101 protein-coding genes (1 of these 101 cut by a window edge) are annotated in these 115,343 nt (G+C 65.0%); 52 read left to right on the top strand and 49 right to left on the bottom strand.

Features of this window, described 5'->3' with window-relative positions; all coding sequences use genetic code 11:
• The 4 genes from JQ592_RS01905 to JQ592_RS01920 all read right to left on the bottom strand — a co-directional run.
• Positions 1–93 carry the 5' end (the start) of a TRAP transporter substrate-binding protein gene (locus JQ592_RS01905; RefSeq protein WP_211401223.1) on the bottom strand. 933 nt of this gene lie to the left of the window's left edge, so 93 of the gene's 1,026 nt are visible here — the first part of the coding sequence; the start codon lies at positions 91–93; the stop codon falls past the left edge of the window.
• 164 nt (positions 94–257) lie between these two features.
• Positions 258–1,268: a transketolase family protein gene (locus JQ592_RS01910; RefSeq protein WP_211401224.1), complete on the bottom strand. Its 1,011-nt coding sequence runs from the start codon at positions 1,266–1,268 to the stop codon at positions 258–260.
• On the bottom strand, positions 1,265–2,110 hold the full coding sequence (locus JQ592_RS01915) for a transketolase (RefSeq protein ID WP_211401225.1): 846 nt from the start codon (positions 2,108–2,110) through the stop codon (positions 1,265–1,267). The genes JQ592_RS01910 and JQ592_RS01915 overlap by 4 nt, the downstream gene beginning before the upstream one ends.
• A 17-nt stretch (positions 2,111–2,127) precedes the next feature.
• Positions 2,128–2,889 (bottom strand): SDR family NAD(P)-dependent oxidoreductase, encoded by a 762-nt coding sequence (locus JQ592_RS01920; protein WP_211401226.1) that lies wholly within the window; start codon positions 2,887–2,889, stop codon positions 2,128–2,130.
• Positions 2,890–3,022: 133 nt separating this feature from the next.
• Between JQ592_RS01920 and JQ592_RS01925 the strand changes: the two genes are divergently transcribed.
• The gene (locus JQ592_RS01925) at positions 3,023–3,910 is read left to right on the top strand and encodes a LysR substrate-binding domain-containing protein (protein ID WP_211401745.1); all 888 of its coding nucleotides are present in this window, start codon (positions 3,023–3,025) and stop codon (positions 3,908–3,910) included.
• A gap of 45 nt (positions 3,911–3,955) precedes the next feature.
• On the opposite strand, the gene JQ592_RS01930 is transcribed toward JQ592_RS01925, so the two are convergent.
• Positions 3,956–4,783, bottom strand: coding sequence for an MBL fold metallo-hydrolase (locus tag JQ592_RS01930; protein ID WP_211401227.1), 828 nt, complete (start codon positions 4,781–4,783; stop codon positions 3,956–3,958).
• 93 nt (positions 4,784–4,876) lie between these two features.
• Here JQ592_RS01930 and JQ592_RS01935 point away from each other — a divergent pair, with 93 nt between their 5' ends.
• A complete protein-coding gene (locus JQ592_RS01935; RefSeq protein ID WP_211401228.1) occupies positions 4,877–5,716 on the top strand; it encodes a LysR family transcriptional regulator in 840 nt (279 codons plus the stop codon).
• Positions 5,717–5,724: 8 nt separating this feature from the next.
• Here JQ592_RS01935 and JQ592_RS01940 read toward each other — a convergent pair whose 3' ends face one another.
• The 6 genes from JQ592_RS01940 to JQ592_RS01965 form a co-directional block, all read right to left on the bottom strand.
• Positions 5,725–6,489: a hypothetical protein gene (locus JQ592_RS01940; RefSeq protein ID WP_211401229.1), complete on the bottom strand. Its 765-nt coding sequence runs from the start codon at positions 6,487–6,489 to the stop codon at positions 5,725–5,727.
• A gap of 2 nt (positions 6,490–6,491) precedes the next feature.
• Positions 6,492–6,686 carry a hypothetical protein gene (locus JQ592_RS01945; protein ID WP_211401746.1) on the bottom strand — a complete coding sequence of 65 codons (195 nt, stop codon included), beginning with the start codon at positions 6,684–6,686 and terminating at the stop codon, positions 6,492–6,494.
• Complete coding sequence (locus tag JQ592_RS01950) at positions 6,686–7,129, bottom strand: hypothetical protein (protein ID WP_211401230.1); 444 nt, start codon at positions 7,127–7,129, stop codon at positions 6,686–6,688. Before JQ592_RS01950 ends, JQ592_RS01945 begins: the two co-directional genes overlap by 1 nt.
• Before the next feature lie 29 nt (positions 7,130–7,158).
• Positions 7,159–10,572, bottom strand: a complete 3,414-nt coding sequence (locus JQ592_RS01955) for a CHAT domain-containing tetratricopeptide repeat protein (RefSeq protein WP_211401231.1) — start codon at positions 10,570–10,572, stop codon at positions 7,159–7,161.
• 228 nt (positions 10,573–10,800) lie between these two features.
• The gene (locus JQ592_RS01960) at positions 10,801–11,562 is read right to left on the bottom strand and encodes a hypothetical protein (protein ID WP_211401232.1); all 762 of its coding nucleotides are present in this window, start codon (positions 11,560–11,562) and stop codon (positions 10,801–10,803) included.
• A gap of 16 nt (positions 11,563–11,578) precedes the next feature.
• Positions 11,579–11,767 (bottom strand): hypothetical protein, encoded by a 189-nt coding sequence (locus JQ592_RS01965; RefSeq protein WP_018647854.1) that lies wholly within the window; start codon positions 11,765–11,767, stop codon positions 11,579–11,581.
• A 255-nt stretch (positions 11,768–12,022) separates the two neighbouring features.
• Here JQ592_RS01965 and JQ592_RS01970 point away from each other — a divergent pair, with 255 nt between their 5' ends.
• Both JQ592_RS01970 and JQ592_RS01975 read left to right on the top strand, forming a co-directional pair.
• Positions 12,023–13,000 (top strand): DUF2336 domain-containing protein, encoded by a 978-nt coding sequence (locus JQ592_RS01970; protein ID WP_211401233.1) that lies wholly within the window; start codon positions 12,023–12,025, stop codon positions 12,998–13,000.
• Between the two features lie 86 nt (positions 13,001–13,086).
• Positions 13,087–13,599 (top strand): N-acetyltransferase family protein, encoded by a 513-nt coding sequence (locus JQ592_RS01975; RefSeq protein WP_433996392.1) that lies wholly within the window; start codon positions 13,087–13,089, stop codon positions 13,597–13,599.
• 16 nt (positions 13,600–13,615) lie between these two features.
• On the opposite strand, the gene JQ592_RS01980 is transcribed toward JQ592_RS01975, so the two are convergent.
• Genes JQ592_RS01980 through JQ592_RS01990 form a run of 3 tightly spaced genes read right to left on the bottom strand, consistent with a single transcriptional unit; the run spans position 13,616 to position 16,611 of the window.
• Positions 13,616–13,960: a DUF1491 family protein gene (locus tag JQ592_RS01980; RefSeq protein ID WP_211401234.1), complete on the bottom strand. Its 345-nt coding sequence runs from the start codon at positions 13,958–13,960 to the stop codon at positions 13,616–13,618.
• Positions 13,961–14,018: 58 nt separating this feature from the next.
• Positions 14,019–14,741: a peptidoglycan-binding domain-containing protein gene (locus JQ592_RS01985; protein ID WP_211401235.1), complete on the bottom strand. Its 723-nt coding sequence runs from the start codon at positions 14,739–14,741 to the stop codon at positions 14,019–14,021.
• Complete coding sequence (locus JQ592_RS01990) at positions 14,734–16,611, bottom strand: PAS domain-containing sensor histidine kinase (RefSeq protein WP_211401236.1); 1,878 nt, start codon at positions 16,609–16,611, stop codon at positions 14,734–14,736. Before JQ592_RS01990 ends, JQ592_RS01985 begins: the two co-directional genes overlap by 8 nt.
• 409 nt (positions 16,612–17,020) lie before the next feature.
• On the opposite strand from JQ592_RS01990, the gene JQ592_RS01995 reads away from it, so the two are divergent.
• On the top strand, positions 17,021–17,464 hold the full coding sequence (locus JQ592_RS01995; RefSeq protein ID WP_211401237.1) for a DUF5330 domain-containing protein: 444 nt from the start codon (positions 17,021–17,023) through the stop codon (positions 17,462–17,464).
• Positions 17,465–17,532: 68 nt separating this feature from the next.
• Positions 17,533–17,961, top strand: coding sequence for a SufE family protein (locus JQ592_RS02000; protein ID WP_183240989.1), 429 nt, complete (start codon positions 17,533–17,535; stop codon positions 17,959–17,961).
• A 154-nt stretch (positions 17,962–18,115) separates the two neighbouring features.
• Here JQ592_RS02000 and JQ592_RS02005 read toward each other — a convergent pair whose 3' ends face one another.
• Complete coding sequence (locus JQ592_RS02005) at positions 18,116–18,535, bottom strand: MucR family transcriptional regulator (protein WP_063690921.1); 420 nt, start codon at positions 18,533–18,535, stop codon at positions 18,116–18,118.
• 171 nt (positions 18,536–18,706) lie between these two features.
• Positions 18,707–19,567: a DUF308 domain-containing protein gene (locus tag JQ592_RS02010; protein ID WP_211401238.1), complete on the bottom strand. Its 861-nt coding sequence runs from the start codon at positions 19,565–19,567 to the stop codon at positions 18,707–18,709.
• A 312-nt stretch (positions 19,568–19,879) separates the two neighbouring features.
• Between JQ592_RS02010 and JQ592_RS02015 the strand changes: the two genes are divergently transcribed.
• Both JQ592_RS02015 and JQ592_RS02020 read left to right on the top strand, forming a co-directional pair.
• Positions 19,880–21,529, top strand: coding sequence for an ArnT family glycosyltransferase (locus JQ592_RS02015; protein WP_211401239.1), 1,650 nt, complete (start codon positions 19,880–19,882; stop codon positions 21,527–21,529).
• A 203-nt stretch (positions 21,530–21,732) separates the two neighbouring features.
• Complete coding sequence (locus tag JQ592_RS02020) at positions 21,733–22,512, top strand: class II aldolase/adducin family protein (protein WP_183240984.1); 780 nt, start codon at positions 21,733–21,735, stop codon at positions 22,510–22,512.
• 359 nt (positions 22,513–22,871) lie between these two features.
• On the opposite strand, the gene JQ592_RS02025 is transcribed toward JQ592_RS02020, so the two are convergent.
• The 3 genes from JQ592_RS02025 to JQ592_RS02035 form a co-directional block, all read right to left on the bottom strand.
• Positions 22,872–24,266 carry a M20/M25/M40 family metallo-hydrolase gene (locus tag JQ592_RS02025; RefSeq protein WP_211401240.1) on the bottom strand — a complete coding sequence of 465 codons (1,395 nt, stop codon included), beginning with the start codon at positions 24,264–24,266 and terminating at the stop codon, positions 22,872–22,874.
• Between the two features lie 82 nt (positions 24,267–24,348).
• Positions 24,349–25,644: a glycosyltransferase family 87 protein gene (locus tag JQ592_RS02030; protein ID WP_433996393.1), complete on the bottom strand. Its 1,296-nt coding sequence runs from the start codon at positions 25,642–25,644 to the stop codon at positions 24,349–24,351.
• A gap of 132 nt (positions 25,645–25,776) precedes the next feature.
• The gene (locus JQ592_RS02035) at positions 25,777–27,399 is read right to left on the bottom strand and encodes a helicase HerA-like domain-containing protein (RefSeq protein ID WP_211401241.1); all 1,623 of its coding nucleotides are present in this window, start codon (positions 27,397–27,399) and stop codon (positions 25,777–25,779) included.
• A 348-nt stretch (positions 27,400–27,747) separates the two neighbouring features.
• Here JQ592_RS02035 and JQ592_RS02040 point away from each other — a divergent pair, with 348 nt between their 5' ends.
• The 17 genes from JQ592_RS02040 (at position 27,748) to JQ592_RS02120 (ending at position 43,306) form a co-directional block, all read left to right on the top strand.
• Positions 27,748–28,113: a DUF2267 domain-containing protein gene (locus JQ592_RS02040; RefSeq protein ID WP_211401242.1), complete on the top strand. Its 366-nt coding sequence runs from the start codon at positions 27,748–27,750 to the stop codon at positions 28,111–28,113.
• 24 nt (positions 28,114–28,137) lie between these two features.
• Positions 28,138–28,545, top strand: a complete 408-nt coding sequence (locus JQ592_RS02045; protein WP_211401243.1) for a DUF4332 domain-containing protein — start codon at positions 28,138–28,140, stop codon at positions 28,543–28,545.
• A 274-nt stretch (positions 28,546–28,819) separates the two neighbouring features.
• Positions 28,820–29,680, top strand: a complete 861-nt coding sequence (folP, locus tag JQ592_RS02050; RefSeq protein ID WP_211401244.1) for a dihydropteroate synthase — start codon at positions 28,820–28,822, stop codon at positions 29,678–29,680.
• Complete coding sequence (gene folB / locus JQ592_RS02055) at positions 29,677–30,045, top strand: dihydroneopterin aldolase (RefSeq protein WP_080136778.1); 369 nt, start codon at positions 29,677–29,679, stop codon at positions 30,043–30,045. The genes folP and folB overlap by 4 nt, the downstream gene beginning before the upstream one ends.
• Positions 30,045–30,536, top strand: coding sequence for a 2-amino-4-hydroxy-6-hydroxymethyldihydropteridine diphosphokinase (folK, locus tag JQ592_RS02060; RefSeq protein ID WP_018647957.1), 492 nt, complete (start codon positions 30,045–30,047; stop codon positions 30,534–30,536). The genes folB and folK overlap by 1 nt, the downstream gene beginning before the upstream one ends.
• 81 nt (positions 30,537–30,617) lie before the next feature.
• The gene (locus tag JQ592_RS02065; RefSeq protein ID WP_211401245.1) at positions 30,618–32,489 is read left to right on the top strand and encodes a methylmalonyl-CoA mutase subunit beta; all 1,872 of its coding nucleotides are present in this window, start codon (positions 30,618–30,620) and stop codon (positions 32,487–32,489) included.
• On the top strand, positions 32,486–32,950 hold the full coding sequence (locus tag JQ592_RS02070; RefSeq protein WP_211401246.1) for a GFA family protein: 465 nt from the start codon (positions 32,486–32,488) through the stop codon (positions 32,948–32,950). The genes JQ592_RS02065 and JQ592_RS02070 overlap by 4 nt, the downstream gene beginning before the upstream one ends.
• A gap of 8 nt (positions 32,951–32,958) precedes the next feature.
• Positions 32,959–33,315, top strand: a complete 357-nt coding sequence (locus tag JQ592_RS02075; protein WP_211401247.1) for a hypothetical protein — start codon at positions 32,959–32,961, stop codon at positions 33,313–33,315.
• Between the two features lie 64 nt (positions 33,316–33,379).
• A complete protein-coding gene (gene scpA, locus JQ592_RS02080) occupies positions 33,380–35,536 on the top strand; it encodes a methylmalonyl-CoA mutase (RefSeq protein ID WP_211401248.1) in 2,157 nt (718 codons plus the stop codon).
• Positions 35,537–35,573: 37 nt separating this feature from the next.
• Positions 35,574–35,870: a nucleotidyltransferase family protein gene (locus JQ592_RS02085; protein ID WP_211401249.1), complete on the top strand. Its 297-nt coding sequence runs from the start codon at positions 35,574–35,576 to the stop codon at positions 35,868–35,870.
• Positions 35,871–35,901: 31 nt separating this feature from the next.
• Positions 35,902–36,675 carry an RsiV family protein gene (locus JQ592_RS02090; protein WP_211401749.1) on the top strand — a complete coding sequence of 258 codons (774 nt, stop codon included), beginning with the start codon at positions 35,902–35,904 and terminating at the stop codon, positions 36,673–36,675.
• Positions 36,676–36,806: 131 nt separating this feature from the next.
• Positions 36,807–37,799: a tripartite tricarboxylate transporter substrate binding protein gene (locus JQ592_RS02095; RefSeq protein WP_211401250.1), complete on the top strand. Its 993-nt coding sequence runs from the start codon at positions 36,807–36,809 to the stop codon at positions 37,797–37,799.
• A gap of 242 nt (positions 37,800–38,041) precedes the next feature.
• Complete coding sequence (locus tag JQ592_RS02100; protein ID WP_211401251.1) at positions 38,042–38,545, top strand: tripartite tricarboxylate transporter TctB family protein; 504 nt, start codon at positions 38,042–38,044, stop codon at positions 38,543–38,545.
• A 4-nt stretch (positions 38,546–38,549) separates the two neighbouring features.
• Positions 38,550–40,061, top strand: a complete 1,512-nt coding sequence (locus JQ592_RS02105) for a tripartite tricarboxylate transporter permease (RefSeq protein WP_211401252.1) — start codon at positions 38,550–38,552, stop codon at positions 40,059–40,061.
• A gap of 51 nt (positions 40,062–40,112) precedes the next feature.
• Positions 40,113–41,102: a methylmalonyl Co-A mutase-associated GTPase MeaB gene (meaB, locus tag JQ592_RS02110; RefSeq protein WP_211401253.1), complete on the top strand. Its 990-nt coding sequence runs from the start codon at positions 40,113–40,115 to the stop codon at positions 41,100–41,102.
• Complete coding sequence (locus tag JQ592_RS02115; protein WP_211401254.1) at positions 41,099–41,755, top strand: pyroglutamyl-peptidase I; 657 nt, start codon at positions 41,099–41,101, stop codon at positions 41,753–41,755. The genes meaB and JQ592_RS02115 overlap by 4 nt, the downstream gene beginning before the upstream one ends.
• A 180-nt stretch (positions 41,756–41,935) precedes the next feature.
• Positions 41,936–43,306: a TIGR03808 family TAT-translocated repetitive protein gene (locus JQ592_RS02120; RefSeq protein WP_211401255.1), complete on the top strand. Its 1,371-nt coding sequence runs from the start codon at positions 41,936–41,938 to the stop codon at positions 43,304–43,306.
• Here the strand turns inward: JQ592_RS02120 and JQ592_RS02125 are convergent.
• From JQ592_RS02125 to JQ592_RS02140, 4 genes are all read right to left on the bottom strand, one after another.
• On the bottom strand, positions 43,303–44,124 hold the full coding sequence (locus JQ592_RS02125; RefSeq protein WP_211401256.1) for a TIGR03809 family protein: 822 nt from the start codon (positions 44,122–44,124) through the stop codon (positions 43,303–43,305). The two genes, JQ592_RS02120 and JQ592_RS02125, sit on opposite strands and share 4 nt — an antisense overlap.
• Positions 44,125–44,609: 485 nt before the next feature.
• Positions 44,610–46,292 (bottom strand): S8 family serine peptidase, encoded by a 1,683-nt coding sequence (locus JQ592_RS02130; RefSeq protein WP_211401257.1) that lies wholly within the window; start codon positions 46,290–46,292, stop codon positions 44,610–44,612.
• Positions 46,293–46,307: 15 nt separating this feature from the next.
• Positions 46,308–47,003: a hypothetical protein gene (locus tag JQ592_RS02135; protein ID WP_211401258.1), complete on the bottom strand. Its 696-nt coding sequence runs from the start codon at positions 47,001–47,003 to the stop codon at positions 46,308–46,310.
• Positions 47,000–47,569, bottom strand: a complete 570-nt coding sequence (locus JQ592_RS02140) for a sigma-70 family RNA polymerase sigma factor (RefSeq protein ID WP_211401259.1) — start codon at positions 47,567–47,569, stop codon at positions 47,000–47,002. The genes JQ592_RS02135 and JQ592_RS02140 overlap by 4 nt, the downstream gene beginning before the upstream one ends.
• A gap of 439 nt (positions 47,570–48,008) precedes the next feature.
• Between JQ592_RS02140 and JQ592_RS02145 the strand changes: the two genes are divergently transcribed.
• Positions 48,009–49,166, top strand: coding sequence for a GGDEF domain-containing protein (locus JQ592_RS02145; protein WP_211401260.1), 1,158 nt, complete (start codon positions 48,009–48,011; stop codon positions 49,164–49,166).
• 63 nt (positions 49,167–49,229) lie between these two features.
• Positions 49,230–50,327 carry a DUF2336 domain-containing protein gene (locus tag JQ592_RS02150; protein WP_211401261.1) on the top strand — a complete coding sequence of 366 codons (1,098 nt, stop codon included), beginning with the start codon at positions 49,230–49,232 and terminating at the stop codon, positions 50,325–50,327.
• Here the strand turns inward: JQ592_RS02150 and JQ592_RS02155 are convergent.
• Positions 50,324–50,962, bottom strand: a complete 639-nt coding sequence (locus JQ592_RS02155) for an NrsF family protein (RefSeq protein WP_211401262.1) — start codon at positions 50,960–50,962, stop codon at positions 50,324–50,326. The two genes, JQ592_RS02150 and JQ592_RS02155, sit on opposite strands and share 4 nt — an antisense overlap.
• 2 nt (positions 50,963–50,964) lie before the next feature.
• Positions 50,965–51,510, bottom strand: coding sequence for a sigma-70 family RNA polymerase sigma factor (locus JQ592_RS02160; protein ID WP_183240945.1), 546 nt, complete (start codon positions 51,508–51,510; stop codon positions 50,965–50,967).
• 291 nt (positions 51,511–51,801) lie between these two features.
• Here JQ592_RS02160 and JQ592_RS02165 point away from each other — a divergent pair, with 291 nt between their 5' ends.
• The 5 genes from JQ592_RS02165 (at position 51,802) to JQ592_RS02185 (ending at position 56,830) form a co-directional block, all read left to right on the top strand.
• Positions 51,802–52,494, top strand: a complete 693-nt coding sequence (locus JQ592_RS02165; protein WP_211401263.1) for a hypothetical protein — start codon at positions 51,802–51,804, stop codon at positions 52,492–52,494.
• Between the two features lie 173 nt (positions 52,495–52,667).
• Positions 52,668–53,447, top strand: a complete 780-nt coding sequence (locus JQ592_RS02170; RefSeq protein WP_211401264.1) for an enoyl-CoA hydratase — start codon at positions 52,668–52,670, stop codon at positions 53,445–53,447.
• A 355-nt stretch (positions 53,448–53,802) separates the two neighbouring features.
• Positions 53,803–55,233: a TolC family outer membrane protein gene (locus JQ592_RS02175; RefSeq protein WP_211401265.1), complete on the top strand. Its 1,431-nt coding sequence runs from the start codon at positions 53,803–53,805 to the stop codon at positions 55,231–55,233.
• A gap of 25 nt (positions 55,234–55,258) precedes the next feature.
• On the top strand, positions 55,259–55,816 hold the full coding sequence (locus tag JQ592_RS02180) for a hypothetical protein (protein WP_211401266.1): 558 nt from the start codon (positions 55,259–55,261) through the stop codon (positions 55,814–55,816).
• 51 nt (positions 55,817–55,867) lie between these two features.
• A complete protein-coding gene (locus tag JQ592_RS02185; protein WP_211401267.1) occupies positions 55,868–56,830 on the top strand; it encodes an amidohydrolase family protein in 963 nt (320 codons plus the stop codon).
• Positions 56,831–56,845: 15 nt separating this feature from the next.
• Here the strand turns inward: JQ592_RS02185 and JQ592_RS02190 are convergent, their stop codons facing one another.
• The 3 genes from JQ592_RS02190 to JQ592_RS02200 form a co-directional block, all read right to left on the bottom strand.
• Positions 56,846–59,962, bottom strand: a complete 3,117-nt coding sequence (locus JQ592_RS02190) for an efflux RND transporter permease subunit (RefSeq protein WP_211401268.1) — start codon at positions 59,960–59,962, stop codon at positions 56,846–56,848.
• A gap of 40 nt (positions 59,963–60,002) precedes the next feature.
• On the bottom strand, positions 60,003–61,247 hold the full coding sequence (locus JQ592_RS02195; RefSeq protein ID WP_211401269.1) for an efflux RND transporter periplasmic adaptor subunit: 1,245 nt from the start codon (positions 61,245–61,247) through the stop codon (positions 60,003–60,005).
• 145 nt (positions 61,248–61,392) lie between these two features.
• Complete coding sequence (locus JQ592_RS02200; RefSeq protein WP_211401270.1) at positions 61,393–62,793, bottom strand: CoA transferase; 1,401 nt, start codon at positions 62,791–62,793, stop codon at positions 61,393–61,395.
• Between the two features lie 138 nt (positions 62,794–62,931).
• Here JQ592_RS02200 and JQ592_RS02205 point away from each other — a divergent pair, with 138 nt between their 5' ends.
• Both JQ592_RS02205 and JQ592_RS02210 read left to right on the top strand, forming a co-directional pair.
• Positions 62,932–63,219, top strand: a complete 288-nt coding sequence (locus JQ592_RS02205; protein WP_211401271.1) for a hypothetical protein — start codon at positions 62,932–62,934, stop codon at positions 63,217–63,219.
• Between the two features lie 207 nt (positions 63,220–63,426).
• Entirely contained in the window at positions 63,427–64,197 is a 771-nt protein-coding gene (locus JQ592_RS02210; RefSeq protein ID WP_211401272.1) for an SDR family NAD(P)-dependent oxidoreductase, read from the top strand.
• Positions 64,198–64,360: 163 nt separating this feature from the next.
• Here JQ592_RS02210 and JQ592_RS02215 read toward each other — a convergent pair whose 3' ends face one another.
• From JQ592_RS02215 to JQ592_RS02225, 3 genes are read right to left on the bottom strand one after another with little or no spacing between them, the layout of a single operon-like run.
• Positions 64,361–67,837 carry an error-prone DNA polymerase gene (locus JQ592_RS02215; RefSeq protein WP_211401273.1) on the bottom strand — a complete coding sequence of 1,159 codons (3,477 nt, stop codon included), beginning with the start codon at positions 67,835–67,837 and terminating at the stop codon, positions 64,361–64,363.
• Complete coding sequence (locus tag JQ592_RS02220; RefSeq protein WP_211401274.1) at positions 67,834–69,486, bottom strand: Y-family DNA polymerase; 1,653 nt, start codon at positions 69,484–69,486, stop codon at positions 67,834–67,836. The genes JQ592_RS02215 and JQ592_RS02220 overlap by 4 nt, the downstream gene beginning before the upstream one ends.
• Positions 69,383–70,171, bottom strand: a complete 789-nt coding sequence (locus tag JQ592_RS02225) for an ImuA family protein (protein WP_211401275.1) — start codon at positions 70,169–70,171, stop codon at positions 69,383–69,385. The genes JQ592_RS02220 and JQ592_RS02225 overlap by 104 nt, the downstream gene beginning before the upstream one ends.
• Before the next feature lie 162 nt (positions 70,172–70,333).
• Here JQ592_RS02225 and JQ592_RS02230 point away from each other — a divergent pair, with 162 nt between their 5' ends.
• The 3 genes from JQ592_RS02230 (at position 70,334) to JQ592_RS02240 (ending at position 74,736) form a co-directional block, all read left to right on the top strand.
• The gene (locus JQ592_RS02230; RefSeq protein ID WP_211401276.1) at positions 70,334–71,569 is read left to right on the top strand and encodes a putative DNA modification/repair radical SAM protein; all 1,236 of its coding nucleotides are present in this window, start codon (positions 70,334–70,336) and stop codon (positions 71,567–71,569) included.
• Positions 71,569–73,011 (top strand): UdgX family uracil-DNA binding protein, encoded by a 1,443-nt coding sequence (locus JQ592_RS02235; protein WP_211401277.1) that lies wholly within the window; start codon positions 71,569–71,571, stop codon positions 73,009–73,011. The genes JQ592_RS02230 and JQ592_RS02235 overlap by 1 nt, the downstream gene beginning before the upstream one ends.
• 96 nt (positions 73,012–73,107) lie before the next feature.
• On the top strand, positions 73,108–74,736 hold the full coding sequence (locus JQ592_RS02240) for an inorganic phosphate transporter (RefSeq protein ID WP_211401278.1): 1,629 nt from the start codon (positions 73,108–73,110) through the stop codon (positions 74,734–74,736).
• 73 nt (positions 74,737–74,809) lie between these two features.
• On the opposite strand, the gene JQ592_RS02245 is transcribed toward JQ592_RS02240, so the two are convergent.
• Positions 74,810–75,982 (bottom strand): M20 aminoacylase family protein, encoded by a 1,173-nt coding sequence (locus tag JQ592_RS02245; RefSeq protein ID WP_211401279.1) that lies wholly within the window; start codon positions 75,980–75,982, stop codon positions 74,810–74,812.
• A gap of 175 nt (positions 75,983–76,157) precedes the next feature.
• Here JQ592_RS02245 and JQ592_RS02250 point away from each other — a divergent pair, with 175 nt between their 5' ends.
• From JQ592_RS02250 to JQ592_RS02285, 8 genes are all read left to right on the top strand, one after another.
• A complete protein-coding gene (locus tag JQ592_RS02250; RefSeq protein WP_211401280.1) occupies positions 76,158–77,777 on the top strand; it encodes a GMC family oxidoreductase in 1,620 nt (539 codons plus the stop codon).
• A 12-nt stretch (positions 77,778–77,789) separates the two neighbouring features.
• Positions 77,790–78,668, top strand: a complete 879-nt coding sequence (locus JQ592_RS02255; protein ID WP_211401281.1) for an alpha/beta fold hydrolase — start codon at positions 77,790–77,792, stop codon at positions 78,666–78,668.
• A gap of 107 nt (positions 78,669–78,775) precedes the next feature.
• The gene (locus tag JQ592_RS02260; protein WP_211401282.1) at positions 78,776–79,717 is read left to right on the top strand and encodes a metallophosphoesterase family protein; all 942 of its coding nucleotides are present in this window, start codon (positions 78,776–78,778) and stop codon (positions 79,715–79,717) included.
• A gap of 19 nt (positions 79,718–79,736) precedes the next feature.
• Positions 79,737–80,072, top strand: a complete 336-nt coding sequence (locus JQ592_RS02265) for a cupredoxin domain-containing protein (protein ID WP_211401283.1) — start codon at positions 79,737–79,739, stop codon at positions 80,070–80,072.
• Between the two features lie 100 nt (positions 80,073–80,172).
• Entirely contained in the window at positions 80,173–80,721 is a 549-nt protein-coding gene (locus JQ592_RS02270; protein WP_211401284.1) for a sigma-70 family RNA polymerase sigma factor, read from the top strand.
• Positions 80,718–81,485, top strand: a complete 768-nt coding sequence (locus JQ592_RS02275) for an anti-sigma factor family protein (RefSeq protein WP_211401285.1) — start codon at positions 80,718–80,720, stop codon at positions 81,483–81,485. The genes JQ592_RS02270 and JQ592_RS02275 overlap by 4 nt, the downstream gene beginning before the upstream one ends.
• Before the next feature lie 68 nt (positions 81,486–81,553).
• Positions 81,554–81,847 carry a type II toxin-antitoxin system RelE/ParE family toxin gene (locus tag JQ592_RS02280; RefSeq protein ID WP_211401286.1) on the top strand — a complete coding sequence of 98 codons (294 nt, stop codon included), beginning with the start codon at positions 81,554–81,556 and terminating at the stop codon, positions 81,845–81,847.
• A 12-nt stretch (positions 81,848–81,859) separates the two neighbouring features.
• Entirely contained in the window at positions 81,860–82,165 is a 306-nt protein-coding gene (locus tag JQ592_RS02285; protein ID WP_211401287.1) for a HigA family addiction module antitoxin, read from the top strand.
• Between the two features lie 10 nt (positions 82,166–82,175).
• Here the strand turns inward: JQ592_RS02285 and hpnO are convergent, their stop codons facing one another.
• Positions 82,176–83,567, bottom strand: coding sequence for an aminobacteriohopanetriol synthase HpnO (hpnO, locus tag JQ592_RS02290; RefSeq protein ID WP_211401288.1), 1,392 nt, complete (start codon positions 83,565–83,567; stop codon positions 82,176–82,178).
• A gap of 142 nt (positions 83,568–83,709) precedes the next feature.
• Here hpnO and JQ592_RS02295 point away from each other — a divergent pair, with 142 nt between their 5' ends.
• Positions 83,710–84,372, top strand: a complete 663-nt coding sequence (locus JQ592_RS02295) for a DUF2147 domain-containing protein (RefSeq protein WP_211401289.1) — start codon at positions 83,710–83,712, stop codon at positions 84,370–84,372.
• Here the strand turns inward: JQ592_RS02295 and JQ592_RS02300 are convergent.
• Entirely contained in the window at positions 84,340–86,928 is a 2,589-nt protein-coding gene (locus JQ592_RS02300) for an MMPL family transporter (RefSeq protein WP_211401290.1), read from the bottom strand. The genes JQ592_RS02295 and JQ592_RS02300 overlap by 33 nt on opposite strands.
• A 461-nt stretch (positions 86,929–87,389) precedes the next feature.
• Here JQ592_RS02300 and ispH point away from each other — a divergent pair, with 461 nt between their 5' ends.
• Both ispH and hpnH read left to right on the top strand, forming a co-directional pair.
• On the top strand, positions 87,390–88,316 hold the full coding sequence (gene ispH / locus JQ592_RS02305; protein WP_211401291.1) for a 4-hydroxy-3-methylbut-2-enyl diphosphate reductase: 927 nt from the start codon (positions 87,390–87,392) through the stop codon (positions 88,314–88,316).
• Between the two features lie 35 nt (positions 88,317–88,351).
• Entirely contained in the window at positions 88,352–89,512 is a 1,161-nt protein-coding gene (gene hpnH / locus JQ592_RS02310; RefSeq protein WP_211401292.1) for an adenosyl-hopene transferase HpnH, read from the top strand.
• 210 nt (positions 89,513–89,722) lie between these two features.
• Here hpnH and JQ592_RS02315 read toward each other — a convergent pair whose 3' ends face one another.
• The 7 genes from JQ592_RS02315 to JQ592_RS02345 form a co-directional block, all read right to left on the bottom strand.
• Positions 89,723–91,786 carry a hypothetical protein gene (locus JQ592_RS02315; RefSeq protein ID WP_211401293.1) on the bottom strand — a complete coding sequence of 688 codons (2,064 nt, stop codon included), beginning with the start codon at positions 91,784–91,786 and terminating at the stop codon, positions 89,723–89,725.
• Positions 91,787–91,997: 211 nt separating this feature from the next.
• Positions 91,998–92,747, bottom strand: a complete 750-nt coding sequence (locus JQ592_RS02320; RefSeq protein WP_211401294.1) for a phosphorylase — start codon at positions 92,745–92,747, stop codon at positions 91,998–92,000.
• Positions 92,744–94,696 (bottom strand): squalene--hopene cyclase, encoded by a 1,953-nt coding sequence (gene shc / locus JQ592_RS02325; protein ID WP_211401295.1) that lies wholly within the window; start codon positions 94,694–94,696, stop codon positions 92,744–92,746. The genes JQ592_RS02320 and shc overlap by 4 nt, the downstream gene beginning before the upstream one ends.
• A 65-nt stretch (positions 94,697–94,761) precedes the next feature.
• On the bottom strand, positions 94,762–96,030 hold the full coding sequence (hpnE, locus tag JQ592_RS02330; RefSeq protein ID WP_211401296.1) for a hydroxysqualene dehydroxylase HpnE: 1,269 nt from the start codon (positions 96,028–96,030) through the stop codon (positions 94,762–94,764).
• Entirely contained in the window at positions 96,030–96,869 is an 840-nt protein-coding gene (gene hpnD, locus JQ592_RS02335) for a presqualene diphosphate synthase HpnD (protein WP_211401297.1), read from the bottom strand. The genes hpnE and hpnD overlap by 1 nt, the downstream gene beginning before the upstream one ends.
• On the bottom strand, positions 96,859–97,743 hold the full coding sequence (gene hpnC / locus JQ592_RS02340) for a squalene synthase HpnC (RefSeq protein WP_211401298.1): 885 nt from the start codon (positions 97,741–97,743) through the stop codon (positions 96,859–96,861). The genes hpnD and hpnC overlap by 11 nt, the downstream gene beginning before the upstream one ends.
• Before the next feature lie 193 nt (positions 97,744–97,936).
• The gene (locus JQ592_RS02345) at positions 97,937–98,170 is read right to left on the bottom strand and encodes a hypothetical protein (protein WP_166817451.1); all 234 of its coding nucleotides are present in this window, start codon (positions 98,168–98,170) and stop codon (positions 97,937–97,939) included.
• Between the two features lie 460 nt (positions 98,171–98,630).
• Between JQ592_RS02345 and JQ592_RS02350 the strand changes: the two genes are divergently transcribed.
• Together JQ592_RS02350 and JQ592_RS02355 are read left to right on the top strand one after the other, a co-directional pair.
• Positions 98,631–99,128: a hypothetical protein gene (locus JQ592_RS02350; protein WP_100230170.1), complete on the top strand. Its 498-nt coding sequence runs from the start codon at positions 98,631–98,633 to the stop codon at positions 99,126–99,128.
• A gap of 92 nt (positions 99,129–99,220) precedes the next feature.
• Positions 99,221–100,066: a hypothetical protein gene (locus tag JQ592_RS02355; RefSeq protein WP_211401299.1), complete on the top strand. Its 846-nt coding sequence runs from the start codon at positions 99,221–99,223 to the stop codon at positions 100,064–100,066.
• Between the two features lie 20 nt (positions 100,067–100,086).
• On the opposite strand, the gene JQ592_RS02360 is transcribed toward JQ592_RS02355, so the two are convergent.
• The 5 genes from JQ592_RS02360 to JQ592_RS02380 all read right to left on the bottom strand — a co-directional run bounded on the left by JQ592_RS02360 (position 100,087) and on the right by JQ592_RS02380 (position 107,424).
• The gene (locus JQ592_RS02360; protein ID WP_211401300.1) at positions 100,087–100,869 is read right to left on the bottom strand and encodes a class I SAM-dependent methyltransferase; all 783 of its coding nucleotides are present in this window, start codon (positions 100,867–100,869) and stop codon (positions 100,087–100,089) included.
• A gap of 75 nt (positions 100,870–100,944) precedes the next feature.
• Complete coding sequence (locus JQ592_RS02365) at positions 100,945–103,311, bottom strand: efflux RND transporter permease subunit (protein ID WP_211401301.1); 2,367 nt, start codon at positions 103,309–103,311, stop codon at positions 100,945–100,947.
• A 206-nt stretch (positions 103,312–103,517) separates the two neighbouring features.
• A complete protein-coding gene (eutC, locus tag JQ592_RS02370) occupies positions 103,518–104,303 on the bottom strand; it encodes an ethanolamine ammonia-lyase subunit EutC (RefSeq protein ID WP_211401302.1) in 786 nt (261 codons plus the stop codon).
• Positions 104,300–105,886 (bottom strand): B12-binding domain-containing radical SAM protein, encoded by a 1,587-nt coding sequence (locus tag JQ592_RS02375; RefSeq protein ID WP_211401303.1) that lies wholly within the window; start codon positions 105,884–105,886, stop codon positions 104,300–104,302. Before JQ592_RS02375 ends, eutC begins: the two co-directional genes overlap by 4 nt.
• Positions 105,887–106,041: 155 nt before the next feature.
• Positions 106,042–107,424, bottom strand: coding sequence for an ethanolamine ammonia-lyase subunit EutB (locus JQ592_RS02380; protein ID WP_211401304.1), 1,383 nt, complete (start codon positions 107,422–107,424; stop codon positions 106,042–106,044).
• Between the two features lie 223 nt (positions 107,425–107,647).
• On the opposite strand from JQ592_RS02380, the gene JQ592_RS02385 reads away from it, so the two are divergent.
• On the top strand, positions 107,648–109,387 hold the full coding sequence (locus JQ592_RS02385) for a methyl-accepting chemotaxis protein (RefSeq protein ID WP_211401305.1): 1,740 nt from the start codon (positions 107,648–107,650) through the stop codon (positions 109,385–109,387).
• Between the two features lie 22 nt (positions 109,388–109,409).
• Here JQ592_RS02385 and JQ592_RS02390 read toward each other — a convergent pair whose 3' ends face one another.
• Together JQ592_RS02390 and JQ592_RS02395 are read right to left on the bottom strand one after the other, a co-directional pair.
• Positions 109,410–110,858, bottom strand: coding sequence for a hypothetical protein (locus JQ592_RS02390; protein ID WP_211401306.1), 1,449 nt, complete (start codon positions 110,856–110,858; stop codon positions 109,410–109,412).
• 512 nt (positions 110,859–111,370) lie between these two features.
• The gene (locus JQ592_RS02395) at positions 111,371–112,870 is read right to left on the bottom strand and encodes a hypothetical protein (RefSeq protein WP_211401307.1); all 1,500 of its coding nucleotides are present in this window, start codon (positions 112,868–112,870) and stop codon (positions 111,371–111,373) included.
• Between the two features lie 427 nt (positions 112,871–113,297).
• Between JQ592_RS02395 and JQ592_RS02400 the strand changes: the two genes are divergently transcribed.
• Positions 113,298–113,750 carry a DoxX family protein gene (locus JQ592_RS02400; RefSeq protein ID WP_211401308.1) on the top strand — a complete coding sequence of 151 codons (453 nt, stop codon included), beginning with the start codon at positions 113,298–113,300 and terminating at the stop codon, positions 113,748–113,750.
• A 546-nt stretch (positions 113,751–114,296) separates the two neighbouring features.
• Here the strand turns inward: JQ592_RS02400 and JQ592_RS02405 are convergent.
• Positions 114,297–115,124 (bottom strand): ABC transporter substrate-binding protein, encoded by an 828-nt coding sequence (locus tag JQ592_RS02405; RefSeq protein ID WP_211401309.1) that lies wholly within the window; start codon positions 115,122–115,124, stop codon positions 114,297–114,299.
• Between the last annotated feature and the right edge of the window lie 219 nt (positions 115,125–115,343).

Consider the following 115,343-nt stretch of genomic DNA (forward strand, 5'->3'; position numbering starts at 1 on the left):
CGCGGGACGCGTGAGAATGGCGCACAGCGGCACGGCGGCGCCGGTCATGAGCAACTTACGACGGCTGAGAGTGGTCGGCTTGCGCAAGGTCATCGTTTCCTCCTGTCGAGCATGGATTGGTTGATTTGCGGCGATGGCTCGTCGCCGCCAGTGTTGCCGCTGGCCGGCTCTCGATGCGCCGGCATTGGACAGCAGCCGTCGTTCTTCGCAGCGGTGCTGCGAAGCATGTCGGTCGGGTCGATCGTGAAAGCCGGCTGCTAGCGTAGCCAGTCCTTGATCTGCCGCTTCACTTCCGCGGTCGAGATACCGTAGCGGTCATGCAGCGTCGGCAGCGCGCCGGCGGCGAGAAACTCGTCGGGCAGCCCGATCTGCCGGAATGCTGGATGAACGCCCGAGCGCATCAGCAGCGTCGCCACGGCTTCGCCGAGGCCGCCGATCACGGTGTGGTTCTCCGCGACGACGACCAGGCGGCCCAGCTTGCCTGCTTCGCGCAGGATCGCCTCGGTGTCGAGCGGCTTGATCGTCGGAACGTGCAAGACAGCTGCGTTGACGCGGTCATCCGACAAGGCCCGGGCTGCCTCCAGCGCGCGCATGGTCATGATGCCCGAGGAGATGATGAGGACGTCGCCGCCGTCGCGCAGAAGCGCGGCCTTGCCGAGCTCGAACCGGTAATTGTATTCGTCGAGCACCAGCGGCACCTGTCCGCGCAGCAAGCGCATATAGACCGGTCCGCGATGCGCAGCGATCGCCGGCACGATCTGCTCGATCTCGTGCGCATCGCAGGGGTCGATGACCGTCATGTTCGGCATCGCGCGGAACAGCGCGAGGTCCTCGGCCGCCTGGTGGCTGGGCCCATAGCCCGAGGTCAGGCCGGGCAGCGCGCAGGCGATCTTCACGTTGCGGTCTTCCTCGGCGATGGTCTGATGGATGAAGTCGTACGCCCGCCGCGAGGCGAACACCGCATAGGTGGTCGCGAACGGCATGAAGCCTTCAGCGGCGAGCCCCGAGGCTGCGCCGAACAGGAGCTGCTCGGCCATGCCCATCTGGTAATAACGATCGGGGAAGGCCTGCGCGAAGATGTGCAGATCGGTGTATTTGCCGAGATCGGCGGTCATGCCGACCACGTCCTCGCGGCTGCGCGCGAGCTCGACGAGCGCATGGCCGAAGGGGGCTGGCCTGGTGCGCTGACCTTCCGCCGCGATCGAGGCGATCATGGCCGAGGTGGTCAGGCGCGGCTTTGCCGAAGGGGTCGATCCGGCGGTGGTCATGGCTGGTCTCCCGCGTTCAGTGCAGACAGGGCGAGCTGCCATTCATGCGGCTCGACGCGAATGAAATGGTTCTTCTCACGCTGCTCCAGGAAGGGAACGCCCTTGCCCATCAAGGTGTCGGCGACGATCATGCGCGGCTTCGGCTCGGCATATGCCATCGCTGCATCGAAGGCGCCCACCACCGCATCGAGATCGTTGCCGTCGACGCGCTGCACGAACCAGCCGAAGGCTTCAAGCTTGTCGACCAGCGGCTCGAACCCCAGCATCTGCTTGGACGGACCGTCGGCCTGCTGATTGTTGACGTCGACGATCGCGATCAGATTGTCGAGCTTGTGATGGGCCGCCGACATGATGGCTTCCCATTTCGAGCCCTCGTCGAGCTCGCCATCCGAGAACAGGGTGAAGATGCGCGCCGCCGAGTTCTTCCGCTTCAGCCCGAGCGCCATGCCGACGGCAATGCCGAGGCCAAGGCCGAGCGAGCCGCCGGATATCTCCATGCCCGGCGTATAGGAGGCCATGCCCGACATCGGCAGACGGCTGTCGTCGAAGCCGTAGGTTTCCAGTTCCGACTCGGGAATGATTCCGGCCTCGATCAGGGCGGCATAGAGCGCGATCGCATAGTGTCCGTTCGACAGCAGAAAGCGGTCGCGGCCTTCCCAGGCCGGATCTTCGGCGCGAAAGCGCATCGCGTGGAAATAGGCCACCGCGAGCACGTCGGCAATGTCGAGCGCCTGGGCAATGTAACCCTGGCCCTGAACCTCGCCCATCAGCAGCGCGTTGCGGCGGATGTTGCGGGCGCGCTGCGCCAGCGTCGGCGCGTTTGCGAGTGTCGGTGTTGCCATGTGTCTCGCCTCCTCGCTCAGTGGATCAGCATGCCGCCGTTGACGTCGATGACCGCGCCGGTGACGTAGGCCGACAGGTCCGAGGCGAGAAAGGTGTAGATTCCGGCGACGTCGGCGGCCTCGCCGAGCCGGCCGAGCGGTATGCCCTCGAGGATCTTCGTCCGCATTTCGTCGGTGAGCTTGCCCGCGGTGATGTCGGTGCCGATCAGGCCGGGCGTCACGCAGTTGACGCGGATGCCGTCGGGCCCGAACTCGCGGGCCATCGCCTTGGCGAGCCCGAGCACGCCGGCTTTGGCCGCCGAATAATGCGGCCCGCCGAAGATGCCGCCGCCGCGCTGGGCGGAGACGGACGACATGCACGCGATCGATCCGCTCTTGCGCTTCTGCATGTGCGGGATCACGGCCTGCGACAGGAACAGGATGCCCTTGAGGTTGACATCCTGGATGCGGTCCCAATCTCCCGGCGTGATGTCGAGAAGCTTCACCGGCTGGGTGACGCCGGCATTGTTGATGAGGATGTCGATCTGGCCGAATTTCGCGACGACCGCTTCAACGGCCTTGATGCAGGCCTGCTTGTCCGTGACGTTGCAGGCAAGGCCAAGATGCGGCTCGCCAGTGCTGGAATCGAGCCCCCGCGCAGCGGCTTCCGCGGCCGAGCCGTCGATGTCCAGAATGGCGACCCGGGCGCCTTCGGCCGCAAAGCGGCGGGCCGTTGCGAGGCCGATGCCCCGCGGCGAGGCCGCCCCGGTGATGATGGCTGTCTTGCCGCGTAGCAGCATTGTGATCCTCCCTGAATGGCTGTTGCCGGAAATGACGGCGCCGGCGTTCTTGCCCCGTTGATTATGCTCCTGTCCCGTTTCCCACAAACGCGCTGTTGTCTTGCATAGGTGAATTTGGTTCACTCATTGGATGCTGCTGTCGAGTATCCCGATATCCTCCATCCGCGCGTTCGAGGCGGCCGCCCGCACCGGCTCGTTCCGGGCCGCGGCGAACGAGCTTCATTTGACGCCGAGCGCGGTGAGCCATGCCATCCGCAAGCTCGAAAGCGCGATGGGCACGATATTGTTCGAACGGAGCGCCCGCGCCGTCCGCCTGACGCCGGCGGGCGAGAACCTAATGCGCCATGCCGGCGCCGCCTTCGACAATCTACGCCGCGGGATCGAAGAGGTCGCGGGCCGCGGCCCGCAATTGCTGAGGGTGCACTGCGCGCCGAGCTTTGCCGCGCAGTGGCTCGCCCCGCGTCTTGCCCGTTTCATGGCCGCAGAGCCCCGGCTCGAGGTCCGGCTCGCCGCCAGCACGGAATATGCCCGCTTCAGCAACGATGATTTCGACATCGACATCGTGTACGGACAACCGAGAGCCGAGGGAGTCGAGATCATCCCGCTCGGCGAGGAGACCGTGACGCCGCTCTGCACGCCCGAGCTCGCGAAGAAGATTCGCAAGCCGAAGGACCTGCTCGACCAGGTGCTGATCCGCTCGGAAGTGAAGCAGGTGCAGTGGCATCAATGGTTCACCGCCAACGGCCTTGAAGCGCCGGCGATCCACGGCATGCGCTTCGATCGCAGCTTCCTGGCGATCGCGATGGCGTCGAGCGGCCTCGGCGTGACGCTGGAATCAACGCGGCTTGCCGAACGCGAGATCGCGACGAAGCGGCTGGTCGCGCCGCTCGCCGGACGCTCGGTCGACATCCGTTATGTCGGCCATCATCTCGTTTTTCCACGCGCAAGCCAGCAGCGTCGACCGATCCGCGTTTTTGCCGAGTGGATCACGCGTGAGCTTGCGGCGGGCGGCTCAGCTTGATCCGGTCCGGTCGCCTCGACGAAAGGTCGGCTCTGGTTTCAACACCTAGCGCGTCCCGCACCGGCAGCGCTCGTAATCGGCGGGATCGTGGCTGTTGACGATCCCCACGCGGTCGCCGTGATCGCGCTTCAGCGCGCGTAGCCGCTCCTGATTGGCGATCCGCATGCTCCGATCCATGTCGCCGCGGCGCTGGAAGTAGCCGAGCATCAAGGGCACGCGCGGCGATGCGTCGAGCTGGGCGTGGTGGAAATAGCTGTCGCCGGCATGCAGCAGCCATGTGTCGCCCGAGCGCACCGCGACGCCGCAATGGCCGAGCGTGTGGCCGGCGAGCGGGATCATGAGGATATCTGCTTCCTTGTCGCCGAGCGCGCGCACGCCCTTGAAGCCGAACCAGTCCTCGCCGGCTTCGCCGTAGAATGACCAGCGCGGTCCATGGCTCCACTGCCCGGTGACGTAGCGCCCCTCCGGCGGCGCGGGCTTGCGCAGCACCGCCATGTCGTATTCGGCGCGATGGACGTGGATCGCAGCGTGCGGGAAGTCGGGCACCCCGCCGGCATGATCGCGGTCGAGATGCGTCAGCAGCACGTGACGGACGTCCTTGGGCGAGTAGCCGAGCGCCTTCACCTGCTGCACCGCCGTCTCCGCGGGATCGAGTTTTGGCGCGGTCTGACGCACCCATCGCCGTCCTAGCCGCTCGGGAGTCGCGATATCGCCAAGGCCGATGCCGGTGTCGACCAGAGCAAGCCCGTCATTGGTCTCGACCAGCAGGCAATGGCAGACCATGCGGGCACGCTGGAACAGGCTGCCGGTGCCGTTCACCAGGCGGCGGCCGACTGGGCACATCGTGCCGGTGTTGAGATGGTGGATTTTCATGGTGACCCTCGCCTGTTGTGACAGGAGGGTTCTTGCCACCACGCAATCCATAGGTAAAATATCGAATATTGATATTATCTCTAGGTATATCCTATGGACATCCGCGAGCTTCGCTATTTCGCCGCCGTCTACCGCGAGCGCAATCTGACTGCGGCGGCGCGCGCCTGCTTCGTGTCGCAGCCGTCGATCTCGACCGCGATCACCAATCTCGAAGCCGAGCTCGGCACCACGCTGTTCATCCGGCACAAGAAGGGCGTCGCGCCCACCGCCTCGGCCGAGCAGTTTCACACCCTCGCCCGCCGCATCATCGACGAGGCCGATGCCGCGCGCAGCCTGTTCAGGAAGCCGGCAACAAAGTCCACGGTAACCTTGGGCCTGATGCGCACGCTCGACGTGCCCCGGACGATCGCGCTCTTGAAGCCGCTGACGGCGCGCAGCGATATCGCGCTTCGCCTCGTCGGCAGCGACGAGCGCGCCGACGCGCGGATCATCGCGAAGACCATGCTGCGCGACGACGAGCATTTCGTCGCGCTGTGGAGCGAGCGCTATGTCGCGGCGCTGCCGCCGGCGCATCCGCTGACACTGAAGGACAAGCTCCGTGCCGCCGATCTCGCCGACGTGCCCCTGATCGACCGCTGCCATTGCGAACAGAGCGCATTCTTCGGCCGCAAGGCACAGCGGCGCCAGACCGCCGCGATCGCGCAATCGGAGGACTGGGCGATGGCGCTCGTCGCAGCCGGCGTCGGCGTCGCCATAGTCCCGGAAGGCGTGGCGAAGGGCAATCCTGATGTCGCGATCAGAGAGATCGAGGTCAAGGTCAGGCGCGAGGTCGGGCTGGCCTATCGCGCATCAGCGCCGTTGGCGGATGCGCTGAAGGAGTTTGTCGGCAAGCTGCAGAAGCAGAAGCGAGGACGGACCGCGCTCCGGTATTGACCGTTCACCTATCCGAGCAAGCCCTTCAAGCCGGCGTAGATGGAGCCGACGGCGGTCGCGGCGACGCCGGCCAGCGGCCCGACGGTCTGCATCAGGTCCTGGATCAAGCGGGCGCGACGGCGCAGCTGTTCCTCGCCGACATGTTGTCCGAGCAGGCGCGCCACGCGGAAGGCGAACGCATTCGGCTTGCCGCCGTGCGCGAGCACCCGCGGCAGGACCTGGAAGATCAGCACGCTCAGGATGTTGCCGGAGACGAAGGCGAGCAGGATGCTGGCGCCATATTCGAATACTTCCCGCCATTCGATCCAGACCGTCGGCAGTATCGGAACATGATCGTGAATCCCGGTCACCGTCAGCATCGCCAGAATGCTGGCGCTCGCCCCCAGGAACGCCAGCAGGAAGGCGCCCATCGCCGAAACCCTGTGCAGGGGATAGGCCACGAAGCCGAACAGCAGCGGGACGACGATCGACGCGATCCGGAGCGGAATCGGAGACAGGTTGAAGGTGATCGTCACGAGGATATGCGCTGCGGTCAGCAGCACCGCCGGAATGACGACGTACAGCACCGCATGCGTTCCGAAATAGCGCAGCGGATTATTGTATCGCTCGAGACGGACATTGACGCGATCGAGATCGCGCCTCAGCTTGTCGAGATCGGCAACGAGCTCGTCGATCTCGAGAAGGGTCGGCCGCACGACCCGCAGGTCCCGCGAGCAATGCTTGCACGCGATGGCCTCGTCCTTGATCGTCTCGGCGCAAAACGGGCATTCCATCGCTAGCGCGACTTCCTCCGCTTCATGATGGCCTCGACCTCGTCTCTGGCCCGCCTCAATTCATCACGCAGCTCGTCGCGCTTGCGCAGGAGATCGTCGCGCTCCGCAATCAGCGTGGCGGGAACGGCGATATCGCGCGCGCAGGACGCGCAAACCAGCGCCCCCTCCTGGTTGCCGGACCGGCAGTAAGGACACATCACCTGGGTGCAACCTTCAGCGTGAAGACGGTCGTGCCCGGCCGACCATCGCTGTCCTTGATGTCGACGCGCACCGTGTATTCGCCCGGCGGCAGTTCCGCGTCCTGCATGTCGATGCCGTCGGCCTTCACGAAGGGCTTGACCCGAGAGGTCAGGTCGACATTCGGCGTCCTGAGGAAGATCACCTTGACCGAGTCCGTGTCGATCTTCGCGCCTCCATACGACTGGAATTTCAAGACCAGCGGCAGAGGTGAGCTCGCTGCGCCGCCCGGCGAGACGAACTCGACCTTGGGACCACGCATGATGCCGCGCTGGTCGACGGCAATCGCTCCCTTCGGGGGTGGCAGCTTCGCTTCCTCTTCCGTGATCAATTGCGCGGCGCGGGATGATCCCGCGTACAGCAAACCTGCAGCCACGACGCCCAGCAAGACATTCCGCTTCATTATCCGTGCCCCCCTTCCCTCGCCACCCGTCAACGCAAGCCGCCATCGCCGATGATCGTGTACGGCGCCCAGAACAGCGGATGCGCATAGGCAAACTCGGTCTTGCCCTCGCTGTTGAGGTAGCCGGGACCATCGACCAGCGCCATCGCCGCCTGGCGCAGCGCTTCGCTGCGCGACAGCTTCGGATCGTCGGCCTGCCGCTTGAACAGGTCGGTCACCAATTGCCGAGCCGACTGCGAATGCACCGACCAGTTCGTCACCAGTAGCGCGCGCGTGCCGGCGTAGAAGAACGCACGGCCGAGTCCGGAGGCCGCCTCGGCCCCCGCGCCGGCGCCGGCGCCGGTGTTGCAGGCCGACAGGACGACCCAGTCCGCATCCAGCTTGAGGCCGAGGATCTCCTCCATGGTCAGGAGGCCGTCGCCGTCCTCGCCCGTCACGGCCGGTGAGGACAAAGCGAGCGCCGGCTGCGTCAGTCCGTTCAGCTCGCCGGGGACCAGACCATGGGTGGCGAAAGCGAGGATCCTGAATCCGGACAGGTTCATCGTCTTCACCGCGCTCTCGGTTGCACTCTTGCCGAGAAACAGCACCTTCGAAGGGTCTGCCTGCAACGCCAGCGCGATCGATTTCAACTCGTCCGCAGTGTCGGGAAGCCGGGGCAGCAATCCGAGCTCGGCGCTGTCGACGCCTTCCAGCTTCGGACTGTTGCGCCGCTTCAGCGGTCCGCCGCGCGTGACGTTGCCGCCGGCATCGGCGACCTGGATCCTGTCTCCGCCGCTTTCCGCCTCGGCCTGCTGATCCCTGTTGAAATAGGGATCGCCGAAGGCGACGAGGTCGCCGCGTCCGGGCTTGCCCGGCGGCAACTGCCGCAGCGTGCGCAGCGCCGCCGCCGACGGCACGGTCGACACGGCATGGGTTCGCGCCAGCCACGGCACGCTCCGATAACCGATGAAGAGTGGATCCTCGTCCGCGGCCACCTCCGCCGGTGCCGTCGGCAGCAACGACAACGGCAGCAGTCCCAGCGCGCCGTTGGTCACGACGATCAGCTTCCTGGCCGGCTTCCAGCCGTTCTCGACCGGCCTGAGCAACAGCTGGTAGAGCTCATGGCCGAGCTTCAGATCGAATGGCGGAATGTCCGAGATCATCGCAGCCTGCGGCTCGAGCGCTTCGCGCAGCTTGCGGATCTTCGTCTCGATGTCGCCGATCCTGGCCTGGACGGCGGCGAACGCCACCGGCCCCGACTTCGGCACGGCCCAGACGAAGCTGCCATTCTGGCCGAAATAGAACGACAGCATGGCCTCGTCATCGGCCAGGGTCGCACGAATCTCGGCGACGCTCGGCGGCTTGGGCGAGACCAGATCGGCGTAGATCGGGAACTTCTGCTTGATCTCCTGGCGCGCCTTGTCGCGTTGCCCGCGCAAGGCCGCGATCGAGGCCTGGATTTGCTGAACGCCCTTTTCGTCGCGTTCCGCCGCGGGAAGCGCGAGCACGTTGTTGAGCGTGCCGAGCTGGGCGTTGACCTGCTTGGTCAGATCCTGCTCCTTGCGCACGAGCTCGGCGAGCGCAGGATCCTTTGCCGCCGCACGCGCACTCGAGGCCGCCAGCGCCTGCTGCACCGAGCGGCCGCGGACGGCGTCCGCCAGGCTGAAGGTCTCTTCGCCGACGTCCTTGCCACCTCCTTCCCGGGCGAGCAGCAGCAGATAGCTTTCGACGATGGTCTGCAGCCGCTGGGTGCGCGCGGCCACCACGGTCGTGTTCTCGTCGTCGGCGTTTTCGTTGGCACTCGCCATCATGACCGGAATGGCGGCCTTGAACTCGCGGATCGCGTCGGCATCGCGCCGGGCGCGCATCAATCCGACCGCCAGAGTGCCGCGCGCCGAAGCGGCATCGAAATGATTTTCACCGACCCGGGCGATCTGCTTCTTCACGAGTTGCTCGGCCGCCGCGATGCCTGCGTCCAATTGGCCGGAACCGTAGAGCGAGAGGATGCGGGACGGATTGAGCTCGAACACCTGGCGGCGCTGCGGCTCCCAACCGGCAACGGCCTTGTCGATCCGAGCGAACATCCCGCTCGCTTCGGCGTTCTTGCGGCGAAGCGTCAGAATGCCGGCGAGCTGCGACAGCAATTGCACCGTCGCGTGCGACTCCTCCGGCACCCCCACCGTCTTGTTGATCTCGATGGCGACGCGGCCGAGCTTCTCGGCCTCCTCATAACGGCCCTGGTCGACCAGGATGCCCGCGAGGCCCATCACGAAACGCGGCGTGACTGGGTTGTACTTGCCGGTGTCCTTTAGGCGCGAGAGCAGCGCGCGGCGCGCGTCGATCTCGGCCTCGGCGAGCCTGCCCTGCCTCGCCTTCATGCGCGCCTGATTCAGGATGATGCCGTCGATCGCTTGCAGCAGGATGGTCTCCGCCGGCGGATTGTCGGACTCCATGATGGCCTTCGTGCTTGCGCGCTTGCGCAGCTCGGCCGTGCGATAGGCGGCCTCGGCGTCGGCAAACTGCCCGCGCGCCTCGAAGATCAGGGCGCGAGACATTTCCAGCTCGCCTTCCCAGCTCTGGCCGAACTTCGCGTAGGACGACCGCCAATTGGGATGACCGCTGGTGCGCGCTTCCTGGATCGCAGTCTGGCTGCGGCGCAGATAGGCTTCCGCCTGTGCGACATCGCCCATCTGGATGAGGACGGACGCGACCGCGCGGTTGGTGTTGAACTGCATTCCCTTGGCACCCGGCATGCTGGCCGATTCACGCAAGAGCCGTTGCATGATCTCGAGCGATCGCTTCGGATCGCCTGCAAGGGAATATTGCAGCGATTGGAGCTGGAAAATGCGTCCCAACAATTGCGGACTGACGGCGCCGCGGCCGACCTCGACAGCCTTGTCGGCGTCGGCGATGGCTTCGGCCAGCCGGCCAAGCTGCGCGCGCGCATTGGCGCGATCGAAATAGAACTGGGCGAGATCGGTACGGGACTCCTTCCCCGTCGGCGCAGCGTCGGCGTCCGATTTCAATTCCGCGATCATCTTCTCGTCGGGCTTGTCGCCATCGAGAATCGCCGTGATGTCCGCGATGCTGCGCGGCGGCGCCACGAAGTCCTTCGGGAGAGCCGCACCCACTGCCAGCTTCGGTGCCGTTTCCTTCGGAATCTCGACTGCGACATTGGCACGGCCATTGGCGGCATTCAGCGCCGCTTGCACGCAGGCCCTGACCTGAGGCGATGCCTTGGCGCGGCAAGCTTCCAGATTGGCGCCGCCTGCGGGCCCGCCGCCTGCGCGCATGCAGCCCTGTACGCTCGGCTTGCCGACGGTCATCCGGCAATGCTCGATCGCCGCCTCCATGGTCAGCGCGGCTGCGGAACCGGTCGATCCAAGCAGAATGGCAAGTGCCAGCAGGTGACGCGGGGTAACGTGCAGACGGCTCTTGAACGGACGCGTGGCGTCAAAGCTCATCTCAAAGGACCTTTGGGCAAAATGACTTGAATAAACGAGCCAATCCTATCCCTACGGCTCGGAAGGACAAGCGCTATCGATGGGATTCCCGGAGTACTGCGGGAGGATGAGCGGCTGCGGCCGGCCTAAGGTCCCAGGGACCGCGCCGGGATCGGCGGCTCCAGGCTGATCGCGCCGATTAGCCGCGGGGTCAGTTGGCCGCGCGCGACTGGCGGCAGGCTTGTGCGCTCAGCCCTTCGAGACGACCGCCCGGCCGTAAGGCGGCTGGCTCATGACCGGCGGATTGGCGGTCTGGGCGGCGAGCTCGCCGATCAGGCGGTCGGCATCGGCCGCCATGCCGTCGGGGGCCTGGATCACCAGGCGCTCCAGGGCCCAGCGATAGGACGAGACGCGCTGCTCCAGGCACTGCTGCACCCACTGCACAATCAGCGAGTTCTCCTGCATGCGCGCGACCGCATCGTCCCTCTCCCGCGGCGAGAGCGCCGAGACGCGCGCCATGCTGGCATCGCGCTTCCTGTCGAGATCGATGACGCGGATCGCGGAGGCGAAGAACGGCTCGAAGCGGGTGATGTCGTTGCGGACGTCCTCGATCAACTGCGCATAGCGCGAGGAGTGCGAGCGGTGCGGCTCGTCGATCAGCGTGCGTCCGTACATGGTGCGGTCGAACACGACCTTCTGGCGCCAGGGCGAGGGCAGCGGCTTGTAGTCGCCGAACACGCTCTTCCAGGCCGGGCGCGACAGCGGCGGCTCGATCATGGGATAGGCGAGATCGCGAAGCTGGCGTTCCTCGTCGGTGAGCTGGAATTGCGAAGGCCTCAGGCCGACGCTGGAGGTAGCCTCGGCGCCCAGCCAGCGATGCATGTCGTCGCTGCGCATGTCAGCGCGGGTGCGGCCGAAATCGCCGCCGCTACAGGCGCCCAGCATCGCGGCGAGCAGCGCGAGCAAGGCGGCCGATACGAAAGGCCGGATATGGCGAATGAGGTCCGGCATTGCAAAAGCCTGACTGTCAGCGACGGCGACGGCGGCGCCCCGGCGCTGTGCCCTGCTCCGGCCCGCGATCGCCGCTGGTTTCGTCGCTCTCGCGCTCGATGCGGATCACCGGGAGGATCAGAATCGTTCCCATGTCCGCGTGCGGTGTGACGTCTCCCGACGAGCCTACCCGGCGACCGGCCGGAAATTCGATGATGGTCCCCATGTCAGCTCTCTCAATTGCCGCGCGATCAAATACGCTCCTGCAACATCGCGATCATTAAGATCAGCTCATGGTTAACGGGGTGTAAACATGCCCTTTGGACCGTAACCGCACGGACCGGCCGCGCCGTCCCGTTGCGGCACGAGAAAGCTTCAAATTGCAGCGCCGGCTTCACGCCTCGTTTTCCTTAACGAGCCTTTAAAGGAACCTGCGCTAGGCTCGGCTCGCAAGTATCTTCTCCGAGTTGCGTACGCCTCCATGACCAAGTCGCTGTTTCCCGGATTCGACGGGCTGATGAGCCTCTCCCGTCGCGAAGGCGTCGATGTTCGGCCGACGCTGCTGCGCGTGCTGACCGACCTCTATGTCCAGACACGCGTCCACAGCGATGACGAACAGCGTCAGTTCATCGAGCTTGCGACGCGGCTGATCGACCAGGTCGACGATGCGACGCGCGCGGCCATCAAGGCGAAGCTTGCGGTCTATCCGCAGACGCCCGTCCCGGTCCTGCAGAAGCTCGGGCTGGTCGCCGCCCAGGAAGGCCGCCGGATTCCGCTCGCGCGCGAAATCCCCGCGCCCACACCGGCTCCCTCCCCGGTCCGCGCCCCGACCGAGGCCGAGCAGCGCATGGCCGCGAACTTGGCGATGCAGCCGAAGGACGCCGCCGAGATCCACGACATGTTCTTCCGCGCCGGCGCCTCCGAGCGCGCGCTGATCCTGCACAATCTGGCGCAGACGCCGCTGAAAGCCGCGCCGCGGATTCCGACCGTGCGCGCCAAGCGCGCGATCCAGATCCTGGAGATGGCGGCGATCGCGGGCGACGTCGACAATTTCACCCTCGAGCTCGGCGACAGCCTGATCCTGCCCTCGCGCGTCGCAGCGCAGATCGTCGACGATCCCGGCGGCGAAGCGCTCGCGGTCGCCGCGCGCGCGCTCGACATGCCGAGCCCGAACTTCCAGCGCATCCTCTTATTCTTCAAGCCGGAGATCGGCAATTCCGTGAACGAGGTGTACCGGCTGTCGCGGCTCTACGACCGCCTCGACGACCGCTCGGCGCTGGTGATGCTGGCGGCCTGGCGCGGCTCGACGCTCGCGGTGACGCGGGCAAAGTACCAGTCCTCGCTGCATGACGGCGAACGCCAGCGCGCCCGCGCGGGCGCAAGCCAGACGCGGCCGGGCGTGCAGCCCGGCTCCGCGCCTGCGGCGCGGACCGGCACCGGCGGGTCGTCGGATCACTAGAGTCCGCAGCGCCGCCTCGATCCGGCTCGACACGGAGCACAAGCTGGTCCAAAAGGCGGAGCGTCGTCGTCCGCAAACGCGGCTGCATGTCGACCGACCAGACGGATCAACAGACCATGGGCCAAATTGCTCCGACGGCTTTCAGGGAGATCACCGAAGCCGATTTCGATGACGTCGCCGATGCGATGATCGAGATGCAGGCCCATTATCGCGCCCGCTGTCCCGCGCGGGACTTGATCATCGACGGGCTGCGGTCGAGGCCGACAGGATCGCGAATCCTGCTGGCCTGCGAGAACGAGCACGTCGCCGGCTTCGCGTGCTTCAGTGCGATCTATCCCGGCCCCGGTTTGACGTCGGGCTTCTTCCTGAAGGAGCTCTACGTGCGTCACGATCGACGCAGCAGCGGGCTGGGGCAGAAGCTCATGGCGCGCCTGGCGGCAATAGCCCGGCAAGAAGGCCACGACCGCATCGATTGGACTGTCGATGCGGCTGATCTGCGGCTTCAGCAGTTCTATGAAATGCTCGGAGGACAGGCGCTGCCGGAAAAGCGGTTCTTTCGCATCGCCGGCGCAAAGCTGACAGAGCTCGCCGAAAGATAATTGGCGATCGCGCCAGTCAGGCCTTCGCCAATTCCAAAAAGTGCCGCCCGGCGCGGTCTTCGGTCTCGACGATCCAGGCATCCGGATCGAACCGGAGCTCCTTGGTCAGGCGCTCCTCGATCGTGTGCTCCGGCAGAGGCTGCTGCGCAACCGGCACGAAGAAGCGATCGACCGGCCGGCCGTCGTCGTAAGAGGTCTGCGGCGCCGGCACGTAGAGCATCGCATGGCCGTCGAGCAGCGACACTTTCACGAACACCGCACCCGCCTCCTCGGCGCCGCGACGGCGCACCGCGCCGAACACACCCTCGGTCTGGCAGCGGCGCAAATAGGCCGCGACCCATATGTTGGATTTCAAACGCATGGCAAGGACGATAGGCCAGTGCCGCGATCAGCACCAGCCTTGCGCGCAAGCCTGACGATCATTCGACGGGATGGCCGATTGCGGCGGCGAGCTCGCGCAGCAGGCGGTCGGAGACCTGGCCGGTGACCGGCATCTTGTGCTCGCGCTCGAATTTCTGGATCGCGGACTGGGTCTCGCCGCCCATCGTGCCCGTGATCTTCAGATTGCCATAGCCGTATTCGGACAGTGCGCGCTGCACGCCGGCGATGCGCCGCGCGGCCGGGCTCTGCTGCGCCGGAATCGGCGCCGGCGGACGGATCGCGGACGGCGGCGTCGAGGTTGTCGCCTTGACCAGATTGGTCATGGGATCATTGCCCGCGCGCGGCGTCGATGCGGTCGCCTCGACCGGCTTCTCCGCCGGCTTCTCGGCAGCGCGCTCGGCCGGCCTGGGCTCGACGCGAAACTCCGTCGCCTTCGGCTCGAGCGGCGAGGTATCGGCGCCGACCGGGCGCGGACGCGGCATGGGATTCGACAGCGGCACCGAGGACGGCGCGGGAAGATTGATCACGGTGCCGAACATCGGCGCCGGATGCCGGCCGATCTGCAGGAACAGCGCATTGGCAACGATCGCGCCGATGGCGGCAACGGCAACGAGGCCGGCCATCGTGTCCTTCGGGCTGTGCAGCAGCACGCGCATCACGAGGTTGCGCTCGGTCTCGACATCGATGACCGCAGCCTTAGCCCCACCCTTGGCGCCACGGCGGCGCGGAGCGGCTTCGTCCTTGGCAGACTTCTTAGGCACTTTTCTTCACCGGAGCAGGTTGGTCGTGACGTTGATCGTTGAGTTCTTCGCGAAGTTCTTTGTGAAGTTCTTTTTGAAGTTCTTGGCGCGGCACCGGCGTCAAGGTCGTGACCTTGCTCTCGACCGGTTTGGCTTGCGGCGGCGTATAGACGAGCGGCAGCTTGACGGTGACGGCAGTCCCCTCGCCGAGCCGGCTTTGTACCGTCAATTCGCCGAGATGCAATGCCACGAGACTCTTGACGATGGAAAGACCAAGGCCGGTGCCTTCGTGACGGCGCTGATAGGTCTTGCCGGCCTGGAAGAACGGCGCGCCGATGCGCTTGAGGTCGTCGGGCGCGATGCCGACGCCGGTATCGCTGATGCGCAGCGTGAGCTGCGATCCGGTCACCGCGGCCGATACGGAAACCTGACCGCCGCGCTCGGTGAACTTGATGGCGTTGGCGACGAGGTTGAGCACGATCTGCTTGAAGGCCCTGGGATCGCCGGTCATGACCGGCAGGTCCTGCGGCGCATCGGTGACGAGATCGATGCCGTTCTCCCGCGCCTTCAGCGCCAGAAGGTTGCAGCAATGCAATAGCGAGGCGCGCGGCGCGAACGGCTCAGACGCAATCTCGAAATTCCCCGATTCCATCTTGGACATGTCGAGGATGCCGTTGACGACCGACAGCAGATGCTGGCCGGAATCGTTGATGAGCTGGGCATATTCCTTGCGCTGGGCCGCACCCAGCATCAGGGCCTGCTCCTGCGCGATCATCTCGGAGAAGCCGATGATGGCGTTGAGCGGCGTGCGCAGCTCGTGGCTCATGGTGGCGAGGAAGCGCGTCTTGGCCGCATCGGCAGCTTCCGCCGCGCTGCGGGCCTGATCGAGCGTCTGTTCGGAATGCTTGCGATCGGTGACGTCGCGCATCACGGCGACGACCTCGGCCTCGCGGGCGGGATCGCGGCCCTGATCCTGATCGAGCGGCCGGCAACGCATCTCGACCCAGATGAAATCGACCTGGCCGCGCTCCGAGCTGGCAGGCTCGCGCCGCAACCGGAACTCGACGCTGCGCACGTCGCCGCGCGCGGCATCCGACAGCGCGGTGAGATAAGCCGGACGGTCGGCGACATGGACGCGATCGAACAGGCCGTGGCCGTGCAGTTGCGCGACTGATATGCCGAGCATGGCCTCGGCGGCCGGCGAGATGAACTGCACCGCGCCGTTGCGCTGATGCCGGGAGATGACGTCACTCATGTTGCGCGCGAGCAGGCGATAGCGCTCCTCCTCGCGTGACAGCAGCGCGACGCTGGTGCGCGCAAGCGATTCCGCACCGAAGGCAAGGCCCGCAGCATAGAGAGTAGCCGAGGCGACGCCGAACGCCATCAGCAGGCCGCGCTGCGCGGCGCTCGGCTCCTCCACCGGCAGCCAGCCGAGCTGGCTGACGAGGATCAGCATTCCGGCGCAGGACAGCGCGAGCAGCGAGGCAAAGGCCGCGACTCGCCGCGAGGCCGACAGCGCGGCTTCGAGCGGAACCACCACCAGCCAGACCGCGGCAAACGATTCAATGCCGCCCGTCGTGATCGCGACAGCCATGATCAGGCCGGAGAGCGCCAGCGACGACAGCACATGCGCGCCCTCGTAGCGGCCGGTGCGCGACAGGAACCAGGACAGCATGATCGGCGCGATCAGCCAGGCAAAGGCCGCGACCTCGACCGCGCTCGGCGCGCCACGCATGGCGAGATAGACAGGGAATGCGGCAAAAGCTGCCAGGCTGCCCAGCAGCCGCGGCGCCATGAAGGCACGATGGCGCGCTCGCGTCAGCGCATCGTAACGCGCGGAGGGATGCAGCAGCGCATCGAGACAATCGCGGATGATACTCAAAACTGTCACGGGTCTCGCGCTTCGGCTCAATCGTCTTGAGAAGACGCGCCGGAACGCCTCCTTGTCGTTGAGCCACCGTGTCAGAGCGACCTTAAACGAGTGCTAAGGCGGCACGGCGCATGGCCGGACACCGTGGCGTCACGGAGCTTTTTAGACGATTTGACGACGTCTTCGGTGAGGATGGTGAACACAGGGTTTCACCGTTCTCCTCATGGTTTCGAATTGGTGGATGCACGGCCCCGGAAGGCCACGGGGCCCGGCATCAATGGAAAATTTACGAGACCGAGGCCTGCAAAGTTTTTTGCGTCAATTTTCCGCGAATTAAGCTCAAGGCAATCACTTGCGATTTATCGAGAGTTGCTAGGTCCGGGCGCTCGCGGGGATCGCCGCGGCGGGATCTAACGTACAGGTCGACAAGATGCGCTTTCTGCTCCGCATCACATTCTGGCTCGGGCTGGTGCTGGTGCTCCTGCCGCGGGACAAGACGCCCGAATCGGACAAGCTGCCGCAGATCGGCGCCGCCGATGCGGTGCAGGCTGCGACCGCGGCCGTCTCCGACGTGACCCAGTTCTGCAAGCGACAGCCGGCAGCCTGCGAGGTCGGCGGCCAGGCCGCGACCATCATCGGCCAGCGCGCGCAGGACGGTGCGAAGAAGATCTACCAGATCATCAACGACAAGAGAGAGCAGATCACCAACGACAAGAACGACGGCCCCAAGAACGATCATAAGAAGGCGCCCGACCATACCGGCTCGATCGCGATGGCCGGCGAAGGCGATCTTGCAGCGCGCGAGGCGCCGCGCGACACCCTGACCCAGGACGACCTCGCGCTGGAATGGCGCGGTCCTCAGGCTGCGAATTAGGGCCCAAACCCTATCGATTTCACGGCTTCGCGTCCCTATATTGGGTTTAACGGGAACTGTGGGCCAATATGACGACGATCGACGAAATCAGGGACAATTTCGAGCTTCTGGACGAGTGGGACGACCGCTACCGGTACGTCATCGAGCTCGGCCGCACCTTGGAACCCATGCCGGAGGCCGAGCACTCTGCCGAGAACAAGGTGCAGGGCTGCGTCAGCCAGGTCTGGCTGCAGAAGCTGATCGACCGCAGCAATGGCGCGCCGGTCCTGAAATATCGCGGCGACAGCGACGCCCATATCGTGCGCGGGCTGGTCGCGATCGTGCTCTCGCTCTATTCGGGCCGCACGCCTCAGGAAATCCTCGCGACCGACGCGATCGCCGTGTTCAACGAGTTCGGCTTCCGCGATCACCTGACGCCGCAGCGCTCCAACGGCCTGCGCTCGATGGTCGAGCGCATCAAGACCGACGCGAAAGAGGCGCTCGCAGAGGCGTCCTAGACAGTCATCGTGAGGAGCGCACGTACCGAACCGCACAGCAAACTACCGTAGGGTGGGCAAAGCGGAGCGTGCCCACCATTTATGTGTGATTGGTGAGAATTCGTGGGCACGGCGCAAGAGCGCCTCTGCCCACCCTACGGGATCTCGGCTCGAACTACTTCCCCTTCTTCCGCTGCTGCTGTCCCAGGCCCATCTGCTTGGCCAGCTGCGAGCGCGCCACCGCGTAGTTCGGCGCGACCATGGGATAGTCGGCCGGCAGGCCCCATTTCTCGCGATATTGCTCCGGCGTCATGTTGTACTGAGTGCGCAGATGGCGCTTCAGCGACTTGAAGCGCTTGCCGTCTTCGAGACAGACGAGATAATCGGGCGCGATCGACTTCTTCAGCGAGACCGCCGGCTTTGCCGGCTCGAGCGGCGCCGCCTCGGTGCGCCCTGTCGAAACCCGCACCAGGGCGCCATGCACCTGGCTGATCAGGTTCGGAATCTCTGCGGCCGGCGTCGGGTTGTTGCCGAGATAGGCCGACACGATGCTCGCCGTCAGCTCGATGAAATTCTTAGCCCCGGCATCCGACATGGGCCTGCCCCTTCCCTGTTGCGCCGCACGGGATTGACGACGCCAAAGTATTCCGTGTCAACAATACGTTCGGCCAAAATACGACAACTGGCGAATATGAGCTGACGACTGACGACGTGACAAGAACGGTCGCGTTTTACTTGCGTGCGCCAGACCTGCGTACCCCAGGTCTCAGGACCGCTGGTCGAGATGCGCGCGCAACTCGTCGATCGAAGCAAAGCGCATCATGCCCTCCGGCATCTGCGCTTCGATCGAGCCGTCGGAATAGAGCGAATAGGCCATGCCGTCGACGATGCCGGATTTGAGCACCGTCACGGGCGGCTGCTCGACCGCCGGCTCCGGCTCGGGTGCAGGCGACGGGGGAGCCTCGGCAAAGGTCGAGGGCGAGCGCGGCGGCGGGGACGGACGGCGTGCGGCGGCCGGTGGTTCCGGCGGGCGCATGCGATCCGGCTTCGGCCAGGCATCATCGAAGCTCGCAGGCGGGGTATCCGGCGCGGCAGGCGCTGCGAACTCCGCAGGCGGCGGCGCGCCCTCGGCGGCCTTGGCCTCGGCGCGTTCGCGCTCCTTGCGTGAGGTCGAGGCGAACATCAGGTTGCGACGGCGCGGCGGTTCCGGAGCTGCGGGAGGCGTCGGGGTGACCGGCTCCGGCGGCGACTCGACGCGCGGACGCTCCCGCGCGGGTGCTTCGCCTAGCCATGGCGGCGCCGCCGGCGATGGCGGGGGCATTGGCTCGCCACGCATGGCCGGAGCAGGCACCGGCTCGGGCGAAGGCGCGCCGGGCACCGCGAGGCCCGGCAGCACGGGCCTGACCCGAACCTCGGATGGTGCGCCCGCGAGCCGGCGGGCGATGCCCTTCAGCTCCAGCAGCACCAGATGGAGGCCCGCCAGTAACATCCCGGAGCAGACGCCGATCGTGCCCGAGATTATGAGAGTACTGCCGAGACTGAATTCCCTGACCGTGAAGCCAAACAGGATCGCAAGGAGCCCCGCCACAACGGCGACAATCCCCACGATCAACATTGCCAAGGTCATCGAACTCACCCCCGGCCGCGCATCCACGCGCGACACCCGTCACGCCACGATACCGTCTTACGGCGTTCCACGCCAACGGCGAATTGCGGTCAGCGTTCCTAAAGAGAAGGAAATCAGGGACTTATTCACATTCCCTTCAGCTACGGCTCGCTACTGCTAGTCTGCTCCCGGTTGCAAGGATTTGCTGCGTCGCATCAGGAATTTAGCCATAATGCCCAATTACTTGGTAATGGAACTGCGCTATAGGGATTCCGGGGAAGTGGCCCGCGCGCACCAGCAGGGCCAAGAGGGGATTCCGGGTCACCAATAGCCATGACATCCATCACGACTTCGGCGATCGACACGCCTCTGCGGCGCTCGGTCGAACGGACTTGCGACGATCTCGCCATGCTGGTGCTGGCCGCGGTCGCCGTGATTGCAGGCTTGACGTTCCGCGACTACGGGCTCGGCTGGGACGATTACACCCACGCTGAATATGCCGACCTGCTGCTGCGCATGTTCGGTTCCGGCTTCAAGGACACCGCGGCGCTCTCCTTCGCCAATCTCTACATGTATGGCGGCGGCTTCGACATGGTCGCGGCCCTCTTGCACAAGGTGCTCCCGCTCGAGCTGTTCGAGACGCGCCGTCTGGTCGGAGCCATCGTCGGGGTGATCGGACTTGCCGTGACCTGGCGGCTCGGCCGCCGCGTCGGCGGCCCGCTTGCGGGTCTTGCCTCGCTCCTGCTGCTCGCGCTGTGCCCGATCTTCTACGGCCACATGTTCATGAACCCGAAGGATGCGCCCTTCGCGGTGGCCATGATCATCCTGATGCTGGGCCTGGTCCGGCTCGCCGAGGAATATCCGCAGCCTTCGCCGCGCACGATCCTGATCGTCGGCTTAGGGGCCGGCCTCGCGCTCGGCACGCGCATTCTCGGCGGCCTTTCGCTGGTCTACGCCATGATCGGCTTCATCCCGCTGTTCCTGGAGGAACTGCGCACCGAGGGCCTGCGCGAGTCGGTCCGCCGCTTCGCTCATGTCGTCTATGTGCTGCTGCCCGGCCTCGTGCTCGGCTACCTCGTGATGGGCCTGATCTGGCCGTGGTCGATCATGGAGCCCGGCAATCCCTTCGAGGCGCTGACCTACTTCTCGCACTTCTTCGAAAAGCCGTGGAAGGAGATGTTCGACGGCGCGATCGTGTCCGTGCCCGACATGCCCTGGTCCTATCTGCCGACGCTGTTCGCGCTGCAGCTGCCCGAGGTGATGCTGGTGCTGATGGGCGGCGCCGTGGTCAGCACCTTCGCGCTGCTGCCGCGCGGCGAGGTTCCGGCACGCCGCAAGACCATTCTCCTGATGCTGACGCTGGCCGCGACCCTGCCGCTCGTGATCGCGATGGTGAAGCGGCCCGCGCTCTACAACGGCATCCGCCATTTCGTCTTCGTCATCCCGCCGATGGCGGTGCTGGGCGGCGTCGCCTTCGCCTGGGCGATGGAGCGTCTGCGCGCCAACCATCGCACCTGGCAGCCGGTCGTGCTCGCGACCTTCTGCTTTGGCCTCGCGCTCTCGCTCGCCGAGATGATCCGGCTGCACCCCTACCAGTACACGCACTTCAACCACATCGCCGGTACCGTGCGCGCTGCCGACGACCGCTTCATGCTGGACTATTGGGGCCTCGCGCTGAAGCAGGCCTCCGACGAGCTGCGCGAGCAGCTGGTCGAGCGTCAGGAAGTGCCGCCCGTCAATCGCAAATGGAAGGTCGCGGTGTGCGGTCCGCAGCGTCCGGCACAGGTCGCGCTCGGCCCCGACTTCACCATCGGCTGGGATTCCAATGCGGCCGATTTCGCCATGACGCTCGGCGAGTTCTACTGCAAGGGCCTGACCGCGCCCGTCATGGTCGAGATCAAGCGCGACGACGTGGTGTTCGCCCGCGTCTACGACATCCGCGGCCGCAGCATTTCCAGCCTGCTCTCGATCCCGGCGCCGTAAGATTCTTCTCCTGCAGTTCCGATTTCCGGGACAGTCTCGTAGCCCGGATGAGCGGAGCGACATCCGGGATCTCCTTCGGCCGTCCCGCATATCGCTTCGCTCATGCGGGCTACGCTGAACTGCCGCGCTTTGGGCGCCTTGCCGCCGGCCTCACCCAAGTCTAGGCTCGCTTCCCGCAACAACGAGGTTCGGAGAGAATTGCCATGTCACCAGCAGAAGCCCGCCTGAGGGAAGTGCCCTCCAACATGACGGAGGCCGAGTGGCAGCAACGGGTCAACCTCGCCGCCTGCTATCGCCTCGTCGCGCTGTACGGCTGGGACGATCTGGTCGATACACACATCTCCGCGCGCGTGCCCGGTCCCGACCATCACTTCCTCATCAACCCCTACGGACTGATGTTCGAGGAGATCACGGCCTCGAGCCTCGTCAAGGTCGACCTGCACGGCAACCAGCTCTCCGAGAGCGAGTACAGCATCAACCCGGCCGGCTTCACCATCCATTCGGCGATCCACGAGGTGCGCGAGGACGCGATCTGCGTGCTGCATCTCCACACCCTCGACGGCACCGCGGTGTCGAGCAGTGCCGAAGGGCTGCTGCCGCTGAACCAGACCGCCCAGCTCGTCACCCACGACCTCGCCTATCACGACTATGAAGGCATCGCGCTCGACCACGACGAGCGGCCGCGGCTGCAGAAGGACCTCGGCAACCACAACCACATGCTCCTGCGCAACCACGGCACGCTGACCGTCGGCCGCTCGGTCGCCTCCGCCTTCGAGCGCATGTATCACCTCGAGCGCGCCTGCTCGATGCAGGTGCGCACGCGGGCGCTGGGCACGCCGGTGTATCCGGTCGAGGAGATCGCGATCGAGAAGAACACCGAGCTGCTCGCCAATCGCGACCGCGCCGAGCTCCGCGCGAACAACCTCGTGTGGCCGCCGCTGCTGCGCAAGCTCGACCGCGTCAATCCCGGCTACCGCTCTTGAGATTTTCCAGATTTGGTGTAGGGTAGCGCTCAACGAACCTCTACGCCTTTTGGAATGAAACGCCGCCCAATTCCGGGCGGCGTTTTTATTTGTGACACCGTCATTGCGAGCGCAGCGAAGCAATCCAGAATCCCTCCGCGGAGACAGTCTGGATTGCTTCGCTGCGCTCGCAATGACGAGGAGAGGTCTCGTAGGGTGGGCAAAGCGTAGCGTGCCCACGTCTTCTCTCGCGATCCGGGACGAATGGTGGGCACGGCGCGTTGCGCCTTTGCCCACCCTACGGCACGAAAAATCGCGTGTAACAATCTCCAGATTCCGGGTTCGCCTCTTCGAGGCGCCCCGGAATGACCGCTACGCGGTCACTTCACCTCCGCCAGCGCGGCGAGAATGCGGGCCCAGGAGCGGATGCCTTTCTGGAAGCTGCGGAGGTCGTACTTCTCGTTCGGCGAGTGGATGTTGTCGTCGTCGAGGCCGAAGCCGACCAGCAGCGAGTCCAGGCCAAGCGTGCGCTTGAAGTCGGCGACGATCGGGATCGAGGCGCCGGAGCCCATCAGCACGGTCTCCTTGCCCCATTCCTCCGCCAACGCCTTGCTGGCGGCGGCGAGCGGCTTCATGTTCCAGTCGAGCGCGACCGCGGGCGCGGCGGAGTGGTCGCCGAACTCGACCTTGCAGTCGCCGGGAAGGCGTGCCGTCACATAGTCGCGGAAGGCCTTGCGGATCTTTGCGGGATCCTGCCCTTCGACGAGGCGGAAAGAAACCTTGGCGGAAGCATGCGACGGGATCACCGTCTTGGAGCCCTCGCCGATATAGCCGCCCCAGATGCCGTTGACGTCGCAGGTCGGACGCGAGGAGGCCTGCTCGATCAGCAGCCGGCCCTTCTCGCCGGCCGGGATCGACAGGCCGATCGGCTTCAAGAACATCTCCGGCGTCAAATTGAGCTTCTTCCACTGCTCGAGGATGTCCGGCGGCAGATCCTTCACCCCGTCATAGAAGCCGGGAATGGTGATGCGGTTGTCGTCGTCGAACAGGCCGCCGAGAATTTTGGTGAGCACCCGGATCGGATTCATCGCACTGCCGCCGAACACGCCGGAATGCAGATCGCGATTGGCGGCGGTGATCTTCAGCTCCTCATAGAGCAGGCCGCGCAGCGAGGTCGTGATCGCCGGCGTGTTGCGGTCCCACATGCCGGTGTCGCAGACCAGCACGTAATCGGCCTTGAACTCGTCCTTGTTGGCCTCGATGAACGGCACGAAATTCTTCGAGCCGACCTCCTCCTCGCCTTCGATCAGGAAGGTGACGTCGATCGGCAGCGAGCCCGTCACCTTCTTCCAGGCGCGGCAGGCTTCGACGAAGGTCATGACCTGGCCCTTGTCGTCCTCGGCGCCGCGCGCGACGATGATCTTGCGGCCGTCGGCATGGTCGGTGACCACGGGCTCGAACGGCGGACGGTGCCAGAGATCGAGCGGATCGACCGGCTGCACGTCGTAATGGCCGTAGAAGATCACATGCGGCCGTCCGCCTGCCTCGGTCTTGCCGACGATCGCGGGATGGCCGGCGGTCGGGCGCACTTCGGTCGCAACACCGAGGCTTGCGATGTCCTTGGCGAGATGCTCGGCCGCCGCCTTGCAATCGGCGGCAAAGGCCGGATCGGCGGAGATCGACTTGATCCGCAACAGCGAGAACAGACGCTCCAGGCTGTTGTCAAAATCCTTGTCGATGTGGTCGAGCACGGATTGAAGCTGCGCATTGGCCATGGCCGGATTCCCGATTGTTGATCTCAAGATGTCTTCTTAGTGTGTCTTCTTAGGGTGTCTTGGCTTTTAGCGCTGTCGCAGGCTATGAGCCAGCAGCAACTGGCGGATGCCGGATGTGCCATGCAAGGCTACCAGCAAGAATGGCCGTGGCGGCAAAGTTGTTGCCCCACGCCTGGATGACATTGGGAAACCACGGCAGCGCCAGCAGCATGAGGATGCCGGCCGCGCCCAGCGCGAGCCAGGTTCCCAGCCGCACATTCGGCCGCTCGTCGAAGGCGGCGCGATGCATCAGCACAGTCATCGGAAAGAACAGCCACATGAAGTAGTATTGTCGCGCCAGCGGCGATGCCACCGTCATCAGGCAGAACAGGATGCCGAGCTCCTCGGCATCCGAGCGCGCCGTCCGCCGCGATTGCCGTGGCATGACCGCGACGAAGCCGAGCCCGAGCAAGACTGAGACAGCCAGCACGATCAAGTTCGCCGTCTTGTAATCGACGTCGATGACATTCATCGTGCGCGGCGGCTTGTTGGGGTCTTCCTGATTGTAGTTGATCGGCCGGACCAGCCGATGCGTGACCGCAATGAGGGACTGGTTGACCCACGACCAGTTCTGCTCGTCGCGCTGGCCAAAACCCTTTTCCGAGCTCGAGCCGATCATGCCATGATACCAGGTCGCAAGCTCGGCCGCGTTGCGCTCGAAACCGCGGATCGGGGCCGGCACGACGTAGAGAAGGATGCCGGTGAAGGCGACCGTCGCGGCGACGGCCGCCCACTTCCTCCGCCACATCAGATAGGGCAGCACCGCGATCGGAAACACCTTGATGGCGGTGGCGAGCGCGAACATGAAGCCTGCGAGCCACGCTCGCTGATGCTGCAGGCTCCAGAAACCATAGAGCATCATCGCCAGCAGCAGAAGGTTCGGCTGGCCGAGATCGAACATGTCGAACACGAAGGTCACCGTGACGAAAGCCGGCAGTGCCTCAAGCCAAGGGCCAGCCGTGCGGCCCGAGCCGGTCATCGCATTGGACAATGTCCCGGTGTACCACCACGCCAGCACATTCAGGATCGACAGCACGATGTAGAGCGGGATCTTGCCGAACCAGCTCGGGATCGCGAGCAGGATCGCAGGAAGCGGCGGATAGATGAATTCGAAATACGAGCGGATGTCGGCGGGATAGAGCGACCCGCCGTTCAGAACCTGCTGCCCGGCCCAGTACCACAGCCCGTAGTCCTTGGTCTTGCCGTGGCCGAAGATCTCCGGAACGAGAACGTCGGCCGTCAGGATGACACAGCAGAGCAGGAAGAGCAGGTCCAGCGGCGCGCGCAGAGACAGGCGTCTCGGCGCATCAGGCTTGGGGAATGGGTCGGTCAAGGTCACAGTATGGTCCAGTGCGGCGAAGGCACAGGACGTAGCAGACCGCGGAAGGCTTGGAGAGCCCCTCACCTGAAATTGTGCGCGCTGTGAAGCGACCGCGCTCGACCGCGGATGGCTTCCAATCGGGCTTTTTGCCTATCTCCGCAGCAGCCCGCCGAGCGCACCGCGGACCAGGGTGCGGCCGATCGAGCCGCCGACCTGGCCGCCGATCGATTTGCCGACATTGGCGGCCAGCCCGCCGATCACCTGGTTGGTCACCGATCGCGTCACGTCGCGCGCAATGACCTGGCCGGTCGAAAGGCGGCCGCGCTTGACGTTGGTGCCGAAAATGGTGCCCACGATCGAGCCGATCTGGCCGAGGATGCCGCCGCCGCTTTCGCCGGCCGGACCGTCGGCCGTGGCCGCGGTGCCGGCGATGCGCTTCTGAAGCATCTCGTAGGCGGATTCGGCATCGACGGCGGTGTCGTATTTGCCCTTCACCGGGCTTGCATCCATGATCGCCTTGCGCTCTTCCGGCGTAATCGGCCCGATCCGGGCCGATGGCGGCCGGATCATCACCCGCTCGACCATCGTCGGCGTGCCGTTGCCCTCGAGGAAGGACACCAGCGCCTCGCCCTTGCCGAGCTCCGTGATCACCTTGGCGGTGTCGAGCTTCGGGTTGGGGCGGAAGGTCTGGGCCGCGGCCGCAACCGCCTTCTGGTCGCGCGGGGTGAAGGCGCGCAGCGCATGCTGCACGCGGTTGCCCAGCTGGCCGAGCACGCGGTCCGGCACGTCGATCGGGTTCTGCGTCACGAAGTAGACGCCCACCCCCTTGGAGCGGATCAGGCGCACCACCTGCTCGATCTTGTCCATCAGCGCCTTGGGCGCGTCGTTGAACAACAGATGCGCTTCGTCGAAGAAGAACACCAGCTTCGGCTTCGGCAGGTCGCCGGCCTCGGGCAGCTCCTCGAACAGCTCGGACAGCATCCACAACAGGAATGTCGCGTAAAGCCGCGGGCTTTGCAGCAGCTTGTCTGCGACCAGGATGTTGACCATGCCGCGGCCGTCGCGATCGGTCTTCATGAAATCCTTCAGCGCCAGCGCCGGCTCACCGAAGAACTTGGTGCCGCCCTGGTTCTCCAGCACCAGGAGCTGGCGCTGGATGGTGCCGACCGTGGCCTTGGTGACGTTGCCGAACCCCTGCGCCTCCTTCTTGATGTCGCCAAGCGGGCTGTCCTCGGCATCCGCTCCCTTCTTGCCGGCCTCCGGCACGATGGCATCGAGCAGCGCGCGCAGATCCTTCATGTCGATGAGGGTCAGCCCGTTGTCGTCGGCGACGCGGAAGGCGACGTTGAGCACGCCTTCCTGCACATCGTTGAGGTCGAGCATGCGCGCGAGCAGCAGCGGACCCATCTCGGTGACGGTTGCCCGCACCGGGTGGCCCTGCTCGCCGAACACGTCCCAGAACACCGTCGAGAACTGGTCGGGCTGGAATTTCAGCCCCATCTCGGAGGCGCGCTTGACGATGAAGTCCTTGGGCTCGCCGACCTCGGAGATGCCGGAGAGATCGCCCTTGATGTCGGCGGCGAAGACCGGGACACCGGCGCGCGCAAATCCTTCCGCCATGACTTGCAGCGACACCGTCTTTCCGGTTCCAGTCGCACCGGTAACGAGGCCGTGGCGATTGGCCAGCGCCAGCGTCAGCCATGCCTGCTCGTCTCCCTTGCCGACGAAGATCTTGTCGTCAGTGTCGCCGAGCTTGGTGTCCTGTGCCGTCATTATTCTCTCTGATCTCTCTGCCGTGTTTCGCGTATTGAAACCCAAATACGCCAGTTCCGTAGTTTAACGCATGTCGCGCGCCGATTAAAACCGTTCAACGTGCCCCAACATGCGACATTGCCGGAGACAAGCGGGGCGACATCGGCCGAAAGTAGCAACGAGGCGTTCGCACCGCGGTAATTTCTTGCAGATTCCATCTCCGCTCTTGCATCGCTGCAACACTTTTCGCGCGTTCGGGAGTGAATCGGATCGTTCGTCGCGTTCATCGCTTGTATTTCACATCGCACCGGCTCAAGATCATTCTGAAAATAATACTCCGGCATGTGAACCGGCTGAGGGGCAGGCCATATGGACGAGCTGATCGGACGGCTGGCGACGAACGCCAGCATAGATAGTGCTGTCGCCGAAAAAACCGTCGGCATTATCCTGGGCTTTCTCCGCAGCGAGGGCCCTTCCGAGAACGTCGAAGCCCTGATCAATCAGATTCCCGGAGCGGAAGCGGCAATCGAAGCGTCCAAGAGCGGCGGCGGACTGTCGCGGCTGATGGGCGGTGGCCTGATGGCCGTTGGCACGCGCCTGATGGGGCTGGGACTCGGCATGTCCGAGATTCAGACCATTGCCCGTGAACTTTTCCGCTTCGGCCGAGACAAAATCGGAGCGGATCAGATGGGCAAGATCATCGCGGGGACGCCGGGCCTCAGCCAGTTCGCCTGAGCGACGCTTTTCATATCGAGTATCATGACATATCCGATCTCCGAGATTGAGGGCCTGCCTGCCTTTGCCGCCAACAAGCTGAAGGCGCAGGGCATCCGCACGACCGCTGCGCTGCTCGAGGCCGCCTCGACCGTGAAGGGCCGCAAGGCGCTGTCCGCCAAAACCGGCATCAGCGAGCAGCTGCTGCTGGAATGGGCCAACGTGTCCGACTACATGCGCATCCCCGGCATGGGCCGGGCCAAGGTCGGCCTGGTCCGCGCCGCCGGCGTCACCACCGTGCGCGAGCTCGCCTATCGAAATCCGGCAAGGCTCGCCCAGAGCATGCGCGAGGCCAACGAGAAGAAGAAGCTGGTCCGCATCCTGCCGTCGGAGAAGTCGGTCGGCGACATCATCGCCAAGGCCAAGAAGCTGCCGCCGAAGATTACGTATTAGGGTAGCGCTCTCCGTAGACGGATTCTCGCGCGACCTTCTCGGTGTCGTCCCGGCGAAGGCCGGGACCCATACCGCGGAATCTATCGGTCGTGGAAGGTCGAAGTACTGAACTTCGAGTCTTCGCCAAACTTCCCCCTGGGGTTATGGGTCCCGGCCTTCGCCGGGACGACAGCGGGGATGATGCGCGAGTGCCGCAACATCCGCGGCACCCGGACATGCCGGCAGCGGTCAATCAGTCTTGACTCCCCCTCCCCGACCGCGCAAAGCGGGCCGCATGAATGCCTCGCCCTCCCCATCCGTCCCGCCGGCCGGCTCGGCCGGGCTTGGAGCGCTGCGGACGCTGCTTGATCGGCCGATCCCGGCTGTGATGGGCGTACTCAACGTCACCCCGGATTCCTTCTCCGACGGCGGCAAGTTCATCGCGCCCGAGCAGGCACTCGTGCGGGCGCGGGCGATGATCGCCGATGGCGTCGACATCATCGATATCGGCGCCGAATCCACCCGGCCCTACACCGGCGCCAAGGCCGTCACGGCCGAGGATGAGCTTGCGCGGCTGAGGCCGGTGCTATCAGGTGTCGTCGCGCTCGGCGTTCCCGTGTCGATCGACAGCATGAAGGCGGAGGTGGTGAAATTCGCGCTCGACCAGGGCGCGGTGATCGCAAACGACGTCTGGGGCCTGCAGCGCGACGCCGGCATGGCGCCGCTGATCGCCGCAAGGGGCGTCCCCGTCATCGTCATGCACAACCGCGACAGCGTCGATCCCGCCATCGACATCGTCGCGGACATGAAGGCGTTCTTCCTGCGCTCGCTTGATATCGCCGCAAAAGCCGGCATCGCGCGCGAAAAAATCGTGCTCGATCCCGGCATCGGCTTCGGCAAGACGGCCGAGCAGAGCATGATCGCGCTGGCCCGGCTGCGCGAGCTCGACAGGTTCGGCCTGCCGATCCTGGTCGGTGCCTCGCGAAAACGCTTCATCGCCTCGGTCTCGCCATCGGAGCCATCGGAGCGGCTCGCCGGCTCGATCGCCGCGCATCTGATCGCCGCGCAGCGCGGCGCCAGGATCATCCGGACCCATGACGTCGCCGAGACACTTCAGGCCCTGCGGGTGGCACACGCAATCGAGAGCAAGCAATGACCGATACGATCTTCGTGACCGGCCTGTCGATCCATGCGCGCCATGGCGTGATGGATCATGAAACCGAAGTCGGCCAGCGCTTCGTCATCGATCTCGAACTCTATACCGACCTGTCGGAGCCATCGCGCACCGACCGGCTCGCCGACACGGTGTCCTACGCCGAAGTCGTGGCGACCACGACGGCGGCGTTCAAGAACACCAATTACAAGCTGCTGGAAGGCGCGGCCGGAGCGGTCGCCGACGCCATCCTATCGCACTTCCCGCGCATCCGTGCGGTCAAGATCACCGTGCACAAGCCGCACGCGCCGATCGCGGCGATCTTCGACGACGTTGGCATCATGCTGACGCGCTCGCGGCATCCCTAATGGCGAGCGTGCTGATCGCGCTGGGCGGCAATGTCGGCGATGTCCGCGCGACATTCAAAAAGGCGATCTCGCACATCTGCGGCATGGCGCAAGCCGCACTGATCGCGCGCTCCTCGGACTATGCGACGCCGCCCTGGGGCGACGAGGACCAGGCCCCCTTCATCAATGCCTGCGTCGAGATCGAGACCAGCCTCGATCCGCACGCGCTGTTGTTCGTGCTGCAGAAGGTCGAGCAGAAATTCGGCCGCACGCGGGACAAGGAGCGGCGCTGGGGCCCGCGCACGCTCGATCTCGACATGATCGCCTATGACGATGTCAGCTTGCAAAAGCCCGACCTGACGCTGCCGCATCCGCGCCTGTTCGAGCGCGCCTTCGTGCTGGTGCCGCTGGCCGAAATCGCACCTGACCGCGTGATCTCGGGCATTCGTGTGCGTGACGGGCTTGCCAGCGTCTCGACGCAAGGCATTGAGCGGCTTCCGGATACCGGTTAACCAAAAACAACCGTTTGCAGGGACGGTCCGCCGTGGCAATTTCGCCTGCGAATAACAAGATGTTCGGGAGCCCCTCGCCGCATGACCTCCGTGACTGACGACCTGCCGCTGGCGGCGGATTTTCCCAAGGCCACGCCTGAAGACTGGCGCAAGCTGGTCGACGGCGTGCTGAAGGGCGCGCCGTTCGAGAAGCTGGTCGGAAAGACCTATGACGGAATCAAGATCGATCCGCTCTATCCGCGCGCCAAGGGCGTTGCGCCCGTGGTGGGCCGGCCGGCGGCAGCGCCCTGGCAGATCGTGCAGCGGATCGACCATCCCGACGCGGCGCTCGCGAATGCGCAGGCGCTGCAGGATCTGGAGAACGGCGCGACCGGGCTTGCGCTGGTGTTCGCCGGCGGCAGCGGCAGCCATGGTTTCGGTCTGGAACCGACGGCGGATGCGGTCGCAAAGGTCTTGAAGGACGTTCATCTCGACGCCGGCATCGGCATCGAGCTTGAGATCGGCCCGCAATCGCGGATGGCCGCGATCCATGTCGCGGAATATGTGAAGAGCGCTGGTCTCGATCCCGCGGCCTGCAACATCCGCTTCGGCCTCGATCCGCTCGCGGCCGGCGCGGTGTGGGGCCACAGCCCTTATACGTGGGAGGAGATCGTTCCCGCCGTCACCGGTGCCATCAAGGGTCTCGCCGCACTCGGCTTCAAAGGGCCGTTTGCCTCCGCCGACGGGCGTGTGATCCACGATGCCGGCGGCTCCGAGGTGCAGGAGCTGGCCTTCGTGCTCGCCTGCGGCGTTGCTTATCTGCGCGCGATCGAAGGTGCCGGCGTTCCTCTCGAGCAGGCGCAAGGTATGGTCTATGCGCGGCTCTCCGCGGATGCCGACCAGTTCCTGACCATGGCCAAGCTCCGCGCGCTGCGGCTGTTGTGGGCGCGCATCGAGACCGCCTGCGGGCTCGCGCCAAAGCCGCTGTTCATTGCCGCCGATACGGCCTGGCGCATGCTGACGCAGCGCGACCCTTACGTGAACATGTTGCGCGCGACCATGGCGACGTTCGCAGCGGGACTCGCCGGCGCCAATGCCATCACCGTGCTGCCGCACACGCTGGCGCTCGGCCTCCCTGATACGTTCGCGCGGCGGGTGGCGCGCAACACGCAAGCCCTGCTGCTGGAGGAAAGCAACCTCGCCAAGGTCAGCGATCCCGCGGCCGGCGCCGGCGGCATCGAGACGCTGACGGCTCAGCTCTGCGAAGCGGCCTGGGCGTTGTTCCAGGAGAGCGAGAGCGCCGGCGGCGCCTTCGCCGCGCTCCAGCAGGGCCTGTTCCAGAACAAGGTCGCGGCCACGCGAAAGGCGCGCGATGCCAACATCGCCAAGCGCCGGGACGTTCTGACCGGCGCCAGCGAGTTTCCGAACCTGCAGGAGAGCGAAACGGCGGTGCTGAAGGCAACGCCGGTCGCGCTCGCCCCTTACGGGGAACAGAAATACAAGTTCGAAGCGCTGCCGCCGATCCGGCTGGCAGAGCCGTTCGAGGCGCTGCGCGACAAATCCGATGCAGCGCTGAAGGCGCACGGGGCGCGGCCAAAGGTGTTTTTGGCCAATCTCGGCACGCCCGCCGATTTCACGGCGCGCGCGACCTTTGCGAAAAGCTTCTTCGAGGCCGGCGGCATCCAGGCTGTCGAGAGCGAGGGTTTTGCCGATCCGGCCAAGCTGGCCGCCGCCTTCAAGGCCTCCGGCGCCGCGCTTGCCTGCCTTTGTTCCAGCGACAAGGTCTATGCGGAACACGCCGAAGCTGCGGCGAAGGCCCTGCAATCGGCCGGCGGGCGACATATCTATCTGGCAGGCCGCCCGGCTGAGGCCGAGGCGGCGCTGCGGGCCGCCGGCGTCACGGGTTTTGTCTTCGCCGGAGGCGATGCGCTTACCACGCTGCAAGACGCCTATCGACGGATGGAAAAGGCATGACCGAAACCAGCAAACCCGTTCTCACCGGCGGCTGCCAATGCGGGGCGGTGCGCTTTGCGGTCTCGGCAGCGCCTAGCAAAGTCAGCATCTGCCACTGCCGGATGTGCCAGAAGGCGAGCGGCGCACCGTTCGCCTCCTTCGCCGACATCGAGAAGACGGATTTTGCCTGGACCAAGGGTACGCCAGCGGCGTTCCAATCCTCGTCGATCGCGATGCGCGATTTCTGCGCCGCCTGCGGCACGCCCCTGAGCTTCCGCCGCATCGATGGCCCGCGCATCGAGATCATGACCGGCGCCTTCGACCGGCCGGACCACGTGGTGCCGACACGGCAGTACGGAACAGAGTCCCGCCTAGGCTGGGTGGTCGGCATCGCCAACCTGCCGAGCCAGACCACGCAGCAGAATTACGGGCCGGAGAAGATGGCGACCATCGTCAGCCATCAGCATCCGGACCATGATTGAGGCGATCCATGCGGCTCGGCATCAATCTGCGCGGCGACCTTGCCAAGCTCGACGACATCGAGATTGCCGCACGCCATGAGGAATTGATTGCGCGAAAGGAAGCCGAGCTGCGGGCAAGACCATCCCACGCTAGGAACAAGCTGGGCCTGCGCGCCGACAGCCTGCTGCTCGCGCGGGGACCGTTTCATGCGCGGATTTTCTATCGGATCTATTGGTTCGCCTTCGCGCTATTTAACGTCGTGAAGTTTCAGGACCTGATGTTGCCTTCGAGCTACGACACTTATCTGCTGGAATGCGAGCTGAAGGACGTGCGCGACGAGATGAAGCGCCGGATCGCAGTCCGGAAGGCCGTGGCGACGACCTGAGCGGACCATGGCGAGCGACGGCAGACGTGATAAAATGAAACCGCAGGTTTGAGGAATCCAAGGAATGACCCGCATTCCCAATTTCGCCGACGTCGCCTTCGAGCGCGCCGCCACCGCCACGCCAGCCGGCAGCGCCGAGCCCTGGCTGACGCCCGAGGGCATTCTGGTGAAGCCCGCCTATGGCGAGGCGGATCTGGCCGGGCTCGATTTCCTCGAGACCTACCCGGGCATCGCGCCCTATCTGCGCGGTCCCTACCCGACCATGTATGTCAACCAGCCCTGGACCGTCCGGCAATATGCCGGCTTCTCCACGGCGGAGGATTCCAACGCGTTCTACCGCCGCAACCTCGCGGCCGGACAGAAAGGCCTCTCGGTCGCCTTCGATCTCGCCACCCATCGCGGCTATGACTCTGACCATCCGCGCGTCGGCGGCGATGTCGGCATGGCCGGCGTCGCGATCGATTCCATCTACGACATGCGCACGCTGTTTGCGGGCATTCCGCTCGATCAGATGAGCGTGTCCATGACCATGAACGGCGCCGTGCTGCCGATCCTCGCGCTCTACGTCGCCGCCGCCGAAGAACAGGGCGTGCCGCCGGAAAAGCTCTCGGGCACCATTCAGAACGACATTCTGAAAGAGTTCATGGTGCGCAACACCTATATCTATCCGCCCGCGCCTTCGATGCGGATCATCTCTGATATCTTCGCCTACACCTCGCAAAAGATGCCGAAGTACAATTCGATTTCGATCTCCGGCTATCACATGCAGGAAGCCGGCGCGACGCAGGACCTCGAGCTCGCCTATACGCTCGCCGACGGCGTCGAATACTTACGTGCCGGTCTCGCCGCCGGCCTCGACGTCGACCGCTTCGCGCCGCGGCTGTCGTTCTTCTGGGCGATCGGCATGAACTTCTTCATGGAAGTCGCCAAGCTGCGCGCCGCGCGCCTGCTCTGGGCGAAGCTGCTCAAGCCGTTCAATCCGAAAGATCCGCGCTCGCTGTCGCTGCGCACGCACAGCCAGACCTCGGGCTGGTCGCTGACCGCGCAGGACGTCTTCAACAACGTGATGCGCACGACAGTGGAGGCGATGGCGGCGACGCAAGGCCACACCCAGTCGCTGCACACCAACGCGCTCGACGAGGCCTTGGCGCTGCCGACCGACTTCTCGGCGCGCATCGCCCGCAACACCCAGCTGTTCCTGCAGCAGGAGAGCGGCACCACGCGGATCATCGATCCCTGGGGCGGCTCGTATTATGTCGAGCGGCTCACGCGCGACCTCGCGGCGAAGGCCTGGGGCCACATCCAGGAGGTCGAGGAGCTCGGCGGCATGGCGAAGGCCATCGAGGCCGGCGTGCCCAAGCTGCGCATCGAGGAGGCCTCGGCCAAGACCCAGGCTCGGATCGATGCCGGCAAGCAGGCGGTGATCGGCGTCAACAAATACAAGCCGACCGACGAGGCCCCAATCGAGATTTTGAAGGTCGACAACAGCAACGTTCGGCGCTTGCAGATCGACAAGCTGACGCGGCTGAAGTCCGAGCGTAACCAGAAGGACGTCGAGGCCGCGCTCGCCGCGCTGACGCGGTCGGCCGGCGAAGGCAACGGCAATCTGCTCGCGCTCGCCATCGACGCGGCGCGCGCCAAGGCGACCGTCGGCGAAATCTCTGACGCAATGGAGAAAGTGTTCGGCCGCCACCGCGCCGAAATAAAATCCATCACCGGCGTCTACAAGCGGGAGGCGTCCAGCATGGGCAACCAGGTCGAGAAGGTTCAGGCGCTGATCGACGCCTTCGAGGAGGCCGAAGGCCGCCGGCCGCGCATCCTGGTCGCCAAGATCGGCCAGGACGGCCACGATCGCGGCCAGAAGGTGATCGCGTCGGCGTTCGCCGATATCGGCTTCGACGTCGACATCGGGCCGCTGTTCGCGACCGCCGACGAGGCCGCGCGGCAGGCGGTCGAGAACGACGTGCACATCCTCGGCGTCTCCTCGCTGGCCGCCGCCCACCTCACCGCCGTGCCTGAGCTGAAGGCCGCGCTGAAGAAGCAGGGCCGCGACGACATCATGATCATCGTCGGCGGCGTGGTACCGCCGCAGGATTACGATGCGCTCTACGCGGCCGGCGCCGAGGCGATCTTCCCGCCCGGCACCGTGATCGCGGATGCGGCCGAGGAGCTGATCCGCAAGCTGAACGCACGGCTCGGCCATAGCGAGGCGGCGGAGTAGATGATAGACTGGCCGAGCAACCGGCCAGATTGTGTCCATGACACGTGACGAAATCATCGCGGCGATCCGCAAGAACGCGGATGCCATCAAGGGCAAGGGCGTGTCGAAGCTTGCCCTCCTCGGCTCGCGGGCCGGCGAAGACTACCGCGCCGACAGCGATATCGACATTCTGGTCGAGGTTGAACCGGACACCACCTTCTCGCTGCTCAACCTGATCGATGTCGAGCACATCATCGAGGATGCGACCGGCTTGCAGACGCAGGCAACCGTTCGCCGCTCGATGGCGCCCCGCTTTGAGCCGCACAGCGCGGACGACATTGTCGAAATATTCTGACGCTCACGCAGGAGCACCATCCTTGAAGTTCATGACCGGTTTGAGCGTCGCCCTGGCGCTGAGCGCAACATGCGCGTTTTCCGCCCTCGCCGCCGACCCCAAGCCCGACGCCGTCGTCAAGACCAGGAGCATCGAGGCGCGTATCTTCCTCGATGACGGGATCAAGGCGGATGCGGCACTGGCCGCGGACTGCCTCGCGGAAGGCAGGAAGTGGCTCGACAAGAACGCGACCGAAGCTGCCGCCGCGCGCAAGGAGGATCCACAGTTCTTCAAGAACGGCGGCTGGGATTTTGAGCGCAAATACAGCATCCGTTCCGTCGTGGCCGACCGCTATGTCAGCGTTCTGCGCAACGACTACATGGACACCCACGGCGCCCATCCCAATTCGGACGTGAATACGATCCTGTGGGACAGGACGGCGAACAAGCGCATCGCGATCCGACCGTTCTTCACCGAGACCGCCGATGGCGGCCCCACCATGAAGGCGATGGTGAAGGCCGTGATCACCTCGCTCAGGGACGAGAAGAAGAAGCGCGACACCAGCGAGACCGCGACCGACGAATGGTTCAAGGGCGTGGAGCCGAGCTTGCTTAGGATCGGCGCGGTGACGCTCGCCCCATCAACCGAAGCGGGCAAGAGCTCCGGGCTCACGTTCCACTACCCACCTTACGCGGTCGGCCCCTACGCCGAGGGCGAATATGTCGCGTTCGTGCCTTGGGAGACACTGAAGCCGTACCTTACCGCGGAAGGCGCGCGCGTCTTCGGCGGCGCACGCCCGAAGGGCGATGCAGACGAGCCGCAGTGATCATGTTTTGAGCAGCTTCGCGTTGCTCACAGCGCGGTGGTAGCGCTACCTTGCAGCCCCGCTGCAAAGCCGACTAGAATGCCGCCATTGACAAGAGCGCCCGGTGTTACGGGCGCCGCTGGGAGGCATTCATGTCCAAGATCTCGCGCCGCACGTTTGCGGCCTCGACCGCTGCCGTTGCAGCATCCGGCGCGTTCGGCTTCAAGCCGGCACTTGCCCAAGCCTATCCTGCGCGTCCGGTCACCGTGATCGTGCCCTGGGGCGCCGGCGGCGGCACCGATGCGACAGCTCGCATCGTTGCGGCTCTGCTGGAAAAGGATCTGGGCCAGCCCTTCAACGTGGTCAACCGCACCGGCGGCTCCGGCGTGGTCGGCCACAGTGCGATCGCGACCGCGCAGCCCGACGGCTACACCATCGGCATGCTCACGGTCGAGATTTCGATGATGCATTGGCAGGGCCTCACCGAGCTGACGCCGAAGAGCTACACGCCGCTGGCGCTGATGAACGAGGACCCGCCCGGCATCCAGGTCTCCTCCTCCTCGCCCTACAAGACGGTGAAGGAGCTCGCCGAGGCGATCAAGGCGGCCCCTCCCGGCAAGTTCAAGGCCTCCGGCACCGGCCAGGGCGGCATCTGGCACCTGGCGCTGGTCGGCTGGATGCAGGCCATGGGCCTGCCGGCCAATCAGGTCGCCTGGGTGCCCTCGAACGGCGCGGCACCGGCGATGCAGGATCTTGCCGCCGGCGGCCTCGATCTCACCACCTGCTCGGTGCCGGAGGCGCGCGCCATCATCGAGGCCGGCAAGGCCAGGAGCCTCGCCATCATGGCACCCGCGCGCAACCCGATCTTCAAGGATGTGCCGACGCTGAAGGAGGCGATGGGCATCGACTACGCGACCGGCGCCTGGCGCGGCATCGGCGCGCCGAAGAACCTGCCGCCGGAGATCGCAACCAAGCTCACCGCGGCGCTGAAGAAGGTCTACGACTCCGCCGAGTTCAAGGACTTCATGAGCAATCGCGGCTTCGGCACAGTGTGGGGCGATGCCGGCCAGTTCGCCAGCTTCATGGACAAGGGCGATGCCCAGATGGGCGAAGCGATGAAGGCGGCGGGGCTGAGCAAGGCGTGATCCGCCGCTGCGACGCTCTGATCGCCTCTCCCCGCTTGCGGGGAGAGGCCGGAATTCGCGCGAAGCGCGGATTCCGGGTGAAGGGGGCTCTCCACGAGTCCATCTCTCACCTCCCCCGCGGAGACTCCCCCTCACCAGAGCCGATGCTACGCATCGGCGTTCTTCAACAACGGCGGCCGAAGGCCGCCTCTGCCTCTCCCCGCAAGCGGGGCGAGGGAGAAGGACACTCATAGGACCCTCCCATGCGTCTTCCCGACTCCGTCACGGGATCGTTTCTCGTCGTGCTCGGCGCGGCTGCCGCCTATGGTGGCTACATCCTGCCGCCGGTGCCGGGGCAGCCGGTCGGCCCCAACGTGTTTCCGCTCGTGATCGGCACGGGCCTTGCGCTGTGCGGGCTCGCCATCGTGTTCGGCATCGGCCATTCCTTCGAGGAGGAGGAAGAGCTCGTCCCGTTCGAGGACGGCCAGGCCGCTGCCCCGCCGCCGCAAGGAAAACTCCAAGGCAAGCTCTACGGCCTGCGCGCCTTGCTGCCGCCGGCGCTGCTGCTGTTCTACGTCTTTGCCGCCGACCGGCTCGGCTTCATCATCACGGCCGCGATCATGGTCTACGTCACCTCGACCGCGCTCGGCGCCAAGTGGAAGCTGGCGCTGCCGCTCGCCGCGCTGTCGCCCTTCGCCATCCACCTCATCTTCGGCAAGCTCTTGCGCGTGCCGCTGCCCGCCGGCCTGTTGCCGACGCCCTGGTAATCCCATGCTGAAAACCCTGCTCGACGCCTTCGCGCTGATCTCCACCTGGGAGGTCATCATCGCGATGTTCGCAGCCTCCGTGTACGGCCTCGTCATCGGCTCGCTGCCGGGCCTGTCGGCGACGATGGCGACCGCCCTGCTCGTTCCCGTCACCTTCTACCTGTCGCCGATCGCGGCGATCGCGACCATCGTGGCGGCATCCTCGATGGCGATCTTTTCCGGCGACATTCCCGGCGCGCTGCTGCGCATCCCCGGCACGCCCGCCTCCGCCGCCTATGCGGACGAAGCCTATGCCATGACGCGCAAGGGCCAGGCCGAGCTCGCGCTCGGTGCCGGCGTGTGGTTCTCCGCGGTCGGCGGCATCGCCGGCGTGCTGTCGCTGATGATCCTGGCGCCGCCGCTCGCCGAGATCGCGCTGTCGTTCTCGACCTTCGAATATTTCTGGCTGGCGCTGCTCGGCCTGATGTGCGCCACGCTGGTGGCGCGCTCCTCGCCGGTGAAGGCGATCGCCGGCATGTTCATCGGCTTGCTGGTCTCCTGCATCGGCATCGAGAATCCCGGCGGCATCCCGCGCTTCACCTTCGGCATCACCGATTTGTTCGGCGGCATCGAGCCGATCCCGGCCCTGGTCGGCGTGTTCGCGGTGGCCCAGGTGATGCGCGCGATGCTGACGCCCGAGCCGCCGCCGCTGCCGCGCCGAAAATTCGGAAGCATCATGGCGGGCCAGTGGAAGCTGACCAAGCTCTATCACTGGCAAATGACGCGCGGGAACATCGTCGGCATCATCATCGGCGTGCTGCCCGGCGCCGGCGCCGACATGGCCGCGTGGGTCTCCTACGCGATGTCCAAGCGCTTCTCCAAGGAGAAGGAAAAGTTTGGCACCGGCCATGTCGAGGGCCTGGTCGAAGCCGGCGCCAGCAACAATGCCAGCATCGCCTCCGGCTGGGTGCCCTCGCTGCTGTTCGGCATCCCCGGCGACACCATCGCCGCGATCGCGATCGGCGTGCTCTACATGAAGGGCCTCAATCCCGGCCCGACGCTGTTCACCGAGAAGGCGTCGAGCATGTACGCGATCTATCTGATGTTCATCATCGCCAACATCCTGATGATCCCGCTCGGCATCGCCATGATCCGGGTCGCCGCCTATATCCTGCTGGCGCCGCGCTCGACCGTGATGCCGATCATCATGCTGTGCTGCGCGGTCGGCTCGTTCGCGATCGGCAACAACATGTTCGGCGTCGTCACCGTCGCCGCCTTCGGCGTGATCGGCTATGTCATGGAGGCGAACGGCTATCCCGTGGCCGCGATGGTGCTCGGCATCGTCATGGGCACCATGGTCGAGCAGGCCTTCGTCACCTCGCTGATCAAGTCCGACGGCAGCATTTTGCCGTTCTTCGAGCGCCCGGTCGCCGCCATCCTCGCCGCCATGGCGATCGGCGCGCTGCTCTGGCCGGTGATGGTGTGGGTGTGGCGGAAGGTGAAGCCGGCGCAGACGGTCGCGGCAACGACCCGGTGATATCGGGCGGGCGGGCCTCGCCTGTCTCCCCTCGGCGTTGTAAAGCAGGGCATGACTGAGAAGAAGGCCTCGCTCGACATCAAGACCCTCGCCCGCGACCTGCGCGCCGGCAGTCGCGCGGCGCTCGCCCGGGCCATCACGCTGGTGGAGAGCCGTCGCACCGACCATCAGGCGCTGGCGCGGGAGCTGGTGCAGAAGCTTCTGCCCGACACCGGCAAGGCGTTTCGCGTCGGCATTACCGGTTCGCCCGGCGTCGGTAAATCCACCACCATCGATGCGCTCGGGACCTATCTGATCGAACAGGGCCACAAGGTCGCGGTGCTCGCGGTCGATCCGTCCTCGGCGCGCAGCGGCGGCTCGATCCTCGGCGACAAGACGCGGATGGCGCAGCTCGCGGCCTCCGACGATGCCTTCATCCGCCCCTCGCCGTCCTCGGGCACGCTCGGCGGCGTCGCCGCCAAGACGCGCGAGGCGATGCTGCTGTGCGAGGCCGCGGGCTTCGGCGTCGTGCTGGTCGAGACCGTCGGCATCGGCCAGTCCGAGACCGCCGTCTGCGACATGACCGACTTCTTCCTCGCTCTCATGCTGCCGGGCGGCGGCGACGAGCTGCAAGGCATCAAGAAGGGCCTGGTCGAGCTCGCCGACATGATCGCGATCAACAAGGCCGACGGCGATAATCTCAAGCGCGCCAAGATCACCGCCGCCGACTATCGCGGCGCGCTGCATATCTTGGCGCCGCGATCCGAGCATTGGCATCCGCCGGTCGAGACCTATTCGGCACTGACCGGCGACGGCATCGCAAAGATCTGGCAGAAGGTTCTGGATCACCGCAAGGCGATGAATGCCTCCGGCGATTTCGCCGCACGGCGGCGCGAGCAGCAGGTGAAGTGGATGTGGTCGATGCTGGAGCAGCGCATGCTGGCGCGGCTGCGCAGCGAGGCCTCGGTGCGGACCAAGGTCCGCAAGATCGAGGCTGAAGTCGCCGAGGGCCATCTCACGCCGGCGCTCGCCGCCGAGCAGATCCTGGAGTTGCTGCAATGAGCGACAAGCTCCGCATTCTCCTCACCGGCTTCGGGCCCTTCCCCGGTGCGCCCCATAATCCGACCCAGCCGCTGGTGGCGCGGCTGACACAGCTGCGCCGACCGGCTCTCGACGATGTCGAGCTGTCGAGCCATATCTTTCCGGTGACCTATGCCGCGGTCGACCGGCAATTGCCTGACGTGCTCGCCGCGCAAAGGCCCGACGCGCTCCTGATGTTCGGCCTCGCTGCACGCACGCCTTATCTGCGCATCGAGACCCGCGCGCGCAACGCGGTCACGATGCTCTGGCCCGATGCCGCCAACACCCGCTCCAGCAAGCGCGGCATCGCCGGTCATGCGGACGCGATGATGTTCGGCCCGCACACCGCAAGGCTGCTGCGCGCCGCGCGCCTCACCGGCATCGACGCGCGCTCCTCGCGCGATGCCGGCGCCTATCTCTGCAACTACCTGAGCTGGCGTGCGATCGAGAATGTCAGGGCGGGCGGGCCACAGCTCGCCGCGTTCATCCATATTCCCCTGCTCGCACGCAGCGGCGCGGTGCGGCGTAAAGGGGCGCCACGCATCACGCTGGACGAGCTGGTGGATGCGGGGGAAGCCATGCTGATGGAGATGGTGCAATTGGCAAGGAAGGCGCGGAACACGCCGGCTTCGTAGGGTGGATTAGCGAAGCGTAATCCACCTCTTATGCTTCAACGGCGTTCCGTGCTCGCGGTGACATGATGGGTTAGCCTCGCTTGCGTAAACATTTAACCCTACCGCGAACAATCCTCACGGCCTCGGCCGCGCTGCGCTACCTAATCGGCGCGGACCCCCGCGTCCGCCGGAGGACGCATCATGGACCTCAATCGCCGTCATCTCATCGGGGCTTCGACTGCAGGCATTGCCGGTGCGCTGGCGATGCCGGCCGACGCCGCGCGCGCGGCGCCGCTGACCTCGCTGCTCGGCCGCGATGCCACGCAGTATGGCGTGCGGCCCGGCAGCAGCGAGGACCAGACCCGTCCGCTGCAGCGCGCGATCGACGAGGCGGCGCGGACGCAAATGCCGCTCGCCCTGCCGCCCGGCATCTACCGCAGCGGGTTGCTGCGGCTGCCGAACGGCGCGCAACTGATCGGCGTACGCGGCGCGACGAAATTCATCTTCACCGGCGGCGCCTCGGCGATCCAGTGTGACGGCGCCGATACGATCGGCCTCACCGGCATCACCTTCGACGGCAGCGGCATTCCGCTGCCGACACGGCGCGGACTGATCCATGTCCTCGGCGGGCGCGATGTGCGCATCACCGATTGCGAGATCACGAACTCCGGCGGCAGCGGCATCTGGCTCGAACAGGTCGCCGGTGACATCTCGGGCAACATCTTCACTGACATCGCGGTGACCGCCGTCGTCTCGTTCGACGCCAGGGGCCTCAGCGTTTCCCGCAACACGATTCTCGGCACCAATGACAACGGCATCGAGATCCTGCGCACCGCAATCGGCGACGACGGCACGCTGGTCGCCGACAACCGTATCGAGAACATCAAGGCCGGCCCCGGCGGCTCCGGACAGTACGGCAATGCCATCAACGCTTTCCGCGCCGGCAACGTGATCGTGCGCGGCAACCGCATCAAGAACTGCGACTACTCCGCGGTGCGCGGCAATTCGGCCTCCAACATCCACATATCAGGCAACAGCGTCAGCGACGTGCGCGAGGTCGCGCTCTATTCCGAGTTCGCGTTCGAGGCCGCCGTGATCGCCAACAACACCGTGGACGGCGCCGCGGTGGGCGTCTCCGTCTGCAATTTCAATGAGGGCGGCCGCATCGCGGTGGTCCAGGGCAACATCATCCGCAATCTGATCCCGAAGCGCCCGATCGGCACCGCGCCGGACGACGATGCCGGCGTCGGCATCTACATCGAGGCGGATACCTCGGTGACCGGCAACGTGATCGAGAATGCGCCCTCCTACGGCATCGTCGCCGGCTGGGGCAAATATCTGCGCGACGTCGCGATCACGGGCAATGTGATCCGCAAGGCGCTGGCCGGCGTCGGCGTCTCCGTTGTGACCGGCGCCGGCACCGCGCTCGTCAACAACAACATGATCTCCGAGACCCCGCGCGGCGCCGTGGTCGGCCTCGACCACGCCCGCGCGGTGACAGCGGATCTGTCGGCCGACGGCGCTCAGCGCTTTGCGCAGGTGGTGATCGGCGGGAACGCGGTGCGGCGCTAAAACGCGTTTCGCAGCAGCGGGTATTTTGCCTCGATGCCGTCGAGGCTGAGGGTGAATTCGACGACGCGCTCGGGGGCGGCGACGATTTCGTCCGCGGGGGGCGAGAATTGCTGCAGCAGCGTTGCCATTGCAGCAGGCGTGGCGACCGGTGGCTTCACAGCGGGCGCTGTAGGTGGCGCCATTGCGGCAGGCGCAGCGACCGGTGGCCACACAACAGGCGCGGTGCGCGGGGCCATTGCAGCGGGCGCGACGACCGGCGGCCTAACAACGGGTGCGATTGACGGCGCCCTCGCAGCGGGAGCCCTGAGCGTCGGCATCTCGGCGGGCGCAGTGAACGACGCCATCGCAGCGGGTGCGGCCAGCGGCGCGAGCGGGGCTTCGGTCACTTCGGCGAGAATGTCCGGCTTGGGATCGAGCCTGACCGGCACGGCAGTCTCGGCGGCGATTTGGACGGCCTTTGGCTGCAAGGTCTTGGGCTGCAAGGTCTTGGGCTGCACGGTCTGCACCTGCTGCTCGCGCGGAAACACGCGGGGCATGGTCGCCGGCGACCAGCCGAATGCGGAGGTGACGCTCGCAGCCGCTGCCGCGACGTCCCCGCCGGTGGCGATGGCGCGCCAGGTCTGGACGGCGCGTTTGGCTTCCTGGATGTTTTCGAGAAAGGCGATCTCGGAGTGATAGCGACGCCAGCGTCCGGTCTCGAACATTTCGGACAGATGCTCCAGCCGCTGTTCGGCGAGAGCGCACCAGCGTGCCGCGACCTCGCGGCTGCAACCCTCCGCGCGGAAAGGCGCGCGACCAGACTCTTGGCGATGTGTCATGAACCAGCCCGTTGGGAGAAAACACGGACGCGGGGGACGCAACGCACACGAATCAATTTAGACGCGACATGAATATTTTGTGGAAAAGTTTTGACTTGTCCAGCAACGACACGCCGTCCGTCATGAAAGACCGTAGTCGCGCGGAGATTTGCTGTGATTTCGAGTCAAGCTTCGCACAAGCATGACGGACGTGCGCCGCACTCGATGGACGCTGGCGCTCGGCGCCGCCGCGTATTGCTCAACCGGAAGCTGATCTCGAATATCGCTTCGAGGAATCGGATGCCCAAAAAGAAAAGACCCGTCCGGGGGGACAACCGGACGGGTCGAGCCATATGGGCGCTTGGGGTGGATGGGCGCTCGCGCCTGATATGACTGATGGGGAGGGATGACCGCTCCCACATAATTTGGTCGTGCTAGCCGGCTGAACGTTCAATGCGGGGTTTGAATTTTTAACCTTCGGCGTACGCGCAATCTTGTCGCGGCCACTATCGCGTCGCCGGCCTATCCGCCTGAGAAATCGCGGCTTTATCGCCTGCGCCCGACAGCGAGGGTTGTTCGATCGCGCGGATGCCTGGCTCGTCGCGACGCTTGTCGGCATCTTCACGTTTTGTTGTACCGGACGCTGCCGCGACCGGCGTCGCATTGTCAGCGGGCACAGCCATCACCGCGGCAAACGCGTCGGCCTCGCCGTCGCCGAACAGATCATCGCGGCCGGGCGAGCCGAGATCGCGCGCGGTCTTCGCCAGCGTCATGCGCAGCGCTTCCGGCTTGAGCGTGTAGTTCCGCTCGAGCAGCAGCGCCGCGACGCCGGAAACATAGGCGGCCGAGAACGAGGTTCCCGACGTCATCTGGTATTTGCCGTCGGGCGCCGGCAGGAAGATGTCGACGCCGGGTGCGGCCAGCGCGATGTAGTTGCCGCGATTGGACGCCGAGAACAGCTTGTCCTGCTGGTCGGTGGCGCTGACCGCGATCACGTTGGGATTGGCGGCGGGATAGAGCGGCGGCGACTTCGCGCCGGCATTGCCGGCAGCCGCGATCAGCACGAGGCCGCGCGCGGCGGTCGCCGCAATGGCGCGCTCGATCACGGCGTCCTTGGGACCGGCAAAGCTCATATTGACGATCTGCGCGCCGTGCTCGGCAGCGTAGTTCAGCGAGCGCAGGATGATGTAGGACGAGCTCTCGGCGCCGCCCGTGGTGCCGCCGAACGCGCGGATGGCGATGATGCGCGCCTCAGGCGCGCTGCCCATCAGCCTGGCATGCGCCACGATGGCGCCGGCGATGCCGGTGCCGTGAACATGCGGGCCCTCGGCACTGCCGAGCGCGTCGAAACTGTCGGCGATGGAATTGGCAAGCTCGGGGTGTTTGGCGTCGATGCCGGAGTCGATCACCGCAACCGTGACATTGGCGCCGTGCGCCAGCGTGTGCGCCTGCGGCAGGCGAAGCTTTGCCAGCGCGTATTGCGCCGGGTCGCCCTCGACCGGCACGGCGGATTTCTGGTCCTGGAGCGCGTAGCGGAAGTTCGGCTGGACCGAGCGCACGCTGCCGTCGGCGGCGAATTCACGCCGCACTGTCTCGGTGGGCCGGCCGTCGGTGATGCGGAACAGGCCGAAGGTCGCCCCGATCAGCGGAAAATTCTCGGATGCGATACGCGCGAGGCCATGGCGGCGTGCGAGCTCGTCGGCTTCCGTCACCGACAGGGTGCCGTCGATCTCGGCGACGAATTCGCCTGCGAACGTGCGCTGGTTCACCGCAACCGGCGTGTTGTTGCCGCGCCCCTTGCCGGCGCTCTTCTTGCCTGATTTGCCAGTGCCCTCGCCGCCCGCATTGGGCTGCGCCAGGCACTCGCCGTCGGCATCGCGATAGGGCGCCGCGCAGCTCGGGTAGAGGTTGGGCGAGTAGCGCGCATAGGGCAGCACCGGCAACCCGATCCGCGAAGGGATCCGGGCGGTCGTCGTAATCGGACCCGGGCCGCGGTTGATGCTGACCGCCCGCGCGGCGATGCTGGGAGAGATCGTGGGCGTGCGCGAGGGGACGCTGATGGTGGGCGTGCGCATGATCGCCTGCGCCTGCGCAACCTCGACGCCGAGGCAGGCGGCGAGCAGCAGCGCGGCGCCGACCGACGAGGCGTAGGCCGCGGCTCGCAACTTACTCTCGGACTTGCGCGTCATCGGTTCAGAGGCGCCCTACGGCGCCGCAACGGCGAGGTTGACGAACTTCTCGCGCTGCATCCTGGCGAGCAGCGCGGCGAGCTCCTCCTGGCTCATCGCCTTGTCGAACTGGAGGCGGAACATGCCGCCCTTGGCATCGCCGATGATCGACGCTTGGTAGCTGTCGAGCAATGCGGTGATGTCGGCAACCCGCGCCTCGGGCGTGAAGCGCACCAGGGCACGAGCCGGTGCTGCGGATGCACCGAGTTCGCGCGTGATCGGCGCGCCGGTCGAGAGCGAGGCGGTCTGGAAGGTCGCGGTCTGGGTCTTCATCAGCACCGCGCCGATGATGCCGGCCTGCAGCAGCAGCGCGATGGCGCCGAGGCTCGCCGACCAGGCCAGCGTCCGTGGCGACAGGCCCGCGAAGAAGGTCGCGATGCGCGACGACAGCGGCGCCGAACCGACGGCACGCGCCGGCTCGGTATCGATCGCGGCGAACAGCTTCTGCATCGCGCGCGCCGACGGGGCGCCCAGGCTCTCGTTCAGATGGATGGTCTCTTCGTACTCGCCGCGGATCGCGGCATACTGCTTGGCGAGCTCCGGGTCGCGCGCCAGCGCGTCCTCGACGCGGCGGGCATCGCGCGCGTTCAGCGTGCCGGCGGCGTGCCAGGGCAGCAGCAGTTCAATTTCACTGGGCTCTTGCTCCAGCATCTTCTTGCTCAAAGCCATCATGGCCAGCCTCGCTCAACGCCGGCTGCCTTCAGCAGTTCGGCCAGTTTCTTGCGCGCATAGAACAAGCGCGTCTTCACAGTGTTCTCCGGGATCCCGACGATTTGGGCCACTTCTTCCACGGACTTCTCGTGGTAGTAGACGAGATCGACGATTTCCCGATGTTCCGGCGAGAGGCCCGTCAGACACTCCCGCAACGCTGCACTGGTATCCTTCTTCTGCACCACCGTTTCCGGATCATCGGACTGGTCCTCGATCGCGTTCGCGGCGTCTTCGTCCAGTTCAAAATCCTTCCTGCGCCGGAGCGCCGAGAGGGCCTTGAATCGGGTGATTGCCAGCAGCCAGGTGGAAACGGCGGATCGGCCCTCGAACTTGCCGGCTTGACGCCAGACGTCGAGAAAAACCTCGCTGATGAGGTCTTCCGCCGCCTGCTCGTCCCGCACGAGCCTCAGCCCGAACCTGTAGACCCTGACATGGTGCCGCCCGTACAGCACCTGCATGGCGAGCCGGTCGCCCTGAGCGATCCTGGCGATCAGGACCTCGTCCGAAGCCGCCTGTGTCACGCTCAAAGCTCGTCTCGCAAGGTTGGTCGGGTCGATGCGGCGGAGGGTTCGACCGGAGGTGCAAAATTGTTCAACCTACCGCAGTCGTAGGGGGACCCGTGTGATCTGCCCCACATACATGCGCTTTTCCTGCCCCGCCCGTGGCGGGCGCCCGCCTCAGTCCAGATCGGTAACATAATACTGAAACACTTTCCTGCGGATCGCCTGCCCGGCACGGGCGGGCCGATCACATCCGGTTCCATAGCAGTCCTGCACGACGTATGTCTCACGAACCCCCGTTTTGGCTCGACCGCACCGCAAACGATGCCTAATCGCCGGCAAATTCCCCCTTCCGGCCAATGGCATCCTGTTCTGCGCTGCACGCTTCGGATTCGATTTCAAAGGATACCAAACCTAAAGGCTTGCCACGTAGATTTTTGGGCTGACATCCACCATTGGCGGGACCATGAACACGGCCGCGACGTCGCTTCCCGAGAGGAATGCCGCTGAGGTCGCGGATCTCGTCCTCATGCCAGCGGCGGCGGCGCCGGAGGTCCGGGCGCGCCGGGCCTGGCAGCGCCGCCAGATGTATATCGGCCAGGTGGCGAGCTACTCGCTCGGCGCCTCCGTCCTGCTGCTCTACGCCTATGATGGCGTGATCTCGATCGACATCGCCTCGCTGTTCTGGGTCGGCGGCCTCCTGATCATCGGCACCTTCACCGTGCTTTCGGAAGCCGGCGTCGGCGACAAATTCACCGACCATTATCTCACCGTCTTCCAGATCTCGGCGCATATGGCGCTGCAATTCGCGTTCCTGCTGTCGGCCCCGACCATCGGCATCGCCTTCATCAGCGTGCTGTTCCTGATCTTCGCCTTCGGCACGCTGCGCATGACCTCGACCCAGGCGATGGTGACCTGGGCGCTTGCGACCGCCGGCCTTGCCGCCGTGTTCCTCGCCTCCGACCTGCCGATCGGCATGCCCGTCGCGACCAGGCTGCAGCGGGCCGCCTCGATGCTGTGCTTCGTGCTGGTGATCGGCCAGTGCGCCTTCCTCGGCCTGTTCGGCGCCACGCTGCGCAAGATCCTGTACCAGCGCAGCATCGAGCTGAAGGCCGCCTATCGGCGCATCGAGGAACTGGCCGAGCTCGACGAGCTGACCGGCTCCTACAACCGTCGCTGCATCATGCGGCTGCTCGACGCCGAGATCGAAAATTCGCGGCGGACATCGAGGCCTTGCGCGATCGCGCTGATCGACCTCGACTGGTTCAAGCGCATCAACGACGCCCACGGCCATCCCGTCGGCGACGAGGTGCTGCGCACCTTCGCGATCACGATGTTCGCCAACATCCACCCGGCCGACAGCTTCGGCCGCTACGGCGGCGAGGAATTCCTGCTGCTGCTGCCGGACACCGAAGGCGACGCCGCCTCGCGCATGCTCGAGCGCCTGCGCCGCGTCGTCGCCGACCTCGACTGGAGCGCATTCTCTCCGGGCATGCACGTGACGATTTCAGCGGGCGTCGTGACGCTTCGCGACAATGATACTGCCGACACGTTTCTCGCGCGCGCCGACAGCGCGCTTTATTCAGCCAAGGCGCAAGGGCGCAACCGCATCGTAACGAACTGACCAATCCATTTTCTTCCGGTACGCCAGAGGCGCCGCCGGGCCGAAACGCTCCAGGACAGGGCAATGAGATCCAAACCCGAAAAATCATCCGAGAATTTGCTTGAAGAATTGCAGGCCGCACTCTCGCACGGCACCGTTGCGCGCCGGGTCGAGACACTGCGCCGCGTCACCGATCTCTTCGTGGGCAACGCGGTGGACTATTCCGACGACCACATCCGTGTGTTCGACGACGTGTTCGAGTGCCTGATCGAGCAGATCGAGACGTCGGCCAGGGCCCTTCTTGCCGACCGCCTCGCACCGATCGCGGCCGCGCCGCCGAAGATCATCCGCACGCTGGCACTCGACGAGGTCATCGAGGTCGCAGGACCCGTGCTGACGAAATCGGAACGGCTGGACGAGGCCACCCTGATCGAGATCGCACGGACGCGCGGCCAGGCCCATCTGAAGGCGATCTCGCTGCGGCGGGTTCTGTCGGAAGCCCTGACCGACGTGCTGGTGACACGCGGCAACGAGGACGTCGTGCAATCGACCGTCAGCAATCCGGGCGCGCGGCTCTCCGAGGAAAGTCTCACCGACCTCGTCACGCGCGCCGAACGCGACGACGGCCTCGCCACCTGCATCGGCCTGCGGCCCAGCCTGCCGCGCCATCACTACCTGAAGCTGGTTGCGAAGGCGTCCCTGAGCGTACGCAGGAAGCTGGAGGCCGCGCATCCCGAGCTCGCGGACGAGGTGTCGAGCGTGGTGCAGGAGGCGGCCCAGCGGGTCCGCGCCGCCGCCATGACCAGGCAGACCGAGATGGCGCGCGCACTGGTGAAGTCGCTGCACGAGGACGGTCGCCTCAACGAATTCCAGGTCTCCACCTTCGCCGAACAGGGCAAGTTCGACGAGACCAATGCGGGGCTCGCCGCGCTCGCGGGCGTTGCGGTCGAGACCGCCGAGACCATGATGATCGAAAGCCGCAGCGAGGGCGTGATGATCCTCGCCAAGGTCGCGGGCATGCAATGGTCGAGCGTGCGCGCGATCATCGCCATGCGCGAAAAACTGTCAGGCGGCGCGACAGCCGACATGCTGGCGCTGCGCGACACCTACGAGGCCCTGCGCAGCTCCACCGCGCAGCAGGTGCTGCGCTTCCACCGCATGCAGAACGCGACGCCGGCCTAGTATCTTAGAACCCTCGATCCGACCGCCGCGCCGATCACGGTCACCACCGCGGTCGCGATCGTGTACCAGGTCGCGACGAACAGCGGTGAATCATCGGTGCAGTGCGAGGCGTAGAGCGTCGCGGCAAGTCCGGCAGACACCAGGCCGGCGAGTGCACCGGCGAGCGCGGGCCGCGACGGCGCGCCGTGGCGCAGGCCGAACAGCGCGCCCGCGAGCAGCGGCAGCGACATCGCGGGGATCGCCATCAGGCAAGTCCTGGAGTTCTTGCCCATCAAGCGCATCGTCATCGGCATGGCCGGGGCCATCATCGCCTCGCTGCCGATCGCAACTGCAAGCAGGCCGACGGGAAGCAGCAGCAGCCAGCCCCAGCCGCGCAGCAGGGCTTCCGGCCGCGACAGATGCAGGCTGACGATGATCGCGGGGATCGCGAGCGACAGCGTCACCGCGAACTTCATGTCGAAGAACGGATTGCGCATCGCGCTCATCACGTCGGCGCGCAGGCCGAGGAACGTCGCGAAGATCAGGATCGACAGTGGCGCGGCCACCAGCAGCGCCATGGTCAGCACGGCGCCGACGCGGGGCTCGCGATGGGCGTTGTCGGCCGCGAGCGAGCGAAGGAGTTGATCGGTATCCATGACTAGTGGTCCCGCAGTTTGGCAGTCAGTGCGGCAAGTCCGCGATGCAGCGCGACCCGCACCGCACCTTCGCTCATCGAGAACTTTGCCGCCGTGTCCTTGATCGAGGCGGCCTCGACCGCGATCGACTGCAGCACGTCGCGCTGGCGCTGCGGCAGCGTGCCGAGCTGCGCCGCAACCTCGCCCGCGGAAGCCGTCTCCTGCGGCGCTTCGCCCGGCAGCGTCTCGGCGAAATCGTCGATGTTGACGAAGACGCGCCTGCCGCGCCGCCTCAGCGCATCGATCAGCTTGTTGCGGGCGATCGCGAACAGCCAGGGCGCGAAGGGCGCTTCGCTGTCCCAGGTGTGCCGCTTCAGGTGCACCGCCAACAAAATCTCCTGCACGATATCCTCGGCTTGGTCGGGAGGCTGCCCGGCCCGCGCCAGGCCGCGCCTCGCGGCAGCGCGCAGCACCGGCGTGACTGCCTTCAACAGGCGATGATACGCCGCATCATCGCCGGCCATGGCCGACCGCATCAGGCCGGTCCATTCGTCCTCACGTCCGCGCACGCGCGCCCCTCACCATGCAATTCGGCCGCTCTTTCAATTTGTTACGCCGGTCGAGCACGATCACGAATTCGTGATCAATGCCGGGTGCCGGTGCTCCGATGCGGCCGGGAAAACTCGCGACGGCTCATAACACCGATCGTTCCCGTCCGCACCCAGCGGCCGGCCGCGACGGGGCGGCTTGCCCCGCTTTTGCCCGGTGTGGCCCGAAGATTCCCATTTTCTGCCCCGCTATCGTCACGTCGCGGCGTCTCTGTTCGGTCCGGGGATGGGTGAATTGGGGAGATCGTCAACATGATGAAAGCCAGCGGGCGCGCTGCCCTGATTCTTCTTGCCGGGCTTTTCCTGCTGTTCGGAGGCGCTGCACAGGCGGCGCCAGCCTCGGCTGCGAGCAGCAAATCGGACAGCGCAGGCACACAGGCCGATGCGGTCAAGCCGGGCAAGCACCGGCACCAGTCTTCTCGCCGCACCAGCAGCAAGACGGCGCAGAAGTCCTCGGACGACAAGGCCGACAGCAAGGACACCGCGGCAAAGGCCGACGAGGCCAAGGCTGGCGACAACAAGGCTGGCGACAAGACTGCCGATAGCGCCCTGCCCGCCTCGAGCCAGATGCCGCCGGAGGTCGCCAACGCCAATGCGCAGCTTGCCGCCACCGATACGCCGCCCGCGGCTGCCGCCTCCGCCATGACCGGCCGCGCCAACGACAACGTCCAGGCGGCGGCCGATAATACCGCGGCCCCGAATGCCGAGGGCCAGATCGTCGCACCCGACCAGCCCAACGATCTCGACCGCGCCGCGCAACAGGACAACCCGCCGGCCCAGAAGGCGGTGGTTGCCGCAACGGAGGCGCAGCCGCGTCCCGCGCCGGTGATGGCCAGCAGCCAGCAGAGCTCGGCCTGGGACCAGAGCTCCCTGATCGGCAAGATCTTCATCGGGGTCGGCACGCTGCTGACGCTGGCGTCCGCCGCCCGCATGTTCATGGCCTGATTTCTTGGCCTAATTTCTTGGCCTAATTTCTTGGCCTGATTTGAAGAAATCCCGTCCGGAACGCGCGACGTGCCGCGTGTTCCGGGCCGCCTTGTTCCGAAGCCTTCCTGGGCTCTTGAAGCCCACCGCGCCAGCGGGCACATTGCCCGCCCAATCAAACGCGTGGGTGGAGCATGAGCACGTTCGAACACATCATCGTCGAAAGTAAAGGCGCGGTCGGCATCATCAAGCTGAACCGGCCGAAGATGCTCAACGCACTCTCCTTCGGCGTCTTCCGCGAGATCGCCGCGGCGGTCGACGATCTCGAGGCCGATGACGCCATCGGCTGCATCGTCGTGACCGGCAGCGAGAAGGCCTTTGCCGCCGGCGCCGACATCAAGGAGATGCAGCCGAAGGGCTTCATCGACATGTTCTCCGAAGACTTCGCCGCGATCGGCGGCGACCGCATCGCGCGCTGCCGCAAGCCGACCATCGCCGCGGTCGCGGGCTACGCGCTCGGCGGCGGCTGCGAGCTCGCCATGATGTGCGACGTCATCATCGCCGCCGACACCGCCAAGTTCGGCCAGCCCGAGATCACGCTCGGCACCATTCCCGGCATCGGCGGCACCCAGCGCCTGACGCGTGCCATCGGCAAGTCCAAGGCAATGGACCTCTGCCTCACCGGGCGGATGATGGATGCAGCCGAAGCCGAGCGCTCGGGTCTCGTCAGCCGCATCGTGCCCGCCGACAAGCTGATGGACGAAGTCATGGCCGCCGCCGAGAAGATCGCCGCGATGTCGCGCCCGGCCGCCGCGATGGCCAAGGAGGCGGTGAACCGCGCCTTCGAGACGACGCTCGCCGAGGGCATGAGCGTCGAGCGCAACCTGTTCCACTCGACCTTCGCGCTGGAAGACCGCTCCGAAGGCATGGCGGCGTTCATCGAGAAGCGCAAGCCGGTGAACAAGAACCGGTAAGGCCGTTGTAAGCTTTCGATGTCGTCCCGGACAAGCGCGCCTCAAGCGCGCGCAGATCCGGGACCCATAGCCCCAGGGCTTCGTTTGACGAAGACTGGCAACGACTATCTCGCACCACAACTTCTCCCTGGGGGTATGGGTCCCGGCCCCCCGCGCGCAATTGCGCGCTAGGCCGGGACGACACCAAGTGTGTGGCACCGTCCTCGCAAGCCCGCAAATGCTGTGACGCACCTGCAACAAGCACGGAATACATGGGAGTTTTCCCCGCGGCAGTTTGCCTGCGCGACCCCGGCTGGTTAAACAGTTAAGAGGCCACCGTCGGCGGGGGCGGACAGCCGGGGTTTAGCGGGATTACATGATTGGGCGTGCCGCCAGAGCTGGTCGCGTAATGACGCGGCGTCGATCGGGCGTGGGTCCTGTACTTGCGACATGGACCACGCTGGCGCTCTCGTGCGCCCTGCCCTCGGCCGCATCTGCCGAGGCCCTGCCGGAGGCATTGGCAAAAGCCTACCAGACCAATCCGCAGCTCAACGCCGAGCGCGCGCGCCAGCGTGCGACCGACGAGAACGTGCCGCAGGCGCTGGCCGGCTACCGGCCGCAACTCGTGGCGAGCCTCAGCGCCGGCCTGCAATCGGTGCGCAACCTTTTGCCCAACAACACCATCCAGACCGCCGATCTGAAGCCGTGGATCATCGGCGTCACCGTGACGCAGACCCTGTTCAACGGCTTCCGTACCGCCAACAACGTGCGGGCCGCCGAACTCCAGGTGCAGTCGGGCCGCGAAGCGCTGCGCAATGCCGGCCAGGGCGTGCTGCTCGACGCGGTCACCGCCTATACCAACGTGCTGGCCAACCAGTCGCTGGTCGAGGCGCAGCGCTCCAACGTCGCCTTCCTGCGTGAGACCCTCGCCGTCACCCAGCGCCGCCTCAATGCCGGCGACGTCACGCCGACCGACAGCGCGCAAGCAGAGGCGCGGCTCAACCGCGGTCTCTCCGATCTCAACGCCGCCGAGGTCGCGCTTGCGGTGAGCCAAGCGACTTATGCGCAAGTGATCGGCAACGCGCCGTCGCAGCTCAAGCCCGCCGAAGTGGTCGACCGCTATCTGCCGAAGAGCCGCGAGGATGCGCTCTCGATGGCGATCCGTCAGCACCCGGCGGTGATGGCGGCAGGCTTCGACGTCGACGTCGCCTCCACCAACATCCGCGTCGCCGAGGGCGCGCTGCTGCCGAGCGCCAGCGTCCAGGGCAGCGCCAGCAAGAGCCGCAACAACGACCCGACGCTCGGAACCTTCGCCGAGGACCAAGCCTCGATCGTCGCCAACGTCACTGTGCCGATCTATGACGGTGGCCAGGCCGCCGCACAGACCCGGCAGGCCAAGGAGGTCACGGCACAGAGCCGGCTGGTGCTCGACCAGGTGCGGAACCAGGCGCGCACAGCAGCGGTCAGCGCCTGGGTCGCCAATGAAGGCGCCAAGATCGCGGTGTCGGCCTCGGAGTCCGAAGTGAAGGCGGCCACCGTCGCGCTCCAGGGCGTGCAGCGTGAGGCCGCCGGCGGACAGCGCACGACGGTGGACGTTTTGAACTCGCAAGCCGATCTGATCCAGGCCAAGGCCCGCCTGATCGGCGCGCTGCGCGACCGCGTCATCGCCTCATACACCCTGCTCAGCGCCGTCGGCCATCTCGACGTCAAGACCTTGAACCTGAACACGCCGGACTATCTGCCCGAAGTGCACTACCAGCAGGTCCGCGACGCCTGGCACGGCCTGCGCACGCCGTCGGGGCAGTAGCCTCAAATCTCTTGGGTCGGTGCCGATGAAAAGCCGCCGCATCCATCTGATGGGAGCTTCGGGCTCCGGGGTGACGACGCTCGGTCGCGCGCTCGCCGGTGAGCTTGCGCTGCCGCATCACGACAGCGACGATTATTTCTGGCTGCCGACCGTGCCGCCTTATCAAACGACGCGCCCCGCCGCCGAGCGGCTGCGCCTGATGCACGAGATGTTTCTGCCGCGTCTCGACTGGGTGCTGAGCGGAACCGTCACCGGCTGGGGCAACGAGCTCGTCCCGTTCTTCGATCTCGTCGTCTTTGTGACGACGCCGCGCGAGCTTCGCTTGCAGCGCCTGCGTGGTCGCGAGGCTGCGCATTTCGGAGCTGATGCCGTCGCACAGGGCGGCTGGCGTCATGAGGAGATGGAGTCGTTCGTCGAATGGGCCTCACGCTACGAAGCCGGCGATCGCGATGGCCGCAGTCTCGCAAAAGATGAGGCTTGGCTCTCGGGGCTGCCCTGCCCGGTCGTGCGCGTCGACGGCTCACGTCCGCTTGCGGACCTTGTCGAGCAGCTATGCAACGAAGCGCAGCTTCTGTCCGGCTGATGTGATAGTGTCCCCGCACACTTTCAAATAGAAAAACCAGGGAGAGAAACCGTGCTCAACCGACGCAGCGTCCTGCTTTTCTCCCTTGCCGCCGGAGTAGCCATGACCAACAGAGCCCACGCCCGCGCGGCGCAGCCTGCGACGCCGGTCAATTTCGATGTCCCCGCGCATGCCTGCGACTGCCACACTCATATCCACGGCGATGTCGAGAAGTTTCCGTTCTTCGCTGGGCGCGTCTACACGCCCGAGCCGGCAAGCCCCGAAGAAATGGCCGCGCTGCACAAGGCGCTGCATATGGAACGCGTGGTCATCGTCACCCCCAGCGTCTACGGCACCGACAATTCGTCGACCTTGTTCGGCATGAAGGCACGCGGCGCCAATGCGCGCGGTGTCGCCGTGATCGACGACAAGACGCCGGAAAGCGCGCTCGACACGATGCATCAGGACGGTTTCCGCGGCATGCGTCTCAATCTCGCAACCGGCGGCGTCAACGACCCCAACGTCGGCAGATCTCGCTTCACCGCGGCCGTCGAGCGCATGAAGGCGCGCGGCTGGCACGTGCAGCTCTACACCACGCTGGCCATGATCTCGGCGATCAAGGACCTCGTCGAGACGGCGCCGGCGCCGGTCGTGTTCGACCATTTCGGCGGCTTGGAGGCTTCGCTCGGCCTGGAGCAGCCGGGCTTCTCCGATCTCGTCGCGCTGGTGAAGTCCGGCAAGGCCTATGTGAAGATCTCCGGCGCCTATCGCTCGTCGAAGCTCGCGCCGGATTATCAGGACATGGTGCCGTTCGCGCAGGCCCTGATCGCGGCGAATCTGGATCGCATTGTCTGGGGTACCGACTGGCCGCATCCGGATTCGAGCCGTGTCGAGGGACGCAAAGCCACCGACATTGCTCCGCTCTACCAGATCGACGACGGGCGCCTGCTCAACCAGCTTCCGGTGTGGGCGCCGGATGCGGACGTGCGCAAGAAGATCCTGGTCGACAATCCGGCGCGGCTCTACGGATTTTGACGTCGGCGCCGGGCGTTAGCGCGCGCGGCGGGAGAAGAAGGAGATCAGCACCGGCAGGGTCACCAGGATCACCACCGGCGCCAGCATCATGCCGGTGACGACGACGACCGCGAGCGGCTTCTGCACCTGGGAGCCGATGCCTTCGGACAGCGCCGCCGGCAGCAGGCCGACTCCCGCGACCACGCAGGTCATCAGCACGGGGCGCAGCTGAAGCTCGCCGGTGCGGATCACCGCGCTCATGCGGTCCATGCCCTCTTCGATCAGCTGGTTGAACTGCGACAGGATGATGATGCCGTCCATCACGGCGATACCGAACAGCGCGATGAAGCCGATCGCCGCGGACACGCTGAACGCGGTCCCGGAGATCAGCAGCCCCAGCACGCCGCCGAAGATCGCCATCGGGATCACGCTCATCGCCAGCAGCGTGTCGGTCATCGAGCCGAAATTGAACCAGAGCAGGACGCCGATCAGCGCCAGCGAGATCGGCACCACGATCGACAGCCGCCGGATCGCGTCCTGGAGATTGCCGAACTCGCCGACCCATTCCATGTGCGAGCCCGGCGGCAACTGCACCTGGGCGGCGATCTTCTGCTGCGCCTCGCGGATCGCGCTGCCGAGGTCGCGCTCGCGCACCGAGAACTTGATCGGCAAATAGCGTTCCTGCTGCTCGCGATAGATGTAGGCTGCGCCCGACACGAGGCTGATGGTGGCGACTTCGCTGAGCGGAATCTGCGTGACGGTACCGTTCGGCCCGGGCGCGCCGATGCGCAGATTCTGGATCGCCTCGGCACTCCTGCGGAATTCCGGGGCAAGGCGAACGATGATCGGGAAGTGGCGATCGCTTCCCGGCTCGTACAGATCGCCCGCGGTGTCACCGCCGATCGCGACCTTGATGGTGGCGTTGATGTCGCCGGGCGCGAGCCCGTAGCGCGCGGCCTTGGCGCGGTCGATATCGATCTGGACGGTCGGCTGGCCGAGCGAGGTGAACACCGCAAGGTCGGTGACGCCCTGCACGGTGGCCAGCACCGACTTGATCTTGTTGGCGGTGTCGGTGAGCGCCTGCAGATCGCTGCCGAACAGCTTGATCGAGTTCTCGCCCTTCACGCCGGAGACGGCTTCGGAGACGTTGTCCTGCAGATATTGCGAGAAGTTGAACTCGACGCCGGGGAAGCGGTCGTCGAGTTGCTTGAGCAGTTCCGCGGTCAGCTCTTCCTTGTCGCGCGTGCCGGGCCATTGGCTGGCGGGCTTGAGCGGCGCGAAGAACTCGGCGTTAAAGAAGCCGGCGGCATCTGTGCCGTCGTCGGGACGGCCGTGCTGCGACACCACGGATTCCACCTCGGGCCGGGCCCGGATCACCTTGCGCATCTCGTTGACGTAGCTGTTGCCTTCCTGAAGCGAAATGGTCGGCGGCAGCGTGGCGCGGATCCAGAGGTTGCCCTCTTCCAGCTTCGGCAGGAATTCGAGGCCGAGCAGCCGGCCCAGCGCCACCGTCATCACCACGAGGCCGATCGCGCCACCGAGCACGATGTTGCGGTTGGCCACGGCCCAGTTCAGCACCGGCATGTAGAGCCGGTGCAGGATCAGCATCACCTTGGTCTCGGTCTCCTCGACATGCGCCGGCAGGATGATGGCGGACAGCGCGGGCGTCACTGTGAAGGTGGCAAGGAGACCGCCGGCCAGCGCATAGGCATAGGTGCGCGCCATTGGCCCGAAGATGTTGCCCTCGACGCCGGAGAGCGTGAACAGCGGCAGGAAGGCCGCGATGATGATCGCGGCGGCGAAGAAGATCGAGCGCGAGACGTCGGCGGCCGCGCTGAGGATGGCGTGGCTCTTCATGCCGAACAGCGTCTCGTTCGACATATGCTCGGTTTCCGACATCGGCGTCGTCTGCGTCAGGCGGCGGAAGATCGCCTCCACCATGATGACGGTGGCATCGACGATCAGGCCGAAATCGATCGCGCCGACCGACAGCAGGTTGGCGGATTCCCCGCGCAGCACCAGGATGATGACGGCGAAGAACAGCGCGAATGGAATGGTGGCGCCGACGATCAGCGCGCTGCGGAGGTCACCGAGGAAGATCCATTGCAGGAGCACGATCAGCAGGATGCCGACCACCATGTTGTGCAGCACGGTGTGAGTGGTGAGCTCGATCAGGTCGCCGCGGTCGTAGATGCGCTCGATGCGCACGCCGGGCGGCAGGATTCTGGAATTGTTGATGGTCTGAACCAGCTGATGGACGCGCTTGATGGTCGGCGAGCTCTGCTCGCCGCGGCGCATCAGGACGATGCCCTGCACGATGTCGTCGGAATCATCGAGGCCGGCAATGCCGAGACGGGGCCGTTGCCCGACGGTGACGGTGGCGACGTCCTTGACCAGCACCGGGTTGCCGTTGGTCTGCGAGACCATGGTGTTGGCGAGATCGTCGATCGAGCGGATCAGGCCGACGCCGCGCACCACAGCGGATTGCTGGCCGATATTGACGGTGTTGCCGCCGACATTGACGTTGGAATTGCCGACCGCCTGGAGCAGCTGCGGCAGCGTCAGGCCGTTGGCGACCAGCTTGTTGAAGTCGACCTGGAGCTCGTAGGTCTTGCTCTTGCCGCCCCATCCGGTGACGTCGATCACGCCGGGCACGGCGCGGAAGCGACGCTGCAGAATCCAGTCCTGGATGGTCTTGAGATCGAGCACGCTGTAGTTCGGCGGGCCGACCAGGCGATAGCGGAAGATTTCGCCGATCGGGCTGAGCGGTGAGATCTGCGGCTGAACGTTGCCCGGCAGCGGCGCAAGCTGCGCCAGGCGGTTCAAGACCTGCTGCAACGCCTCGTCATAGGTGTAGGCAAAGGAGAACTGGATTTTGACGTCGGAGAGACCATAGAGCGAGATGGTGCGGATGGTCGTGATATTCTTCAGGCCCGCGACCTGGGTCTCGATCGGAATCGTGATGTAACGCTCGATTTCCTCGGCCGACAGGCCCGGGCTCTGCGTCACGATATCGACCATCGGCGGGGTCGGGTCGGGATAGGCCTCGATGTTGAGCTGGTTGAACGCGATCAGGCCGCCGATCAGCACGGCCACGAACATGCCGACCATCAGGAAGCGCCGGTTGACGGCAAGGGCGACGAGGCGATCCATTCAGGTCTTCAGCTTGTCTTCAGTTTTTTTGGGTCGTCGATCAGCTGCCGGACGCCGCGCGGTCGATGAACAGGCTGCCCTTGGTGACGATCTGCTCGCCGGGTTTCAGGTTGCTCGTGACTTCGACGAGATTGCCGTTGATGAGGCCGGTCTTGATCTCGCGCAGCTCGACCGACTTGTCCTCGCGCGCGACCCAGAGGCGAACCTTGTCGGCCTCATAGATCAACGCCTGCTTGGGCACCGCCGGCGCGGCACGATCGCCGGCCGAATAGATCGTGACGTTGGCGAACATCTCCGGCTTGAGCAGGCCGTCCTTGTTGTCGATGGTGGCGCGGACCAAGAGGCGCCGGGTGCTCGGATCGATCGCCGCGGCCACGTAGTTGATCTTCGCGGTGAGCGGGCGGCCCGGCAGCGCCATCACGTTGACCGTGATGTCCTGGCCGATGCACACCGCGGCCGCATCGCTCTCGCGCACGAAGGCGGTGAGCCAGACCGTCGAGAGATCGCCGATGACGAAGACCGGATCGCTGGCACCGGAATTGACGTACTGGCCCGGGCCGATCTTGCGCTGCACGACCGTGCCGGAGATCGGCGAGTAGATCGTGATCTCCCGATTGATCGTGCCCTTCTCCTGGAACGCCTTGATGGTCTCGTCGGTGAAGCCGAGGATGCGCAGCTTGTTGCGCGCGGCCTCCAGCGCCGTCACCGAGGAGCGCATGTCGTTCTGCGCCTGGACCTGGGTCGCTTCCGCCTGCTGATAATCCTTCAGCGGAATGGCGTGGCCCTCATAGAGATCCTTGGCGCGCTTGAACTGGATGTCGGCGAGATCGATCGCCGACTTCGCCTTGTTCTGCGCAGTCATCGCCGCGATGAAATCGTTCTGGGCCTGCACGGTGTCGGCGGCCTCGATTGTGAATAGCGGTTGACCTTGCGTCAGGGTCTCGCCGGGCTTGGCGAGCAGCTTGGTGACCCGGCCCGCATAAGGCGAGAACACCGGCGTCGAGCGATCCTCGTCGACCGCGACCTTGCCCTCGGTGACATATTCGGCCCGGAAGGTCTTGGCCTTCACCGGCTCGATCGTCAGCGTCGCCCACTCGGACGGCGTCGGCGTGAAATTCTGCGCATTCCTGCGCGACTGGCTGGAAATCTCGGAGTGGCTCTTCTCCTTGGCTCCCGCACGGAGAAAGCCGTAGGCCCCGCCGGCGGCAAGAGCTAGTAAAACTACGGATGTGATCACCCGCTGTTTTGTAAGCACCTGCAATCGCTTGGTATTTTCAACTACCATAGGGCCCGGTCTTGTCTGCGACGATGTCGGCAAACGATAGCCTCATCGGTCGCGCTAATAGTGCCGAATTGAGAGTTCAAACAACCTAAAAAACGCTTCGCGCCTTTCCGTTTGCGTTAAAATTTTGCGACGCGTCAGCCCCACGTCAGCTTCGAGATGGCCACTGTGCCGGATGGCTGCCGAGCGGCATCGCCGGACGGCTCCATTGCGGCGGCGTCTTCGACAGCAGTGCCGAATGCTGCACCGCCTTCAACGTGCCGAAGCCAGATGGCACGCGCTCGATGAACGCAGCATGTACAGCTTCCCCCGTAAGATCCGGGGTGTTCAGTCCGCCGTCGAGCCGGCCGAGATTCCACAGCCAGCGACCGGTCTGCGCTAGCGACACGCGAACGTGCCAGCTGCCGCCTTCGCACGCCTGGCGTGCTCTGGCCATCATTGCGCCGAACGCCATGAGATAGCCGGTGGCGTGGTCGAGGATCTGTGCCGGCAATTCCTTGGGACCGTCGATGCCGGCGGCCTCTCCCTCGGCGTGGTTGAAGCCGGTCGTGGTCTGCACCAGCGAGTCGAAACCGCGCCGCTCGGCCCAGGGACCGGCACGGCCATAGGCCGACAGCGTCACATAGACGATGCCGGGACTGATCGTGGCGACCTCTTGAGGCGCAAAGCCGAGGGCGGCGAGCGCGCGCGGGCGATAGCCCTGCGAGAAGATGTCGGCGTCCGTGAGCAACTCGCGCAATTGCGCCCTGCCCGCCTCGCTCTTGAGCTCGATGAAGGTGGTGAGCTTGCCGCGGCCGGTATCGATGGTGAGCCACGGGATAGCCGGCAGCTCCGGACCTGACACCAGCAGCACGTCTGCGCCGTGCGCCGCGAGCGTGCGGCCTGCGACGGGGCCTGCAATGACGCGGGAGAGATCGAGCACGCGCAGGCCTGCGAGCGGGCGATCGCCTTTTGGCCACGGCCTTGGCGGGGCCTCGCCGATCTTCTCGATCGAGAGCAGCGGTAATTGCGCGAGCGCACGCGCCTGCGGCAGCGCCGACCATTCATCGTAGGAACGCATCAGGGCGACGACGCCGCCCGCTGCGTAAGCCGCGGTCTCGAAATCCTCGCCTTTCCACTGCATCAGCGCGGCCTGCACCTTCTCGCGCTCCGCCTCGCAAGCAAGCACCTTGCAGACGGCATCGCGGTGATGCGGGAAATTGGTGTGGCAGCGGACGAAGCGGCCATCGCCCGTCCTGTAGACGCCGGCGATGGCGTCCCAGGCTGGTGGCGGTGGCTTGTCGTCGAGGCGCAAATAGCGCTCGGAGCGACATTCGACGACGGCGTGGCGCATGTCGACGCAGACGTTCTGCATCTGCCCGCTGCGCAGCCGCCAGATCTCGGCGGCGGCAAGGCCCGCCGCGGCAATCGTGGTCTGTCCGGCAACCGCCACACGAAACGAGGACGGGATCTGCGGCTCCTCGCCGGTCAGCCGCACGCGATCGAGCGCGGCCTCATCGCCGCCTGCGGTGGTCCAGATGTCCTTGAGAATATCGGCGGGGCTTTGCATGGCCGCTTCTCTCCCTTCAGTTTGAGCATGATCTCAGCGCAAACGCGTTCCGCGTTTGTCGCGTCGGAAAACCGCTGCACGCTTTTCCGGATCATGCTCTACTTTTCGCGACCATTCATCAGCACAAGAAGGAATGCAATGGCCGCCATCGATCCCCTCACCGCGGGTGCCGTGTTCATCGCCACGGCGGCGACCGACGCGGTCTATGTGATGTTCACCTCCGCCGTGGTCGCGCGCAAGCGCGTGCCGGCGGCGACGTGGAGCGCGATCTGGTATCTGCTCTCCTCCTATGCCGTGATCAGCTATACCGAAAACGCCTTCTATGTTGCCTTCGCCGCGATCGGCTCCTGGGTCGGCGCCTATGCATCACTGACCTTCCTCCACCGCCCGCCCGGCGGCCCGCCGGTGGGGGCTGCGCCGGAGTGAGACTCGCTATCAATGACACACCCGGTGTCGTCCTGGCGAAAGCCAGGACCCATTACCCCGATCGAGTGTTGTTGAAATACGCTTTGGCGACGACATCACGTAACAACGGCGATTTGTGGTAATGGGTCCTGGCTTTCGCGAGGACGACGTGGAGGCGGCACTCTCTCCTCTCATTCGCGCAACGACCAACAACAAGGAAAACCAACAATGGATCTCGGTCTCAAAGGCAGGAACGCTGTCGTCCTCGGCGGCACGCGCGGCATCGGGCGGGCGATTGCGGCGACGCTGGCCGGTGAAGGAGCCAATGTCGCGGTCTGCGCGCGCAACGCGGATCAGGTCGCGGCGACCGTCGCGGAGTTGAAGGCGAGCGGAATCCGTGCCACCGGCGGCCCGGTCGATGTGACCGACGGCGCGGCGCTAAAAAGCTGGATCGAGGCTGCCGCAAGAGAGCTCGGCGGCATCGACATGCTGTTTTCCAATGCCGGCGCAATGGCGCAAGGGCACGATCCCGCGTCGTGGGAGCAGAATTTCCGGCTCGACGTGCTCGGTGCCGTACATGCGTTCGACGCCGCGCGGCCGTTTCTCGATACAAGCGGCGCCAGCAGCGGCGATGCGGCCTTCGTGATCATCTCGTCGATCTCCGCGGCGCAGGCGGACACGGCCAGCTCCTATGGCCCGATCAAGGCGGCGCTGATCCACATGGCCAAGGGACTGGCGCGGCAATATGCGAAGAAGAAGATCCGGGTCAACGTGGTCTCGCCCGGTACCGTCTATTTCAAGGGCGGCGTCTGGGAGATGGTCGAGCAGAACATGCCCGAGCGTTACAACGACGCGATGAAGCGCAATCCGACCGGCCGCATGGCGACGCCGCAGGAGATCGCGAGCGCAGCGGTGTTTCTGGCGAGCCCCGTGTCGGGGTTCACGACGGGATCGAATCTCGTCGTGGACGGGGCGATCTCGAACCGGGTGAATTTTTAGGGGGCTGGGCACAAGGTTCCCGTCAATGTCGTCCTGGCGAAAGCCAGGACCCATTACCCCGACCGGTCGTTGTTGCCCCGCACTGTCAACAACAGAGAGTCTTCGCCAAACCGCTTCCTGTGGTTATGGGTCCTGGCTTTCGCCAGGACGACATTGGGGAGCCTCAATGAAAATCCCGCGACGGCGGCAGGATGCGGACGTTGCGGGGGTGACGGATTTTTTGCGCTGGCATGTCCGCGAGGGCGCGGGGGTCTTCGTTGAGCGGCTCGACCACGGTGGCGCCTGCCGGCACCGGATGCTTGCGGGTCAGGGCGTCGTCGGCGAGGCCGACAAGATCGTGCGAGCGGTCGATCATGCGCTGGGCGATGAGATGCGTCACCTTTTCGGGGCTGCTCTGGATGTAGCCTTCGACCAGGATGAGGCGCGCGCCCATCACCTCCTTGCGGTACTGCTCCATGATCTTGGGCCACACCACGACATTGGCGATGCCGGTTTCGTCCTCCAGCGTCATGAACACGACGCCGCTGGCGCTGCCCGGCCGCTGCCGCACCAGGACCACGCCGGCGCAGCGGACGCGGCGTCGCTCGTTCTCATGGCTGATCTCCTTGCAGGCGACGACCCGCTCGCGCGTAAACATCTCGCGCAAAAACTCCATCGGGTGGCCCTTCAGCGACAGCCGGATGGTCTGGTAGTCCGCGACCACCTGCTCGGAACGCGGCATCGCCGGCAGCGGCTTTGCGCCTTCGTCCGGCTGCTCGCGCGCGGTCGCCGCCTCGAACAGCGGCAGCGGCACGTCGTCGGGCAGCCGCCGCACCTGCCACAGCGCCTCGCGGCGATCGAGCCCGAGCGAGCGGAACGCATCGGCATCGGCCAGCAGGATCAGCGCGCGCTTGGGCAGGCCGGTGTCGCGAGCAAAATCTTCCAGCGAGGTGAAGGGACGGCGGTTGCGTGCGGCGACGATGCGGTCGGCCCAGTCTTCGCTCTTGTCATTCCGGGGCGCGCCTCTTGGCGCGAGCTCTGATGCGCAATTGCGCATCTGAGAATCCATACTCCCGATCGTGGTTATGGATTCCGGGCTCGACGCTGACGCGTCGCCCCGGAATGACAACTGGGAGCGTTTCAGCCTCTCTTCATCTTCATCCAGCCAATGGAAGCCGTCGATCTGGCGGAAGCCGAGGCGCACGGCGCAATACTTGCCATCTGTATTTTCCAGCGTGTTCTGCGCAAAGCTGAAGGACACGTCGATGTCGCGCACCTCGACGCCGTTCTTGCGGGCATCGCCGACGATCTGCGCCGGGGCGTAAAACCCCATCGGCTGCGAGTTCAGGAGGCCGCAGCAGAAGGCGTCAGGATGGTAGTGCTTCAGCCACGAAGAAATGTAGACCAGTTGCGCAAAGCTCGCGGCATGGCTCTCCGGAAAGCCGTAGGAGCCAAAGCCCTTGATCTGGTCAAAGCAGCTTCTGGCGAAGTTGGGGTCATAGCCGCGCGCCACCATGTTGCCGATCAGCTTCTCCTCGTATTGGCCGATGGTGCCGACATTGCGGAAGGTCGCCATCGAGCGACGCAGGCCGTTGGCCTCCTCGGAGGTGAAGTGCGCGGCCTCGATCGCAATGCGCATCGCCTGCTCCTGGAACAGAGGCACGCCGAGCGTCTTGTGCAGCACATTGTAAAGCTCGTCCTTGTCGCCATGGTCCGGCGACGGAGACGGATAGCTCACCTTTTCCAGCCCGTTCCGCCGCCGCAAGTAAGGATGCACCATGTCGCCCTGAATCGGCCCCGGCCGGACGATCGCGACCTCGATGACGAGATCGTAGAAGGTCCGCGGCTTCAGGCGCGGCAGCATGTTCATCTGCGCACGGCTCTCGACCTGGAACACGCCGAGCGATTCTCCGGCGCACAGCATGTCGTAAACCCTGGGATCATCCTGCGGGACGCTCGCCAGCACAAAACGCTGCCCCTTGTGATCCGCGATCAGGTCAAAACATTTCCTGATGCAGGTCAGCATGCCCAGCGCGAGCACGTCGACCTTCATCATATGAAGCGCGTCGACGTCGTCCTTGTCCCATTCGATGAAGGTGCGGTCGTCCATTGCGGCATTGCCGATCGGCACATAGGTGTCGAGCCGGTCCTGGGTCAGCACATAACCGCCGACATGTTGGGAGAGATGGCGCGGGAATTCGATCAGCTCGGTCGCAAGTTCGACCGCGAGGTTGATCATGGGATTTTGCGGATCGAGCCCGGCCTGCCTGACCTGCATGTCGTTGAGGCCCTTGCCCCAGCTGCCCCAGACGGTGTCGGCGAGCGCGGCGGTGACGTCCTCGGTCAGGCCGAGCGCCTTGCCGACATCGCGGATGGCGCTGCGCGGGCGGTAGTGGATGACGGTGGCGATGATCGCGGCGCGGTGGCGGCCGTAGCGGCGGTAGACATATTGCATCACCTCCTCGCGCCGCGAATGCTCGAAATCGACGTCGATGTCGGGCGGCTCCAGCCGCTCCTTGGAGATGAAGCGCTCGAACAACAGATCGACCTTGGTCGGATCGACCGAGGTGATGCCGAGCACGTAGCAGACGGCGGAGTTCGCCGCCGAGCCGCGACCCTGGCACAATATGTTCTGGCTGCGCGCGTAGTGGACGATGTCGTGCACGGTGAGGAAATAGTGCGCGTATTTCAGCTCGGCGATCAGCGCGAGCTCCTTCTTGAGCGTGGCACGCAGCTTGTCGTCGATGTTGTCGATACCGCCAAAATATTTGTCGACGCCCGCCCAGGTCAGATCCTCCAGATGCCCCTGCGCGGTCTTGCCCGGCGGCACCGGCTCGTCCGGGTATTGGTATTTGAGCTGGTCGAGCGAGAAGTCGATCCTATCCGCAAAGCGCATGGTCTCCGCGATGGCGTCGGGGAAATCGCGGAACAGCCGCGCCATCTCGCGTGGCGTTTTCAAAAATCGCTCGGCATTGGCCTCGAGCTTCCGCCCCACCGCCTCGATCGTGGTCTTCTCCCGGATGCAGGTCAGCACATCCTGAAGCGGACGGCGGCCGGGATCGTGATAGAGCACCTCGTTGGTCGCGAGCAGCGGCACCTTTGCCTTGGCGGCGAGATCGTCGAGCCGCGAGAGGCGCCGCCGGTCGTCGCCGCGATAGAGCAGGCTCGCCGCCAGCCACACGCCCTCGGCGCGGCTGTCCTTGAGCTTTGCGAGGACATCCAGCGCCTGCGCCGGCTCGAAGCGATGCGGCAGCGTCAGGATCAGGAGCTGGCCTTGCGAAAACTCCAGGAGATCGGCGAAGGTGAGATGGCACTCGCCCTTCTCGATCCGCGTGATGTCGTCGCCGCGCTTGCCCCGGGTGAGGAGCTGACAGAGCCGGCCATAGGCCGCGCGGTCGCGCGGATAGACCAGAATGTCGGGCGTACCATCGATGAAGACGATGCGCGCGCCGATCAGCAATTTCGGCTTGTGCAGCACCTTGTCATTGTCGAGCTCCTTGTAGGCCCGCACCACGCCGGCGAGCGTGTTGTGGTCGGCGATGCCGATCACCGGAATCCCTAAAGCGCTTGCCTGATGCACATAGGCGCACGGATCCGAGCCGCCGCGCAGGAAGGAGAAATTGGTGGTGATGCCGATCTCGGCATAAGCGGGCGTATTCATGCGAAGAGACCGTGCACATACCAGCCGGGAGAAGCGGGCTTGCCGTCGCCGTCGAACACCTCTCCCTCGTAGAGACCATCGCGAAAGATCCAGAAGCGCAGGCCCTCGGCATCCTCGATGCGGAAATAATCCCGCGTCAGCTGCTTGCCGTCCTGCCGCCACCATTCCATGGCGATGCGCTCGGGCCCCTCCACCCGCACCACCGCATGCAGCGCGCGACGCCAGGTGAACTGATGCGGCGGACCATCCGGCACGGTCGCGAACGGCACCTTGATCGGCTCCGGCTTGTCGAACAGCCGCAAGGGGCGCAGCGGCGGCTCGCTCTCGGTGCGAACAGGCCATTCGGCCTGCATGGCAGCAGTGAGATGATGCTGCGCCGGCGCGGCCAGCACTGCGCTTTCGGGGATATGGGTGTCCTGCGGCAGGTGCACGACGACGCGTTTACCCCCGATCCGCGCGGCGATGCGGTCGATCAGTGCGGCGAGTTCGTCATTGTCGTGGACGTGGGCGTCGAGGTCGCGCTGCTCCTGCACCACGATCTCTGTACGGCTCGCCGACAGCCGCACCATGTCGAAGCCGAAACCAGGATCAAGGGGATCGGCGAGCGCATCGAGACGCTCGCGGAACAGCCGGTCGATGACCGCGCTGCGCGTCACGGGACGTCCGGTCTCGACCATGATCGCGCGCACCACGCCGTCGGTGCGGAAGAAGGCGGCCTCCAGCCGCCGCGCACCCTTGCCCTGCTTCTCCATGGACGCAATCAGCGTATCGGCAAGCCGCGACAGCGTCATCGCAATCATCGTGTCAGTCGCGATCGGTTCGGCAAAGCGCTTCTCGACGATATAATCGGGCAGCGGTTTTCGCGGGTTGATCGGCGCATCGCCCTGCCCCAGCGCGTGCGCGAGCAGGGTCGAGAACCGTGCGCCGAACCGCGCCGTGATCTCGCTCGGCGTGCGCGAGGCGACATCGCCGATGGTCTTCAGCCCGGCGCGACGCAGGCCGGTGGTGACGGCCTCGCCCGCACCCAGCGCGGAGACCGGAAATGAACTGATCGCCTCCGCCTCCTCGCCATCGGCCACGATGGTGCCTGTCGCCTGCCGCGTCAGCGTGCGCGCGCAGACCGACGTGCCGGCGATCGCCGCACTGACGGCGAAGCCCTGACGTGCGAGGGCACGAACCAGTGTCTGCAACAGTGCCGCTTCGCCGCCGAACAGATGCGCGCAACCGGTGATGTCGAGGAACAGCCCATGCGGCGGATCGAGCGCCACCAGCGGCGTGAAGCGGTCGCACCAGTCGGCGATGTCACTGAGCGTCTTGGCATCGGCCACGACATCGGCGTCGAACACCCGCAAGTCCGGACACATTGCCCGCGCATTGGCCAGAGGCTGGCCGATATGCAAACCCAGACGAGACGCCGCATCGTCCAGCGCATGGATCACCAGCGCGTTGTTGTCCTTGATGACGACGACGCTTGGCTCGTCTTTTTGTTTTGACGCGTTTTCTTCGCGCGAACCGGTACCCACTTCGCTTGAAAACGCTTTGGCCTTATGCAGTCCGGCGCTGCCAAGGAACCGCTGGATCCGATCGATGGGTAGGCGCGGCAGCCACAGGCTGAGAATACGTCGACGGTTCACTGAACTGGCACTCATCACAATTCCATTCCATGATCCACCGGCCGCAGGGGCCATGACGATTGCGCAAGAGCTCGGCATCGAAGCGCGGCGCGCCCCAGGCGCTCCACATCGGGCCCGGCGGCGAATGAGCCGCGCGCAGCATCCATCGCGTCTCCGCGGTCGAAGGCAGCGGCTGCGCGGCCATGCGCAGCAAGAGGCCGGTGACGCCCGAGCCTTGCGCGGCCAGCGTCAGCTTGCGGCTCGCCACGAGATCGAACTGCCTGATCTCGCCCCAGAGCTCGAGCACGACGGCGCCGAGCGCATCGCAGGCGAGCGCATCGGCCGAGGTGCGCAGCGCGCTCTCGACATCGGCCGCGCGCACCATCACCACGCGGCGCGGATCGAGGCCGAGCTCGGATAGCCCGCTCATCGACAGCGCGCCGGTTTCAATTTCCGAGAAATCCTGTCGCACCCACAGCAGCGGCCGGCGCGCGCTCACGCGTCCCGCAAGGCCAATGACGAACCCCGTCGCAGCCGCGCCCTGGCGCCCTTCGCAAAACACCTCGTGGACCGCCGCGCGCGCGAGCCCGCCCTTCAGCGCACTGTCAGCCTCGCCGTGACCGAGCGCGACACGCTCGTGCTGATGCACGACCTCCGCGGTCTCGATGCGCTCGATCTGGCTGCGCAAGGTCGCAAGCGCGCTTGTGCGTGCGCCGCTCATATACGCCGCTCCTTCAGGGGTGATTGCCGAGGTTCTCAAAAATAAGAACCAACGGCTGGCTCATTTGTTCATGATATGTTCTAATATAAAGCTAACGGCGGCCGGAGAGTCAATCGAATTGGCGGGCCAGGGATTCATGAGCTGAATCAAAGGGATTCCGGGATGGACGTACAACGCAAGCTGGCGATTCTGGCGGATGCAGCCAAATACGACGCGTCATGCGCCTCGAGCGGCACCGAGAAGCGGGATTCCAGCGACGGAAAGGGCATGGGCTCGACCGCGCCGGGCATGGGCATCTGCCATTCCTACGCGCCGGACGGACGCTGCATCTCCTTGCTCAAGGTGCTGCTGACCAACGCCTGCAATTACGATTGCCTCTATTGCGTCAACCGCGCCTCCTCCAACGTGCCGCGCGCCCGCTTCACCATCGAGGAGGTGGTCAAGCTGACGCTCGACTTCTACCGGCGCAATTACATCGAGGGCCTGTTCCTCTCCTCCGGCATCATCCGCAGCCCCGACTACACCATGGAGCAGGTGGTCAGCGTCGCGCGAAAGCTGCGCGAGGAGCATCACTTCCGCGGCTATATCCACCTGAAGACCATTCCCGAGGCCGACGACGCCCTGATCGCGGAAGCCGGCAAATATGCCGACCGCCTCTCTATCAACATCGAGATGCCGCAGGAGACGAGCCTTAAACAGTTCGCTCCCGAGAAGGACGTACGCGCAATCCGCCGCACCATGGGCCGGCTGCGGCTGAAGCTCGACGAGGCCGAGGAAGGCCGTAGCGCGAAGACCAGGGCAAAGCCACAGCGTTTCGCGCCGGCCGGACAGAGCACGCAGATGATCGTCGGCGCCGATAGCGCCTCCGATCACACCATTCTCCACACTAGTGCCAATCTCTACGGCGCCTACAGGCTGCGGCGCGTCTACTACTCCGCCTTCAGCCCGATCCCCGACGCGAGCCGCGCTTTGCCTCTGGTGCAGCCACCGCTGCTGCGCGAGCACCGGCTCTACCAGGCCGACTGGCTGATGCGGTTCTACGGTTTCGACGTCGGCGAGATCGTCGACGACAGCGCGATGCTGCCGCTCGATATCGATCCGAAACTCGCCTGGGCGCTGCGCCACCGCGACCGCTTCCCGCTCGACGTCAACCGCGCCAGCCGCGAGGAATTGCTGCGCGTGCCGGGCTTCGGCACCAAGGCGGTCGAGCGCATCATCGCGGCACGGCGCACCACCACGATCCGCCTCTCCGATCTCGCGCGGCTGCACGTGCCCAAGCACAAGGCGCTGCCGTTCGTCGTCCTCAGCGATCACCGCCCCTCACCGCATCGGCTCGACGCTGCCGGGCTGATCGAACGATTCAAGCCGAAAGCAACGCAACTGGGATTTGGCTTCTGATGCAGTACATCACCCTCGACACCGAAACCGATTTCGACGGCTGGCGCAAAGCCGCACGTCACCTCGTGCTTCACCACGTGCAGCCCAGCGATGTCACCTGGACCGTGAAAGGCGGCGAAGCCGAGTTGTTCGCACCGCCGGCGCCGTCTCCGATACTCGAGGTGAACGACGGCACCTTCAACGTATCAGCAAAATTCGTCGAGCTCGCCAAGGCCGCGATCCTGCACCGCGATGGCGAGCGTTTTGCCATCCTCTATCGCCTGCTGTTCCGGCTGAAGGACAACCACGACCTCATCGAGGTCGCGACCGATCCTGACGTCGCGCAAGTCACGGCGATGGCAAGAGCCGTCCATCGCGACGAGCATAAGATGCATGCCTTCGTGCGCTTTCGCGAGATCGGCCGCGAGCGCGCAGCGCATTACGTTGCCTGGTTCGAGCCGGAGCATCACATCGTCGAGCTCGCAGCCCCATTCTTCGCCAAACGCTTTGCCGACATGCCCTGGTCGATCCTGACGCCCGATCTGTGCGCGCATTGGGACGGCCACGCGCTCTCGTTCACATCAGGCGTCAGCAAGAGCGAGGCACCGGGCGAAGACCGGCTGGAGGAAACCTGGCGGCGCTACTACGCCAGCATCTTCAATCCGGCCCGGCTCAAGGTGAAGGCGATGCAGGCCGAGATGCCGAAGAAATACTGGAGGAACCTGCCCGAGGCTTCGATCATTAAGCCCTTGATCGAGGATGCCGAGCGCATGACCGGCGCCATGATCGCCAATGCCGTAACCGATCCGCACAAGCCTCAGAAGCGGCCGGAGGCTCCGATGAAACGCAAGCTCGCTGCCGACGATCTCGAAGCGCTCCGCGAGGAGGCCGCGCATTGCCGCGCCTGCCATCTCTACAAGGACGCGACGCAGACCGTGTTCGGCGAGGGCCCGAAGAACGCCAATATCATGCTGGTCGGCGAGCAACCCGGCGACAAGGAAGACCTCGCCGGCCACCCCTTCGTCGGCCCAGCCGGCCAGCTGCTCGACCGTGCGCTGGAGGAGGCCGGCGTCGACCGCAAGAAGGTCTATGTCACCAATGCGGTGAAGCACTTCAAATTCGTGCCGCGCGGAAAGATCCGCCTGCACCAGAAGCCGAATACGCCGGAGATCCGGGCGTGCCGGCAATGGTATGAGCGGGAAGTTTCGGCAATCCAGCCCGATCTCATCGTCGCGATGGGCGCCACCGCAGCGCAGAGCGTGTTCGGCAAGATCACTCCCGTAGGCAAGAACCGCGGCCGGTTGATCGATCTCCCCGAGGGCCGCAAGGCGCTGGTGACGGTGCACCCGTCCTATCTGCTGCGACTGCCCGATCCCGAGGCCAAGGTGCTGGAATATCGGCGCTTTGTCGAAGATCTGAAGATCGCCGCCGGCCTGCAGAGGAAATCCGCGCGCGCGGCCTAAATACTGGCGGGAAGACGCTTTTCAACCACCGCTTGTCATCCAGCCTTCAAATCCATCGCGGACAATACCCTTACCGACAAGTTAAGGGGCGTCCACATGACCGATGTAGCATTCGACCGCGCGGTAGCCGATCCCGCGCCGATCCAGCCGGCCTCCCGGCCCAATCTCGATAAGGGCTTCAACCCGCTGACGATGATCCTGTTCTTCGGCATCCTCGCCGCGGGCCTGCTGTTCGTCGCCTACAGCATCTATGTCGACGTCAACGCGACCGGCACGCGCGTGACGACCTTCCTGCCCTACATCCTGTTGTTCGTCGCGCTGCTGATCGCGCTCGGCTTCGAATTCGTCAACGGCTTCCACGACACCGCCAATGCGGTGGCGACCGTGATCTACACCCATTCGCTGCCGGCTGAAGTCGCAGTGATGTGGTCGGGCTTCTTCAACTTCCTCGGCGTGCTCCTGTCCTCCGGCGCGGTCGCCTTCGGCATCGTCTCGCTGCTGCCGGTCGAGCTGATTCTCCAGGTCGGCTCCAGCGCCGGCTTCGCCATGGTGTTCGCGCTGCTGATCGCGGCGATCCTGTGGAATCTCGGCACCTGGTTCTTCGGCCTGCCCGCCTCCTCCTCGCACACTTTGATCGGCTCGATCATCGGCGTCGGCGTCGCCAACGCCGTCATGCGCGGTCGCGACGGCACCTCGGGCGTGGACTGGACCAAGGCGACCGAGATCGGCTACGCGCTGCTGCTGTCGCCGCTGTTCGGCTTCATCTGCGCCGCCGTGCTGCTGCTCGTGCTCAAGTTCATCGTGCGCAACCCGGCACTCTACGCCGCGCCCGAAGGCAACAAGGCCCCACCGCTCTGGATCCGCGGCCTGCTGATCGCCACCTGCACCGGCGTCAGCTTCGCGCACGGCTCGAATGACGGCCAGAAGGGCATGGGCCTGATCATGCTGATCCTGATCGGCACCGTGCCGACCGCCTACGCGCTCAACCGCGCGCTGCCGGAATCCCAGGTCGCCCAGTTCCAGAAGACTTCGGAGGCCGCCGCCAAGGTGATCTCGGCGAAAGGCGCCGGCCACAGCATCATCGGCGATCCCCGCCCTGCGGTGACGCAGTACATCACGCTGCGCCACATCAACGAGGGCACCTATCCCTCGCTCGCCGTGCTGGTGAAGGACGTCGGCGACCAGGTTGCCAAATACGGTTCGCTGAACAAGGTGCCGGCGGAAGCCGTCGGCAACACCCGCAACGACATGTACATGACCTCGGAAGCGATCCGGTTCCTGATGAAGGACAAGGAGAACGATCTCAACAAGGAGGAGATCGCGACCCTCAACGCCTACAAGGGCTCGCTCGACTCTGCCACGAAGTTCATCCCGAACTGGGTGAAGATCGCGGTCGCCATCGCGCTCGGCCTCGGCACCATGATCGGCTGGAAGCGCATCGTCATCACCGTCGGTGAGAAGATCGGCAAGAGCCATCTCACCTACGCACAGGGCGCCTCCGCCGAGCTCGTGGCCGCGGCCACGATCGGTGCCGCCGACGTGTTCGGCCTGCCGGTCTCGACCACCCACGTGCTGTCCTCGGGCGTCGCCGGCACCATGGCCGCGAACGGTTCGGGCCTGCAGTGGTCGACGATCCGCAATCTGCTGATGGCCTGGGTGCTGACGCTGCCCTGCGCGATCATGCTGTCGGCCACGCTCTATGTGATCTTCTCGCGGATCTTCTGAGCGATCACATCACCCAAAAACAAAGGGCCCGTGCAATGCACGGGCCCTTTTCGTTTGCGCGAAGAGCTCGGCCTTAAGACGCCGCCAGCGACTCTTCGACCAGCTTCACCCAATAGGACGTGCCGTAGACGATCGCCTCGTCGTTGAAATTGTAGGCGGGGTGATGCAGCCCGGCGCTGTCGCCGTTGCCGCAGAAGATGAAGGCGCCGGGGCGCGCTTCCAGCATGTAGGCGAAATCCTCGCCGCCCATCAGCGGCGGCATCTCGTGCACGTTGGCATCGCCCGCGACCTGCTTGGCAATGCGCCGCGCCACCTCGGTCTCGGCGGCGTGGTTGTTCACGACGGGATAATTGCGCTTGTAGCGCAGATCGATCTTGGCACCGGTAATCTGCGCCACGCCCGCCACCACCTCGTGCACGCGCTTCTCGACCAGCTTGCGCACCTCCGGCGACAGCGTGCGGATGGTGCCCCTCAGCGTCGCGGTCTGCGGAATGACGTTGCGGGCGTTGCCGGCGTGGAATTCGCAGATCGAGATCACGGCCGATTCCAGCGGATCGACGCTGCGCGCGACGATCGACTGCAGCGCCGTGATCACCTGCGCACCGACCAGCACGGAATCGATGCATTTGTGCGGACGCGCGGCATGGCCGCCGAGGCCCTCGATCATGATGTCGACCTCATCGGTCGCCGCCATGATCGGGCCCGGCCGGATCGCAAACGAGCCGACAGGAATGCCCGGGCCGTTGTGCATGCCGTAGACCTGCTCGATGCCGAAGCGTTCCATCAGGCCGTCCTTGACCATCGCCGCGCCGCCGGCGCCGCCCTCCTCGGCCGGCTGGAAGATCACGATCGCGTCGCCGGCGAAGTTGCGGGTCTCGGCGAGATAGCGGGCCGCCCCGAGCAGCATCGCGGTGTGGCCGTCATGACCACAGGCGTGCATCTTGCCCGGGTTCTTGGAGGCGTAAGGCAGGTTGGTCTGCTCCTCGACCGGCAGCGCGTCCATGTCGGCGCGCAGGCCGATCACCTTGAGCCCCTCGCCGGCCGGCTTGCTGCCCTTGATCACGCCGACCACGCCGGTCTGGCCAAGGCCGGTCACGACCTCGTCGCAGCCGAACTCGCGCAGCCGGTCCGCGACGAATGCTGCGGTGCGGTGGACGTCATACAGCAGCTCGGGATGCTCATGGATGTCCCGGCGCCAGGCCTGAATATCGGGTTGGAGGTCGGCGACACGGTTCACGATGGGCATGGAGGGTCTCAAACCTTGTTGGGAATACAGGACTGTCTACCATGCAAGCGTCAGTCCACCCAACTCCCCGGGATCGGGGTCTGGCCCTGACGAACAGGCATGGCCGGGCTTGTCCCGGTCCGGCGGGTCTGCCTATTAGGAGGGAACGTTAAGTGACCATCCGGGTGGAAGCAGAATGCCGAGACGGCTCGAAGGTGAATTTGACTACATAGTCGTCGGCGCCGGCACGGCCGGCTGCATCATGGCCAACCGGCTCTCGGCCGATTCCCGCAATCGGGTGCTCATTCTCGAAGCGGGCGGCGACGACAACTGGATCTGGTTCCACATTCCCGTCGGCTACCTCTTCGCCATCGGCAATCCGCGCTCGGACTGGATGTTCAAGACCGAGGCCGAGCCGGGCCTGAACGGCCGCGCGCTGGCCTATCCCCGCGGCAAGGTGATCGGCGGCTGCTCGGCGATCAACGCCATGATCTCGATGCGCGGCCAGGCCGCCGATTACGATCACTGGCGTCAGCTCGGCATGACCGGCTGGGGCTACGATGACGTGCTGCCGCTGTTCAAGCGGCTGGAGGATCACTTCCTCGGCGCCAGCGAGCACCATGGCGCCGGCGGCGGCTGGCGCATCGAGGCGCCGCGGCTGTCATGGGAGGTTCTCGACGCCGTCGGCGATGCCGCAGAGGAGATGGGCATCAAGCGCATCCCGGATTTCAACACCGGCGACAACGAAGGCACCAGCTATTTCCACGTCAACCAGAAGCGCGGACGGCGCTGGTCCTCGGCGCGCGGCTTCCTCAAGCCCGCGCTGAACCGCCCCAATTTGCGGCTCGAGAAGCACGTGCTGGTCGATCGCCTCATCATCGAGCAGGGCCGCGCCGTCGGCGTGCGCTTCATCCAGAACGGCGAAATCATCGAGGCGCGTGCCAAGCGTGAGGTGATCCTCTCGGCAGGCGCGATCGGCTCGGTGCAGGTGCTGCATCGCTCCGGCATCGGGCCTGCCGACTGGCTGTCACCGCTCGGCATCGACATCGTCATGGACAAGCCCGGTGTGGGCCGCAACTTACAGGACCATCTCCAGCAGCGCGCGATCTACAAGGTCGAGGGTGTGCGCACGCTGAACGAGACCTATTACAATCTGTTCCGCCGCGGTCTGATGGGGCTCGATTACGCCTTCCGCCGCCGCGGCCCGCTGACGATGGCACCGTCGCAGCTCGGCATCTTCACGCGCTCCGATGCGACGCGCGCCCGCGCCAACATCCAGTTCCACGTGCAGCCGCTGTCGCTCGACAAGTTCGGCGATCCCCTGCACCGCTTCCCCGCGATCACGGTCAGCGCCTGCAATCTGCAGCCGACCTCGCGCGGCACCGTGCGGCTGCGCGCGACAACGCCCGACGAGAAGCCGATCATCGCGCCAAACTACCTGTCGACCGACGACGACCGCCAGGTCGCCGCCGACGCCATCCGCACCACGCGGCGCCTGATGCAGCAGAAGGCGCTGGCAAGGTATCGCCCCAGCGAATATCTGCCCGGCCCCTCCGTCGGAGACGACGACGCCTCGCTCGCGAAGGCCGCCGGCGATATCGGCACCACCATTTTCCACCCCGTGGGCACGGCGAAGATGGGGACGGCAAACGATCCGATGGCCGTGGTCGACGAACGCCTGCGCTTCTACGGACTGAGCGGATTGCGCGTCGTCGATGCCTCGATCATGCCGACCATCACCTCGGGCAACACCAACACGCCGACCGCGATGATCGCGGAGAAAGGCGCGACGATGATTTTGGAGGATGCGAAGTAGTATCCCATCGCCATGACCAGCCAGCGCTTTTCAATCGGCCCTGCCGGCGCAGAGATCGCCATGTTGCAATGGGGTGAGAGCGGGAAACCGCCTGCCCTGCTCGTGCACGGCACCGGTTTCGTCGCCGACGTCTGGGACGAGGTCGCGCGCGATCTTGCATCGACCTATACTGTCTACGCGCTCGATCGCCGCGGCCACGGCGCCAGCCACAAGCCCGGCGCCTATCATTTCCTCGACTACGCCGACGATGTCTGTCGAGTGATCAATGCGCTCGAGCTGCGTGACGTCTACGGCATCGGCCACAGCGCGGGCGCGACCGATCTGTTGCTCGCGGCGAAACTCTTGCCCGGACGGCTCACCCGCCTGTTCGTGATGGAGCCGACCGTCATGGATCCGCGCGCGGCGCGCCCCGGAGGATTGAACGACGAATCCCTGTCCCGCGTGCAAGGCGCGCTCCGCCGACGCGCCGAGTTTGACAGCGCCGACGTCGTGTTCGAGCGTTACCGCACAGCGCCGGCGTTTGCGGATTGGACCGAGACCTCGCTGCGGGCGTATGTGCGCCACGGCTTCGTGCCGCTTGATGATGGCCGGGTTCGGCTCTGCTGCACACCCGAGATCGAGTCCGCGATCCTGTATCCGATCTATGAGGCGATGGAGCAGGTCTATGTCGGCGATGCCCGCGGCAATCCGTTTGGCTTGCTCGCTGAGATCGACTGCCCGGTGCGCGTCACGACCGCCGCGAAATCAGGGCCGATCTACAAGGAGATGGCGCGACGCGCGGAGTCACTGATCCCGCGCGTCAGCACGCTGGTCTTCGAAGGCGCCGGGCACTGTGTGGCGCAGGAAGTGCCGGCGGCCGTGGTAGAAGCCGTGCGGGAGTTCGCGAAATAGGTCTGGTGCCCCACCACTCACGAAATCGTCATCTCATTCGGGAATAAGCTGCCCCCACCCCCGATCACCTCCCCGAAGCCCAATTCCGGGCGGCGTGGAGAGATGCGATGAGCGGACACGATCACGGGGACGACGGCGTCAGCCGCCGCAAGGTGCTCGAATGCATGACCTGGGCCGGCACCGGGGTGCTCTGGACCGTCACGGGCGGCGTGCCGCGCTCGCTCGGCATCATCGATTCGGCTGAGGCCGCAACGGCGGCGCCCGGCATGAGCTTCCTCCAGATCAGCGACAGCCATGTCGGCTTCGACAAGCCGGCCAATCCCAACGCGCTCGGCACGCTGGAGGAGGCCGTGAACAAGATCAACGCGATGCCGACCAAGCCGTCCTTCATGATCCACACCGGCGACATCACGCATCTGTCGAAGGCCGCCGAGTTCGACAATGCCGAGCGCATCATCTCGCAAACCAAGCTCGACGTGCACTACGTCCCCGGCGAGCACGACTTGATCGATGAGGAAGTGAAGCTCTATCGCGAGCGTTACGGCCGCGGCACCAAGGGACACGGCTGGTACTCGTTCGACGCCGGCGGCGTGCACTTCGTTGGGCTCGTCAACGTCGTCGACCTCAAGGCCGGCGGGCTCGGCAATCTCGGCGCCGAGCAGCTCGCCTGGTTCGAGGACGACCTGCGCGGCAAGTCGAAATCGACGCCGATCGTGCTGTTCGCCCATATCCCGCTCTGGACCGTCTATCCCGAATGGGGCTGGGGCACCGAGGACGGCGGCCGCGCGCTGGAATACGTCAAGGGTTTTGGCTCGGTCACCGTGCTGAACGGCCACATCCACCAGGTGATGCAGAAGGTCGAGGGCAACGTCACCTTCCACACCGCGCGCTCGACCGCCTTCCCGCAGCCGGCGCCGGGAGCCGCGCCCTCGCCCGGACCGATGAAGGTCGAGGACGCAAAACTCCGCTCCATGCTCGGCGTTGCCAGCATCAACTTCAAGCAGAACGAGCAGCGGCTCGCGATCATCGATACGCCGCTGCAGGGCTAAGGCTGAACGGAAGCTGACAATGAAGACACTCAACCGCCGCAACTTCGGTGTCGACCTCGGTCTCGCTTTGGCCGCGGCCATCCTGTTGCCCGCAACAAAAGCCCGCGCCGACGACATGGACGTGCACATCGACAATTTCGTGTTCCAGCCGGCCGAGCTCAAGATCAAGGTCGGCACCACCGTGACCTGGACCAACCGGGACGACATCCCGCACACCATCGTGTCCGCCGGCAAGTTCAGGTCCAAGACCCTGGACACCGACGACAAATTCTCCTTCACCTTCACCAATGCGGGCGACTACAAATATTTTTGTTCGCTGCACCCGCACATGACGGGGATGATCAAGGTTGAGTAACGTCTCCAACCAAGGCATCAACGTCTTGCCCGGCCGGTGGTCCCACGCCGGCCGGGCGCGTGCGACGGCAAAAGAAGAAGCAGAGGCAAAGCGAGGAGCGATGCCCGCCACCGACGATGTGCAGAAGGCACAGCGCTTCCGCGAGGCGGCGCTGCCCTATCTCGACGACGTCTACACGCTCGCACGCTACCTGCTGCGCGATGCCTCCGACGCCGAGGACGCGGTGCAGGAGTGCTATCTGCGCGCGCTGAAGCATTTTGACAGCTACCGCGGCCCGGCGATGAAGCCCTGGCTGTTCGCCATCCTGCGCAATGTCTGCAACGCCGAATACGCAAGGCGCGCGCATCGGCCCAGCGCGATCGAGGACACGCTAGGTGCCGCCGAGCAGACGCCGCTCTGGCAGGAGACCGAGGCGAGCCCCGAGACTGAAGTGCTGCGGAGCCGCGATGCCAGCGCAATCCGCAAGCTGATCGATGCGCTCGCCGAGCCGTTCAAGGAAACATTCGTGCTGCGGGAGATCAACCACCTGTCCTATCGTGAAATCGCCGGGGCCGTCGGCGTCCCCGTCGGCACCGTGATGTCCCGCCTCGCCCGCGCCCGCGCCATGCTGCGCGCAGCCTGGACGGCGGAAGAGGAGCAAGCGAAATGACCTGCGACGAAGCGAGGATCCTGCTTCACGCGCTGCTCGACAACGAGCTCGACGCCGGCCATGCGCGCGAGGTCGAAGCCCATATCGCGAGCTGCCCGGCCTGCGCGGCCGAGCTTGCCGCACAGCGCGAGATGCAGCGCGTGCTCGCAGACACCGACTTGCGCTACACCGCGCCGGCAAGCCTGCGCGCGCGCATCGAAGCCTCGCTGCCGCAGGCGCAGCGCCAGCAGCCGACGCGCCGCTCCGTGTTGCGCGGCTTTGCGATGGGCTCGGCGGTCTCCGCGCTCGCCGCCTCCGGAATCGTCGCCGTGGTGCTGCGCCAGGACGACCAGCAGCGCATCCTCTCGGAGGTCGTTTCCGCACATCTGCGCTCGCTCCAGGCCGGCCACCTCACCGACGTGATCTCGACCGACCAGCACACCGTCAAGCCCTGGTTCAACGGCAAGCTCGACGTCGCCCCGCCGGTGATCGACCTCACCGCGCAGGGCTTCACGCTCGTCGGCGGCCGGCTCGACTATATCGACGCCCGCGCCATCGGCGCCGTGGTCTACCGGCGCCGGCAACACGTGATCAATCTGTTCGTGTCGCAAACTTCGAGCACCGAGCACCGGCCGCCGAAGACCCAGACCATGCAGGGCTTCAACTGCCGCCGCTGGGGCGGCCGCGGCCTGAACTTCTGGGCCGTCAGCGATCTCGGCGCCGACGAGCTCGCCGAATTCGTCGACAAGTTCGAGGCGGCAATGAAGGCGAATGTGGAGGGGTAGCCTTTTGAAATGTATCATGCACTGATACGACCCCTTGCATGTGTATCAGATGATGATACATTGCTTGAGTGATCAGAACGTTTCGGGACAAAACAACTGAAGCGACAACTGAAGCGGTCTTTAACGGCGAAAGTCCCAAAGGCTTTCCTGCCGACCTGGTGAAGTTTGCGCGCCGGAAATTGCGCTATCTTCACGCTGCAGGTGAACTCGGCGACTTGAGGGCGCCACCCGGCAACCGCCTCGAGGCGCTAGTAGGTGACCGCAAGGGGCAGCACTCGATCAGGATCAACGATCAGTTCCGAGTGTGCTTCGTCTGGACAGCACAGGGTCCCGCCGAGGTTGAGATCGTAGACTATCACTAGGGGAACACGACGATGGCGAAAAAACTCAAGCCCATGCATCCTGGTGAGGTCCTGCGGGAAGAATTTCTGACCCCGCTGGATATGTCCGCTGGCGCGCTCGCCAAGACATGCGGCTTGCCGCGCACGCGAATCGAGCGGATTGCGAGTGAGCAGACCGGGATCACCGCCGACACTGCACTGCGGCTTGCCAAGGCGCTCGGCACGACCGCCGAGCTTTGGCTCAATCTTCAGAACGATTACGACATCCAGATCGCCAGACGCGATCTGGGCAAAGCGCTCGATCGCATCGAGACAGTGAACAAGCCTAAGGCGGCCTGAGCGATCGGCCTTACGCCGACCTTCGCACCGCGTTGTCCACCAGCGTCTTGCCGAGCGACCAGATCGCACCGGGGACCTTGTGGCTGCCGGCGATGACGTCGTCGAACGCCTTCTCGATCCAGCTGCAGTCTTCCTCGGTGATGGTGAGCGGCGGCAGCAGCTTGATGGTGTGGCTGCCGTGGCCGGCGACCTGCGTGAGGATCTTGTGATCCTTGAACAGTGGCACGGTGATGAGCTGGCAGAACAAGCCCTTGTTGGCGGTCTCCAGCACGTTCCAGGACGCCCGCAGGCGCAGCGATTTCGGCGGGCCGAACTCGATGCCGATCATCAGGCCCTTGCCGCGGACTTCCTTCAACAGCTCGTAGCCGGGCACCATGCGCGTGAGCGCGAGGCGCAGCTCGGCGCCGCGCTTGGCCGCGGCCTCGATCAGCTTCTCGGACTCCATGACGTCGAGCGTGGCGATGCCAGCAGCCATCGCCAGGTCATTCTTGGAGAAGGTCGATCCGTGCACGACGGCGCGGTCCATCTGATTAAAAATCTTGTCGAAGATGCTCTTGCGCGTCAGCACCGCGCCAACAGGCACGTGGCCGCCCGACAGCGACTTCGACAACAGCACCATGTCGGGCTCGACGTTCCAGTGCTCGACGGCGAGGAAGCGGCCGGTACGGCCCATGCCGGTCTGGATCTCGTCGGCGACGAACAGCGTGCCGTATTTCTTGCAGAGTGCGGCAGCTCCCGGCAGGAACTCGTCGGTGGGCATGTTGACGCCCTTGCCCTGGATCGGCTCCACGACGAAGGCGGCAACCTCGCGCGAGGCCAGCGCCTTTTCCAGCGCGGCCAGATCGTTGAACGGGACCGGGGTGCAGCCCGGCAGCAGCGGCTCGAAACCGGTGCGGAAGTTCGAATCACCCGTCAGCGACAGCGCGCCATAGGTCAGGCCGTGGTAGCCGTGGGCGCAATAGACGATGCCGGGACGGCCCGTCGCCCCCCGCGCGAACTTGATCGCGGCCTCGACGCATTCCGCGCCGGAATTGGCAAAGAACGCCTTGTCGAGATAGGGAACGTATTTCAGCAGGCGCTCGGCCAGCACGCCGGCGAGCGTCGAGACGTCGAACTGGACGAGGTTGGGCAGGTCGGCATCGAGCACGCTCTTGAGCGCCTCGCGCATGACCGGATGATTGCGCCCGATCGCAAACACGCCAAATCCGGACAAAAGGTCGAGGTAGCGCGCGCCCTCGCGGTCGTACAGGTACTGCCCCTGCCCCTTCTGGAAGCCGACATCGTAGCCGATGGTCTTCAGGACCCGGACGAACTGCTCGTTCAGATACCGATTATGCAGGGCGCTGCGCTGGGCCTGCCGGTCCGCGAACAGCTGAGACATGTCTGGATTTGGACTGTGCATCCGCTACATACTTCGGTTGAGGGCCGTCTCGTCAACTGAAAACGGACCGCTGGTGAAAACGGTCTGTGCGGCCTTTTGCCCTTTTTCGGACCATCTTCGCAAGCACAGCTTTTAGATCATGTTGCACTGCCAAGGAACACGCATGCGTTTGGCCCTTTACACCGGAATTATACTGGCTGGCGGTTACACCGGCCTGACCCCGGCCCTCGCCGCCGATCCCACCGGCGACTGGCGGGTCGCCGACGGCGTTGCCAACATCCGTGTCGCCCAGTGCAATGGCAGCATGTGGGGCGCGGTTTCCTGGGAAAAGCAGCCCGGCGGTCGCGACGAGAACAATCCTGATGTCTCGAAAAAGAACAGGCCGACGCTGGGCATGCCGACCCTGATCGACATGAAGAAGAAGCCCGGTGCCGAACAGTGGGAAGGACAGGTCTATAACGCGCAAGACGGCCAGACCTACAGCGCGACCATCACACCTGTTGGCACCGACCAGCTCGAGATCAAGGGCTGCGTGATGGGCTTCCTCTGTGGCGGCGAGACCTGGACGCGGGTCGGGCCGCCGATCCCCTTGAGCCCCGCCAATGCCATGGCCAAGGGCGCGCCGAAGTCCACCGGCGCGGCGCCCAAGGCTCCGGGAGCCCAACAAGCAGCCCAGGCAGCCCAACAAGCAGCCCAGGCCACGACGGGCGCCACAGCACCTGCTCCGGCCGTGAAGACTGCCGCGGCCAAGCCCGGTCAGAAGGCCGCCGCCGACCCGGTCGGCGACATCTGCCTACTCCCTGAGATTGCGGGGTTTGCCCATTAGGGCCGGCTGGAACAGCAGCACGGCGGCGAGTGTCGTCACCAGCGAGAGCGCCAGCAGCTTGCCCATGCTGGACGTGCCGGGATGGCTCGACAGCCACAGGCTGCCGAACGCGGTCGCCGTCGTCAGCGCACTGAAGAAGATCGCGCGCGTCAGGCTGGTCTGAAGCAGGTTTGTTCTGCCGGAGCGCCACGCCACGACATAATAGATCTTGAACGCGACGCCGACGCCGAGCAGCAGCGGGAACGCGACGATGTTGGCGAAGTTGAGCGGCAGGCCGATCAACACGCAGATTTCGAGCGTCACGGCGCCGGCAACCAGAAGCGGCACCAGCGTCATCAGCACGTCCACGAACCGGCGCAGCGTGATCCACAGCAAGAGGCCGATCACGAGCAGCGCGTAGATGCCGGCGTGGATGAACGCCCTCACCACGGTGTCGCCGGACTTCAGGATCGAGACCGGCCCGCCGATCGCGGTCGGCTCGGCTTTGAGCACCGCCGCCGCAAATTTGCGCAGCGTGTCGTTGTCGTTGGGATCGCCCTTGGGCAGCGCCTCGACGCGGATGATGCCGTCCTTGCTCTTCCAGGCGCTGACGAGATCGGGCGGCAGTGAGCTCAAGGTGACGGGACCTGCCTGCATTGCGTTCCTGAGCTGGTCGAACACGATCTTCATCGGCGTGACGAAGACGTCCTGCGCCTTGTTGCGCGTGGCCTCGTTGCCATTGGCGAGCTTCTCGAGCGCGTCCGCGAGCCGGCGCGAGGCGACCGCACCCGGGCCCTTTGCGTCGCCGGCGGTCCGGCGCAGATTGTCGACGGAGGATTTCAGCGACTCCACGTTCTCCTGGTCCGTCGGCGCCGCATCGATCTGATCAGGATTGAGCGCGGGGTTCAGCACCTTGGCGCCCTGCGCGATCAGCTTCAGCTTCGGCTGCTGGTCCTGCGGCACGAAGCTGTCGAGCGACATCACCCGGAGCACCTCAGGCACCTTCTCCAGCTTCGCCTGGACCTGCCTTGCCTGCTCCTCCGAAGTGGTCATCACGTTGATGGCATTGGCGCCGGTGTTGGGATCCTTGCGCAGGTCGAGGAAGGTCGCGATCGACTCGGCGCGCGGATTGCGCAGATTCATCGGGTTGAAGTCGAACTTCATGAAGTAGAGCAGCGGCAGGCCGGCGAGCGCGAGCAGCAGCGTGCCCCCGACGACCAGCACGCGGTGCTTCTCCAGAAAGTGATCGAGCGGCGCCAGGAAGGCGTAGCCGACCGGCTCCTGCTCGCCGGGCGGGTTCAGAAGCTTCAGCAGCGCCGGCAGAACCGTGATCGATGAGAGGAACGCCACCAGCATGCCGACGCCGGCGATCTGGCCGAGCTCCGAGATGCCCTTGTAATCGGTCGGCATGAAGCAGAGGAAGCCCGCCGCGGTCGCCATCGCCGCCAGCGATAGCGGCACCGCCGAGCGTTTCGCGGCCAGCACCAGCGCGCCCGAGAGATCGTTGTGCTTGTAGCGCTCGGAGCGGTAACGGACGCTGTACTGGATGCCGAAATCGACGCCGAGGCCGACGAACAGCACCGCGAACGCGATCGACAGGAGGTTGAGCGAGCCGACCATCATCAGGCCGGCTGCGGTCGTGATCGCGAGCCCGACGAAGAGATTGACGAACACGGCGAAAATGATCTTCGCCGAATGCAGCGCCAGCCACAGGATGAGCAGCACGACGAGGACGGTGCCGACGCCATTGACGACGGCGCCTTCCTGAACGGTGGCGTATTCCTCGTTCGCGATCGGGACCGGACCGGTGAGCCGCACACGCGCCTGGAATTTGGTCGGGAAATCCAGATCCGCCGCCGCTTTCCGGATCGCGTCGGTGGCGCCCTTGCCGGGCTCCAGCGCGTTGTAGTCGAGGATCGGCTTGAACTCGATGAAGGCGCGCTTGTCGGAATCCGACAGCGGCTCGTCGCTGACGAGCTCGCGCCAGGAGAAGCTCGCATTGCCCTTGTTGAGCACGGTCTCGACCGTCTGCGCGATCTGGTTGAACGGCCGCGCGGTGTTGTCGAGCTTGACCTGGCCGCGCTTGACGCCGGCAAGTCCGGTCTCCAGCGCGCCGGTCAGGCCGCGGATCGAGGGGTCGCCCGCCATGATCTCGATCAGGGGCGCTGCCGATTCGAACTCGCCGGTGATCTTGCCGACCTCCTCGGTCGGCAGGAACAACAGGCCGTTCTTCTCGAAGAACTCGCCGGTGCCGAGTTGCTGCATCGACTGGAAGTTGGTCTTGTCGTCCCTCAGCCTGGCATAGAGCGCATCGGCCGCCGCGGTCGTCATCTCCGGCGTACTGGCCTCGACGACCGCCAGAATCGTCGCATCGCGGTCGAAGGCGCGGTCGAACTGCTGGTCGCGCTGGCGCCAGTCGAGATTTTGGGCAATCAGCGAATTGATGTCGGTGTTGATGGCGAAATGGCGCGCAGCGTAATAGCCCGCGGCGACCGACAGCAGGAGCCCGAGAACGACGACGAGGGAGGCAAACCGGGTGCAGGCCCTGACGATGGCAACGACTACGCTTTGCAGCACTTCTTTTCTTTCTGCGGTTAATAGCTTGCCGGAAACGCCCGCTGTTTATCGGAGTTCCCGGGCGAAACCTATTGCTGTTTTGGATGGCTCTCGCCGCAAGAAGGTTCGAGGTAAACGGCGGGAGACCGTGGCAAAATCATGCGGGGCGGTCGGTATAGCCGGGGAGTTGAGGCGGGAAAGTGACGAAGGGCTGAGCACAAATGTCGCCATTTTGCTCACGGCAATTCCTATACTATGGTACCGCGAAATTCAGCTGGCAGGGAACCATAGTTTCATCTGACCTTTCCTTTCTGCCGATTTTTTGACACAAAGTGCTGTGCCTCCATGCGCCGGGGCCCAGTTGGGGTGGGCGGTTACCGCGTGCGAGGCCAATGGTGCGTTACTTGCAACCCATTGGTCAGGATCGGGGTGCCGCTGGGGACAACGAAGCGGATTGGTGCAACTTGCGTGACGGGCGTCCTATGGAAGTTTATCTGGCGCAGCCGCGCGGCTTCTGTGCGGGCGTGGTGCGTGCGATCGAGATCGTGGAACGGGCCCTGGAGAAATACGGCCCGCCCGTCTACGTGCGCCATGAGATCGTGCACAACAAATACGTGGTCGAGAGCCTGAAGAACAAAGGCGCCATTTTCGTCGAGGAACTGTCCGAGGTTCCGCCGAAATCAGTCACGGTCTTCAGCGCCCATGGCGTCGCCCGCAGCGTCGAGGAAGAGGCCGCCGCGCGCGACCTTCCGGTGCTCAATGCCACCTGCCCGCTGGTCACGAAAGTTCACAATCAGGGGAAGCGGTACATCTCCAAAGGCCGCACCCTGATCCTGATCGGCCATGCCGGCCACCCCGAGGTCGAGGGCACGATGGGCCAGGTCCCCAGGCCGGTGCTACTTGTCCAAAGCGTTGAAGAGGTTAAGGCCCTGACCCTGCCGGCGGATAGCCCAGTGGCCTACATCACCCAGACCACCCTGTCGGTCGACGACACCAGGGACATCATTGCGGCCCTCCAGGCCCGCTTTACAGATATTCAAGGCCCGGATATCCGGGATATCTGCTATGCGACACAGAACCGCCAATCTGCGGTAAGGGACTTGAGCAAGCTGGTCGACGTGATCTTGGTGGTGGGCGCTGCCAACAGCTCGAACTCGAACCGGCTCCGCGAAATCGGCACTGAAGCCGGCGTCGCGAGTTATTTGATTGCCGACGGCAGCGAGCTCAATCCGGCGTGGTTGAAAGATGCCAGGACTGTCGGCGTCACGGCCGGCGCTTCGGCGCCTGAGGTACTCGTGGATGACGTGATCGAAGCGATGCGGCGGATCGGACCGGTCAAGGTCCAGGTACTCCCCGGTCGCGAGGAAAACATCGAATTCCGGCTTCCGGCCCAACTGGCTGCGAGCTGACCCACCCGAATTTCAAGCCCAGAAAGAAACGTGTAATGGCAATCCCCTTCTTCAAGGAAATGCGTATCGGCGGCTATTTGCTCAAGCAGAAACTGCTTGGCCGCAAGCGCTATCCGCTCGTGCTGATGCTGGAGCCGCTGTTCCGCTGCAACCTCGCCTGCGTCGGCTGCGGCAAGATCGACTATCCCGACGCGATCCTGAACCGCCGCATGACGGCGCAGGAGTGCTGGGACGCGGCCGACGAGTGCGGCGCGCCGATGGTCGCCATTCCCGGCGGCGAGCCGCTGATCCACAAGGAGATCGGCGAGATCGTGCGCGGCCTCGTGGCGCGCAAGAAGTTCGTCTCGCTCTGCACCAACGCGCTGCTGCTCGAGAAGAAGCTCGACCTGTTCGAGCCCTCGCCCTACCTGTTCTTCTCGGTGCATCTCGACGGCCTGAAGGACCACCACGACAAGGCGGTGTCGCAGAAGGGCGTGTTCGACCGCGCCGTCTCCGCGATCAAGGCGGCCAAGGCGCGCGGCTTCACCGTCAACGTCAACGCCACCATCTTCGACGGCCACCCAGCCGAGGAGATCGCGAAGTTCCTGGACCTCACCGTCGAGCTCGGCGTCGGCGTCTCGATGTCGCCGGGCTATGCCTATGAGCGCGCGCCGGACCAGGAGCACTTCCTCAACCGCACCAAGACCAAGAAGCTGTTCCGCGACGTCTTTGCGATGGGCAAGGGCAAGAAGTGGAACTTCATGCATTCCGGCCTGTTCCTGGACTTCCTCGCCGGCAACCAGGAATACGAGTGCACACCGTGGGGCATGCCCGCGCGCAACATTTTTGGTTGGCAGAAGCCCTGCTACCTGCTCGGTGAAGGCTACGCAAAAACCTTCAAGGAGCTGATGGACACCACCGACTGGGAAACCTACGGCACCGGCAAGTACGAGAAGTGCGCCGACTGTATGGCCCATTGCGGCTACGAGCCGACCGCGGCGACGGCTGCGCTCAACAACCCGCTGAAGGCGATGTGGGTGTCGCTGCGCGGCATCAAGACCACCGGCCCCATGGCGCCGGAGATCGACATGTCGAAGCAGCGCCCGGCGCAGTACATCTTCTCGGAGCAGGTCCAGAAGAAGCTCTCCGAGATCCGCAAGGACGAAGCCGCTGCCGCGCAGGCGAAGGCCGCGCAGAAGGCTTCGACGGCCGCGTAAACGCAGAACCTGTAGCCCGGATGGAGCGAAGCGAAATCCGGGACAGTCATTCCGTATTGCAAGACCCTGGATTGCGCTTCGCTCCATCCGGGCTACGCACCAAAAAAAGAAAAGGCCCGGTCGCCACCGCGACCAGGCCTTTTCCTTTTCCGCTCAAGCGACAGAGGAAAGAGCAGAGCAAATGCGCGCGCTGCGCATGGAGGGTTGTGGTCAGGATTTCCTTCGATAGAGGACGAACCGGGTTGATGCTTCGGTCGGCTCGAAATCATCCGATAGAATGCGCTCCACCATCTCTTTCAGCCAATCATACTCATAGGTCGCACCGCGATCTAAAATGAAATGGTCAGCCCCGGCAAAGCTCCGAGTCACATGTTCCGGGCTGAACGTATCTCGGAACGGGAGGAAGTAGCTCTTGGGTGCTCTGCCGAGGGCGGCAAGAACAAGCCAGTCCTGATCTGACAACAAAAGGATGCGACCATCGCGTGTCACGGCCTTGTTGGCCAGGTCGATATCGCTGCCATCGAGCTGGACCTTGATCTGTCCCGCTCCTCGTCCCAACTTCAGTCTGGCGATGCTTGGATATTGCAAGTACGCCCGCAGTCCGATCGTCACCCCCTGTTGACGATCCTGCGCACTCAGAAGCACGACGATCGAGAGCGCCGCTATCGCCGCCAGCGATGCGATGGGGACGACTTGGGGGACGACTTGCGAAGTCGCTCGGCCGAGGACGACGCGGAATGCCGAACGGCCCCACCACGCGCAAACGGCAAGATAAGCAAAGGCGTTTTGCTGCCACACCGCGTCAAGTGATCGGTTCATCCACTTGGCCGTGAAAACCAGCGCGACGAGAGAGAGCACCAGAAGATACGCGCGCTCGATTGAGCGGCAGCTGGCCCACGTTCCTGCAACACTCACTGCGGTGCCTAGGGCCATTGCCGGAAAGATCAACTGGTAAAATGTCCCAAATCCGGGATGCCAGTTCATCGTCACCCCTACCCAGTTCGAGACGCTGTGCAGGCCGATCGGCGTCAGCAGCACCTGCAAGAAGTCCATCGAAAGAACGGCCGGACCGAATGCGGCGACGAACAATGCGAACAGGATGACGACAGACAATCCGGTGAACGCCGCGACCTCCCAAGGCCAGCGCTTTTCGAACACCCGCACCGACAGGACCGCGCAACCCACAAGCCAGGTATAGATCCCCGTCTCCGTATTCCAGAAGATCGACACTGCGCAGACGGTGGACAGCGCCGCCAATGACCAGCCTGACGGTCGGACCATGAAACGCGCGAGAACGCCCGTGGCGATGAACACGAACATGTACCTGATGGCGAGAGCGGACGGCCCGGCCAATGCTTCGCCTTCGCCGTATTGACAGAGCACGAGGAATACGACGGCCAGGAGAAACGGCAGCACCCTGCTCTGGAAGAAGTCGCGCAGCACCCAATAAGCCGATAGGTGATAGATCGCCAGACAAGCCGCGACGAAACCGATGTAACGCAAATACAGCACGTTTGGGTCGGCGCGGAGGATCCGACCAAATAGATACGGCGGTCCGTATCCGTAGAAAGACAGGAAGTCGCGGCCAGGCACCAGGCCATCGGCAAATTGATCGAGCGCCGGCCCAACGAGGAACGATACGGTGTGAGGATTGCCCGCCGCCTCGCTGGCCAAACGTTGCACGCTCAACGGCAGGGTTAGCGCGAGCAGTGCTGCGATCGCCGCAGCGTCAGTCAACCTGAATTCGAAAAAACTGATCGGCCTGAGGTCCCGCTCGCCCCTGATGCTGGTGTGGATTCGGATGCGCCTCACGAAGGGGATGAAGATCGCGCCGAGCGCGATGGCCAGCGCGACCATTCGAAGTCTCTGCTGGAATGCATCTTGTAGGAATGCCTCCAGCGCGATGACAATCACCAGTGCCGAGATGTAGAACAGGATCAGCGACTGACCTTCGAAGAACTTCCGGAGCCTGAGCGAAGCAAAAGCCGCGAAGCCGCCGATCACGTAGAACGAGACATAAAAGATCTTCTCAGCGCGCTTGACGGCTGCACTGTCAGCGAAACCCAATTCGACGACCGGGAAGTCCTGCGCGAGATTGGTGGCCAGATCCAGCTGCGCGGCGTTCAAGATCAGATAGGCAAATATGCCAGCCGCAGTTGCGCCGACACATGCCCCCCAAACCGCAAAGCCCTGAAACCGCGAAAGGCTCAGCTCTGCTGCCGTCGCGGGCCTGGCAAGATGCAAAAACCTGATCGCAGGACCCGCCGCCATCATTCTGACTCTCACTTTCGGACCTCAACCCTACGTCGAGCGCGCCGCACCCAAATGCGCTATGGCGCCTCGCCTTGCAAGGCCCCGGGTTGCGCTTCCGCCTTCGCTCTCGCGCGACGGCGGAAGCTCCATCCAGGCTACGAAGACCAAAAACAAAAGGCCCGGGCGCCAATGGCTACCGGGCCTTTTTCCTTTATCAGATCGACGAAACCGCTCAGGCGGCCTTGGAGGCCAGCGCCTCGCTGTCGATGAGCTCCGTCCCGATCAGATAATCGCGGCAACCACGCAGCGACCGCAGGGCGCGGTTGAAGTCGATACCGGTCGAGACCAGGGCATGCAGCGTCGCCGGATTGCGCACGATGCCGCGCAGGACGGCGGCGAGGTCGATCTGGCCGTTCGGCTTGATCGCGGCGCGGGCGAGCGCGGGCAGCGCGCGGTGGGCGGGATCGCTGATGACGCGGACCGCGGCAAAGGGCAGCCCGGCCTCCGCGGCGTAGGCGGCGGCGATGTGGCTTTCCATGTCGACGGCCGCAGCGCCCGTCTCCGAATGTAGCGCCGCCTTGCAGGACCGCTTCGTGACCACCTCCTCGGCACCGGCGAGGCTGCCGCGCACCACGCGGCGGCGCCCGGACGTCAGGCGCTCGATCAGGTCGTCGCCGAGCGACAGGCCGGCGGCCCAGCGGGTGTCGCCGGAGAGCACCTCGGTCGCCAGCACGACGTCGCCGGAGCGCAGCGTCGGGTCGAGCCCGCCGGCCACGCCGAACGAGATCACGCCGCGAATCGTCTCAGGGTCCACCACCGTCAGCAGCGCCCGCAACTGGGTCGGGCTGCTGGATGAACAGATGACCGCCATGCCAGGCCCGGCCGCAATGCGGGCCTCCTGCACCAGTCCGGTCACGATCAGTATCGGCCGCGGGTCGATGGCATTACCCGCGGTAACATAGTCCCCCGTCCCCAAAGTCACATTCCGACCCCTACCACCCTGCTGTTGGTGTTCCGCAAGTTCCGATACCGCGCCAACGCCCACAACGGAAAGAACTTCGGGTAACCATGATACCGTAGATAGAACACGCGGGGGAAGCCCGTGGCGGTGTACCGCTGCTCGTCCCACAGTCCTTTTTCGTTCTGTGTTGCAATCAGGTACTCCACCCCGCGGGCGACGGCCGGGTGATCGACCTCGCCTGCCGCCATCAGGGCAAGCAAGGCCCATGCCGTTTGCGAGGCCGTCGAGGGGGCGGCTTCCCATCCCCGGTAGTCCAGCCGGTAGCTGACGGCGTCCTCTCCCCAGCCGCCGTCGTCGTTCTGGATCGAGGCCAGCCAGTCGGCGGCCTTCCGGATCATGGGGTCGTCGTGGCGGACGCCGGCCATGTTGAGGGCGCACAGCACCGACCAGGTTCCATAGATGAAGTTCATGCCCCAGCGGCCGTACCAGGACCCCTCGGGGTGCTGGGTCTTCCTGAGGTAGGCAACGCCGTCGGCCACGTGCTTGCTGGTCTTCTCGGTCTCGCCCAGCTGGGCCAGCATCGAGATGCAGCGCGCGGTGACGTCCTCGGTCGGCGGATCAAGCAGCGCGCCATGGTCCGAGAACGGGATGTTGTTGAGGTAGTATTCGAGGTTGTTGACGTCGAAGGCGGCCCAGCCGCCGTCGTCGCTCTGCATGCCCTCGATCCACTCCCGACCGCGGGCGATCGCGGAATCATAGCCGGTCGCACCGTGCTCCCGGCGCATGCGGTCCATCGACATCACCACCACCGCGGTGTCGTCGAGGTCGGGGTAATGGGCGTTGTTGTACTGGAAGGCCCAGCCGCCCGGACGCACGTCGGGCCGCTTCGCCGCCCAGTCGCCCTTCACCTCGAGCTCCTGCCGCGGGATCAGCCAGTCGAGGCCCTGCTTGGCCGCCGGCACCGCCGTGTCGCCGCCGGCTTCCAGCAGCGCGTGCGCGGTCAGCGTCGTGTCCCAGACCGGCGAGACGCAGGGCTGGCAATAGGCCTCGTCGTCGCCGATCACGAGCAGCTTGTCGATGCCCCGGCGCGTGATCGCGCGCGGCGGATAATTCTCGTCCTTGCCGAGCGCGTCGTACATCATGACGATGTTGGCCATGGGCGGATAGATCGCGCCCATGCCGTCCTCGCCGTTGAGCCGCTCCTCGGTGAAGGCGAGCGCAGCGTCGATGGCACGCTTGCGCAGGCTCTTCGGAAACAGCGGCTCGATCACGCGCAGGATGGCATCGAGCGAGCGGAAGAGCAGGAACCAGGCCATGCTCTGATGCGGCGCCTTGTGGGTCATGCCGATCGAGCGCGGATCCTGCAGGAACAACTCGTCGATGCCGACGCCCTTCGGATTCTTCGCGCGCGGCTTCAGCGCGGCGATCACCATCAGCGGCACCATGGTGGTGCGTGCCCAATAGGAGATCTTGTTGAGGTGGAACGGCGACCAGAACGGCAGCAGCACGATCTCGATCGGCAGCACCGGCACCGCGCGCCAGGTCACGACGCCGAAGGTTGCGAGCAGGAAGCGGGTGAAGACGTTGCTGTTGATCGCGCCGCCGCGGGCGTGGATCGCCTCGCGCGCACGCACCATGTGGGGCGCGTCGACGGAGTCGCCGATCATCTTCAGCGCGAAGTAAGCCTTCACGCTGGCGCTCATGTCGAACTCGCCGTCATGCACGAGGGGCCAGCCGCCATGGGCGCCCTGCACGCGACGCAGATAATTGCCGATCTTGGCCTCGAGCACGGTGTCGACCGGCTCGGCGAGATAATGGCGCAGCAGGATGTACTCTGCCGGAATCGTGCAGTCGGCCTCGAGCTCGAAAACCCAATGGCCATCGGACTGCTGGAAGCCGAGGACGCCTTGGGTGGCCGACGCAATGCTCGATTCCAAAGCTTCGCGGCTGGTCGCGTTCACGGAATCCATGTCGCTCGATTGCTCCGATAGTCGATTGAAAGTTGACCGGGACATTTGCCCGTCAGGGCCGCTTGTCAGTATCCTTTGGCGGCCAGAACCAGATCGGCTGCGCGATCGCCCGACCGGACCGATCCCTCGATGGTTGCAGGCAACCCCGTAGCAGTCCAGTCGCCGGCGAGGAACAGGTTTTTCAGCGCAGTGACCGGCCCCGGACGCAGGGCATTCTGGGCAGGCGTTGCCGCAAATGTGGCACGGCGCTCGCGCACGATCTGCCAAGGGGGCAATTGAGACGGCAGCTCGCCGGAGACGCCGCCCGCCTTGCAGACGTCGTTCCAGATCGCCTGCGCGAGCTCCTCGCGCGGCATGTCGACGAGACGATCGCCGTTGCTGATGGTCACCGAGAGCCGGTTCGGGAACGCGAACAGCCATTCCACGACGCCGCCGATCACGCCGAGGATCGGCGCCGAGCCCGGCGGCGGTGTGATGCGGAAATGCGCGTTGACGATGGCGCGGAATTCGGTCGGCGTCTTCAGGCCCGGCAGCAGGTTAGCTGCCGCGCGCGGCGGCACCGCCATCACGATGACGTCACCCGCTCCGAGCTGGATCAAATCCTCGCCGCCGAAGTTCAGCGCGGTCACCTTGCCGTTGGTGCTCGCGAACGAACGCAGCTCATGGCCGAGCTGAACGGTGTGGCCACGCTCCTGCAGAAACTTCACCGCCGGCTCGATCAGCACGGCACTGAGACCGTCGCGTGCGATCAGCGGACGGCAGGCCTGCCCGCCCGCAAGCAGCGTCTCGCGCACGATCGCACCGGCCAGCCCAGCCGAGCCCTCGGGCGGATCGACGTTGAGCGCCGCGAGCAGCAGCGGCTGCACCAGGCGCTGATAGAGGATGCCTTCAGTCGGAATGGACTTGCCGACCAGCGTCTCCTCCGATGCCCAGATCAGCGGCGCCAGCTTGAGATAGTCGGTGAGGCCGGTGTCGGGCACGCGGCGGCCTTCGTCGAGCACCCAGGTCGGCCATCGGCCGTCGCCGAGATCGATCTGCCAGCGCTGCCCGGTCTTGATGTCGACGAAGGGAAACTGTGCGCTGTCGGGGCCGACGAGGCCGGCCTCGGTGCCGATCGCGCGCGCATAGGCGCGCGCGTGGCTGTTGCCCGACAGCAGCAGATGATTGCCGTTGTCGATGGTGAGATTGGTGGCGCCGTCGAAATAGGACCGGCAGCGGCCGCCGGCCTGGTGCGTCGCCTCGTGCACGGCGACCTTGAAGCCGGCATTGGCGAGCCGCACGGCGGCGGAGAGGCCGGAAATTCCAGCGCCGATGATGTGAGCTGTGTTTTGCATCAGATGAAAGCGTAACGGAGCAGGATCAGGATGCGTGTGATCTTCGACACACGCACGGGCTCGCGCGGCGCGTTGAAACCGCGCGCGATCAGGAGGTCCAGAATGGAATGATAGTATTTCGACATGATCCGCGGCGCGCGCACGGCGCGGCGCTTGTTGCGGTTCATGATCTCGTCCGACTTCTCGAAATGCGCCTTGGCGCGCTGCGTCAGCGGCAGGCAGACCTTCGGCAGCGCGCGCTCGGTGATCACGCGGTTCGGATCGTTGGATGTGATACCGGCATGCAGCAGCGCCTCGCGCGGCAGATAGAGCCGGCCGAGGCCGGCATCCTCGTCGATATCGCGCAGGATGTTGGTGAGCTGAAGCGCGCGGCCGAGATGGTGGGCGAGCAGGATGCCATCCTCTTCCGGCATGCCGAACACACGCACCGACAGCCGCCCCACGGCGCTGGCGACGCGATCGCAATAGAGATCGAGCGTCGCCATGTCGGGCGCGCGGATGTCCTGCGGCACGTCCATCTCCATGCCGTCGACGATGGCGAGGAAATCCTCGCGCTTGAGCCCGAAGGTCTTCACCGAGGCGACGTAGTCCTTCAGCCGCGGCGGCGGATTGCCCTGGTAGAGCGCGTCGATGTCGTTGCGCCATTGCTGAAGCGCGGCGAGCCGCTCGTCGCGCGGACCGTCGGAATCGGCGATGTCGTCGACCTGGCGGCAGAAGCTGTAGATCTGGAACATCGCCTCGCGCTGGTCGTGCGGCAGGATGCGCATCGCGGCATAGAACGAGCTGCCGGATGCGGTCGAGCCATAACTGGCGCCGGGCGTGGCCGCCTCAAGCGTCATGTGCAGTCCCCGGTCTGGAAATGGCCTTGCGTCCGATCGCGCGGCGGCCGACTTCGCCGATCATGCCGGCGAGGCTGAAGGTGAGAAGCTCGAACTTGTTAAGATGCACGCGCTCGCGCAAGGGGTCGCGCACCTTCAGCAGGCGCACGATGCGGTCGGCATAGGCCTGGATCACCGCGACGTCGACGCCGAGGCGGAAATCCCGGATCTCCGCGGTCAGCGAACGGCCCTCCTCGAGCAACGCCTCGTTGCGCGCGGCGAGCGACTGCAGGCAGGCCAGCATCGCCGGCGGCGACTGGGCGAGCCCGAGCTGCTCGACCGAGGCGCCGCTCGCGGCCAGTGCATCGCGCGGCAGGTAGACGCGGTTGAGCTCGCGGAAATCCTTGCCGCAATCCTGCAGGTGGTTGTTGATCTGAAGGCCTGCGCAGAGCGCGTCCGATGCGGCCCAGGTCGAGGTGCTCTCGCCATGGACGTCGAGCATGAAGCGGCCGACCGGCATCGCCGAATAGCGGCAATAGTGGATGACCTCGTCCCAGGTCTCGTAGCGCAGCTTGGTCACGTCCATGCGGAACGCGATCAGCACGTCGAGCGCGTGACGCGGCGCCATGCCGCGCTCGGCCAGCGCATGGCGCAGCGTGACGGCCTCAGTCTGGGTATCGCCCTTGCCGAGCAGTTCCGCCTCGAGCAGGTCGAGATAAGCGAGCTTCTGGTCGGGCGGCAGCGTGGCGTGGTCGGCGATGTCGTCGGCGGTGCGGACGAAATTGTAATAGGCCAGGATCAGGGCCCGATGACGCGGATGAATGATCCAGGACGCGACGGGAAAATTCTCGTCGCGGTCACCCTTGCCGGATCGCAATTCGCTCGCTGAGGTCATCGAGGGCTGATTAACAATCGTTTGGACAGGAAGGGCTTTTTCGCTCGCGCGGGCTCGTGCCGGCGATGCCGCCGCGGCCCCCATATAGGGGAATACGGCCGCAAAACCAATCCTGTCTGTCGATGGCCGCCCCTTGCGGATCGGGCCCGAAAAAGGCGGCCCGGGGGCCGCCCTGGTGGGCCAATGGCCGAGCTTACTGGTTGTGGTTCTTCAGGACCTGGTCGCAGGCCTGGGAGATCTTGGCCCGGTTCTCCTTCAGGCAGGCCAGGACGGTGAAATCGCCCTGGTCGATGACCGGACGGCAGAACTTCTGCACATCGCGCGTGCAGGCCTTCTGCTCGGCGTCCGTGCCGCGCCCTTGCTGGGCGAACGCCGCCGTCGAAAGGGATGCCGACAGCAGGGTGAGAGCGACGAGAAGCTTACGCATTGTATTCCTTCATTCTGACGGCAGAATCGCACCGATCCCGGACAGCACTGGGCGGACGACCGGAACGGATTGTTCTGATGGCAAGTCGCCGCGGGGTAGCGGCCTCAGAGAAGGCACAAGCACTGGCAAATGCGGCCAAATTGGCGCCGCCCCCACCAAATCAGGTCTTCCCTGCGCCATCATTGGCAGATGTAAGGGATTGATACTACGTCATAATTCAGGAGGTGCGCATTTTACTGCACGGCTGTTGCAGCGCTGCATCTCTCCGCCCCGCCCTTTCGGCCAGAAACACGCCGAAACACGATAAATCGCATGGCTCCGGCCCCTCGCCGGCGCCCGGTGAACCGCCATATCTGGTCCTGGCGCGTTGAACCTGACACAGGCTCGGAACACTAAACCTTCGATATGGCGAGACGTCCTTAATCCTCTACGGACGTCGTTCCAAAACGGGATATTTGTGATGAAATTCTTTGGGCGATCTGGACTGGCAATCACTGCGGCCGGCGTTGGCGCTGCGCTGCTCTTCTCGGTTTCGGCAAGCCATGCACAGTCGTCCGGACCGTTTGCCGGCTTCGACGGCGCGTGGACCGGCACCGGCACGGTCTCGCTGTCCGACGGGTCCACCGAACGGATCCGCTGCAAGGCCGACTACAAGGTCGCCGGCAGCGGTCTCAGCCTCAAGCAGGCCCTGCACTGCGCGTCCGACAGCTACAAGTTCGACCTCACCAGCGACGTGACGAGCCAGGGCGACCGCATCTCCGGCAATTGGAGCGAGGCGAGCCGCAACATCTTCGGCAACCTCCAGGGCACCGCCGGCGGCGGCCAGATCGACGTGTTCGTCGAGGCCAACGGCTTTGCCGCCAATCTGTCGCTGCGCACCAACGGCACCAAGCAGACGGTGCAGATTTCTTCCAAGGGCGAGATCCGCGGCGTCAACATCACGATGACGAAGGGCTGACGCCTTTCTGGGCCGATGAGGAACACGCCCCCGGTTCTCCGCGAGCCGGGGGCTTTTTGCTGACATGAACTTGCCCGGTTGGACTTGCTGAGATGGACCCGATCCGCAGACATCTGCTCAAGGCCGCCGGGCTATTCGTGGCCAGTCGCGCCTTCGCCGACGATCAACCGCCAATCCAGCGGGGAACGAACATGCAGCCTTCGTCGGTGAAGCCACGTCACGTGCTCTGTTTCCTCGGCAAGAATGAAAGCCTGCTGCATCCGCCGAAAGCGATGGCCAAGACGATCGCCGATTTCGGCTTCGAGATCGACCGCACCTATTCGCAAGCCAAGCCAGATCCGCACATGGAGCGGTCGTTCGGCGTGTGCTGGGACCGCGTCTTCCCGAAAGCGTGGTCCGCGGCAGACGAAGCGGCCGTCGTCAATCACAAGGCGGTGCTCTACGTTCTGAGCCCGCCGATGGATCAGCAGAAGGCGACGGCCTATTCAGCAGCCGCCTTGCAGATCGTGGACGAGATGTTCGACGCGGGCGCCATCGCTGCGAAAGGCGAAAGCGCCGGCGTCGCCCACGGCGTTGCGCGGTGGCGCAGCCTCGCAGATCAGGCGCGCACGGGCGCAAAGACCGGCCAGGGCATCGGCATCACGCTCGCCCTCGCCAAAGCGTGTCGTCTTGCCTTCGCCAAGCGCCCGCTCGGCGGCGATCACTACTACGAGACCGTCGGCTATCACCTCGTCGGCCTGCCCGAGGTCTATGTCGCGAAATCGCGCGGCAATGAATGGTCCGCGGTGATGCTGATGGAGGAGATCGCCAACGCCATGGCCGAGCACGGCATCGAGGCGACGCTGCGCGACCGCAAGCTCACGCTCTCGCGCGAGCAGGACTACGCCGAGGACGACTTCAAGTTCAACCCGTACGGGATCGTCCGGATCGAGGCGTGAGTGCGAGGGCGGCGTTCTAGCTAGTCCTTGCGCGCGACGCATTCGCACCTGCATCGGAAATAGACCGCGTCCGGATCGCGTCCCCAGGCCTCCCATCCGGCAAGCGCAGCCTGAATCTCATCGTCCGTCGCGAGCCCCTTGCCCACGAGTTGCGGCCTAAGCCCGAGCAGGCTCCGCCGCGCATCGGCGACAGCCTCGCTGCGGCTCTCCGCATCGGCACTGTGGTTGACGTAGCTGGCGCCCGTCCAGACCGGCGTAAAGCCGTGGGCACGGAGAATGGAGCTCTGCCGCCGGCCGAAGCGTAGCGCCTGCGCATCATCGTGCTCATACCAGCGCTGCCAGAGATCGAGCGCGAGGCGCACGCCGTCGATCTCAGGGTGAAGAACATTGCCGCCGACATCGGCATCGCGGGTTGCGACGAGGCCACCCGGCTTCAGCACGCGTCGCGCTTCTGCCAGCGTTCGCGCCAGCACCGCCTGGCTTTGATGGTACAGCACCGCGTGAAAGAAAACGGCATCGAACGTTCCATCCTCGAACGGAAGCGCGGTCATATCGGCTTCGACGAAGGTCACGTTGGCAAGGCCAGCCTTCGCGGCAAGCTGATGGGCTGCGGCGATGGCCTTGGGCTCGATATCGACGCCGACGGCGTTTCCGACAATGCCTGCGAGCGCTGCGGTGATGGTCCCGGGTCCGCAACCGGCGTCGAGCAGGATCATGTCCGAGGTCAGGAACGGGACAAGAAAAGCGGCGCAATCGCCGCCGCGCTTCTGCTGAAACGCCACGATGGAGCTGTCGTGCCGCATTGGCTGCATCCTCGGCCGGAACTCCGGCGCAGTCGTTCAGACTGCGCCGATTCCATGTCCGACTGATGAAGCCGCTCAGATCGCCGGCTTGTCCGTGCCCTGCAGCTTGCCGTGCAGGTTGATCAGCCACATCGCCGTCGGCCTGAGGATGAAGAGGTCGGCGACGAGCGCCATGACCATCGAGAAGGCGCTGAGCCAGCCGAACAGCCGCAGCGACGGCAGGTCGGAGAACACGGTGACGACGAGGCCGCAGGCCAGCACCACCGTGGTCAGGATCAGCGCAGGTCCGACCAGCACGGTCGCCCGCTCCACCGCGAGCGCCGAGCCGACGCCCGGCTTGCTCTCGAGCCTCAGGCGATTGAGGAAGTGGATGGTGGCGCTGAGCCCTAAGCCGAACGAGACTGTGAGCGCGACGACGCTGGCGAATTGCAGCCCCTCGCCCATCGCCCACAGCACCGTGCCCGACATCACCACCGGGAAGATGCCCGGCAGGATGCAGGCGAACATCACGACCCAGGAACGGAAGGCAAGGCCGATGAAGATCGCGACCAGCGCGAATTCGACGGTGAGGCCGCGGTTCAGCTTCTCGATCATGCTGGCCGAGTTGCGCGCCGCAATGGCGGCAAGACCGGTCACCGCGATCTCGTAGCCAGGATGCTTCTTGCGGACGGCGCCAAGCTCGGAATCGAGCTTGTCGACGATCGGCAGGAGCTGGCTGGAATCCTTGTCCGGCACGCGGCCGGCGACCACGACGGCATCCTGCTCGGCGTCGATGAAACGCCGCACCAGATGCTCGGGGATGACGCTGACATATTCCTTCAGCGTCGCGACGTCGGCGCTGCCGGCCTTTTCCGCGAGCCAGCGGCGCAGGGTCTCGAGCGACCAGACGTTGCCGACGCCGGCCGCCTTCTCCACCGTCGCGTGCACGTCAGCGATGGTCTGCAGCGTCTCCGGCGAATACAGCGATTCACCCTTGGGGAACGCGATCAGCACGTTGACGGGGTTGGCACCGGTGAGCTTGGCGTCGAGCCGGTCGCTGGCGGCGACCGCCTGGCGTTTGTCCGGCACCTGGTCGGCGAGCCGGTAGCGCGGCTCCAGATTGGCGTAGATGACGCCGAGGCCGCCGACGAACAGCACCGCGATCAGGCTGAACAGGCCGGGCCGGCCCACCATGCGCACCGCGATCCAGTAGCAGAAATTGCGCAGCGCCTGGACGCCGGCATCGGCGCCCTGGAACTTGACCGCAAAAACCTTCTCGTTGCGCACGAACAGCACGCCGAACACGGGCACCAGCGACAGCACCGCGACCAGCGCGATGATGGTGGCGGCCAGCCCCGCCTCGCCGAACTTGCGGATCAGGTCGGAGTCGGAGAATTGCAGCGCGATAAAGGAAATGCCGGCGGTGCCGTGCGTCAGCACGCAGGCCGGGCCCACCACCAGCACCGCGTTCTTGAACGCGGTGAACTTGTCCTGCCCGGCGATCAGCCGGTCGCGCGCGGCGAAGGTCAGCTGCATCGAGTCCGAGAAGCTGATGACCATGATGAGCGGCGTCATCACGTTCAGGAACATGTTGAGGTTGAAATTGGCCCAGCCGAGCGCGCCGAGCGCCAGCAGGATCGCGATCATCGGCGGGAACGCCGCCGCGATCATGAAGGAGATCTTGCGGAAGAAGATGATGGCGATGATGCAGCCGGCGAGAATGCCGAGGATGTTGTAGGTGAGCCCGTCGCGCTCGACCGCGTTGCGGATCTCGAGCTGCATCACCGGCACGCCGGAGAGCTGCACGTTGAGCCCGGTGTCGCTGAGATCCTCCTTCATCAGCGCGCGGATGTCGCCGACGGTCTTGGTCAGCTTGCTGGAGGCGACCACTTCGGGATCGAGCGAGAGCACGATCAGCGCCAGCGTGCCGTCCTCCGACAGCAGCTTGCCGCGAATGATCTCGTTGTTCTTGACGGTCTCGATGAACTTGTCATAGGCCGCGCCCTCGGGCAGCTCGGGCGGGAACAACGCTGCCGGCAGCTTGCCCGGCGCCGGTGCCTGGCGCGCCGAGAACAGCGAGACGAGGCCGCGCGTGCCTTCGACCAGCTGCATGTCGGTGACGAAATCACGCAGCTTCTCGAGGTTGTTGCGGGCCAGGAGGGTCTTCCCCTCGACCACCACGAGGACGTCGAATTCCTCGGCCGGGAACTTCTTCGTCACCTCTTCATACTGCTTGAATTCGCGTGTGTCGGAACGGAACAGCTGCGACAGCGAATCGTCGATCTTGATCCGGTAGATGCCGAACACGGCGCCGACAATCAGGGCGAGCAGAACGATGCAGGAGACGATCGGGGCCCGGACGGCGACCAGCCCGAGCCGCTCCAGCCCGAAGGCGATGGAGGACGCAGGTCCCTGCTCGACCTTGTCGACATGAACCTCATTCTCGCGGTGCTTTTCGAGCATGCCTTTTCCAGTTCCTAAATCGGCTCGGTCTTGTGAGCTTATTGCGCCCCGCGAACGGCTTGAAAACGCCATACCAATGGGAGGCTTGTCCCTTGAAAACGCGCGGAAAATCGCCGGCAGCGGTTTAGCAGGTCAAAAGGCCTTTTCGCAAGCAGGCGAAGTGTGGCCGAATCGATCAAGATACGGCGATTTTGCCGGAATGCCCGTCATTCGGGCAGAGCTGTGCCAATTCGGCGCGGCGCCCGGTCAGCGCTCTCGTCCTTCAGCGCCACGCCGGTGACCTCCCGGGCCAGGCCCTCGCGGATGAGCCAGGCGATCTTGAAGGCGGCCTCGCCATGGCTCAACCCAGCCTTGTGGATGTTCGACACGCAATTTCGCTCGGCATCGGTGCGGCCCGGCTTCGGCGAGAAGGTGAGATAGGCGCCGAGACTGTCGGGCGCGGACAGGCCGGGCCGTTCACCGATCAGCATCACGACCATGCGCGCGCCGAGAATCGCGCCGATCTCGTCGCCGAGCGCGACGCGGGCGCCTGAGGCAACGACGACATGGCCGAGCGCGACAGCATCGCCCTCCGCGAGCAGCGGCAGCAGGCGCGCCACCAGCGCCACCGCATGGGCGTGGACCGCCGCCGCCGACAGGCCGTCGCCAATCACGAGCGCGAGCTGACATGGCCCGGTGATGCCTCGCGCGAGAGCTTCGGCGGAACCTGGATCGAGCTGCCGTCCGAGATCGGGCCGCCGCAGATAGTCCCTGCGATCGATCGCCTGGCTCCTCGCCTCGCTGACGTCGAGACCGAGCGCGCCGAGATCGGCGACCAGGCCCGGCGCATCGAAGGCCGCATGCACCGCATCGCGGGCACGGGCATGGTCCAGCGTGAAATCGAGCAGCGCTCGCGTCGGCACGCTCGCGCCGCTGCGCCCGAGCGCGACGCGCGCGGGCGTGAACGACCTGAGGTCAATGGTCGGGCGAGCCGGAACGGATTTGTCGCTCATTCGGCGGGAACGGCGGCCTCGCGCAGCCGGATCGAATAGTTCGAGGCGTTCTGCTTGCCGCTGGAGGCCGCGCGCGCGAAGGTGATGAGGTGATGCGCGATCGTGGCGCAGCCGATCAAGCCTTCGAGATCGCCGCGCTTGATGCGTCCCAGCGCAAACCTCCAGAACACGCGCTTGTAGTCGCCGAGCACACCGACCTTCCAGAAGATGTTGCGCAGCATGATGAGGCCGCGCCTGATATTGGGCCAGGTCTTCATCTCGTCCGGCACCGGCATCTTGAGACGGTGCACATAGACGTGGTCGCATTGATGCTGATAGCGCGCGTAGACCTTCTCGGGCGCGTAAGCGACCGCCATGGCGTGCTTCCAGGATGCGACGACCTCGTCATAGGGCAGCAGGAAGTCGACGTTGGAATCGCGCCCTTCGTCCTCGACCAGGCGGCCCTCGCGCTCCAGCCGGTCCCACAGCGGCGTCTTCGGCAGCGCCTGCAGCAGGTTGATGGTGAGCAGCGGAATCTGGGATTCCTCGACGAAGGCGAGCAGCGCCTCCGAGGTGTTCGGCTTGTCGGTGTCGAGCCCCATGATGATGCCGGACACCACCTCCATGCCGTAGGAGTTGATGGTGCGCACGCCTTCCAGGATCGGGACCATCATGTTGTGGTCCTTGTGCATCGCCTTCAACGCGTCGGGATCTGGCGTCTCGATGCCGCAGAAGATGGTGATGAAAAAGGCCTCGCGCATCTTCTCGAGAATCTCGGGCCGCTTGGCGATGTTGAGCGTCGCCTCGCAGGCGAGCCGCACCGCATAGCCGGTCTTCTTCTGCCATTCGATCAGGTGCGGCAGCAGATCCATCGCCGCCTTGCGGTTGCCGATGAAATTGTCGTCGACGAAATAGACCGTGTCGGTCATGCCGCATTCGCGCAGGCGGTCGAGCTCGGCGATGATCTGCTCCGGCGTCTTGATGCGCGGATTGCGGCCGTAGAGGCCGGGGATGTCGCAGAACTCGCACTGATAGGGACAGCCGCTGGAATACTGGATGCTGCCGAGGAAGTATTTCTTCACGTCGGCAAGCTCGTAGGCCGGGATCGGGAATTCCGTCATCGGCACCCGGTCCTTGGTGGTGAGGACCACCTGTTCGTCAGGACGCGAGGTGTCGCGCGACAGGATCTCGATCAGCTGGTTGGTGGCATCGCCGAGCTCGCCGACATGGAGATAGTCGAACGACGGATAATAATCCGGGCAGGCGCTGACGGAAGGACCGCCGAGCGCGACCGGCAGATCGAACTCATGGGCGCGGCGGCAGATGTCGTTCATCTGCTGGCGCTGGATGTGCATGCCGCTGACGAAGACGGCTTCCGCCCATTCGAACTCCTCCCTGGTCGTGCGGCGGAGGTTCTCGTCGACGAATTTGACCTGCCAGTCTTTCGGCAGGTAGGCGGAGATCAGCAGCAGGCCCTGCGGCGGCATGAAGGCGCGGACGCCGTCGGTCAGGGGATAGGAATGCTCGAACGTACCGAACGAGGACGTGTAGCGCGGAAATACGCAGAGAATCCGCCGGGACGTACCGTTGTTTTCAGCTCGCATCTAAGCTCCCCCGCCACGCTAGACCTGGTTGCGGAAATTGCCAGCCAGACGCATAGCGTAATGCCGTCGCCGGAATTTCTCAATATTGTGGCATGAGCATAATTCCGAAGGGGACCAATGGTTTCCCGGGGGGACCGCAGGCGACTCCGGCCGCGTCACGCGATCAGCCGCGAGGCGAAATCGGGCAGCAGCCCTGCATCGCCGGCCAGGCGGAAATCGGCGCCCGCGATGCCCGACTGCACCAGCCAGTCGTCGAATTCCGGCGCGCGGCGCAAGGCGAAGACGTCGCGGACATAGAGCGCGTCGTGAAAAGACGTGGACTGGTAGTTCAGCATGACGTCGTCGGCGCCGGGCACGCCCATGATAAAGGTGACGCCGGCAGCCGCAAGCAGCGTCAGCAGATTGTCCATGTCGTCCTGGTCCGCCTCGGCATGGTTGGTATAGCAGATGTCGATCCCTAGCGGCAGGCCGAGCAGCTTGCCGCAAAAATGATCCTCCAGCCCGGCGCGGATGATCTCCTTGCCGTCGTAGAGATATTCCGGGCCGATGAAGCCGACCACGCTGTTAACCAGGAGCGGCGCAAAGGCGCGCGCGACCGCATAGGCGCGGGCCTCGCAGGTCTGCTGGTCGACGTCGTGATGGGCACCCGCCGACAGCGCGGAGCCTTGGCCCGTCTCGAAATACATCACGTTCTGCCCGACCGTGCCGCGCCTCTGCGACAGCCCGGCCGCCTGTCCCTCCTTCAGCAGCGCGAGGTCGATGCCAAAACTGCGGTTGGCGGCCTCGGTGCCCGCGACCGACTGGAAGACGAGATCGACCGGCACGCCCTGCCCGATCAGCGACAGCGTCGTCGTGACATGGGTGAGCACGCAAGCTTGCGTCGGAATCTTCAGCCGCGCGATGATCTCGTCGAGCAGCCGCAGCAACTGGGCAATGACGGCCGGATCGTCGCTCGCCGGATTGATGCCGATGCAGGCATCGCCGGCCCCCAGCAGGATGCCGTCGAGGATCGAGGCGGTGATGCCCCTGGCGTCGTCGAACGGATGGTTCGGCTGCAGCCGCGTGCTCATCCGCCCCTTCAGGCCGATGGTGTTGCGGAAGGCGGTGGTGACCTCGCATTTCCGCGCCGCCAGGATCAGGTCCTGGTTGCGCATCAGTTTTGACACGGCCGCCGCCATCTCCGGGGTGATGCCGGGTGCCAGCTTGCGCAGGATGTCGGGCGTTGCAGCATCGGACAGCAACCAGTCGCGGAAAGCCCCGACGGTCAGCGATGCCACCGGCGCAAAGGCTCTTGCGTCATGGCTGTCGATGACGAGGCGGGTGACCTCGTCGGTCTCATAGGGAATGACGGCTTCCTGCAGGAACTGCCCGAGCGGCACATCCGCCAGCGCCATCCGCGCCGCGATCATCTGCTCGGAGCTGGCAGCGGCAATTCCGGCCAGCCGGTCGCCGGAGCGCGGCGGGGTCGCCTTGGCGAGCAGGTCGCGCAGATCGGGGAAAGTGTAGGCCGTGGCGTCGATGGTGTGGCGGTAGACCAAGGGGCCTCTCCGGGGTTCGTCGGCCAACGGCCGACTCCAGGACTATCCTGAAACTATACGTTGGGATCAAGACGCTGAAATATCTTACTTTCTTTCGACCAAGGACGAAGGGAGCCAAGGGCCGCGTTAACGCAGCATCCATCTTCGTTTCGCATAGTTTTGCATCAATTCCGCACGACCCCGCTCACCGGCCGCTTCAGGCCATTCCGGGCCCCTGAACACCATGACATCCGACCGATCTGGGAATGCCGCCACCCTGGCAGGCCGCTTTACGCTTGCCACCAAGCTCTACGCGATCTTCGCGCTGTTTGCGCTGCTGACGGCGGCGATCGCGATGCTGTCCGACTACAACAGCCGCCGCAGCGCCGACCTGACCAGCGCGATCGAGACGGCGAATGCGGCCGCGCTGAACGTCGAGCGGGTCAACTCGCTGGTCTATGCGGTGGTGATGGAATCGCGCGGCGTCTACATGTCGACCGAGCCGGCGGTGGTGAAGAAATACGGCGAGGGCCTGCTCAAGTTCAACGCCCAGATCCTCGACGTCGTGAAGCGCTGGGAGACCATCGTCAAGGCCGACGATGCCGAGCAGTTCGCAACCTTCAAGAAGCGCATCGAGCAGTTCGTCGAGTTCCGCAGGGAGCTGGTGCGTCGCGGCGTCGAGATCAACGCGGCCGCGGGCCGCGAATGGGGCGACAACGACGCCAACCGCGCGGTGCGCTCGGCGCTGAACAAGGATCTCGAGGCGCTGTCCAAGGTCTATGCCGAGCGCGCCCGGCAGATCGCCCAGCAAACCGAGACCAACCGCACCCTGTCCTTCGTCCTGACCTGCCTCGGCGGCGTGGCGCTGACGCTGGTCGTGATCGGCATCGTCATCATCGCCCGTTCGATCGCCCGGCCGCTCGCCGCGATCACCGCGACCATCAAGCAGGTCGCCGACGGCGCCGACAACGTCGTGGTGCCGCACTCCCACCGTGCCGATGAGATCGGCGCACTCGCCCGCGCGATCCAGGTGTTCCAGGACGCGATGGGACGCAACCGCAACCTCGCCTCCCAGGTCTCACAGGACTCCGCCGCGCGCGAGGCGCGAGCCCGCCATATCGAGCAATCCGTCGAGGCATTCCGCGAGGCGATCGGCGCGATCATGCGCGGCCTCGGCGACAACGCCGCCGTCATGCGCGAGACTGCGCAGACCATCACCCGCGTCACCGCGGATGCGAGCAGCCGCGCCGGCACGGCGGCGAACGCCACCGAGCAGGCCTCGCACAACGTCACGGCGGTCGCGGGAGCGGCCGAGGAGCTGTCGGCCTCGGTCGAGGAGATCGGCCGCCAGGTGCGGCAGAGCGCCGGCGCGGTCGAGCAGACCGGCCAGCGCACCGAGAAGTCGATCGCGGAGATCGAGAGCCTCGCCGCCGCCACCCAGCGCATCGACGGCGTGCTCAGCCTGATCCAGGCGATCGCCGAGCAGACCAATCTGCTCGCGCTCAACGCCACCAGCGAGGCCGCACGTGCCGGCGATGCCGGCCGCGGCTTTGCCGTCGTTGCCCACGAGGTCAAGGCGCTGGCGGGACAGACCGCGAAGGCGACCGCCGACATCAGCGAGAACGTCGCGATGATCCAGGCCTCCACCCGCAACGCGGTCGACGCCGTGCGCGAGATCGGCGGCGCGGTGCGGGAGATCAACGAGGTCACGTCGGCCATTGCCGGTGCCGTCGGCCAGCAGGACCAGGCCACGCGCGAGATCTCGTCCAACGCGCAATCAGCCGCGCAAGGCAACGAGACCCTCGTCGCCAACATCACCTCGCTGCGCGACGCCATCGGCGAGACCGACACGGCGGCTTCGTCCGTGCTGACGGCGGCGAGCAGCCTGACCGAGACCGCGGAGACGCTGTCGCGGGAGGTGGAGACGTTCTTCCAGAACCTGCGCGCGGGGGCGGCGGACGGTCGTATCGCCAGGGCGGGATAGCGGCGCCTCCACCGCTCCCAGGTCAGCGGCGGGCTCGCTGCAATATTCGAACGCGGCCGCCGGCATCCTCGACTTCACGATAATGGCTCAGTTCCACCTTGAGCTCGGGATCCGAATTGGCCCAGGCCAGCCAATCGAACGGGACCGAACTCAGCAGATAGGTATCCACGAGGATCACATCCGGACGACCGCTTCGCAGGTCCGCCAGCAACTGCCGCCGCTCGAAATTGACGATGCCGTCGAGTTTTGCCCGCTCGCCTTGAGCGAGCTGCGAGCTCTTCTGTTGCAGTATCGCGCCGGCCGCCAACAGTTGCACACAGGAGTTGCCGACCCAGGTCCCATTGATCTGACGAACGAGCGGATGCCCCAGAGCGACGTGATCGCCAATCGTGATCAGCCGCGGGGGCTTTGCAAGAGCCTGGATACGCCCCTCCAACGGCGGAAACGGCCGGATCTGCAGCGACAAGCAGGACCCGAGATACACAATGGCAGCAAGACCGCAGATTGTGACCGGCAGCCGCAACGTCTTTGTGCGAACATGCAGCAACGGCGCGGCAATCGCAAACATGCAAAGCGCAAATGCCGTGTATGTCCAGCCCTTGCCCTGGAGAACGAAACTCGCGGCTCCGCCAACCGCTGCGGCGAGCCACGGGGTCGCGTCGCCGCCCAATTTGAAGTCCTGCGGAGCCAACAGGCGCAGAAACGCGATGGAAGCCGCTATCATGATGATCGGGAAAGGAAGCAAACCGTCCAAATCCAGCCTCAACGGCAGATAGGCGGCGGTGACCATCGGGGCATAGGTAAAAAGATAAGCGGGAAAGACGATGACCAGCACCGCCCCGTAGCCGATGACGACAGCAGCGGCCGCACACGCTTCGGCAGTGAACAAGGGCCTGAGAGAACGTTGGCGGAAGGCGCTGAGGACGATGGGAAGGCCTGCCACGAGAGCAAGGTGGGGCTTGATGCTCATGGCCAGCCCGGCACCCAGTCCTGCCAGGACCGCAACCGGTCCGGGAGCAAGACCGCGCCAGCGGATCGCAGTGACGGCGACAAAAGGGGTCAATGCAATGACGGCTATGTGTTCACGTTGTCCGAATACGGCGCTCGGAAAAATTGCGAGCAGAAACGCGAGCAGGCAGGTTGAAATACGTCTCTCTTCAGCTCCGAACTTTGCCGTCGCAGCGGCGCCATCGATCACAAGAAGCGCGCCAACGATCTCGATCATCACCAGGATGATCACGATGATCTCGGGCGCAATGCCGGTTATTCGCGCCAGCATCGTTGCCGGCATGTACAGGTAGACCGATAGCGGCGGATTCAGCTCGAAGACGTCGACCCCAAGCTTGCCGCCATCCAGAACTTTCTCGCCTTCAGTCAGCAGGCAGCCCAAATCCGCGTTAAGAACGACCGGTATTTGAACAAGCAAGGCCGTCAGGAGGATCGCGGCCACGATAATCCAACGCTGCTTCATGCCGTAGCTGCTTCCAGGCATAGTCCAGGGCTGACCGCCTCCTCCGACTCGGCAAAAGCGCTCCCGTCGCGCGGAAGCGGCCTGCTCTCTATCAACCTGCATAAACCGGCAAGATGCAGACAGCGCCACTCTCAATCACTAGTCGTTACTATTGTCCTACAATAATCTGAAACAATATTGCTTCACGGCCGAAGCGCCGGAGCTCCCGTCGCTTCGCTCCGGGGATTGCAGGACGGTCGCCTCGACGCGGACGCGGCCTGTAAAGTCGTCGGCCGCTCACGCTCACACATAAGCAACGGGAGGCGCTGCAGCGCATCATGCGCCCGCCGGCTGGCTTCGACTGCTGACCTTCGCCTTCGAGCCACAAGCGGAAGCAGCCCCGACCATCGTGGCTCTAGCCGTGTAAGGGAAATCTCCATCGCGGAGCCCGCGTCCGTCAAAAGCCCGGACTTGGTCGCAGAAAACTCTTTCCGGGACCGCCTATTCAATCACCTCATCATGGCGATTGGGCGCTACTGCGCACCTTCCCCGCCCTCGATGCGCCGAGCAAGAGTGGATTGTCGCTCCGGTCTCGATCGGTCGACGAATATTCGAACACGGCCGACATCTTCGACTTCACGATATCGACGCAACTCCATTTCGAGTTCGGGATCTGCATTGGCCCAAGCCAGCCAATCGAACGGGACCGAACTCTGCAGATAGGTATCCACGAGAATCACGTCAGGTCGACCGTTTCGCAGGTCTGCCAACAACTGCCGCCGCTCGAAATGGATGATGCCGTCGAGTCTTGCTCGCTCTACCCGGGTTGGCTGTGAGCTGCTCTGGGCCAAGATTGCACCGGCCGTCAGCAGCTGGGCACACGAACTGCCCACCCAGGTCCCATCGATCTGGCGGACGAGCGGATGCCCCAGCGCGATGTGATCGGTCATCGCGAGCAGCCTCGGATGCTTTGCAAGTGCCTGAATGTGCGGCTCCAGCGGCGGAAACTCGCGGACCGACAAGGACAAGCAGAATCCGATGAGCACAACGCCGGCAAAACCGCCGATCCTGACCGACGCCGGCAACGTCCTGGTGCGAACATGCAGCAACGGTGCGGCAATCGCGAACACGCAAAGCGCATACAGCGTGTAGGTCCAGCCCTTGCCTTGGAGAACGAAACTCGCGGCTCCGCCAATGGCCGCTGCCAGCCACGGGGTTGCGTCGCCTCCCATTCTGAGGCCTTGCGGAGCAACCTGGCGCAGAAACATAATGGAAGCAGTTATCACGACGATCGGGAAAGGAAGCAGGCCCGCTAAATCCCTCCTCATTGGCAGATAGGCGGCAGCGACCATCGGGGCATGGGTCAACAGATAATCGGGAAAGATGACAACGAGCACCGCCCCATAACCGATGACGACAGCGGCGGCTGCACACGCTTCAGGGGTGAACAACGGCCTGAGGGAACGTTGGTGAATGGCGCAAAGGATGATCGGAAGGCCTGCCACGAGAGCAAGCTGCGGCTTGATGCTGATGGCCAGCCCGGCACTCAATCCTGCCAGGACTGCGACCGGTCCGGGGGAAAAGCGACGCCAGCGAATGGCAGTGACGGCGACAAGGGGAGTCAGTGCGATGACGGCTATGTGTTCACGTTGCCCGAATACGGCGCCGGGGAGGACTGCGAACAAGAAAGCGAGCAGGCATGTCCATATACTTCGCTCTTCGGCACCCAGCTTCGCCGACGCCGCGGCGCGATCGATCACGACAAGCGAGCCGATGATCTCGATCATCACCAGGACGATCACGATGATCTCGGGCGCAATGCCGGTCCATCGCGCAAGCTGCGCCGCCGGCATGTACAGGTAGATCGATAGCGGCGGATTCAGTTCGAAGAGATCGACCCCCAACCTCCGGCCATCCAGAATTTGCTCTCCTTCAGAAAGCAGGCAGCCCAAATCCGGGTTGAGAACGACCGGTATTTGAACGAGCAGGGCCGTCAGGAGGATCGCGGCCACGATAATCCAACGCTGATTCATGCCGTAGCTGCTTCCAGGCATATTCCAGGGCTGACCGCTCCCTCCGACGTCGGCAAAAGCCCTCTCGTCGCGCGGAAGCGGCCTGCTCTCATTCAATTTGCGTAAACCCGCAAGGTGCAGGAGGCGCTACTTTCAATCGATAGTCGTTACTATTGTCCTACAATAATCTGAAACAATATTGCTTCACGGCTCAAGCGCCGGAGTTCCCGTCGCTTCGCTCCGAGGATTGCGGACGGCCGCCTCGCCAAGACGGAGTGACGACGCGGACCCGGCCTGCGAAGTCGTCGACAGCTCGCGCTCTCACAAGCAAAAGCAAAGGGAGGCGCTGCAGCGCATCATGCACCCGCCCGGCGCCCTTCATGCGGTTCGCCGATCGTGATAGGATCATCGACATTCAGGTGCCGTCCTCAGCGATAAGGCAGCCACCATGTTATTTCGCTCCCCCTGGGCTACATCTGCGATCGACAAGTTCGCCACCGGCAATGCCGACCTGCTGATCCTGGTCGGCCGCATCCTGCTGGCCTGGGTCTTCGTCGGCAGCGCGTACGGCGCGCTTACCAACTTCAGTGGCTCAGTCGGCTATTTCCGGTCGCTGAACGTTCCCGCGCCCGTGCTGTTCACAACCTTCACCGTCGCGCTGGAAATAGTGATGTCGGCTTGTCTGATCCTCGGCGTTGGCACGCGCTACTGCGCAATCGTGATGTTTCTGTTCGTATTGTCGGCGACCGCAATCGGACACCGCTACTGGGAATATCCCGCCGGAGCGCAACAGATCGGGCAGTACAATCATTTCCTGAAGAACATAACGATCATGGGCGGCGCTCTGCTGATCTTCGTCACCGGGGCGGGCCGGTTCTCCCTCGATCGGAGACTGGGCTAGCAGCGGCGTTCGTTTCAGCATCTTCCCTGGTGTGCAGCCGATAACCCTACCGAACTTGCCTGGAATCGCGGCGCAAGCGTCTTCGCCGCTCGCAGAGCTGCGAGTGCGTCAGGCAACACGATGTGGCCTTGAAGAAAGGCCGTTACCGCATCACTTCGCTCTTAGCCTGAAAGCAACCCCGAGCAGATGGCCGAGGCGTTTCGAGAGAGGCTTCAAGCGCTCACTCATGATCCTGAAGAGAAGCATCAGCCACGTCGCCAGCGCGGCACACCACAACAGGCTTTCCAATGTCTCGGGCATGAAGGCCCCCCTTAAAAACAATTACTTGAAATACGAGCAGTGTTGCCGAACCGAACCGGCGCGGCAAGCCCTCCAAAAAGTGGCAAGTCGCCAAAACACTCGGAACAGCCGTCGCGATGAATATTCGCCAAGACCCCGGCGACCGGGTGCGCGCCACCGAGGCGATGAACGAGCGGCAGTCGGCTACCGTTTAAGCTCCGCCGTTCGATGATTGGGTCCCAGTTGGGTCAAAAGCCCGGCCCGAAATCATTCGATCACCTCGTCGGCACGAGCAACGAGGATCGACGGCAGCTCAATTCTTATGGCGCGTGCCGTCGCGATATTCAGGACGAATTCGTATTTCGAAGCCTGTTCCACTGGAAGGTCGCCCGGCTTTGCTCCCTTCAATATCTTGTCGATGTAGAAGGCGACATACCGATACATGTCATTGAAATTTGGGCCATAGCTCATGAGTCCGCCCGCCTCCACGTTGGCTCTATTTGCGAACATCGTCGGCAATTGGTATTTGATGCCTAACTCCGCAAGAGCGCGCCGGCGGGTGTTTGTGACCGGGGACGATGGCACGAGCACCGAATTGACTTTCTCACTCACCATCAGGTCAAAGGCTCGAACAAAATCATCAGCTGTTCTGATTGGTGCGCCGACCAACGTAATGCTTTTGCGCGCGGCTGTTTCTTCAAGCGCGGATACTACGCGCACGTGGGTTGGCGTCGTGGAATTCCACATGACACCCACTCGCGGTGGGCCAGGTATCGCTTCGGCGAGAATCTCCAGTCCTTTGGCAGACATTTCAGTGAGCACCATCGACACACCAGTTACATTGCCGCCTGGCCGCGCAAGACTTGCCACGTGTCCAATACCAACCGGATCGGCGTGCTGTGCAAACACGATGGGAATCGTTTTCGTGGCCTGGAGCGCTGGCTCAACTTGAGTCGATGCAGGGGCAATGATTATGTCCACATTCAAACGCGATAGTTGCTCCGCAAATTCACGCAGCTCAGAAACATCAGCGGCCCATCGAAACTCCACCAGTAAGTTGCGCCCTTCCAAGTACCCGAAGCGCTTCAGCCCCATGCGCAAAGCTCCGATCTGATCCCTCCAGTCTGCGGCCTGCCCCAGACCAAGAAATCCGATGCGTGGTACCCTCGATGTCGGTTGTGCCGCTCCTTCCAAGGGCCACACCGCTGCACCAAGCGCCATTGCAATGAATTGTCGCCGCCGCATGTCTCGCCCCGAAGCACTGGAGATGGCTCGCAAATCCTCGCTACCCTCAGACTATTAGCATATGGGCAC

The organism is Bradyrhizobium iriomotense (genome assembly GCF_018129405.1).
Taxonomy (GTDB): Bacteria; Pseudomonadota; Alphaproteobacteria; order Rhizobiales; family Xanthobacteraceae; genus Bradyrhizobium; species Bradyrhizobium iriomotense_B.

Bases quoted from the DNA above. Each gene is read 5' to 3' on its own strand.
- JQ592_RS02245 (WP_211401279.1), bottom strand. From the start codon at position 75,982: ATGCCCATCGTGAACCGTGTCGCCGACCTCCAACCCGATATTCAGGCC.
- JQ592_RS02250 (WP_211401280.1), top strand. From the start codon at position 76,158: ATGCCGAGACGGCTCGAAGGTGAATTTGACTACATAGTCGTCGGCGCC.
- JQ592_RS02345 (WP_166817451.1), bottom strand. From the start codon at position 98,170: ATGCGTAAGCTTCTCGTCGCTCTCACCCTGCTGTCGGCATCCCTTTCG.
- JQ592_RS02315 (WP_211401293.1), bottom strand. From the start codon at position 91,786: ATGATGGCGGCGGGTCCTGCGATCAGGTTTTTGCATCTTGCCAGGCCC.
- JQ592_RS02170 (WP_211401264.1), top strand. From the start codon at position 52,668: ATGAGCACGTTCGAACACATCATCGTCGAAAGTAAAGGCGCGGTCGGC.
- JQ592_RS02215 (WP_211401273.1), bottom strand. From the start codon at position 67,837: ATGAATACGCCCGCTTATGCCGAGATCGGCATCACCACCAATTTCTCC.
- JQ592_RS02180 (WP_211401266.1), top strand. From the start codon at position 55,259: ATGAAAAGCCGCCGCATCCATCTGATGGGAGCTTCGGGCTCCGGGGTG.
- JQ592_RS02270 (WP_211401284.1), top strand. From the start codon at position 80,173: ATGCCCGCCACCGACGATGTGCAGAAGGCACAGCGCTTCCGCGAGGCG.
- JQ592_RS02000 (WP_183240989.1), top strand. From the start codon at position 17,533: ATGACGACGATCGACGAAATCAGGGACAATTTCGAGCTTCTGGACGAG.
- JQ592_RS02405 (WP_211401309.1), bottom strand. From the start codon at position 115,124: ATGGGGCTGAAGCGCTTCGGGTACTTGGAAGGGCGCAACTTACTGGTG.
- hpnD (WP_211401297.1), bottom strand. From the start codon at position 96,869: ATGACGCTTGAGGCGGCCACGCCCGGCGCCAGTTATGGCTCGACCGCA.
- eutC (WP_211401302.1), bottom strand. From the start codon at position 104,303: ATGAGCGACAAATCCGTTCCGGCTCGCCCGACCATTGACCTCAGGTCG.
- JQ592_RS02275 (WP_211401285.1), top strand. From the start codon at position 80,718: ATGACCTGCGACGAAGCGAGGATCCTGCTTCACGCGCTGCTCGACAAC.
- folK (WP_018647957.1), top strand. From the start codon at position 30,045: ATGGCGAGCGTGCTGATCGCGCTGGGCGGCAATGTCGGCGATGTCCGC.
- JQ592_RS02395 (WP_211401307.1), bottom strand. From the start codon at position 112,870: ATGAATCAGCGTTGGATTATCGTGGCCGCGATCCTCCTGACGGCCCTG.
- JQ592_RS02265 (WP_211401283.1), top strand. From the start codon at position 79,737: ATGAAGACACTCAACCGCCGCAACTTCGGTGTCGACCTCGGTCTCGCT.
- JQ592_RS02175 (WP_211401265.1), top strand. From the start codon at position 53,803: ATGATTGGGCGTGCCGCCAGAGCTGGTCGCGTAATGACGCGGCGTCGA.
- hpnH (WP_211401292.1), top strand. From the start codon at position 88,352: ATGGCAATCCCCTTCTTCAAGGAAATGCGTATCGGCGGCTATTTGCTC.
- JQ592_RS01970 (WP_211401233.1), top strand. From the start codon at position 12,023: ATGACCAAGTCGCTGTTTCCCGGATTCGACGGGCTGATGAGCCTCTCC.
- JQ592_RS02225 (WP_211401275.1), bottom strand. From the start codon at position 70,171: ATGAGCGGCGCACGCACAAGCGCGCTTGCGACCTTGCGCAGCCAGATC.
- JQ592_RS02100 (WP_211401251.1), top strand. From the start codon at position 38,042: ATGCGTCTTCCCGACTCCGTCACGGGATCGTTTCTCGTCGTGCTCGGC.
- JQ592_RS02010 (WP_211401238.1), bottom strand. From the start codon at position 19,567: ATGACCTTGGCAATGTTGATCGTGGGGATTGTCGCCGTTGTGGCGGGG.
- JQ592_RS02070 (WP_211401246.1), top strand. From the start codon at position 32,486: ATGACCGAAACCAGCAAACCCGTTCTCACCGGCGGCTGCCAATGCGGG.
- JQ592_RS02255 (WP_211401281.1), top strand. From the start codon at position 77,790: ATGACCAGCCAGCGCTTTTCAATCGGCCCTGCCGGCGCAGAGATCGCC.
- ispH (WP_211401291.1), top strand. From the start codon at position 87,390: ATGGAAGTTTATCTGGCGCAGCCGCGCGGCTTCTGTGCGGGCGTGGTG.
- JQ592_RS02075 (WP_211401247.1), top strand. From the start codon at position 32,959: ATGCGGCTCGGCATCAATCTGCGCGGCGACCTTGCCAAGCTCGACGAC.
- JQ592_RS02035 (WP_211401241.1), bottom strand. From the start codon at position 27,399: ATGACGGCACAGGACACCAAGCTCGGCGACACTGACGACAAGATCTTC.
- JQ592_RS02065 (WP_211401245.1), top strand. From the start codon at position 30,618: ATGACCTCCGTGACTGACGACCTGCCGCTGGCGGCGGATTTTCCCAAG.
- JQ592_RS01935 (WP_211401228.1), top strand. From the start codon at position 4,877: ATGGACATCCGCGAGCTTCGCTATTTCGCCGCCGTCTACCGCGAGCGC.
- JQ592_RS02350 (WP_100230170.1), top strand. From the start codon at position 98,631: ATGAAATTCTTTGGGCGATCTGGACTGGCAATCACTGCGGCCGGCGTT.
- JQ592_RS02240 (WP_211401278.1), top strand. From the start codon at position 73,108: ATGACCGATGTAGCATTCGACCGCGCGGTAGCCGATCCCGCGCCGATC.
- JQ592_RS01950 (WP_211401230.1), bottom strand. From the start codon at position 7,129: ATGAAGCGGAATGTCTTGCTGGGCGTCGTGGCTGCAGGTTTGCTGTAC.
- JQ592_RS02130 (WP_211401257.1), bottom strand. From the start codon at position 46,292: ATGACGCGCAAGTCCGAGAGTAAGTTGCGAGCCGCGGCCTACGCCTCG.
- JQ592_RS02200 (WP_211401270.1), bottom strand. From the start codon at position 62,793: ATGCAAAGCCCCGCCGATATTCTCAAGGACATCTGGACCACCGCAGGC.
- JQ592_RS02385 (WP_211401305.1), top strand. From the start codon at position 107,648: ATGACATCCGACCGATCTGGGAATGCCGCCACCCTGGCAGGCCGCTTT.
- hpnE (WP_211401296.1), bottom strand. From the start codon at position 96,030: ATGCAAAACACAGCTCACATCATCGGCGCTGGAATTTCCGGCCTCTCC.
- JQ592_RS02115 (WP_211401254.1), top strand. From the start codon at position 41,099: ATGAGCGACAAGCTCCGCATTCTCCTCACCGGCTTCGGGCCCTTCCCC.
- JQ592_RS02195 (WP_211401269.1), bottom strand. From the start codon at position 61,247: ATGGTAGTTGAAAATACCAAGCGATTGCAGGTGCTTACAAAACAGCGG.
- JQ592_RS02150 (WP_211401261.1), top strand. From the start codon at position 49,230: ATGAGATCCAAACCCGAAAAATCATCCGAGAATTTGCTTGAAGAATTG.
- meaB (WP_211401253.1), top strand. From the start codon at position 40,113: ATGACTGAGAAGAAGGCCTCGCTCGACATCAAGACCCTCGCCCGCGAC.
- JQ592_RS02105 (WP_211401252.1), top strand. From the start codon at position 38,550: ATGCTGAAAACCCTGCTCGACGCCTTCGCGCTGATCTCCACCTGGGAG.
- JQ592_RS02375 (WP_211401303.1), bottom strand. From the start codon at position 105,886: ATGCGAGCTGAAAACAACGGTACGTCCCGGCGGATTCTCTGCGTATTT.
- JQ592_RS02285 (WP_211401287.1), top strand. From the start codon at position 81,860: ATGGCGAAAAAACTCAAGCCCATGCATCCTGGTGAGGTCCTGCGGGAA.
- JQ592_RS02155 (WP_211401262.1), bottom strand. From the start codon at position 50,962: ATGGATACCGATCAACTCCTTCGCTCGCTCGCGGCCGACAACGCCCAT.
- JQ592_RS02045 (WP_211401243.1), top strand. From the start codon at position 28,138: ATGACATATCCGATCTCCGAGATTGAGGGCCTGCCTGCCTTTGCCGCC.
- JQ592_RS02365 (WP_211401301.1), bottom strand. From the start codon at position 103,311: ATGCTCGAAAAGCACCGCGAGAATGAGGTTCATGTCGACAAGGTCGAG.
- hpnO (WP_211401288.1), bottom strand. From the start codon at position 83,567: ATGCACAGTCCAAATCCAGACATGTCTCAGCTGTTCGCGGACCGGCAG.
- JQ592_RS02205 (WP_211401271.1), top strand. From the start codon at position 62,932: ATGGCCGCCATCGATCCCCTCACCGCGGGTGCCGTGTTCATCGCCACG.
- JQ592_RS02090 (WP_211401749.1), top strand. From the start codon at position 35,902: ATGACCGGTTTGAGCGTCGCCCTGGCGCTGAGCGCAACATGCGCGTTT.
- folP (WP_211401244.1), top strand. From the start codon at position 28,820: ATGAATGCCTCGCCCTCCCCATCCGTCCCGCCGGCCGGCTCGGCCGGG.
- JQ592_RS02125 (WP_211401256.1), bottom strand. From the start codon at position 44,124: ATGACACATCGCCAAGAGTCTGGTCGCGCGCCTTTCCGCGCGGAGGGT.
- shc (WP_211401295.1), bottom strand. From the start codon at position 94,696: ATGGATTCCGTGAACGCGACCAGCCGCGAAGCTTTGGAATCGAGCATT.
- JQ592_RS02295 (WP_211401289.1), top strand. From the start codon at position 83,710: ATGCGTTTGGCCCTTTACACCGGAATTATACTGGCTGGCGGTTACACC.
- scpA (WP_211401248.1), top strand. From the start codon at position 33,380: ATGACCCGCATTCCCAATTTCGCCGACGTCGCCTTCGAGCGCGCCGCC.
- JQ592_RS02020 (WP_183240984.1), top strand. From the start codon at position 21,733: ATGTCACCAGCAGAAGCCCGCCTGAGGGAAGTGCCCTCCAACATGACG.
- folB (WP_080136778.1), top strand. From the start codon at position 29,677: ATGACCGATACGATCTTCGTGACCGGCCTGTCGATCCATGCGCGCCAT.
- JQ592_RS01955 (WP_211401231.1), bottom strand. From the start codon at position 10,572: ATGAGCTTTGACGCCACGCGTCCGTTCAAGAGCCGTCTGCACGTTACC.
- JQ592_RS01910 (WP_211401224.1), bottom strand. From the start codon at position 1,268: ATGACCACCGCCGGATCGACCCCTTCGGCAAAGCCGCGCCTGACCACC.
- JQ592_RS02085 (WP_211401249.1), top strand. From the start codon at position 35,574: ATGACACGTGACGAAATCATCGCGGCGATCCGCAAGAACGCGGATGCC.
- JQ592_RS02095 (WP_211401250.1), top strand. From the start codon at position 36,807: ATGTCCAAGATCTCGCGCCGCACGTTTGCGGCCTCGACCGCTGCCGTT.
- JQ592_RS01915 (WP_211401225.1), bottom strand. From the start codon at position 2,110: ATGGCAACACCGACACTCGCAAACGCGCCGACGCTGGCGCAGCGCGCC.
- JQ592_RS01975 (WP_433996392.1), top strand. From the start codon at position 13,087: ATGTCGACCGACCAGACGGATCAACAGACCATGGGCCAAATTGCTCCG.
- JQ592_RS01980 (WP_211401234.1), bottom strand. From the start codon at position 13,960: ATGCGTTTGAAATCCAACATATGGGTCGCGGCCTATTTGCGCCGCTGC.
- JQ592_RS01930 (WP_211401227.1), bottom strand. From the start codon at position 4,783: ATGAAAATCCACCATCTCAACACCGGCACGATGTGCCCAGTCGGCCGC.
- JQ592_RS01940 (WP_211401229.1), bottom strand. From the start codon at position 6,489: ATGGAATGCCCGTTTTGCGCCGAGACGATCAAGGACGAGGCCATCGCG.
- JQ592_RS01965 (WP_018647854.1), bottom strand. From the start codon at position 11,767: ATGGGGACCATCATCGAATTTCCGGCCGGTCGCCGGGTAGGCTCGTCG.
- JQ592_RS02145 (WP_211401260.1), top strand. From the start codon at position 48,009: ATGAACACGGCCGCGACGTCGCTTCCCGAGAGGAATGCCGCTGAGGTC.
- JQ592_RS02040 (WP_211401242.1), top strand. From the start codon at position 27,748: ATGGACGAGCTGATCGGACGGCTGGCGACGAACGCCAGCATAGATAGT.
- JQ592_RS02235 (WP_211401277.1), top strand. From the start codon at position 71,569: ATGCAGTACATCACCCTCGACACCGAAACCGATTTCGACGGCTGGCGC.
- JQ592_RS02015 (WP_211401239.1), top strand. From the start codon at position 19,880: ATGACATCCATCACGACTTCGGCGATCGACACGCCTCTGCGGCGCTCG.
- JQ592_RS01920 (WP_211401226.1), bottom strand. From the start codon at position 2,889: ATGCTGCTACGCGGCAAGACAGCCATCATCACCGGGGCGGCCTCGCCG.
- JQ592_RS01945 (WP_211401746.1), bottom strand. From the start codon at position 6,686: ATGTGTCCTTACTGCCGGTCCGGCAACCAGGAGGGGGCGCTGGTTTGC.
- JQ592_RS02025 (WP_211401240.1), bottom strand. From the start codon at position 24,266: ATGGCCAATGCGCAGCTTCAATCCGTGCTCGACCACATCGACAAGGAT.
- JQ592_RS01960 (WP_211401232.1), bottom strand. From the start codon at position 11,562: ATGCCGGACCTCATTCGCCATATCCGGCCTTTCGTATCGGCCGCCTTG.
- JQ592_RS02230 (WP_211401276.1), top strand. From the start codon at position 70,334: ATGGACGTACAACGCAAGCTGGCGATTCTGGCGGATGCAGCCAAATAC.
- JQ592_RS02165 (WP_211401263.1), top strand. From the start codon at position 51,802: ATGATGAAAGCCAGCGGGCGCGCTGCCCTGATTCTTCTTGCCGGGCTT.
- JQ592_RS01995 (WP_211401237.1), top strand. From the start codon at position 17,021: ATGCGCTTTCTGCTCCGCATCACATTCTGGCTCGGGCTGGTGCTGGTG.
- JQ592_RS02360 (WP_211401300.1), bottom strand. From the start codon at position 100,869: ATGCGGCACGACAGCTCCATCGTGGCGTTTCAGCAGAAGCGCGGCGGC.
- JQ592_RS02355 (WP_211401299.1), top strand. From the start codon at position 99,221: ATGGACCCGATCCGCAGACATCTGCTCAAGGCCGCCGGGCTATTCGTG.
- JQ592_RS02400 (WP_211401308.1), top strand. From the start codon at position 113,298: ATGTTATTTCGCTCCCCCTGGGCTACATCTGCGATCGACAAGTTCGCC.
- JQ592_RS02210 (WP_211401272.1), top strand. From the start codon at position 63,427: ATGGATCTCGGTCTCAAAGGCAGGAACGCTGTCGTCCTCGGCGGCACG.
- JQ592_RS02260 (WP_211401282.1), top strand. From the start codon at position 78,776: ATGAGCGGACACGATCACGGGGACGACGGCGTCAGCCGCCGCAAGGTG.
- JQ592_RS02120 (WP_211401255.1), top strand. From the start codon at position 41,936: ATGGACCTCAATCGCCGTCATCTCATCGGGGCTTCGACTGCAGGCATT.
- JQ592_RS02135 (WP_211401258.1), bottom strand. From the start codon at position 47,003: ATGATGGCTTTGAGCAAGAAGATGCTGGAGCAAGAGCCCAGTGAAATT.
- JQ592_RS02005 (WP_063690921.1), bottom strand. From the start codon at position 18,535: ATGTCGGATGCCGGGGCTAAGAATTTCATCGAGCTGACGGCGAGCATC.
- hpnC (WP_211401298.1), bottom strand. From the start codon at position 97,743: ATGACCTCAGCGAGCGAATTGCGATCCGGCAAGGGTGACCGCGACGAG.
- JQ592_RS02190 (WP_211401268.1), bottom strand. From the start codon at position 59,962: ATGGATCGCCTCGTCGCCCTTGCCGTCAACCGGCGCTTCCTGATGGTC.
- JQ592_RS02220 (WP_211401274.1), bottom strand. From the start codon at position 69,486: ATGAGTGCCAGTTCAGTGAACCGTCGACGTATTCTCAGCCTGTGGCTG.
- JQ592_RS02390 (WP_211401306.1), bottom strand. From the start codon at position 110,858: ATGAAGCAGCGTTGGATTATCGTGGCCGCGATCCTCCTGACGGCCTTG.